General features: G+C 69.9%; 79 protein-coding genes (1 of these 79 only partly in view). 33 read left to right on the top strand and 46 right to left on the bottom strand.

Going from position 1 to position 81221, the window contains the following annotated elements; genetic code table 11:
- Nucleotides 1–466: 466 nt before the first annotated feature.
- The 5 genes from ACZ6YG_RS29175 to ACZ6YG_RS29155 all read left to right on the top strand — a co-directional run bounded on the left by ACZ6YG_RS29175 (nt 467) and on the right by ACZ6YG_RS29155 (nt 6792).
- Complete coding sequence (locus ACZ6YG_RS29175; RefSeq protein ID WP_364225653.1) at nt 467–1918, top strand: hypothetical protein; 1452 nt, start codon at nt 467–469, stop codon at nt 1916–1918.
- Nucleotides 1919–2061: 143 nt separating this feature from the next.
- On the top strand, nt 2062–3678 hold the full coding sequence (locus ACZ6YG_RS29170; RefSeq protein ID WP_466019734.1) for an LCP family protein: 1617 nt from the start codon (nt 2062–2064) through the stop codon (nt 3676–3678).
- 151 nt (nt 3679–3829) lie between these two features.
- Entirely contained in the window at nt 3830–4996 is a 1167-nt protein-coding gene (locus ACZ6YG_RS29165) for an acyltransferase family protein (RefSeq protein WP_466019733.1), read from the top strand.
- Nucleotides 4997–5052: 56 nt separating this feature from the next.
- The gene (locus tag ACZ6YG_RS29160) at nt 5053–6039 is read left to right on the top strand and encodes a glycosyltransferase (RefSeq protein ID WP_466019732.1); all 987 of its coding nucleotides are present in this window, start codon (nt 5053–5055) and stop codon (nt 6037–6039) included.
- A 36-nt stretch (nt 6040–6075) separates the two neighbouring features.
- On the top strand, nt 6076–6792 hold the full coding sequence (locus ACZ6YG_RS29155; protein WP_466019731.1) for an acetoacetate decarboxylase family protein: 717 nt from the start codon (nt 6076–6078) through the stop codon (nt 6790–6792).
- Here ACZ6YG_RS29155 and ACZ6YG_RS29150 read toward each other — a convergent pair.
- The 8 genes from ACZ6YG_RS29150 to ACZ6YG_RS29115 all read right to left on the bottom strand — a co-directional run bounded on the left by ACZ6YG_RS29150 (nt 6789) and on the right by ACZ6YG_RS29115 (nt 13490).
- On the bottom strand, nt 6789–7286 hold the full coding sequence (locus ACZ6YG_RS29150; protein ID WP_466019730.1) for a TetR/AcrR family transcriptional regulator: 498 nt from the start codon (nt 7284–7286) through the stop codon (nt 6789–6791). The genes ACZ6YG_RS29155 and ACZ6YG_RS29150 overlap by 4 nt on opposite strands.
- Nucleotides 7258–7638, bottom strand: coding sequence for a DUF4260 family protein (locus tag ACZ6YG_RS29145; RefSeq protein WP_466019729.1), 381 nt, complete (start codon nt 7636–7638; stop codon nt 7258–7260). The genes ACZ6YG_RS29150 and ACZ6YG_RS29145 overlap by 29 nt, the downstream gene beginning before the upstream one ends.
- Nucleotides 7639–7735: 97 nt before the next feature.
- On the bottom strand, nt 7736–8620 hold the full coding sequence (locus ACZ6YG_RS29140; RefSeq protein WP_219543591.1) for a glycosyltransferase: 885 nt from the start codon (nt 8618–8620) through the stop codon (nt 7736–7738).
- A 188-nt stretch (nt 8621–8808) separates the two neighbouring features.
- Entirely contained in the window at nt 8809–9576 is a 768-nt protein-coding gene (locus tag ACZ6YG_RS29135; RefSeq protein WP_148037061.1) for a CDP-alcohol phosphatidyltransferase family protein, read from the bottom strand.
- The gene (locus ACZ6YG_RS29130) at nt 9554–10612 is read right to left on the bottom strand and encodes an iron-containing alcohol dehydrogenase family protein (RefSeq protein ID WP_271276915.1); all 1059 of its coding nucleotides are present in this window, start codon (nt 10610–10612) and stop codon (nt 9554–9556) included. Before ACZ6YG_RS29130 ends, ACZ6YG_RS29135 begins: the two co-directional genes overlap by 23 nt.
- Nucleotides 10613–10621: 9 nt before the next feature.
- Nucleotides 10622–11356, bottom strand: a complete 735-nt coding sequence (locus tag ACZ6YG_RS29125) for a phosphocholine cytidylyltransferase family protein (protein ID WP_219543592.1) — start codon at nt 11354–11356, stop codon at nt 10622–10624.
- 77 nt (nt 11357–11433) lie between these two features.
- Entirely contained in the window at nt 11434–12057 is a 624-nt protein-coding gene (locus ACZ6YG_RS29120; RefSeq protein WP_466019728.1) for a DUF5941 domain-containing protein, read from the bottom strand.
- Nucleotides 12054–13490 (bottom strand): CDP-alcohol phosphatidyltransferase family protein, encoded by a 1437-nt coding sequence (locus ACZ6YG_RS29115; RefSeq protein ID WP_466019727.1) that lies wholly within the window; start codon nt 13488–13490, stop codon nt 12054–12056. Before ACZ6YG_RS29115 ends, ACZ6YG_RS29120 begins: the two co-directional genes overlap by 4 nt.
- 95 nt (nt 13491–13585) lie before the next feature.
- Here ACZ6YG_RS29115 and ACZ6YG_RS29110 point away from each other — a divergent pair, with 95 nt between their 5' ends.
- Nucleotides 13586–14833: an IspD/TarI family cytidylyltransferase gene (locus tag ACZ6YG_RS29110; protein ID WP_466019726.1), complete on the top strand. Its 1248-nt coding sequence runs from the start codon at nt 13586–13588 to the stop codon at nt 14831–14833.
- 37 nt (nt 14834–14870) lie between these two features.
- On the opposite strand, the gene ACZ6YG_RS29105 is transcribed toward ACZ6YG_RS29110, so the two are convergent.
- Complete coding sequence (locus ACZ6YG_RS29105; RefSeq protein ID WP_148037055.1) at nt 14871–15887, bottom strand: glycosyltransferase family 2 protein; 1017 nt, start codon at nt 15885–15887, stop codon at nt 14871–14873.
- Between the two features lie 81 nt (nt 15888–15968).
- Here ACZ6YG_RS29105 and ACZ6YG_RS29100 point away from each other — a divergent pair, with 81 nt between their 5' ends.
- From ACZ6YG_RS29100 to ACZ6YG_RS29080, 5 genes are all read left to right on the top strand, one after another.
- Nucleotides 15969–17411: an LCP family protein gene (locus tag ACZ6YG_RS29100; protein WP_466019725.1), complete on the top strand. Its 1443-nt coding sequence runs from the start codon at nt 15969–15971 to the stop codon at nt 17409–17411.
- Nucleotides 17412–17444: 33 nt separating this feature from the next.
- Complete coding sequence (locus tag ACZ6YG_RS29095) at nt 17445–17792, top strand: STAS domain-containing protein (RefSeq protein WP_466019724.1); 348 nt, start codon at nt 17445–17447, stop codon at nt 17790–17792.
- 50 nt (nt 17793–17842) lie between these two features.
- The gene (locus ACZ6YG_RS29090) at nt 17843–18703 is read left to right on the top strand and encodes a GNAT family N-acetyltransferase (RefSeq protein WP_466019723.1); all 861 of its coding nucleotides are present in this window, start codon (nt 17843–17845) and stop codon (nt 18701–18703) included.
- Entirely contained in the window at nt 18700–19533 is an 834-nt protein-coding gene (locus ACZ6YG_RS29085; protein ID WP_466019722.1) for an LLM class flavin-dependent oxidoreductase, read from the top strand. Before ACZ6YG_RS29090 ends, ACZ6YG_RS29085 begins: the two co-directional genes overlap by 4 nt.
- 81 nt (nt 19534–19614) lie before the next feature.
- Nucleotides 19615–20349, top strand: coding sequence for a DUF4097 family beta strand repeat-containing protein (locus tag ACZ6YG_RS29080; protein WP_271276923.1), 735 nt, complete (start codon nt 19615–19617; stop codon nt 20347–20349).
- Nucleotides 20350–20377: 28 nt separating this feature from the next.
- Here the strand turns inward: ACZ6YG_RS29080 and ACZ6YG_RS29075 are convergent, their stop codons facing one another.
- Nucleotides 20378–20563: a hypothetical protein gene (locus tag ACZ6YG_RS29075; protein ID WP_148037050.1), complete on the bottom strand. Its 186-nt coding sequence runs from the start codon at nt 20561–20563 to the stop codon at nt 20378–20380.
- Nucleotides 20564–20681: 118 nt separating this feature from the next.
- Between ACZ6YG_RS29075 and ACZ6YG_RS29070 the strand changes: the two genes are divergently transcribed.
- Together ACZ6YG_RS29070 and ACZ6YG_RS29065 are read left to right on the top strand one after the other, a co-directional pair.
- Nucleotides 20682–21314 carry a TetR/AcrR family transcriptional regulator gene (locus tag ACZ6YG_RS29070; RefSeq protein ID WP_271276925.1) on the top strand — a complete coding sequence of 211 codons (633 nt, stop codon included), beginning with the start codon at nt 20682–20684 and terminating at the stop codon, nt 21312–21314.
- Entirely contained in the window at nt 21315–21752 is a 438-nt protein-coding gene (locus tag ACZ6YG_RS29065) for an acyl-CoA thioesterase (RefSeq protein ID WP_148037048.1), read from the top strand. It abuts the gene before it with no gap.
- Here ACZ6YG_RS29065 and ACZ6YG_RS29060 read toward each other — a convergent pair.
- From ACZ6YG_RS29060 to ACZ6YG_RS29050, 3 genes are all read right to left on the bottom strand, one after another.
- Nucleotides 21694–22950, bottom strand: a complete 1257-nt coding sequence (locus tag ACZ6YG_RS29060; protein WP_466019721.1) for an MFS transporter — start codon at nt 22948–22950, stop codon at nt 21694–21696. The two genes, ACZ6YG_RS29065 and ACZ6YG_RS29060, sit on opposite strands and share 59 nt — an antisense overlap.
- Before the next feature lie 87 nt (nt 22951–23037).
- Entirely contained in the window at nt 23038–23625 is a 588-nt protein-coding gene (locus tag ACZ6YG_RS29055) for a TetR/AcrR family transcriptional regulator (protein ID WP_466019720.1), read from the bottom strand.
- Between the two features lie 88 nt (nt 23626–23713).
- Nucleotides 23714–24517, bottom strand: coding sequence for an alpha/beta fold hydrolase (locus ACZ6YG_RS29050; RefSeq protein ID WP_466019719.1), 804 nt, complete (start codon nt 24515–24517; stop codon nt 23714–23716).
- Nucleotides 24518–24612: 95 nt separating this feature from the next.
- Here ACZ6YG_RS29050 and ACZ6YG_RS29045 point away from each other — a divergent pair, with 95 nt between their 5' ends.
- On the top strand, nt 24613–25257 hold the full coding sequence (locus ACZ6YG_RS29045) for a TetR/AcrR family transcriptional regulator (RefSeq protein WP_466019718.1): 645 nt from the start codon (nt 24613–24615) through the stop codon (nt 25255–25257).
- 4 nt (nt 25258–25261) lie between these two features.
- Here the strand turns inward: ACZ6YG_RS29045 and ACZ6YG_RS29040 are convergent, their stop codons facing one another.
- Nucleotides 25262–26152, bottom strand: coding sequence for an aminoglycoside phosphotransferase family protein (locus tag ACZ6YG_RS29040; RefSeq protein ID WP_466019717.1), 891 nt, complete (start codon nt 26150–26152; stop codon nt 25262–25264).
- 60 nt (nt 26153–26212) lie between these two features.
- A complete protein-coding gene (locus ACZ6YG_RS29035; protein ID WP_148037042.1) occupies nt 26213–26707 on the bottom strand; it encodes a winged helix-turn-helix transcriptional regulator in 495 nt (164 codons plus the stop codon).
- A gap of 100 nt (nt 26708–26807) precedes the next feature.
- On the opposite strand from ACZ6YG_RS29035, the gene ACZ6YG_RS29030 reads away from it, so the two are divergent.
- The 4 genes from ACZ6YG_RS29030 to ACZ6YG_RS29015 are packed head-to-tail and all read left to right on the top strand — an operon-like array spanning nt 26808 to nt 29500.
- Nucleotides 26808–28220: an MFS transporter gene (locus ACZ6YG_RS29030; RefSeq protein WP_261809086.1), complete on the top strand. Its 1413-nt coding sequence runs from the start codon at nt 26808–26810 to the stop codon at nt 28218–28220.
- Between the two features lie 3 nt (nt 28221–28223).
- A complete protein-coding gene (locus tag ACZ6YG_RS29025; protein ID WP_148037041.1) occupies nt 28224–28736 on the top strand; it encodes a pyridoxamine 5'-phosphate oxidase family protein in 513 nt (170 codons plus the stop codon).
- Nucleotides 28737–28768: 32 nt separating this feature from the next.
- Entirely contained in the window at nt 28769–29035 is a 267-nt protein-coding gene (locus ACZ6YG_RS29020; RefSeq protein ID WP_148037040.1) for a hypothetical protein, read from the top strand.
- Nucleotides 29036–29056: 21 nt separating this feature from the next.
- Nucleotides 29057–29500 carry a hypothetical protein gene (locus ACZ6YG_RS29015; RefSeq protein ID WP_222709302.1) on the top strand — a complete coding sequence of 148 codons (444 nt, stop codon included), beginning with the start codon at nt 29057–29059 and terminating at the stop codon, nt 29498–29500.
- A 15-nt stretch (nt 29501–29515) separates the two neighbouring features.
- On the opposite strand, the gene ACZ6YG_RS29010 is transcribed toward ACZ6YG_RS29015, so the two are convergent.
- The 3 genes from ACZ6YG_RS29010 to ACZ6YG_RS29000 form a co-directional block, all read right to left on the bottom strand.
- Entirely contained in the window at nt 29516–30046 is a 531-nt protein-coding gene (locus tag ACZ6YG_RS29010; protein ID WP_364225589.1) for a VOC family protein, read from the bottom strand.
- Nucleotides 30047–30115: 69 nt separating this feature from the next.
- The gene (locus ACZ6YG_RS29005) at nt 30116–31093 is read right to left on the bottom strand and encodes a helix-turn-helix transcriptional regulator (RefSeq protein WP_466019716.1); all 978 of its coding nucleotides are present in this window, start codon (nt 31091–31093) and stop codon (nt 30116–30118) included.
- 63 nt (nt 31094–31156) lie between these two features.
- Nucleotides 31157–32170: a DUF4331 family protein gene (locus ACZ6YG_RS29000; protein ID WP_466019715.1), complete on the bottom strand. Its 1014-nt coding sequence runs from the start codon at nt 32168–32170 to the stop codon at nt 31157–31159.
- A 519-nt stretch (nt 32171–32689) separates the two neighbouring features.
- On the opposite strand from ACZ6YG_RS29000, the gene ACZ6YG_RS28995 reads away from it, so the two are divergent.
- Genes ACZ6YG_RS28995 through ACZ6YG_RS28985 form a run of 3 tightly spaced genes read left to right on the top strand, consistent with a single transcriptional unit; the run spans nt 32690 to nt 34839 of the window.
- Nucleotides 32690–33073 (top strand): group I truncated hemoglobin, encoded by a 384-nt coding sequence (locus ACZ6YG_RS28995; protein WP_148037036.1) that lies wholly within the window; start codon nt 32690–32692, stop codon nt 33071–33073.
- Entirely contained in the window at nt 33074–34195 is a 1122-nt protein-coding gene (locus ACZ6YG_RS28990; protein ID WP_148037035.1) for a globin domain-containing protein, read from the top strand.
- Nucleotides 34192–34839: a DivIVA domain-containing protein gene (locus ACZ6YG_RS28985; RefSeq protein ID WP_364225580.1), complete on the top strand. Its 648-nt coding sequence runs from the start codon at nt 34192–34194 to the stop codon at nt 34837–34839. Before ACZ6YG_RS28990 ends, ACZ6YG_RS28985 begins: the two co-directional genes overlap by 4 nt.
- A 158-nt stretch (nt 34840–34997) precedes the next feature.
- On the opposite strand, the gene ACZ6YG_RS28980 is transcribed toward ACZ6YG_RS28985, so the two are convergent.
- The 8 genes from ACZ6YG_RS28980 to ACZ6YG_RS28945 all read right to left on the bottom strand — a co-directional run bounded on the left by ACZ6YG_RS28980 (nt 34998) and on the right by ACZ6YG_RS28945 (nt 48032).
- Nucleotides 34998–35165, bottom strand: coding sequence for a hypothetical protein (locus ACZ6YG_RS28980; RefSeq protein ID WP_466019714.1), 168 nt, complete (start codon nt 35163–35165; stop codon nt 34998–35000).
- Nucleotides 35166–35550: 385 nt separating this feature from the next.
- Nucleotides 35551–37722: a hypothetical protein gene (locus ACZ6YG_RS28975; RefSeq protein ID WP_466019713.1), complete on the bottom strand. Its 2172-nt coding sequence runs from the start codon at nt 37720–37722 to the stop codon at nt 35551–35553.
- An 8-nt stretch (nt 37723–37730) separates the two neighbouring features.
- Complete coding sequence (locus tag ACZ6YG_RS28970; RefSeq protein ID WP_466019712.1) at nt 37731–40034, bottom strand: AAA family ATPase; 2304 nt, start codon at nt 40032–40034, stop codon at nt 37731–37733.
- A gap of 23 nt (nt 40035–40057) precedes the next feature.
- Complete coding sequence (locus ACZ6YG_RS28965) at nt 40058–41584, bottom strand: hypothetical protein (protein ID WP_466019711.1); 1527 nt, start codon at nt 41582–41584, stop codon at nt 40058–40060.
- A 13-nt stretch (nt 41585–41597) separates the two neighbouring features.
- Nucleotides 41598–44861: a DEAD/DEAH box helicase gene (locus ACZ6YG_RS28960; protein ID WP_466019710.1), complete on the bottom strand. Its 3264-nt coding sequence runs from the start codon at nt 44859–44861 to the stop codon at nt 41598–41600.
- A gap of 236 nt (nt 44862–45097) precedes the next feature.
- Complete coding sequence (locus tag ACZ6YG_RS28955) at nt 45098–46492, bottom strand: protein kinase domain-containing protein (protein ID WP_466019709.1); 1395 nt, start codon at nt 46490–46492, stop codon at nt 45098–45100.
- 10 nt (nt 46493–46502) lie between these two features.
- The gene (locus ACZ6YG_RS28950) at nt 46503–47114 is read right to left on the bottom strand and encodes a vWA domain-containing protein (protein ID WP_466019738.1); all 612 of its coding nucleotides are present in this window, start codon (nt 47112–47114) and stop codon (nt 46503–46505) included.
- Nucleotides 47115–47768: 654 nt separating this feature from the next.
- Nucleotides 47769–48032, bottom strand: coding sequence for a hypothetical protein (locus ACZ6YG_RS28945; protein ID WP_466019708.1), 264 nt, complete (start codon nt 48030–48032; stop codon nt 47769–47771).
- 313 nt (nt 48033–48345) lie between these two features.
- Here ACZ6YG_RS28945 and ACZ6YG_RS28940 point away from each other — a divergent pair, with 313 nt between their 5' ends.
- On the top strand, nt 48346–48867 hold the full coding sequence (locus ACZ6YG_RS28940) for a SigE family RNA polymerase sigma factor (RefSeq protein ID WP_148037030.1): 522 nt from the start codon (nt 48346–48348) through the stop codon (nt 48865–48867).
- Nucleotides 48864–50060, top strand: coding sequence for a hypothetical protein (locus ACZ6YG_RS28935; protein WP_466019707.1), 1197 nt, complete (start codon nt 48864–48866; stop codon nt 50058–50060). Before ACZ6YG_RS28940 ends, ACZ6YG_RS28935 begins: the two co-directional genes overlap by 4 nt.
- An 84-nt stretch (nt 50061–50144) precedes the next feature.
- On the opposite strand, the gene ACZ6YG_RS28930 is transcribed toward ACZ6YG_RS28935, so the two are convergent.
- The gene (locus ACZ6YG_RS28930) at nt 50145–51308 is read right to left on the bottom strand and encodes an acyl-CoA dehydrogenase family protein (RefSeq protein ID WP_148037028.1); all 1164 of its coding nucleotides are present in this window, start codon (nt 51306–51308) and stop codon (nt 50145–50147) included.
- 126 nt (nt 51309–51434) lie between these two features.
- On the opposite strand from ACZ6YG_RS28930, the gene ACZ6YG_RS28925 reads away from it, so the two are divergent.
- Nucleotides 51435–52748: a UDP-glucose dehydrogenase family protein gene (locus ACZ6YG_RS28925; RefSeq protein ID WP_466019706.1), complete on the top strand. Its 1314-nt coding sequence runs from the start codon at nt 51435–51437 to the stop codon at nt 52746–52748.
- Here ACZ6YG_RS28925 and ACZ6YG_RS28920 read toward each other — a convergent pair.
- From ACZ6YG_RS28920 to ACZ6YG_RS28910, 3 genes are read right to left on the bottom strand one after another with little or no spacing between them, the layout of a single operon-like run.
- Nucleotides 52724–53617, bottom strand: coding sequence for a GNAT family N-acetyltransferase (locus ACZ6YG_RS28920; protein ID WP_466019705.1), 894 nt, complete (start codon nt 53615–53617; stop codon nt 52724–52726). The genes ACZ6YG_RS28925 and ACZ6YG_RS28920 overlap by 25 nt on opposite strands.
- Before the next feature lie 23 nt (nt 53618–53640).
- A complete protein-coding gene (gene purE / locus ACZ6YG_RS28915) occupies nt 53641–54129 on the bottom strand; it encodes a 5-(carboxyamino)imidazole ribonucleotide mutase (RefSeq protein WP_219543700.1) in 489 nt (162 codons plus the stop codon).
- A 14-nt stretch (nt 54130–54143) separates the two neighbouring features.
- The gene (locus tag ACZ6YG_RS28910; protein WP_148037025.1) at nt 54144–55319 is read right to left on the bottom strand and encodes a 5-(carboxyamino)imidazole ribonucleotide synthase; all 1176 of its coding nucleotides are present in this window, start codon (nt 55317–55319) and stop codon (nt 54144–54146) included.
- Between the two features lie 149 nt (nt 55320–55468).
- On the opposite strand from ACZ6YG_RS28910, the gene ACZ6YG_RS28905 reads away from it, so the two are divergent.
- Nucleotides 55469–55951, top strand: coding sequence for a GtrA family protein (locus tag ACZ6YG_RS28905; protein ID WP_148037024.1), 483 nt, complete (start codon nt 55469–55471; stop codon nt 55949–55951).
- Here ACZ6YG_RS28905 and ACZ6YG_RS28900 read toward each other — a convergent pair.
- The 8 genes from ACZ6YG_RS28900 to ACZ6YG_RS28865 all read right to left on the bottom strand — a co-directional run bounded on the left by ACZ6YG_RS28900 (nt 55935) and on the right by ACZ6YG_RS28865 (nt 62055).
- On the bottom strand, nt 55935–57212 hold the full coding sequence (locus ACZ6YG_RS28900) for an ATP-binding protein (RefSeq protein WP_148037023.1): 1278 nt from the start codon (nt 57210–57212) through the stop codon (nt 55935–55937). The genes ACZ6YG_RS28905 and ACZ6YG_RS28900 overlap by 17 nt on opposite strands.
- Nucleotides 57213–57214: 2 nt before the next feature.
- A complete protein-coding gene (locus ACZ6YG_RS28895) occupies nt 57215–57883 on the bottom strand; it encodes a response regulator transcription factor (protein ID WP_012888073.1) in 669 nt (222 codons plus the stop codon).
- A 230-nt stretch (nt 57884–58113) separates the two neighbouring features.
- On the bottom strand, nt 58114–58599 hold the full coding sequence (gene bfr, locus ACZ6YG_RS28890; protein WP_148037022.1) for a bacterioferritin: 486 nt from the start codon (nt 58597–58599) through the stop codon (nt 58114–58116).
- Between the two features lie 17 nt (nt 58600–58616).
- A complete protein-coding gene (locus tag ACZ6YG_RS28885) occupies nt 58617–58793 on the bottom strand; it encodes a (2Fe-2S)-binding protein (RefSeq protein WP_148037021.1) in 177 nt (58 codons plus the stop codon).
- 97 nt (nt 58794–58890) lie between these two features.
- A complete protein-coding gene (locus tag ACZ6YG_RS28880) occupies nt 58891–59511 on the bottom strand; it encodes an MBL fold metallo-hydrolase (protein WP_148037020.1) in 621 nt (206 codons plus the stop codon).
- Nucleotides 59512–60597: an S-(hydroxymethyl)mycothiol dehydrogenase gene (locus ACZ6YG_RS28875; protein ID WP_466019704.1), complete on the bottom strand. Its 1086-nt coding sequence runs from the start codon at nt 60595–60597 to the stop codon at nt 59512–59514.
- A 97-nt stretch (nt 60598–60694) separates the two neighbouring features.
- Entirely contained in the window at nt 60695–61207 is a 513-nt protein-coding gene (locus ACZ6YG_RS28870) for a PH domain-containing protein (RefSeq protein WP_148037018.1), read from the bottom strand.
- 32 nt (nt 61208–61239) lie between these two features.
- On the bottom strand, nt 61240–62055 hold the full coding sequence (locus tag ACZ6YG_RS28865; protein WP_364225539.1) for a biotin--[acetyl-CoA-carboxylase] ligase: 816 nt from the start codon (nt 62053–62055) through the stop codon (nt 61240–61242).
- A gap of 81 nt (nt 62056–62136) precedes the next feature.
- On the opposite strand from ACZ6YG_RS28865, the gene ACZ6YG_RS28860 reads away from it, so the two are divergent.
- Nucleotides 62137–64341, top strand: a complete 2205-nt coding sequence (locus tag ACZ6YG_RS28860) for an FdhF/YdeP family oxidoreductase (RefSeq protein WP_466019703.1) — start codon at nt 62137–62139, stop codon at nt 64339–64341.
- A gap of 40 nt (nt 64342–64381) precedes the next feature.
- Here ACZ6YG_RS28860 and ACZ6YG_RS28855 read toward each other — a convergent pair whose 3' ends face one another.
- Nucleotides 64382–65578, bottom strand: coding sequence for an RNA-guided endonuclease InsQ/TnpB family protein (locus ACZ6YG_RS28855; RefSeq protein ID WP_466019702.1), 1197 nt, complete (start codon nt 65576–65578; stop codon nt 64382–64384).
- 108 nt (nt 65579–65686) lie between these two features.
- Between ACZ6YG_RS28855 and fdhD the strand changes: the two genes are divergently transcribed.
- On the top strand, nt 65687–66529 hold the full coding sequence (fdhD, locus tag ACZ6YG_RS28850; protein WP_466019701.1) for a formate dehydrogenase accessory sulfurtransferase FdhD: 843 nt from the start codon (nt 65687–65689) through the stop codon (nt 66527–66529).
- 66 nt (nt 66530–66595) lie between these two features.
- Nucleotides 66596–67672 carry an epoxide hydrolase family protein gene (locus tag ACZ6YG_RS28845; protein WP_466019700.1) on the top strand — a complete coding sequence of 359 codons (1077 nt, stop codon included), beginning with the start codon at nt 66596–66598 and terminating at the stop codon, nt 67670–67672.
- A 9-nt stretch (nt 67673–67681) separates the two neighbouring features.
- Here ACZ6YG_RS28845 and ACZ6YG_RS28840 read toward each other — a convergent pair whose 3' ends face one another.
- The 3 genes from ACZ6YG_RS28840 to ACZ6YG_RS28830 all read right to left on the bottom strand — a co-directional run bounded on the left by ACZ6YG_RS28840 (nt 67682) and on the right by ACZ6YG_RS28830 (nt 72695).
- The gene (locus ACZ6YG_RS28840; protein WP_246639346.1) at nt 67682–70297 is read right to left on the bottom strand and encodes a phosphoenolpyruvate carboxylase; all 2616 of its coding nucleotides are present in this window, start codon (nt 70295–70297) and stop codon (nt 67682–67684) included.
- 68 nt (nt 70298–70365) lie between these two features.
- Nucleotides 70366–71928, bottom strand: coding sequence for a hypothetical protein (locus ACZ6YG_RS28835; RefSeq protein ID WP_466019699.1), 1563 nt, complete (start codon nt 71926–71928; stop codon nt 70366–70368).
- On the bottom strand, nt 71925–72695 hold the full coding sequence (locus ACZ6YG_RS28830) for an ABC transporter ATP-binding protein (RefSeq protein ID WP_148037011.1): 771 nt from the start codon (nt 72693–72695) through the stop codon (nt 71925–71927). The genes ACZ6YG_RS28835 and ACZ6YG_RS28830 overlap by 4 nt, the downstream gene beginning before the upstream one ends.
- Nucleotides 72696–72731: 36 nt before the next feature.
- Here ACZ6YG_RS28830 and ACZ6YG_RS28825 point away from each other — a divergent pair, with 36 nt between their 5' ends.
- On the top strand, nt 72732–74318 hold the full coding sequence (locus tag ACZ6YG_RS28825; RefSeq protein WP_271280399.1) for an acyl-CoA carboxylase subunit beta: 1587 nt from the start codon (nt 72732–72734) through the stop codon (nt 74316–74318).
- Complete coding sequence (locus ACZ6YG_RS28820) at nt 74315–74527, top strand: acyl-CoA carboxylase subunit epsilon (protein ID WP_148037009.1); 213 nt, start codon at nt 74315–74317, stop codon at nt 74525–74527. The genes ACZ6YG_RS28825 and ACZ6YG_RS28820 overlap by 4 nt, the downstream gene beginning before the upstream one ends.
- Before the next feature lie 47 nt (nt 74528–74574).
- Here ACZ6YG_RS28820 and ACZ6YG_RS28815 read toward each other — a convergent pair whose 3' ends face one another.
- Nucleotides 74575–74799 (bottom strand): hypothetical protein, encoded by a 225-nt coding sequence (locus tag ACZ6YG_RS28815; protein ID WP_466019739.1) that lies wholly within the window; start codon nt 74797–74799, stop codon nt 74575–74577.
- Between ACZ6YG_RS28815 and ACZ6YG_RS28810 the strand changes: the two genes are divergently transcribed.
- The 3 genes from ACZ6YG_RS28810 (at nt 74725) to ACZ6YG_RS28800 (ending at nt 77570) form a co-directional block, all read left to right on the top strand.
- Nucleotides 74725–75576, top strand: coding sequence for an NYN domain-containing protein (locus tag ACZ6YG_RS28810; RefSeq protein WP_466019737.1), 852 nt, complete (start codon nt 74725–74727; stop codon nt 75574–75576). The two genes, ACZ6YG_RS28815 and ACZ6YG_RS28810, sit on opposite strands and share 75 nt — an antisense overlap.
- Nucleotides 75577–75648: 72 nt before the next feature.
- Entirely contained in the window at nt 75649–77073 is a 1425-nt protein-coding gene (locus ACZ6YG_RS28805; protein WP_271280475.1) for an AlkA N-terminal domain-containing protein, read from the top strand.
- Nucleotides 77070–77570, top strand: a complete 501-nt coding sequence (locus ACZ6YG_RS28800) for a methylated-DNA--[protein]-cysteine S-methyltransferase (protein ID WP_148037006.1) — start codon at nt 77070–77072, stop codon at nt 77568–77570. The genes ACZ6YG_RS28805 and ACZ6YG_RS28800 overlap by 4 nt, the downstream gene beginning before the upstream one ends.
- A 68-nt stretch (nt 77571–77638) precedes the next feature.
- Here the strand turns inward: ACZ6YG_RS28800 and ACZ6YG_RS28795 are convergent, their stop codons facing one another.
- The 3 genes in view from ACZ6YG_RS28795 to ACZ6YG_RS28785 are tightly spaced (each overlapping or abutting the next) and all read right to left on the bottom strand, a layout consistent with a single transcriptional unit that may run on beyond the window.
- Nucleotides 77639–78562 carry a hypothetical protein gene (locus ACZ6YG_RS28795; RefSeq protein WP_466019698.1) on the bottom strand — a complete coding sequence of 308 codons (924 nt, stop codon included), beginning with the start codon at nt 78560–78562 and terminating at the stop codon, nt 77639–77641.
- Nucleotides 78559–79188 carry a hypothetical protein gene (locus tag ACZ6YG_RS28790; RefSeq protein ID WP_466019697.1) on the bottom strand — a complete coding sequence of 210 codons (630 nt, stop codon included), beginning with the start codon at nt 79186–79188 and terminating at the stop codon, nt 78559–78561. The genes ACZ6YG_RS28795 and ACZ6YG_RS28790 overlap by 4 nt, the downstream gene beginning before the upstream one ends.
- Nucleotides 79185–81221, bottom strand: partial view of a BTAD domain-containing putative transcriptional regulator gene (locus tag ACZ6YG_RS28785; RefSeq protein ID WP_466019696.1) — the 3' portion only. 774 nt of this gene lie beyond the right edge of the window; only the last 2037 of its 2811 coding nucleotides appear in the window; the start codon falls outside the window, past its right edge — the gene reads right to left on this strand; it ends in the stop codon at nt 79185–79187. The genes ACZ6YG_RS28790 and ACZ6YG_RS28785 overlap by 4 nt, the downstream gene beginning before the upstream one ends.

Here is an 81221-nt window from a genome sequence, read left to right as displayed (position 1 = left end):
CTGATGCAAGTGTGACTAATAGTGCTATTGCTGCTTAAATAGGATTTAGATCGCAGAGTGGTTGAACCTCATACACCACGATCTTGGACGCGGCCGGAGACCCCAGCCCGAGTAGATGACCACGGCAGCACACGACGTGGCCGGCTTGGGATGCCGGCAGGGCGGGCGGGGCCGGTCACGTACGTGACAGGGGGAAGATCGGGAGGGCGCGGGGGCCGGTAGCGAACGCAGCGGGACGGAAGAAGACGCAGCGCACGTGGCACGACGGAAGACGGGCACCGAGATGACGGCACCGCGCGCGGGTGCCAGTAGCGCACGCGGCGTAGGGAGACCGGGAGGGCGCGCGGACGAGGACCGGTAGCGAACGCGGCGGGACGGAAGAAGACCCAGCGCCGCGACGTGACGGGAGACAAGGAACCGGTTTGAGATGACGGCGCCGCGGGCGGGGGCCGGTAGCGTACGCGGCGTGGGGGGAGATCGGGAGGGCGCGCGGCGAGCAGCCGCTCGCGTGCGCGGCGTGGTGGATGAGCGGGCCGGATTCGGGCGGCACGGGTGGTTTCTGGCGGTCCTGGCGATCGGCGCCGCGCTGCGGGTGGTCACGATGCTGGGTTACCGGCCGGCGCTGTGGTTCCCCGACTCCTACACCTACGTGGTCACCGTCCTGCGGCCCCGGCCCGATCTGGTGCGCCCGGCGGGCTACTCGATGTTCATGAAGCTGCTGGAGCCGCTGCACTCCTTCGGCGCGGTCACCGCCGCCCAGCACCTGCTCGGGCTGGCCACCGGGGTGCTGGTCTACTGGGCCGCGGCGCGGCACACCCGGAGGTGGATCGCGACGCTGGCCGCCGCCCCCGTGCTGGTGGAGCCGTACCAGATCGAGCTGGAGCACCTGCTCGTCTCCGACACGCTCTTCATGTTCCTGGTCGTCGCCGCCGTCGCGCTCGCGCTCGCCGGACGGCCCAAGGCGGTCACGATCGGGCTGCTGCTGGCCGCCGCCTCGCTCACCAGGACCGTCGGGCAGCCGTTGATCGTGGTGCTGGTGGCCTGGTTCCTGCTGCGCCGCCAGATCAGGCCGGCCTGGATCATGCTGGTGGCCGCGGTGGTCCCGATCCTCGCGTACGGGGGCTGGTTCTACGCCACCTACCAGCGGGTCGGCGTCATCGGCGCGAACGGCGTCTTCCTCTACGCCCGCACGATGTCGTTCGCCGACTGCGCCGAGATGGACCCGCCGCCCGACCTGCGGGTGCTGTGCGACCCGCGCCCGGCCGACCAGCGGCCGCCGTCGCAGGAGTACATCTGGGCCAGGGACGCGCCGATCGTTGCCCTGCCCGGCATCACGTTCACCAAGGAGACCGACGACCTGGCCATGCGCTTCGCGCTGCTGGCGATCCGCACGCAACCGCTCGACTACGCCGGCTCGGTGCTGGCGGAGCTGGGCCGCTCGTTCGTGTGGGGCCGCCCGGTCTACCCCGACCAGGAGATCTACGGCTACTACCAGTTCCCCGAGACCCCGCCGGGGCCGCCGGGCCGCTACCCGGCGCAGGTCGGCACCGAGTTCGCCAAGCGCTACGAGCAGGGCCCGATCGGCACCTCGATCGTGGAGCCGTACGCGGGATGGATGCGCGCCTACCAGGACGTGGCGCGGATCCCCGGCACGGTCCTGCTGGTGATCCTGCTCGTGCCGCCCGCCGCCGTGGCGTGGCGGGCATTCCGGTACGGGCGGGGCCCGGGTTCCCCTCGTGCCCTGTGGCTGCTGCCCTGGTCGGTGGCCGTCGTGTTGTTGATCACTCCGGCGGCCGTGGCCGAGTTCGACTACCGGTACGTGCTGCCGGCGGTGCCGCTCGCCTGCCTGGCGGCGGCCCTGGCCTGCGGGAACGGTAGAGAATTTACTGATCTTATTCCACGAAATGTCCAACTCTGAGTATGCTTTGCCCCGGTATCATCACCGCTGGGTCACGGTCGATTACTCCAGTCATGGCTGCGGCGACGCCGCCGGTGACCTAGTCTCGTGGCGCAGAACGACCGAGCCAGCGCGTGAGGCGCAGCGACGAGGCTAGGGGGCGCATGAGTGACTACAGAGGCATGTCCGTAGAGGACAGCAGGTCCCCCCAGCCCGGCAGCAGGATGGCACGCAGGCTCGCCGCCTCGGCGCCGCCTCCGCCGAAGGAGCCCGAGCGCGGCCGGCGGGGCGGAGACGGCGGCAACGGCAAGATGCGCGTGCTGGCCTGGGTCAGCATCGCGGCCACGTCCCTCATGGTCGCCGGCTCGCTGACCGGCTACGTCGCCTACCGCGACGCGTTCGGCGCGATCGACCAGAAGAACGTCAAGGACGACATCATCAACCCCCGCCCCCGCGACACCGGCGCGCTCAACGTGCTGCTGGTCGGCTCCGACACCCGCGCGGGCGACGGCAACGCCCAGTACGGCCAGGAGACGGCCCGGCTGGCCGACGCGGGCGGCAAGCGCACCGACACGATCATCGTCCTGCACATCTCCCCCAACCGCGACCAGGCGAGGCTCATCAGCTTCCCGCGCGACTCGATGGTGGACATCCCCAAGTGCAAGAACGAGACGACCAAACAGGAGATGCCGCCCAGCCGCGCGATGATCAACTCCGCCTACAACCACGGCGGCGTCGCCTGCACGATCTCCACCCTGGAGACGCTGACGGGCATCCGCATCAACCACTTCGTCGAGGTCGACTTCAGCGGCTTCAAGAACATCGTCGACTCGCTCGGCGGCATCGAGATCTGCCTCAAGTCCGGCGTCAACGACAAGAATTCCAAGCTGGTCCTCCCGCCCGGCAAGAGCCTGCTCAACGGCGAGAAGGCGCTGGGCTACGTGCGGCTGCGCAGCTACGGCGACGGCAGCGACATCCAGCGCATCAAGCGCCAGCAGATCTTCCTCAGCAAGGTCATCGCCAAGGCCACCAGCAGTGACCTGCTCACCGACCCGATCAAGCTCACCGGGTTCATCAAGTCGGCCGCCCAGTCGGTGACCATGGACCCCGACCTGGCCAACAACCCGCAGAAGCTCATCGACATCGGCATGAGCGCCAAGGATCTCACCGCCAAGGGCGTCAAGCTCACCACGGTCCCGTGGATCCCCGACCCCGAGGACGAGAACCGCGTCGTCTGGGAGCAGCCGGCGGCGGGCGAGCTGTTCGACTCCATCATCAACGACACCGAGCTCCCCGAGCCCACGCCGAGCGCGACCGCCGACAAGCCGAAGGTCGCCGTCAAGCCCGGCCAGGTGCGGATCCAGGTGCTCAACGCCACCGGCGAACCGGGCAGGGCGCGCGAGGTCGCCGACCAGCTCGCCAAGGAGGGCTTCCAGGTCACCGGGCTGGGCAACTACGCCGACGCCGGTGGCCAGCCGGTCGCCGCCACCGAGGTCCGCTACCCGAAGACGGCCGAGACCGGCGCCGACCACGCCGACGTGCTGACCAAGAAGCTAAACCCCGCGCCCGACGCGACGGCCGGCAAGGTCAGGCCCACCAACACCGAGCCCTACACGCCGACGGTGGCCCCCACCACCGCGCCGGCCGCCGACGGGCCGAAGGGGCCGGTGCTCCAGCTCGTCATCGGCACCGACTTCAAGGCCGTCAAGGTCACCAAGCTGTCGGAGGCCGTGGAGAAGAACACCATCACCGCGTCCCAGCAGAAGAACGTCTGCGTGTAAGGCTCCTGCAAGTTGTCTGTGTAACCCTCAGGCCGTGAGACAGGACCTCCGGCGCCCGCTAGGGTGGTTCGGGTCGGCGACGCGGCTCGCCCTCGCGGGCGTCGCCGCCTGTCGCGTACCCCGGCCCCGAGCGAAGCTGAGCGACTTCCCTGTGTCTGACACCAAGTACTCCCCTCCGGTCCAGGTTCCCGGCGAAGAGAGTGCGGGGCCGGCGAACACAGGGGCCCGCTGGCCGCTCCCCGGCGGCGGCGGCTTCTTCGAGCGCCCCGGCCAGGAGCAGGCCGAGCCCGCGCAGAAGCCCGAGCCCGAGGCCGGGCCGCCGAAGCGCAGGCGCGACCCGTACCTCGACAACGTCAAGTTCGTGCTCATCGCGCTCGTCGTGGTGGGCCACTCGCTGGTGCCGACGCTCGACGCCGACTCCAACCGGGCGCTCTACATCTTCATCTACACCTTCCACATGCCGCTGTTCGTGCTGATCAGCGGCTACCTGTCCAGAAACTTCTGGAACTCCAACGCCAAGACCAACAAGCTCGTCGACACGTTCCTCGTGCCGTACGTGATCGTCGAGGTCGGCTACGCGGCGCTGCGCTTCTCCCTCGGGCAGAAGTGGAGCCTGACGATCATCGACCCGGCGTGGCTCAACTGGTATCTGCTGGCGCTGCTGTTCTGGCGGCTGTCGACGCCGGTGTGGAAGCGGATGAAGTTCCCGATCCCGGTGGCGATCGCGATCTACCTGTTCGCCGGGTTCTCCGAGATCTCCGGTGACTTCAGCATGGACCGGTTCTTCGGCCTGCTGCCGTTCTTCGTGATCGGGCTGGTCATGCAGCCGGAGCACTTCGAGCTGCTCAACCGGCTGTGGATCAAGATTGTCTCGGTGTTCACCATCGTCGCCGCGGCCACCGTGGCCATCCTCATCGCGCCCAGGGCCAAGCTCGCGCCGTTCTACTTCAAGAACAGCTACGAGAAGATGGACCTGTCCTGGTACATGGGGCTGGGCGTGCGCGTCGGGCTGCTGGTCTGCGCCCTGGCGCTCTGCTTCGCGGTGCTTGCGCTGGTGCCGCGGGGCGAGACGTGGTACTCCGATCTCGGCACCCGCACCCTCTACTGCTACCTGCTCCACGGCATCCCGGTGCTCATCGCCAAGGAGCAGGGCTGGCTCAACCTGCCGTGGCTGCACGGCCCGCTCGGGGCGCTGGCGATCAGCTTCAGCTGCTTCGCGCTGGCGATCGTGCTGTGCCTGCCGGAGACCCGGACGGTCTTCAAGTGGGTGCTGGAGCCGCGCCTGACCTGGCTCTATCGCCGTCCTTCCAGAAGTTAAGCGGCAGTTACCCCCGCATTCACGCCTTTGACCCGGTCGGCGCGGAGCATCGACGCATGCGGGTATGCGTTGCCACCGTCGTCCATCATCCCGAGGACGCCCGGATCATGCATCGGCAGATCAGGGCGCTGCTCGACGCCGGCCACGAGGTGACCTACGTCGCGCCGTTCACCTATCACAACGTGACGCCCACCCCACGGCTCACCGCCGTCGACGTGGCGCGCGAGGCGGGCCCGGGCCGGGCCCGGTCGGCTCTCAGGCGCGGCTTGCGGGGCGCCGACCTCCTGCTCGTGCACGACGCCCGTCTCCTCCGCGCGCTGCCGTACCGCCGCCCTCCGGTCGTCTGGGACGTACGCGAGGACGTCTCCGAGGCCAGGCTGGCGCGGGCCGCACGCAGGTGCCACGTGATCACACCGGACGTGGTGCCCGAGGCCACTCTCGTGGCGCCGGAGCCGCCCCCTCCCGGGGAGACGAGAGTGGTCCACATCGGCCGGCTGTCGGCCGCCAGGGGCGTGAACGAGCTCATCGGCCTGGCCCGGCGGCTGGCCCCGCACGGCATCCGGATGGACCTCATCGGCCAGGCCGACCCGGCGGCGCGCCCGCTGCTGCGTGACGCCCAGCGGGTCGGCCTGCTGGACTGGTTCGGCCACGTGCCGCTCAGGCACGCGCTGCGGATGGCCGAGGGCGCGCTGGCCGGCCTGTCGCTGGCCGGTCCAGCGGTGACCGGGCCGCCCACCAAGATCCTCGATTACCTGGGCCGCGGCCTCCCCGTCGTGACCACCTCGCAGGGCGCCGGGGTGGTGGAGCGGGCGGGCTGCGGCTTCGTGGTCCCGCTGGACGTGGACGCGGCGCTCGACGCCGTGCTCGACCTGAAGGAGAGCCCCGAGCTGCGCCGGTCCCTCGCCGCGCGCGGGCACGCGCACGCCCGCGCGCACCACCACTGGCCGGACCACGCGCCGGCGTTCGTGGCCCGGATGGAAGGCTGGGCCGGGATTCCCGCCCGCGCCCCGTCGTTCGCGGTACAGAGCAGGTCCGTGGGGTGATGGTCACGGCGTCCGGCGGTTGATGTACTAGACGCCATGGCATCGCATCTGATCCAGGGCCGGACGGTGAGCATGCCCGTCCGGGTACGGGACGTCATGGTGTGCGGCGCTCTCTACCTGGTCCGGGCCGACGCCGCACGGGCCGTGCTCGCGTATTCGGGGCTGGACGTGGCCGAGGTGCTGCCCGGCAAGGCCGTCTGCGTGCTGGTGTTCGCCGACTACCGCGACGGCGATCTCGACTCCTACCACGAGTTCGGCATGGCGTTCCTGATCCGTCGGCCGGGGGCGACGGGCTCGGTGGGGCTCGCCGACCTGCGGAACGCGGCCGCGTTCGTCCACTGGATGCCGGTCGACCAGGGCTTCACTCTGGAGGCGGGGCGCTCGCTGTGGGGCGTGCCGAAGGAGCTGGCCGACATCGACCTGCGGCTCGGCTCCCCGTACAAACGGTGTGTCCTGAGCAGGGACGGCAGGCTCGTGCTCGACATGCTGGTCAAGCCCGGCGCTCCGCTGCCCGGCCCGGGCCCGGTGATCGCCCTGGACGCCTACACGCACCGCGACGGGCTCACCCGCCGCATCCCGTGGACCGTCCAGACCCGCGGCCTGCGCGTGCGCCCCGGCGGCGCGCTGATCCGGCTGGGCAACCATCCCATCGCCAAGGAGCTGAGCGAGCTGGGCCTGCCCAAGCGCCCCCTGCTGGCCGGCACGGTCGCGCACGCCACCATGGCCCTGGAGGAGGCCGAGCTCATCCGCTAGCGGGCGAACGCGGCCAGCCCTGCCCGCCAGGCGCCGTCGAGGTCGGCACCTGGCGGGAAACGGCCGTCGAGCTCCAGCATCACCATGCCGTGCGCGAAGGCCCACACGGCCCGCGCCAGCAGCGGGTCACCGTCGACGGCTTTGACCAGGGGCAGCGCCGTCCGGTCCTCCAGTCCGGCGGGCAGAAGTCCGCGCGGCAGCGGCCCGGTGCTCATCAGCCGGTAGAGATGGGGGTGGGCCAGCGCGTAGGCGCGGTAGGCCCGCGCCAGCACTCCCAGGCCGCCCTGCGACGCTTCCAGGGTCCGCGCCAGGTCCTGCATGGCGATCGCGATCACCTCGGCCTCGACGGCGCTCTTGTCGGGGAAGTGCTTGTAGAGCGAAGGGGCCCGGATGCCCAGCCGCCCGGCCAGCGCCCGCATGGTGAGCGCCTCCGCGCCGCCCTCCTCGACGAGGTGCAGGGCCGCCTCAACGATCTGCCGTGACCGCTCGGACACGCCGGCTCCCATCCCGCTCCCGTAGTCCGTAACCGAACGCGCGATCGGCGGCGATGTGCATCAGCCAGGCGAGCCCGGCGGTCCACGTCGGCACTCCGCCGATCGGCCAGAATACGTATCCAACCAGCAGCAGGAGGGGCACCCACGCCCGGTGTGCCGCGTTGTAGAACGGCACCGCCCGCGGTGACAGCCGCCCGCCGCCGGCCTTCCTCGCCCCTATGAGCATGGTCAGGTCCGGCAGGATCGCGAAGACCACCGCTGTGACCCAGGACATTCCCCCGTGCTTGGCCACCTCGAAGACGATGAAGGCCAGGCAGAAGATCGCCAGACCACCCCACGCCGCTCTTCTCATGACTGCTCCCGCGTCGGCTAACACTGTTAGCCAAGGCTAAGGCTAACAGTGTTAGCCGTCAAGCAGGGAAAAGCCCTCGCCGTGACGGCGAGGGCTTTCAGACGATGGGCGGGCGGCCGAGCTTCACCATGCGCCAGGCCGTCTTCCAGGCCATCGGGCGGCGCTCGCCCGCGGGTGTGCGCAGACCCTCGAAGAACCCGGTGAACCACGCCTTCAGCGAGTCTTTGGAGCCGCGCTCCCTGATCAGGGTCAGCACCACCCAGTCGAGCAGGTAGAGCGCCGCCAGCGGCCACGGCAGGTTGCGGCGGGCCAGCCACACCCGGTTGCGCGCGTTCAGCCGGTAGAACTCGGCGTGGCGGGTCGGCGGCACCTGGGGGTGGTACATCACGGTCTCGGCGTCGTACTCGATCCGGTAGCCCTCGCCGAGCAGCCGCCAGGCCAGGTCGGTCTCCTCGTGCGCGTAGAAGAACCGCTCCGGCAGCCCGCCCACCTGAAGGAAGGCCGAGCGCCGGACGGCCGAGGCGCCGCCCAGGAACGTGGTGACCGGTGAGCTGCGCTCCGGGTCGCCGGCGCGCAGGCGCGGGACGTGACGCCGCTGGCCGATGCCGCCGTCGGGGTCCATCACCCGGAAGGAGATGACGGCCAGGTCGGGCTCGGTGGCGAAGCGGTCGCGGACGTGCGCGGCCACTTTCTGGTTGGCGTACCAGCCGTCGTCGTCGAGGAACAGCACCACGTCACCGGAGCACTCCTCGACCCCGCGGTTGCGGCCGGCGGGTATGCCCGTATTGTGGTCGAGCCGGATCGTCTTCACGGTCGCCGACGAGCCAGCGGGGGGCGTCGCGGACAGCTCGGGCACGTCTGCGCCGTTGCCCACGATCACCACCTCGACGTCACCGTCGATCTGGTTGAGCGCGGACTCGACCGCCCGGTCCAGCTCCGCGACCCGGTTTCCCATGGTGAGGATGACGCACGAGATCTTCAACGAATCATCGTCCTGACGCGTTGAGAGCACGGGCGGAGCAATCTTTCATGATCACCGAGTCTGCTGGGTGGCTTATTTCCTGATATTGGTGGAGCTAAGCGTATCGGAACCGGTAGTGAACCCCCACCGAACCGGGGATGTCCGATCAATACGACGGACGAGAGGCCCTGCCGGTTCCGAGAATCGCATCACGCCAGCCGCCTCGACGCGAGAATGCTGACCAAATGCAGGACAACCTGTAGCCCTGCCGCGACCACACAGGCCACGACGAGCACCCGGGTGGCCGCCAGATCGCCCCGCACCACGTCGATCACCGCCGTCGCGAGCGCGAGCAGCGACAGCTCGATCGGCTGCACGATCCGGTGGAACCCGGTCGCCGCCAGGACCCGCCTGCCCAGCCCCAGCAGCCCCGAGCGGAACTGCACGGCGGCGGACTCGGTCGCGGCGGGCAGGCCGCCCTTGGCCCGCGCCACCTCCACCAGGTCGGACTCCGCCTTGATGAGGATCGCGCCGAGCGCCGCCGCGAAGCCCAGCACGGTGTACCAGTCGGGCAGCACGGCCGACGCCCGCCAGCCCAGCCCGGCCAGCAACGCCGCCTCGGCGAAGTAGGCGCCGACCCGGTCGAGGTAGACGCCGGTCAGCGAGGTCTTGCCGGTCCACCGGGCCAGCTCGCCGTCGGAGCAGTCGAGCAGCAGGTAGACCTGGATCAGCAGGGCGGCGGCCACGGCCGCCCACAACCCCGGCAGCGCGATCACCACCCCGGCCGCGACCCCCGCCACCGTCATCACCCAGGTGAGCTGGTTGGGCGTGACGCTCGTCCTGGTCATCAACCAGGTGACGTAGATCGACAGCCTGCGCATGTAGAGCACGCCCGCCCAGTGCTCGCCGTTGCGGCGCTCCAGGTGACCGGCGGGCTGGGCGACCCCGCGCAGCTCAGCGACCGAAGGCCCGGACATAGTCCTCCACCCGATCGCGGATCTCGGAGTCCTGCAGGCGCAGGTGCTCCAGGATCGTGTAACGGCCGGGACGGGTGGCGGGCGCGAGCGAGACCGCGGCGGTGAACTGCTCGCTGCTCAGCCCGATGTCGCCGGGGGTCACCGGCAGCTGGTGCTGCCGCAGGCAGCCGACCACCTGCTTGAGCCGGGCCTCGTCCTCCCTCAGGAAGTAGCAGAAGGCGGTGCCGACCCCGGCGAGCTCGCCGTGGTTGGAGGTGCCGGGGAAGAGCTGGTCCACGGCATGCATGATCTCATGGTCGCCACCGCTCGCGGGCCGCGATGAGCCCGCGACCACCATCGACATGCCCGACAGGATCAGCGACTCGGCCAGAACGGTCAGGAACGCGTCGGACTCGACGGAGTCGGCCCTGCCGAGCAGCGCCTCGGCGGCCGTGCGCGCCATCGAGCAGGCCAGCCCGTCTATCGGCTCGCCGCGCTCGACGTGGCTGAGCTGCCAGTCCTCGCACGCCGACAGGTTGGCGAGCACGTCGCCGACGCCTGAACGGACCAGCGACTGCGGGGCCTTGTGCACGAAGTCGAGGTCGACCAGGACGGCCAGCGGCATCGGCACACCGAACGTGCCCTTGCCGCCCTCGTACAGCAGGGAGGCCGTCGGCGAGCAGATGCCGTCGTGGGACAGGTTGGTGGCCACCGCGACCATGGGGATGCCGGCCAGCGAGGCGGCGTACTTGGTCGTGTCGATGGTCTTGCCGCCGCCCACGCCCACCACCACCTCGTAGGCGCCCTTCCGCAGGTCGGCGCCGAGCGAGACGGCGGCTTCCACGCTCCCGTCGGAGACGCGGAACACCTGGGCCTCGTCCAGCGTCGGCGCGATCAGGCTCTCTATGTGGTCGCCCTGGCCGGGGCCGACGGCCACCGCGACCCGGCCGGAGGTGGCGACCCTGCTGTCGGCGAGCAGCGCGCCGAGCTCCGCGACCGCACCGCGCCTGACCTCCATCTGGATCGGCGCGGGCAGCATCCTCGCAAGAAGCGGCATCCGGCCCCCTCAGTAGTGGACGGCGATGGTGCGGGCCTTGGCCAGGTCGTCGTGGTTGTCCACTTCGACCCAGTCGACCTCGCCGATGGGGGCGACGTGGATGGCCTCGCCTCGCTCGACCATCTCCTGGTAGCCGTCCTCGTAGTAGAGCTGCGGGTCGCGCTCGAAGGTGGCCTTGAGCGCGTCGGCCAGCCGCTCGGCGGCGCCCGGCCGGATGAGCGTGGCGCCGATGTACTCGCCGTACGCGTCGGACGGGTCCATCAGCTTGGTGATGCGGCGCAGCGCCCCCTCCTCGGAGAGCGTGACCTTCATCTCCTCGTCGGCCAGCTTCTTCACGTCGTCGACGGCGAGCAGGATGTCGCTGGTCTCGGGCGCGGCGAGCAGCGTCTTCTCGACCGAGACGGGGTGCACGGTGTCGCCGTTGACCAGCAGCGCGCCGCGGCCGAAGTAGTCGCGCGCGCACCACAGGGAGTAGGCGTTGTTCCACTCCTCGGCCTTGTCGTTGTGCACGAGGGTGAGCTCGACGCCGTGACGCTCCTCCAGCTCGCGCTTGCGCTCGTGTACGGCCTGCGCCGCGTAACCGACGACGACCACGACCTCGCGCAGGCCCACGGCGGCCAGGTTGCGCAGCGAGATGTCCATGATCGTGGTCTCGCCGTCGACCGGCACGAGCGCCTTAGGCAGCGTGTCGGTGTACGGCCGCAGGCGTCGTCCGGCTCCAGCGGCCAGCACCATTCCCAGCAACGTGCACTCCTCAGTCGAGCATGACTACGTAGGCCCAAAGGTTAGTTGGCTTTCGGCCTCGTGAGGGTAATCCGCCGTTAGTCTTGCGTTCCCGTGTCCGCCGTGCGCACCCCGGTCCTGGGCGCGGCGAGCCAGCACGTGAGGCTCTCCCACCCGAAAGCGCCCCACAGATACACCGCCAGCAGCACGAACCCGCCGGTCACCCAGCCCACGAGGGCGAACATGCCGAGCACCAGCATCCGCCCCTCCCAGCCGAGGCCGAGCGCGGCCAGCCACGGCGGCGGGTAGACCTGCTGACGCAGCCGGTAGACCAGGTCGTAATGGTGGAAGGCGGCCGCCCCGAGCAGCAGGAAGATCAGCACCGGGGGCACACCGTGGGCGAAGCCGCAGGCGGCGATGAAGGCGTACTCGATCCCGCGCAGGATCGGCGGCGCCATCCAGTCGAGCCGGCCGTCGTGCGGATGGGAGCTGCCCGGCCCGGCCAGCAGCAGCGTGACGAGCGGCGCGAACACCGCCAGCCCGCCGGCCCCCGCCACCCCCATGAGCAGCAGGATCCCGATGACGAAGGCGGCGGCGACGAGCGGCGGCAGCGGCGGGAGCTGCCCGGCCACGAGCATGCCCATGCCGCGCGAGAGCGGCCCGTCGTCGCGGTAGGCCACGACCTTGCCCCGGGGCACCGGCACCATGTGGACAGAGCTCATTCAGCAGACCTCATCATCCGGCCGACGAGCTGGTAGGCGGCGGCCACCGCGCCCCAGCCGAGCAGCGCCACGAACGTGACCCGGGCGTCGGACACCGCGGCCGTGACCGCGATCAGCGCCGTACGCTCCCCGATGGGCAGCACGACCATCCTGCGCAGCCAGTGGACCGCGGAGCCGTGACGCACCCGCTGGGCGATCCTGAGCAGCCCCTGCCGAGGGCGTCGGCGCCCGGCGTCGGACGGCTCCAGCAGCGAGCGCGACGGCCTGGCAGGCAGCGCGCCGGCCTGGCCGGCGTCCCACACCGATCCGGCGTACGCGAACTGGAGCGAGTGGCGGACGGCCTGCAGCATCATGGCAGCGACGGCGAGGAACCAGATGCCGTCGGGGTTGCCGCCGCCGTACGTGGCCGCGTAGCCGTAGGCCAGCCCCACGTAGACCGCGTACTCCTTGAACCGGTCGGCCATCCCGTCGGCCCACGCGCCGAGCGGCGTGTACCCGCGCGTGTAGCGCGCGAGCTGGCCGTCGAGGCAGTCGAGCGCGAACGACAGGTAGAAGAGCAGGGCCCCGGCCACCAGCGCGACCCTGCCGCCTTCGGAGAACCAGACCGCCGCCAGCACGGCCACGGCGACCGAGACGCCGGTGACGGCGTTCGGGGTGAGCTTGAGCGCGTGCGCGGGCCTGATCAGGTGGCGGGTCAAGGGCGAGACGAGGTACGAAGTGAAGAAGCCGTCGTCGGACTTCACCGCGCCGTCGAGGCGGACCTGGTCCTCGTCCACCTCCGCGAGCCGCTCGATCGCGGCGTCGGCGGAGGCCTGGCCGGTGGGCCGCACGCAGTGGAGCGGCCCGAGCGCCGCCGTGCGCACCGGCACCCCCGATCTGACCAGCCCGACCAGCAGCAGGTCGACGGTCTCGACAGGGGTGACGGGGCCGAGCCTGCCCGACTCCGCCAGCTCCGCCAGCTCCTCCGCGACCTCGGCGAGCACGCCCAGGTCGGCCTCGCCGGCCTGCAGCCCGCCGGCGAACGCGGCGTTGGCCTCCGGCACGGTGTGGAACGAGCTGCCCGCCGCGGTGATCCGCCCGCCCTCGACGCGGAGCGGCGGCCGGGTCGGCCCCGCCGCGGCCTCGCCGTCGACCAGCGCCCGCGTGTCGCGCGCCGGGTGCTCCAGCAGTACGGCCAGCGCCTCCGTGTGGGCCACCAGGTCGCCGGGCAGCAGGGCGACCGGCCCCGACGCCACGCGCGCCAGCTTGGCCACCACGCGCAGGTCGGCGGCGAGCCCGCCGGCCGACGTCAGCACCTGGACCTCGCGGGTGGGCAGGGTCGCGAGCTGGTCCGCGAGCCGGTCGGTGAGCGTGCCCTCGCGGCAGCCGAGCTGGGCCGCCGGTGTCGTGGCGAGCAGCACGATCGTGCCGCTCTCGGTGAGCGAGTCGGTCAAGGCGCGGGTCCTCCCGTTTGATGAGGGAGCGCGTGGCACACAGCGTAGCGATCGGGCCACGCGATAGCACGGACCAGTACCGTTACCCTCGAACTATGATTTCTCGGCTGCCATCCATCGGCGTGGTGCTCGCGGGCGGCACAGGCCGGCGTGTCGGCCACAGTGAGCCGAAGCAGCTCATCAAGCTGGCCGGGCGGACGATCCTGGAGCACACGATCGAGCTGTTCGACGCCTCTCCCGACGTCGACGAGGTGGTCGTGCTGATGACGCCGGGGTTCGTGGAGCCGGTGCGCGAGCTGGTGCGGCGGTGCGGTTTCGGCAAGGTGACCGCGATCGTCGAGGGCGGGGCGAGCCGGACCGAGAGCACCTGGCGGGCCCTTCAGGCGGTGGGCGAGCGGGAGTGCAACGTGCTCCTGCACGACGCCGTGCGGCCCTTGCTGGAGCCCCGGATCATCACCGACTGTGTCCGCGCCCTGGAGACGTACGAAGCCGTCGAGGTGGCGATCCCCAGCTCCGACACGGTGCTGGTGGCCGAGGACGACATCGTGCGCGAGGTGCTGGACCGGTCGCGGCTGCGGCGGGCGCAGACGCCCCAGGCGTTCCGGCTGTCGGTGATCCGCGAGGCGTACCGGCGGGCGATGGCCGATCCCGGCTTCGCCACCCGGCAGGCGACCGACGACTGCGGCGTGGTGCTGCGTTACCTGCCGGAGGTGCCGATCTACCTGGTGCCGGGCAGCGAGCGCAACATGAAGGTCACCCACCCGATCGACCTGTCCATCGCCGACCAGCTTCTGCGCCTGGCCGCCGCCGGCACGCCCGCGCCCGCCCCGCCCGACTACCGGCGGGTCCTCTCCGGCCGCACGGTCGCGGTGTTCGGCGACGGCGCCGACCTCGCCGCCCTGGCGTCCGGATACGGCGCGGTGGTGCGGTGCTTCCCCGCGGATCTGGCCCGTACGGAGGAGCAGGCGGCCAAGGCCCTGGCCGAGGCGGGCCCGGTGCACCACGTCATCCACCTCGCGGGGCCGCGCCCCGGTTCGCTCGCGGACGCCGACGCGGAAGCCCTGGCCCTGGCCTGCCTCGGGGCGTCGAACGTCGCCAGGGCCGCGTACCCGCTCCTGCGCGAGACCGGCGGCACCCTCGTCCTCCAGGCAGACGGCGGCGACGGCAGCGTCGCCGCCCCGGCCCGTGCGGCGACCGCCGAGCTGGCCCGAGCCCTGGCCTCCGAATGGGCAGCCGACGACGTCCGCGTCAACGCGGTCCTCACGACCGACCACCACCGGACGGCGCGGACCTGCCTGGACGCGCTCGCCTCCGGCCTGACCGGACAGGTCATGGAAGGCTGACCCCACGCTCACGCACCGTAGGGAACGGTGCGTGGCGTCAGCGGGGTGGGCGGGCCAGTTTGCGGGGGCTGGTGAGGAAGCCCCAGCCCCATGACATGTGCATGGTCGCGTACACCACCGGCAGCCGCAGCCTGGCCGACCAGGGCAGCCCGCTTCCGGTCAGCGCCGAACCCGCCACGATGGCCGCGGCGTATCCGCCCGGGACGACCAACCCCAGGGGGAAGAACGGCGCGACCACCAGCCCGAGCAGGATGGCCAGCACGGCGGCAGGCGGCGCGAGGTAGCGCAGGTTGATCGTGCCCTCGTGGGTGCGCGCCACCACCCGGCGCCATCTGCCGTAGTGGAAGTACTGCTTGGCGAGCGCCTTGACGTTGGGCCGCGGCCGGTAGGAGACCCGCATCCGCGGCTGGAACCACACCAGGCCGCCGGTCTGGCGGATGCGGTGGTTCATCTCCCAGTCCTGGGCGCGCTGGAAGTGCTCGTCGTAGCCGCCCACCCGGGCCAGCGCGGAGCGCCTGAACACGCCGAGGTAGACCGTGTCGGCGGGCCCGGCCGTGCCGCCGACGTGGAAGGCCGCCGCGCCCACGCCGATCTTGGAGGTCATCGCGCACGCGACGGCCTGCTCGAACGGGCTGACGCCCTCGGCCGCCATCACGCCGCCGACGTTGTCGGCTCCTGTCTCGTACAGGGTCTCGACCGCCACCCGCAGGTAGTCGGGCGGGAGCATGGCGTGGCCGTCGACCCTGGCGATGATGCCGTTGCGGGAGGCGGCGATGGCGGCGTTGAGCGCGTTGGGTGTGCGGCCCGTGGGGTTGGGCACGACGGTCACCCGGCGGTCGGCGGCGGCGATGGCGTCGGCGACCTCTTGCGTGCGGTCGTGTGACGGACCGACGGCGAGGACGACCTCGATCTCACCCGGGTAGTGCTGGGCGAGCACCTGGTCGACGGCTTCGCGGAGATGGCGTTCCTCGTTGAGGACCGGCATGACGACGGAGATGGGGGGCCAGCCACGCGTCTCCGCTGGCGCGTGCGGCGAGTCGGGGAACTGCTTCATGGCGGGGCTCACGCTACTGTACGACCACGGGAGGACGGCAATCGAGAGCGCAATCCTCCAGCGCCACGGAGGGGGACGGTCATGCGCGACCCAGGCGAGGAGGACGCCGGGGTGATCGTGGGCGGCGACGCCTACGGCGGCGTCAAGCTCGCCGGCGGGCGGCGCAGGCCGCGCAGGAGCGCCAGGGTGCGGCGGCGCAACGCGGTCCTCGCGGGCCTGCTGTCCACGGGCGTCCTGATCGGCACCGGCGTGGTGTGGGCGACGCCGCGCCAGATCGGCACGGTCGACGCGGGCGTCGAGGAGACCGCGCCGCGCGGTGCGGAGAACATCCTGCTGGTGGGCGTCGACAAGCGCGACGACCTCACCCGCAAGAAGCAGAACGAGCTCAAGCTCGGCCGCGAGTCGGGCCAGCGCACCGACACCATGATGGTGATCCACCTGTCGGAGGACCACAGCCGGATCACCGTGGTGAGCCTGCCGCGCGACACCTGGACGACGATCCCCGGCAAGGGCGATCACAAGATCAACTCGGCCTACCAGTTCGGCGGCCCGAAGCTCACCGTGCAGGCCGTGCAGCAGGCCACCGGCCTGAAGATCAACCGGTACATCGAGGTCAACGTGCTGGGCTTCATCGACGTGGTCGACTCGCTCGGCGGCGTCACCGTCTGCACGCCGGTGCCGATCAACGACCCGAAGACCGGTCTCAACCTCACCGCCGGCACCCACGAGCTGCAGGGCGCGCAGGCGCTGGGTTACGCCCGCACCCGCGCCACCGCCCGCTCCGACCTCGACCGGATCGACCGGCAGCAGCAGGTGATCTCGGCCCTGCTGAACCGGGCGCTGAGCGCCGACACGCTGGCCAACCCGGCCAAGCTGGCCTCGTTCGTCAACACCACGCTCGGCACGATCAAGGTCGACCCCGACGACGGGCTGCTCGGGCTGGCCACCCAGCTGCGGGACGTCAAGCTCGACAACGTGCAGTTCGCCGACGTGCCGCTGGAAGACGTCGACTTCCGCACCTCCACGGGCGAGTCGGCGGTGCTGTGGGACAAACAGAAGGCGCGTGAGCTGTTCCGGGCCATCGAGGCCGACCAGGACCTGATCAAGCCCACCCCCAAGGCGAGCCCTTCGGCCAAGGCCTCGGCCGGGCCGGCGTCCGTCCCGCCGCAGCAGATCTCGGTCAAGGTGCTCAACGGCACGCTGATCACCGGGCTCGGCGCCCGGACGCGCACCGCGCTGGTCGCGTACGGCTTCCAGGTGCCCGAGGACGCCGGCAACACCGCGCGCAAGGACCACAAGAAGACCGTGGTGCGCTACGGCCCCGGCCAGGAGGCCGCCGCCCGCACGGTCGCCGCCGCCATCCCCGGGTCCGACCTGCGGCAGGCGGACGTCAAGGAGATCGAGGTCGTCATCGGCGCCGACCAGCCGAAGGTGGCCAAGCCCAAGGCCTCCACGACGCCGTCGGCGCGGCCGAGCGCTTCCCCATCTGCGGAAACGGCAACGCAGAACATCTGCAAGAAATAGGTTAACAATCAGCCAAGAGGGCACCCTTTCCCCATGATTGTCAGGTCTTGGCAGGAGGAGCTCTGCACGGTCCTGCGCGTCTCGGGGGAGCTCGACGTGGCGGCCGCTCCCCGGCTCCGCGCCGAGCTGGAGCCGGTCCTGTCCTCCCCCGGCCCGCTCATGCTCGTGATGGATCTGAGCGAGGTGCCGTTCTGTGACTCGGTGGGGCTGGGCGTGCTGGTCTCGACGCACAACCACGCGCGGCGCACCGGCGGCAGGCTGATCCTGGTCCTCCAGGAGGGCATGATCAGCAACCTGCTGACGATCACCAACCTCGACCGCCACTTCGAGACGAGCCCCTCGCTCACGGACGCCCAGGCGGCGCTCGCCGCCGCGGCGTAGCCCCGCCCGGGGATGCGAGACGATGTCATCGTCGTCCCTGCGGTTCTCCTGTGGAGGCATTGGCGTTGTTCGAGGAGTTCCCCGAGCCCGCGCGGTCCCAGCTCGTGGCCGCCCACGACGAGGGCAGGACCCGGCCGGAGTGGTGTTTCGCTGACGGGCCCGTCCGGCTGGCGTTCTGGGCGCCCTTCGCCGGCGCGGAGCCGATGATCGTCTGGCAGTTCACGGCCGGCCCCGACCCGGCCGCCGCCTCGCGCCTGCTGCGCCGCGCCCTCGCCGCCGCCGGCGTCCAGAAGGTCATCCATGACATCTCGCTGCCGTCCGGCCTGTCGCCGCTCATCGACCGTGCGGTCGAGCACGAGTCGCTGACCGGCGCCGGGTTCGCGCTGGAGGTCGAGCGGCTGCTGCTCGAATGGCGGCCAGGCGGCGACCTGCCCGCCGACCCCGGCCGGCTGACCTACCGCCCGGCCAGGGAGCTCGACCCGGCCGAGGTGCTCGACCTGCTGGTGCGCATCTCGTACGGGTCGCTCGACCACGACACCCGGGTGGAGCTGGCGACGGTGGGGGCCGAGCACGAGGCGCGCTGGATGTACGACGACCTGATGAACCGCAAGGGCAAGCCCGGCTGGTTCGTGATCGGCTGTCTGGACGGCGAGCCGGTCGGCCTGGTCGCGCCCGACGACCACTCGATCGCCTACATCGGGGTGGTGCCGGAGCATCGCGGCCACGGCTACGTCGACGACCTGCTGGCCCACGGCACCCGCACGCTCGCCGAGGCCGGGGTCCAGCGCGTCGTGGCCGCCACCGACGTGGCCAACGCCCCGACCGCGGCGGCGTTCCTGCGGGCCGGATACTCCGAGGCCGGCCGCCTCCACCGCTACTACTGGCGACTCCGTGATGGGATGTCCTCGTGAGACTTGGTGTGATCTTCGACCGGGATCTGCCGCCGGAGCGGCTCGTGCCGGTGGCGCGGGCGCTCGACGCCCTGGACCGGGTGGACGACCTGTGGGTGGTCGAGGACCTGGGCTGGACCGGCGGCGTCTCCTCCGCCGCCACCGCCCTGGCCGTCACCTCCCGGCTGCGCGTCGGCATCGGCATCGCCCCGGCGCCGCTGCGCAACCCGATGCTGCTGGCCATGGAGCTGGCCAACCTGGCCCGGCTGCACCCCGGCAGGCTGGCCGCCGGGATCGGCCACGGGGTGCCGGCGTGGATGGCCCAGGCGGGGGCCGCGCCGCCGTCGCCGCTGGCCCTCCTGGAGGAGACGATCACCTCCGTACGGGCGCTGCTGAGGGGCGAGACGGTCACCATGGCGGGCCGGTCGGTCCAGTTGGACGGGCTGTCGCTGGTGCACCCGCCGCACGAGGTCCCGCCGGTGCTGGCGGGCGTCAAGGGTCCCCGCTCGCTGGCCCTGTCCGGGCGGGTGGCGCAGGGCACGATCCTGCCCGAGGGCCTCGGTCCCGACCAGGTCAGGCAGGCGCTCGGCCAGATCTCCCCCGCCGGTGACCACGAGCTCGCCGCCTTCACCTACCTGCACGTCGGGCCGGGCTTCCCCGGCCACGTGGCCGAGGGCCAGGCCGAGTTCCTGGGCGTGGCGCCGGAGGAGGTGGCGAGCGCCGTCGGCACCGCCGAGGAGGCCGCGGCGCACGTCAGGGCCCTGTGGTCGGCGGGCGCCGGCACGGTGCTGGTCCGCCCGGTCGCCGCCGACCCGGTCCCCCACGTGGAGGCCCTCCTCACCGCGCTCTGACCGGGATCTGGCCGAAAGGCGGACGGCGATCGGCCGGAAGGCTGATCCGCGCCCACCGGCGCCCCGGCCACGATCGGAAGCATGAAGCGGACCTTGACAGTGGCAGCGGTGATCGCCGGGATGGCCGGGCTCGCCGGTTGCGGCGCGACCTTCGACGACACCGAGACGCACTCCGCGCGGGCGTTCGCCCATTCAGGGGCGACGCTGGTCGTCAAGTCCTCCGTGGGCGGCCTGCGCTTCCTGCCGGGCACGGCCGGCGAGGTCCGGGTCGACCGGTGGCTGGAGGGGAAGGCGGCCAGGGACGGCAACGCCTCCTGGTCGTTCCGAGGGGGCGTGCTCCGGCTGAGCGCCGACTGCACCATGGTGTTCGGCACCTGCGGCGCCCGCTACCACGTACGGGTGCCGCCGGGGACGAGGCTCGTGGTCGACGGCTCGGACGACGGCGTCATCCTGAAGAACCTCGACCAGGACGCGGACGTCTCGACCCGCGGTCCCATCACGGCCGAAGGGACGTCGGGCAGGCTGCGCCTCCTGGGCGGCGAGGAGCCGATCAAGGGCTCGGGCCTCAAGTCGGCCGACGTGCGGGCCCGGACGGTGAGCGGCTCGATCGCGCTGGCCTTCGCCGTCGCGCCCGTCAAGCTGGACGCCCGGTCGCGGGAGGGCGGGGTGACGGTGGCGGTGCCGCGCGAGAAGTACGCGATCACCGCCGAGTCCGCCGAGGGGTCCGAACGCTCCGAGCTGAAGAGCGCCAGGAGCGATCGGACGATCGTCGCCAGAAGCGAATCCGGAAATATCCGGATCAAGGGGGTTGGTTGACCCGGCGGCCGTGCTCCCGGCTCCCGGGTCAGTCGCCGTCCTGGTCGTTGTCGTCCTGGCCGTCGTCCTGGTCGTCGTTCTGCTGGTTGGTGTTGACGACATCCGGGTCGTCGTCGCCGTCGTCGCCACCGCCTCCGCAGGCGCCGGTCAACCCGAGCACGGCCACCATCGCGGCGGCCGCGAGCATCGACCTGTGACTCCTCCGACGCAGCATGCGCATCTCCCTTGATCAGTGTTTTTACCGTCGTTTCCTCCTTATCCACCATCAGCCCGGTTTAACAGGAGGAAGACCTGATTAGGTAAACGACCGGTCGTTCATATAATCTGACGGCATGACACACGACGGCCGCCGGCTGCGCGGCCAGCGGAGCCGGGAGGCGATCCTCGATCAGGCCGTGAGCCTGGCCTCCGTGGAGGGCCTCGACGGGCTCTCGCTCGGCCGGCTGGCCACCACGCTCGGCATCAGCAAGTCGGGCTTCTTCGCCCACTGGCGCGACAAGGAGCAGCTCCAACTCGACGCCGTCGACTGGGCGGCCCGCCAGTGGACCGAGCAGATCATCTCTCCCGCGCTGCGCGCGCCGGCGGGCGTCCGGAGGCTGTTCGCGCTGCACGAGCTGCGGCTGCGCTTCTACGCCGACCGGGTGCTGCCCGGCGGGTGCTTCTTCCTGGCGGCGCAGACCGAGTTCGACGACCGGCCGGGAGAGGTGCGCGAACGCGTCTCCCAGGCGCTGCGCGACTGGCTGGCGTTCATCCGGAGGCTCGTCGCCGAAGCGATCTCGCTGGGCGAGCTCCGGCCCGACGTCGATCCCGGGCAGCTCGCGTACGAGATCGAGGCCCTCGGCGAGCTGGCCGTCACCCACACCCGCCTGCTCGACGACCACCGGGCCGTCGAGCACGCCCGCCGCGCCGTCCTGCAGAGGCTGCGCGCCCTCTGCCCCGACCCCGCACTGCTACCGGAGGATTGAATGACCGACGAAGGACACTACGAGTCCGTCCACGTCCACTTCGACGACCTCGACGTCATGGGTCTGTTGCACAACTCGCGCTACGCCCTGCTGGTGGAGCGGGCGATCGGCGCCTACTGGACCAGGCTCGGCTGGTCGCCCGACCCCGCTACGTCGGCGTTCAAGGACGTGTCGTTCGCCGTGCGCGAGTTCAAGATCTCCTATGAGGCGCCCGTCATGGGGGCGGGCGAGCTGGCGGTGCGTCTCTGGATCGAGCGGATGGGGCGCAGCAGCGTGGTGTACGGCTTCCTCGTCCTGTCCCCCGATCATGAGATCACCCACGCCGAGGGCTACCGCGCCAACGTCAACCTCGACCCGGTCACGTTCCGCCCCACGCCCATCAGCGACGAGAGCCGCGCCGCCGCCGGGCCCCTGTTCCTGCCGGTGGCGGCGGGCTGAGCGACTCATCGGCTTCCTGAGGCACCTGCGCGAGCCCTTCGCCGGCTCGCCCCGCGTACCGCTCCCTGCGGCGCACCGCGGGGATGAGCGTCAGCAGGCCGATCGCGGCCAGGGCCGCGCCGAGCCAGAGAGGGGCGCGCAGGCCGTAGGCGTCGATGGCGAGGCCGCCCGCCGAGGAGCCGATGATGACCCCCAGCGTGATGAACGACGCGTGGACCGTGTTGACCAGCGGACGGGCATTCGCCGCTCGCTGGACTCTGGTGGCCATCGCGGGATTCATGGTCACACCCACCAGGCCGATGCCCAGCATGAACATCACCGCCGGGAACGTGGCGTGGGCCAGCAGGGCGAAGCCGACCAGGAAGGCCATGTTCAGGGCCAGACCCCACACCTGGACGCTGATCGTGTAGCGGTCCGCCAGGCGGCCGACGACCGTGTTGCCGATCACCGTGGCCGCGCCGTAGGCGACCAGCAGCAGGGGGACCGTGGTCCCGCTGACTCCGGTGACCTGGGTGAAGATCGGGTTCAGGTAACTGAAGGCGGAGAAGGTCGCGCCGATGATGAGTGTGCTGGTCGACAGGGCCAGCCACAGATCACGGTTCTTGAGTGCGGTCAGCTCCTCACGGAGGTTCCCGCCGTCATCGGCGACCCGTTCCAGACGCGGCACACCGAGCTGCGTGGCACCCGCGATCACCACGGTCAGCACGCCGATCGCCCAGAACGCGGCACGCCAGCCCAGATGCTCCCCGATCAGCGTCGACAGCGGAAGCCCCAGCAGCGTGCCGACCATCAGCCCGTTCATGACGACCGCGATGGCCCGTCCACGCATCCCCGGAGCCGTCAGCTGCGCCGCCATGGAGACGGCCACTCCGAAGAACGCCTGGGAGGCCACGCCGGTGATCACGCGCGCCACCAACATGATCGGGTATGTGGGGGCGGCGGCGGCCAGCACGTTTCCCGCCAGGAAGATCGCGAACAGCCCCGCGAGCGCCGTCTTCGGGCGCAGCCGCACCATGGCGACGGTGAGGAACGGGCCGCCGAGGGTCATGGCGACGGCGAAGGCGGTGATGAGGTAACCGATCTGGGGGATGGTCGCGTCCAGTCCGTCCGCCATCTGCGGCATGAGCCCGGCGACGGCGAACTCGCTGGTCACCATCGCGAAGATGCCGAGAGCCAGCAGATATATGACACGGGGCAAGGTCGGTCACTCCTTCAGCACGAATTTTGCATCGGTCGGTGTAGAATGCGGGCAGGCGGAAACCCCGCCCGACTTCCGGCGAGAGACTCAGGCCAGCGCGTCGAGTGCCGTGGCCGCGATCGACTCCAGGACGACACGGTCGCCTCCGCCGCGCGCGGTGACCCGGATGCCCGCGATCACGGCGTTGACGAAGCGAGCGAGGTCTTCCGGGTCACGCGTGGAGGTGAGGTCGCCGGCGGCCAGCCCCGCCGCGATGGCGGACCGCAGCGAGTCGAGCCGCCGGACCAGGTCGCGTTCCAGGATCAGGGCGATCTCCGGATCGCGACCCGCGAGCTCCACCGTGGTGTTGACCGTCAGACAGCCACGACCGTGACCGCCCGGCGAGGACTCGGACTCGACGATCACCGCCAGCAACGCGCGGATCCGTTCGATGACCGGCCGTTCCTCGTCCTCCAGGATGCGCAGCTGGTTTCCGGTGGTGGTCTCGACATAGCGAGTCAGCGCACGCCTGAACAGCTCGTGCTTGCTGGTGAACGCGTTGTAGAGGCTGCTGCGATCCAGCCCGACAGCGTCGCACAGATGGCGGGTGGAGGTGGCTTCGTAGCCGTACGTCCTGAAAAGGTCCAGCGCGGTGGCCAGGACCTGATCCTCGTCGAATGTCCGGGGTCGAGCCATGCGATGGACGCTATCACGTTTTACACCGGTCGATGCAATACTCTGCCCGGAGGATGCCGCCGGCCTCCGGGCGGGAGGCCCGTGCTCGTCAGCCGGTCTCGGCGAACCGCCTGAGCACCGGGGCGAGCACGTCGGCGGCCACGCCGTGCTGCTCCCCCTTGACGACCTGCAGCGTGGCGGTCGGCAGCAGCTCGGCGACGGCGCGGGCGCCGACCATCAGCCACGGATCGGTGCCGTCGCCGTGCATGGCCAGGACGGGGACGTCGACCGCGGCCCAGCGGTCCTCGTCCAGCGGATTGCCCGCCATCGCGGACGCCACGAACCGGCCGTCGTAGGCGATCGTGTGCGCGACCTCTTCGACGGCCGCCCAGAACGGGCTCTGCCGGAAACCGTCGACGACCTCGGCGGGCATGCCGATCGCCGCGGTGAAGAACAGCGCCGCCGCGTCGCCGGGACGGCCCCGGGCGATCGCCTCGTCGAGCCGCTCGACATAGTCCGGGGGCAAGGGCGGGCGCGTGTCGTCGATGATGAACGGCGGCTCCCACACCACCAGCCGGCTGATCGGCAGCCCGGCCACCGCGGCGTCGAGAGCCAGGGCCGCGCCTGAGGAGAATCCGCAGACGATGGCGGGCCCTCCGGCGTCGGCGATGATCGCCGCGAGGTCCTCGATCTCGCGCTCCGTCGCGTACGGGGCGGTGTCGGTGCTCTGGCCGCGCCCGCGCCGGTCGTAGGCGTAGGTGCGGAACCCGTCGCGCAGCAGCTCCCCGACCTCGGCGCCCAGCGGGTTGACGGCGCGGTGGGAGGTGGCGCCGTCGACCATGACCAGCGGCTGACCCTCACCCACGGCGTCGAAAGCGATGATGGTGCCGTCCTTCGAGCGGACCGTGCCCATGGTTACTCTCCTTCATCTTCGGAACTGGACGGTACAGTACTGGCTTCCGTACGGAACTGTCCAGTACTATCCCTGCCTAGCCTTAAGGAGGTGTTGTGGACCCACAGCAGAGCGGCGCCGGGCCCGAGACCGGTCGCACGGCCAGGAAGCGGCGCGCGATCCTGGACGCGGCCACCGAGGTGTTCCTGCAGAACGGCTACCTCGGAGCGAGCATGGACGAGGTGGCCGCCAAGGCCGCGGTGTCCAAGCAGACCGTCTACAAGCAGTTCGCGGACAAGAAGCACCTCTTCACCGAGATCATCCTCGGCACCACAGCCCAGCTCATGGACGGCTTCAGGCAGGTCGCGACCGACCTCGACCGGGCCACCGACGCGCGCCAGGCCCTGCACGACCTGGCCCGTGCCCTCCTCGCCAACCTCACCCAGCCGGACGTCCTGCGGCTGCGCCGCCTGGTCATCGCCGAGGCCGACCGGTTCCCCGACATCTCCGGGGCGTGGTTCGAGCACGGTTTCCACCAGTCGCTGGTGATGCTGGGCGAGACGCTGCGCCGTCTGGAGGGCCGCGGGCTGCTGCGCAACCTGCCTGACCCGACGCTGGCCGCCTACCAGTTCGCCGGGCTGGTCATGTACAAGCCGATGAACCAGGTGATGTTCGCCGGCACCCCCGCCGGTCCCGCGGCCGGGGAGCTGGAGAGCATCGCCGGCCAGGCGGTGGAGGTGTTCCTCGCGGCCTACGGCTGACGGCTCAGCCGCCCAGGATGCGGTCGAGGGTGCGGCGGCCCATCCGGCTCATGGCCCGGTTGCTCTCCGCGTAGTACCAGACCGCGCCCATCGCCTGCTGGAACGCCCACGCCCGGCCCCGCTCCCATTCGAGGTCATCGCAGCCGAGCTCGTCGCGGAGCACCCGCCGAGGGCCCGGATCGAGCAGGTGCCACGCGCTCACGAGATCCAGCGCGGGGTCGGCCGGCCCGAACCCGCCGACGTCCAGGATCCCCGCCAGCCGCCCGTCCGCCACGAGCACGTTGCCGGGGATCAGATCGCCGTGGGTCATCACGTCGTCCGCCTCGCGCGGCAGGCTCCTCATGGAGTCCCACAGCCGCCGCAGCCTGGGGACGTCGAGCAACCCTTCACTGTTCCGGAAGCAGGTCTCCATCCACGCGTCGTGGGACTTCAGGTCGCCTCCCCGGCCTCCGCCCGCGAACGTGCGGCCCCGCGTGCCGACGGCACGCAGTCCCTCGATCAGCTCCGCCAGGTCGCGCGCGAACGCCGCCGACTCCCCCGGGTCCTCGTCCGTGGCCACGACACCGGGCAGCCACGTCTGCACCGCCCACGGCAGCGGATAGCCCGCCCCCGGCTCACCCAGCGCGACGGGCTCAGGCGTACGGAACCGCGTCCGGCCCGCCAGCTCCCGGCCCGCCTCCGCTTCCGCCCGCAGCCATCGCCGCGTCCGGTCGACGTCCCCGGGCTCCAGCGGGAACCGGGCGGCCAGCCGGTCGCCGACGCGGAAGACGGCGTTGACCGTCCCCTCGGAGGCGACGCTCCTGACGTCCAGGCCCCGCCACTGGGGGAACTGCGCGTCGATCAACGCGCGCACCGTCGCGGGCGTCACCGTCAGCTGGCCGGCGTGCATCCTCATCCGAGGAAGCCTCCCCGCGCCTATGCCGGCCCGCAACCTCTTTTCCTGGCGTCCGCGCCGTCAGCGGGTGCTGGCCAGGGCGGTGCGGGCGATCTCGGCCCGTTCTGCGGCCTCCGCCTCGGCCGCCCGCTTCTCGGCGAGCACGCGGGCGTCGTAGGCGGTGCGGGCGGCGGCGATCTCGTTCTGGTGCGTCTCGGTCCAGGTGACCAGCTCGCGGATGGTGGAGTGCAGGGTCGTGCCGAGCGAGGTGAGCTCGTAGTCGACGCGCGGCGGGACGGTCGGGTGGACGGTCCTGCTGACCAGCCCGTCGCGTTCCAGGTGCCGCAGCGTACGGGTGAGCATGCGCTGGCTGACCCCGTCGATCATGCGGCGCAGCTCGGTGAAGCGCAGGCTGCGCCGGTCGAGCAGGGCGATGACCAACAGCGACCATTTGTCCGCGACGCGGTCGAGGATCTGCCGGACCTCGCAGTCCTCCCGGGTGTCCCACTGGAGAACGTCGTAGTCGTCGCCGGTATCCCCGCAGTGACCGAGGAACTCAGAAGTGCCGTCTTCCATGACATTTCATGATGCTCGACGATTCTGCTGGTTACAAGAAGGAACCGGCAGGCGGTCGAGGAACTGTGGGCCGGTTCCGCTTTCGTGAAAGGACCGCACCGTGCCCACCTCGATGTCCCCACGCTCGTGGGGCGTGCTCTTCGTGCTCGCCGGCGCCATCTTCCTGGAAGGGATCGACGTGGCCATGCTGAACGTGGCCCTGCCGGCGATCCGGGCGGATCTCGGCCTGTCCACCGGCATGCTCAGCGGCGTGGTCAGCGCCTACGTGCTCGGCTACGGCGGCTTCATGCTGCTGGGCGGCCGGGCCGCCGACCTGCTGGGACGCCGCAGGATGTTCCTGTTCTGGCTGATCGTCTTCCTGCTCTTCTCAGGTCTGGGGGGCTTCGCGACCGAAGGGTGGACGCTGTTGACGGCCCGCTTCGTGACCGGGGTCGCGGCCGCGTTCATGACGCCCGCAGGGCTCTCCCTGATCACCGGCAACTTCCCCGAAGGGCCGCAGCGCACCAAGGCGCTCGGGGTGTACGCCGGCACGGCCTCGGGCGGCTACGTGCTCGGCCTGGTCGCCGGCGGTCTGCTGGCCTCCGTCGGCTGGCGATGGGTGTTCTTCGCGCCGGTGATCCTGGCGGCGGTGATCCTCGTCGCGGCGCTGGTCCTGCTCAAGGAGAGCGAGGCGCCCGAGCGGCCTCCGGGCGGCTTCGACCTGGCCGGCGCGTTCAGCATCACCGGCGCGATGCTGCTGCTGGTGTACGGCGTGGTCCGGCTTGAGCACCCCGGCGACGGCCTCGCGGGCACGATCGGCGTGTTCGCCGCGGGCCTCGCCCTGCTGGCCGTCTTCGTCCTGATCGAACGACGCGCGGCCCATCCCCTGGTGCGGCTCGGCATCCTGCGCTCACACCCGCTGGTGCGGGCCAACCTGGGCGCGCTGCTGTTCCTCGCCTCGTTCGCCGGCTTCCAGTTCGTGGTCACCATCTACCTGCAGGAGGTGCGCGGCTGGAGCAGCCTGCAGACCGGTCTGGCCATGCTGGTGATCGGCATCGACACGATCCTCGCGCCGACGGTCACCCCGAAGCTGGTGAACCGGTTCGGCAACGCCCGCGTGCTCTTCGGCGGACTGGTGGTCGCCGCCCTGGCCTACGCGCTCTTCCTGCCGCTCGGGATGGACTGGACGTACGCGGCCATGCTGCCGACCATGCTCCTGCTCGGCGTGGCGTTCTCCCTGGCGTACGGCCCGCTGACCATGGCCGCCACCGAAGGGATCGACGAGCACGAGCACGGCCTGGCCAGCGGCCTGCTCTACACCTCCATCCAGTTCGGCACCGCGCTCGGGCTGTCGGCGGTGACCGCCGTGAGCGTCGCGGCGCTCGGCGACGCCGGCACGCCCGAGGCGACGCTGGACTCCCTGCGGCTCGCCCTCGTCGTCCCGGTCGCGGCCGCCGCCGCCGGCGCCCTGATCACCGCCTTCGGCCTCCGCCGCCGCACCGCCGGCCGCGTGTCCGTCCCGGCCTCGGTGTGACCGATGACGACCAGAGTGACCTCGTTCGGTGAGATCGAGCAGCAGTTCGCCGCCTACGTCGGCGACATCGTGTACGCCACCATGACCACCGTGGACGCCCGGGGCCGCCCCCGGGCGCGCGTCCTGATACCGGTCTGGGAGGTGGTCGACGGCCGCCCGATCGGCTGGCTGGCCACCTACAAGACCCCGGTGAAGACGGCGCACCTGGCCGGCAACCCGCACGCCACGTTCTCGTACTGGAGCCCCAGACAGAACGCGGTGAGCCTGGACACCGTGGCCGAATGGGCCGACGACCCGGAGCTCACGCGGCGGGTGTGGGACCTCTACCGGCAAGGGAGCCCGCCCGGGGCGGGGTACGAACTGGGCGACTTCTGGAGCGGCCCCGCCGATCCCCGGCTGCACGTCCTCCGGCTGGTCCCCTGGCGCGTCCAGGTCATCCGCGGCACCGACCTGCGGAGCAGGATCTGGCGAAACCCGTCGACCGGGAGCCTGGGCGCGGGCTACGGTCGCGCCTGATCCTCAGCCCTCTCCCGAGGCAGGTTGGTCCTATGGCGATCCCGAAGAAGTACGCGAGGCCCGTCACCGTCGACGGCACCGCGTTCCGGTGGCGTGTTCGCCGTAAGCCCACGTACTGCCAAGGGAACGGCTGGGGCCCGATGACGTTCGCGGTGGAGCAGGTCGACCTCTTCGACTGGGACGGCGCCGACCTGTTCGGCCCGTACACCTTCACGCTGTTCCTGGCTTTCCGCGCATCACGTGCGGAGGTGACCGTACGCGCGCGAGAGAGTGTCTTTCCGCCCACCCTGGGACAGTGACAGCAGATCTTGGAGGCGGCTGTGGCGATGCCGGATAAGGGGTCGCGGCTCATCACGGTCGGTGACGCCGTCTACCGCTGGCGGGTCCGCCGCAAGCCGGGCCGCCGTCAGGGTGACGGCTGGACGCCGCTCCGCTTCACCGTGGAGCGGGCCGAGGAGCCGGGGAGCGTGCTCGTGGTGACGCTCCCCTGCGCCCGGCCGGACAACTGGCGGGGGGAACGGACGGTCACCGTCCGTCCGATCCTCGTCGGCGGGTGCGTGCGGCGGGCCGTCGAGCGAGGATGGCGGCCCGGCCGCGCAGGCCCGGCGTTCGTCCTCGACGTCGCCGAGGACGAGCTGGCCGGGCTTCTCGGCGAGCCGCCCCGATACCTGGTCCCTTTCCTCTGGGGCATGATCCCGGAGGGCGGCCGCATCGAGGATCTCCCGCGATGCACTCAGATCTGGAGCCGGGACCGGTCTTCTTGATCCGCAGTGGGCCCCTTACGGGGTTCTCGGGTCGCGGAGCGAGCGCATCGCCTCCACCAGGCTCCCGTGGATGTACTCCAGCCCGGGCGTGGAGAAGCTCGTCCAGTCGTCGGCGTCCGACGACTCGGCCTCGGCGGCCCAGTCCTGGCCGGCCGCGGGATCGTGCTGGTACACCCACCAGAGATTCCCCGAACGGTCCTGGAACCGCGCGAGCGTGTCACCGAAGAAATCGGTCGGACGCGTGACGATCCGCGCCCCGCGGGCCTCCGCGCGGGCCAGGGTCTCCTCCACGTCGTCCACGTACACCCGCGTGAGCGCCGGGGTGAACGGCCAGTCGGGCTTGCGGTCGGCGAGCGACAGCAGCGAGTCGCCCAGACGGAGCTCGGCGTGCAGGATGAGCCCGTCCTCGTCGATCGTGCGGGCCTCCGGCACGTCGGTCGCGCCGAACACGTCGATGAGGAAGTCGATCAGCTCGGCGGTCCCGTCGGCGATGACGAACGGGTTCACCGTGTTGGAGCCGGCGGGCGCGTGAGGTCGTGCGGTCATGAGGTTCCTTTCCTGATGAGCGGTGCACGCACTCTCGCAGCAGACGAGGTCACATCCCGTCCGCGTTCGTCAGGGCGCGTCCGGCGGCGTCTCCAGGGCGCGCAGCATCCGCCCGAGCGCCTCGCGAAGCTCCGAGCGCGCGGGATCGGGGAGGTCGAGGGTGTACGCGACGCCGGCCGGAATCCACGACAGGGCGTACATCGTGTCCCTGAAGTCGGCGCCGCCCACCGGCCAGACCGTGGTGCCGGCGTCCCCCGGCTCGGCGCCCTGCGCCCACTCGCCGAAGAGATCACGCAGCCGCTCGATCGGCATCCGCATCGTCGCGGTCGCGTCGGTCGCCCGCTTGCCCCATGACGACGCGACGGCCACGAACTCCGCGACCTGCCGGTGCGAGAGCGGCCGCGGCTCGAAGAACGCCCCGGTGCGCCGCACGCCGGCGATCCGGTCGATGCGGAACGTACGCCAGCCGTCACGATCGAGGTCCCAGCAGAGCAGGTACCAGTGCCGCTCGGACGGCGCGAGGTGGTGCGGCTCCACCTGGCGCGACGACGGCCCCGACCTGGACACGTGGGCGAAGCGGACACGCTCGTGGTCCCGGCAGGCCAGCGCGAGTTCGGTGAGCACGGCCGGGGACACCCCGGACCCGGGTCCTGTCCCGGCCGGTCGCACCGCGGCGGCGAGCGCGTTGACCCGTTCGCGCAGTGCGGCGGGCAGGACCCGTTCAAGCTTGGCGAGGGCCCGGATCGTCGTGTCCGCGCCGTCGGTGAGCTGCCGCGTCGCCGCCAGGCGCAGGCCCGCCGCCATGGCGACGGCCTCCTCGTCGGTGAGCAGCAGCGGCGGCATCACACCGCCGGGCTCCAGACGGTAGCCGCCGGCCAGCCCCGGAACCGACTCGATCCGGTAGCCGAGGTCACGCAGGCGTTCGACGTCCCGGCGCACCGTACGCCGCGAGACCCCGAGCCGGTCCGCCAGCTCGGGGCCCGTCCAGTGCCGATGCGTCTGCAGCAGGTTGAGGAGCGCGAGCGCGCGTGCGGTGGTGTCCGGCATACCGCCAGCTTGCCGCCGAACGCGGACGGTTCGTGTCCGCGTCCGGAGGGCGCGCGGGATCCGTCAGGAGGCCGGGTGCGGGTCGCCGAGGTACGGGAACCGGTCCAGGGTGTCGGTGTGCGGCGTCAGCCCGGTGGGCGGCGCTTCGTTCTTGGTGAGGAACGCGACGCGGATGTCGATGACGTCTTCGGTGAACGTCCGCCCGTTGGGGTACGCGGCCGGCTTGGACGGGTCGAAGTGCAGCACGTCCGGCAGGAGGCCGTGCTCGTCGATCGCGGCGATCGCCTCCTCACGGGAGTAGCCGCCGGTGTGGCCCAGCAGGTGGACGAACTGGTCCGTCCACTTCTCCCGGTCGTCGACCGGCTCGCCGGCGTTGTACTCCTCCTTCGTGTCGTCGGTGTTGAAGAAGCTGCTCATCGACGGGTGTCCCGCCCGGTCGGCGTGGACGAGCTCGCCGTCGCGCAGGACGCTGCACCGGCCCCAGACGCGCAACGTGGGCTCGGGCGCCAGCTCCTCGGTCGGCAGTTCGATGGCCATGGAGAAGACGTTGGCCGTGGTGTTGGAGTCGACGCCGGTCCACGGGGACTTCCCGCCCAGATGCGGTGCGGTGAAGTTCCGCTTGCCGCTGGTGTCGAACAGGTTCTTGATGCCGTCGAAGTCGAAGAAGAAGGCGTCGCTGCGGCTGCCGGCGGCCACCAGGTAGTCGCCGCTGCTGACCACGTTGGCCCGGGGGCCGAAGGAGACGGCGGCGCCCGACACGATCTTGGTGCCCACCGCCCCGAAGTCGCGGGACTCCGCACCGGTCGCCATGAAGACGCTGTAGGTCTGGGAGCCGTCCGACGCCGGCCGGCTGAAGACCCAGCTGAAGGCGACGTCGGTCAGGTAGTCGCCGTCGTTGTCGATGTTCAGGCGGTACACGGCGTCGGGGTGCAGGGCGTCCGCGTTGGGATTGGCGTTGAGGATGAGAACGGTCCTGCCCGGATCGCCGGGCGCCTGGAAGGCGTACAGGTCGCACAGATCGAGGCGCTGGTCGCCCAGTGGTGGCCCGAGGCTGAGGCCGGTGAAGTGGTTCGACATGTCAGGCCCTTCGATCGCTCGCTCGCCGGGAAGCCACCAGGACACTCGAACAATCGTTCGGTGCCCGCCGCCACATCCAGCGGTCGTCGTACATGAATCTGTTTCTGCAGATTAAGCGTCGGCGAGTGCGCTGTGAGGGTTCCGTCGCGGTGTGTCGCGAGGGAGAGTTCACCGAGGTCGGGACGCTCATCGGCGCCTCCACCGTCGGACACCGGAGGTTGCCTGCCCGTGAGGGACGGCAGTCAAAAATGCCTCTAACTGGGTTCATGTGGCGTATGGGACATGCTTAGATAGGCCAGGCGTCTGAGGCGATGCCCCCGCCGTGCCCCGTGTCACGGCATCCGTCTCGACGCCGATGCTCTGGCTCCGAAGAAGGGTGACGGCAGGAAGCCCACGACCATCACTCACCTTCTCGCGGGCACCCGGGCTTCCGGTGTCCCCGAGCGCCAGGGCGCGTCTATTCACCATGCCCCGAGTCGTGACCGCGTCCTGCGACGCATTGGCCCCCTTGGAGGATCTGTGACAACCTCGACGTCCTACTATGACCAGATCGGCGGCGCGCCGGCTGTTCGCGACGTCGTCGACCTGTTCTACGTGCGGGTCCTCGACGACGCCGACCTCAAGCCCTACTTCGCCGGCATCGACATGCCGAGGCTGAAGCGGCACATGGTGGTGCTGCTGTGTTCCGTCCTCGGCGGCCCCGAGCCGTACGAGGGCCGCGACCTGGCGGAGGCGCACCGCGGCATGGGCATCACCGCCGACCACTACGCGAAGGTCGGCGAGATCCTGCTTTCGGTGCTGCAGGGGGCCGGCGTGGGGGACGAGATCCTGCAGCACGTCGTGCTGACCCTGAACAAGGTGGAGTCGTCCATCGTGGCCGAACCTGTAGAGACGGCCGACTGAGTGGACGCGCAAGCTCTGAAGGACAGCTGGCGCCTCGTCGCCCGGTCTGGCGACCAGGTGCCGCTGTACTTCTACTCGGCCCTGTTCCTGATGAACCCGGAGACGAGGGACCTGTTCCCGGTGTCGATGGCGAGCCAGCGCGACCGGCTCGTCAGCGCGCTCGGGCACATCGTCAGCAACGTCGACCGGGTGGAGGAGCTGGTCCCGTTCCTGCAGCAGCTCGGCCGGGACCACCGCAAGTTCGCCGTGGTGACGGAGCACTACCCCGCCGTCGGCAGGGCGCTGCTCGCCACCCTGGAGCACTTCATAGGCGACCGGTGGACGCCCGCCCTCGCCGAGGACTGGACGAAGGCGTACAGCCTGGTGGCCCAGGTGATGACGGACGCCGCCGCGGACGCGTCCAGGACCACCCCGCCCTGGTGGGAGGGCGAGATCATCAGTCACGAGACCCCCGCCCTCGGCATCGCGGTGATCAGGGCGCGGCTGAACTACCAGTACGGCTACCGTCCCGGCCAGTCGGCGTCGATCGCGCATCCCATGCGGCCGCGCGTCTGGCGTTTCTACTCCTTCGCCAACGCGCCGCGCCAGGACAACACCATCGACCTGCACGTCCGCATGGTCGACGGCGGCGTGCTGAGCGCCGCCCTGGTCATGGGCGCGCGGCGCGGCGACGTCCTGCGCGTGGGAGCGCCCGTGGGCGACCGGCTGAGCCTCACCCCGGAGATCACCGGCGACCTGCTCCTCATCGCGGGCGGCACCGGCCTCGCGCCGCTGAAGGCGCTGGTGGAACAGGTGATGTACGAAGGCCCGTCACGGAAGGTCGACGTCGTCGTCGGCGCCCGGACGTCCCGGGAGCTGTACGACCTCGAAGCGCTGTCCAAGATGGCCGCGGAGCACCCCTGGCTGACCGTCGTCCCGGCCGTCTCCAACGACCCCTTCTACCGGGGCGTCCGCGGCAACGCCGTGGACGTCGCGCTCCAGGCATGGCGTGGCCAGCAGGTCTTCGTCTGCGGCTCCACGGAGATGGCTCAGAGCACCGTCGGACGACTGCTGGACGCGGGCGTGCCCTCCGAGCGGATCCACTTCGACGAGTTCACGAGCGACAAAGGCGGGGAGTCATGACGGCAGAGATGCCTTGGGGAGATCACCCGGAGCGCGAACGCCAGCCTCTCACCCCGGATCGGGTACGCAAGCAGGAGTTCTCGCGCACACCGCTCGGACGCCGCGGCTACAGCGAGGACGAGGTGCGCTCGTTCCTGTACCGGGTCGCGGAGGACATGGCGGCCGGGGACAAGGAGAAGGCGGACCTGCGCGCGTACATCGACCGTCTGAAGCAGTGGTACAAGGACCACGGCGTCAGCGTCGAGCACGCCGCTCCCCAGCAGGCCCTGAGTGTCGACGCGATCAACATCCTCTCCCGCGCCCAGCAGACCGCCGACGTCCAGATCGCGGAGGCGGAGGACTACGCCCGGCGGATCCTGGGGGAAGCCCGCCAGCAGTACGAGGTGATCCTCACGGAGGCGCAGCGGCAGGCGGAGGAGGCCGCCGACCAGGCGGTCGGCGCCTACCGCTCGCGCGGCGGCGAACACGGCGCCGAGGCCGAGGAACTGGAGCGGCAGATCGCCTACCTGCGCACCTTCGCCGACGTCACCCGGGTGCAGCTGCGGGCCGTGCTGGCAGGGCTGGCCCAGGAGGTCGACAAGCTCGGCACCATCCCTGACCAGGACGGGCAGCTCCTGCACGGCCCTTCACCGGTCCACCGCTGACCGGGCCCGTACGTCTGCCCTGGCGCGGTTGGTCGACCACCTTCTCGACGACATCACCGCGGCGCCGGCTTCGCCGCCGAAGCGGGCGCCTGCGGGTGTTCTGCCCTTGATCGTGTGTTTGCGGGCGTGAGCCTGGCATGGGAGCGCCGGTGGAGCCGCTACGCGCCTGCCGTGAAGAAGGGCTTCACAGCTCCGCCCTCAGGGACCAACAGGCGGGGTTCTCGGTGGTCAACGGCCTGCTTGAGCAGTTGCCGCACGGTCACCATCCGCTCGATCTGGTTGGTGCCCTCGTAGATCTGGGTGATCTCCGACGCTGGATTCGGCACGCTGCTTGAACACGCTGATCATGGGGCTGATCAGGGGTTTAGTCTTCGGACACCCCTCATTGCTTCTCGCCTGCCTCGACACTCCCACGGAACAGTGACGGAACAAGACCGTAGGCTGCGGGGTTGCCGGATGAGTACCGCGATGCCCGACGGAAGAAAGTGAGCTGGGCAAATAGCTTGTAAAGCGGGTAGGAGGGTGAGAGATTTTCCCGCAGGACTGCTCGCGGAGCAACCACGTCACTTGGCGGCCGACAGCCCTGGGTTCGGCAGGCAGAGCACCTGGAGCGGCAGGGCAGCCCACACGCTCGTGCTCCGCACCTCTCGGTCATGCTCTCCAGGTGTGACGCCATCGCAAAGCCATCGTCAGTCGTCCCTTTCCTCAGCCCTAACCGCACCTGCCACAGGTAGCTTGCATATCCGGCCTGGCTTCGCCGCACGTGCTGCAGTGGGGGCAGACGAACACCCGCTCGCGTATCCAACATGGAGCCGCCAGAAGGTCGACCCCATATAACCGATCCAGGCAATCCCCATCACCGCCGAGGCTCTGGGAGGAAGGAGAATCATCTGCGTGGTGGGTGGCCGCCGACCTAGGCGTTCGCAGCAGGACGACGCCGTAGGTCTTCTCACACGAGCGGCAATGACGCGTTTCCCAGACCGACTTGCACTCGCAGACACAGCGGAAGGTGCCGTCGTCGCGCCGCCGGAATGTCCTGGCCGGATCGGGTGCCAGTTTCGCGCAGATCGGGCAGCGGGTCAGGGCAGCGGTCCGGTGGGCGGCCGCCTCCAGTTCGACCCAGAGGTGGCGCAGCCGCTCTGCGGTGAACGCCGCCCGTGCTGGATGCGCCCTATCGACGCGCGCCTCGACGATCAAGGCTCTGGCCTTGATGAGCTCTTGGGGGCTCGGTGGGACGGTTACCTCGACTCCGTGCGGAACCTGCTGTGTCCACGGCGCCGCTACGGCTATCATCGCTGCTTCAGCGCGGTCGCATCTGATGTGGATCGGGTAGAGCCTGAGCCGGTCGTCTTCGATGGCCCAGCGCAGGCTCCGTGCGAGACGACCGACACTGTCCAGTTCCAGCGGGGAGACGGGAATTGGGAAAATCTTTGCCCTGGAGCCAGGCGCTGGGAATTCGGGTCCCTCGTAGGCACGTAGCCGCACGCGTGTCGGCAACTTGACGCGCTCTTCCCGGCTTCCGGGGTAGACCACAACCGTCGGTGCGTCGGTACCGCCACCCGACTCCTTGAGCGCTTGCAGTCTACCGAGTACCGCGTTGCCGCTCCCCTCTCGGGTCAATGCGTGCGGTAGGGAGACCACACGCAGCAGAACCCGGCCTGTGTCCGGCCTCATGACAGTGAAAGTCCGCGATGCCTCCCAGCGCAACGCGACGTCGATTCCATCATAGGGATAGACCACAACCTCCGGTTTACCCGGTTCAGGTATGGCATTGTCGTCCGATGGCCGCAGCCCGAGCTGGTCGAAGGCCCGAATCAGAAGCAGCGCGGTGTACAGGTCAAATTCGCTGCACCAATCCTGCACGTATCGGAAATGCTGGTCAGCCGACCTGATTCCAGCGTCTGCCATGACCCAGGTCCGCCACAAGGAAGCGACACTCCGGTAGCGCTCGTCGCCCTCGAAAAGATTGGTGACGCGCAGCATGGACGGTACCTCCGCTTGCCGGTTTACGCCCGAACGAACCGGAGAGCCGAGCAGGCTCGCCAACGATGCCCGCAGTGACCTGAGCTCTTTCAGACGTTCGGCCACCTGTGCGCGCCGCAGTTCCTCCTTCTCCATCAGTGCCTCAAGAAGTTTGTACAGATGTCCCTGACTACGCCAGGAGCGGTCAGCGGCGTCGTCGAAGAGCCTCCGCACATCGTCGTACATGATCTCGATGCTCGTCACCTCGGCGAGCCGGCGGCCAACGTAGTGGTAGAGATGTTTGACGAGGCGGGCAGCGACCCGGTTCTCGTATAGGTCGATGTCGACGTCGCGCTGGGGCGTGAGCACCCGCTCCGGACGCACTCCGTCGGGGCGCAACCGTGCCCAATCCTCACTGTGCGCAGCCAGCCGCACGATGGTCTGCGGCGTAATGCGCCGTGAACGTGATACAGGCATGAGTCGGTGGACGGGACGCAGGCGAGCCACCGGATCGTGGCATACAGCGCGCAGGTATCTCCCGTCGTTGCCGATTTCGTGCTCGAGGTGCTGTTCGGCCAGCCGCTTATCAACGTCCTGGAGGATCGGCGGAATCTCCGCGACCATGTCAAGCGAGCCGATGGCCATGGCCTCTGCGACGTCCGCTGCTATGGCGGTGATGGCGTCGACCGTGACGTCGGTAGGCAGCGGGGCGCGGCCGAAGTCGCCGTCGAGCCGGCTTCGCAGCTGTTCGTCCCAGAGCGACCACCCTCCCGTGGAGGTTGCGACATACTGACCCGACTGAGCCGGGCGGCCATTCAGAGCGATAGCCCGGCTTCCCGGGACGAAGATGTAGCGGCCGAGCGGTTGCCAGCCGTTGATGTCTTGTACCTCGTGGCCGGTAAGGCGATCCCAGATCACCACGCCGCTCATCATGCCTGCCCGCGCAGGTAGATTTCATCGGCGATGAGCCGGAGCGCGGCGGTCGGCTCCTCATCGTCGACCAGCTTCCACATCCCAAGCAGCTCATCGCGCAGATTTTCCAGCTTCGGCGCCTGGATTTCGTAGCGCCCGCGCAGCTTGCGGAAAATCTTCGTGGTAACGACGTGGTCGAGTGCCTCGCCCAAGGTGCCGCCGCTGTCAAGCACGACTGGGACGAAGGCGGACAACTGCGACTTGAGTCGGCTACCCCATGCGATCTTGAACTCCTGCACCATAAAGTCCAGGAAATCCCCTTCGAAGAATTGGTACGCCTTCTGCATCTGCTTGTGAACGTCGTTGCTGCGTCGTGCCTTGCTAAAGGCTGCCTGCAGAGCCTTCAGAGACACAGGGCCTAGCGGTTCGATGGGTTTGGCTGGGAAACGCTCGTATCGGGGCGGCAGTTCCAGTACGTGGGCCCGATCATAGGTCTTGTCCGCGAACGGCACCGTCGTCTCGTCGTGATTGGCCGTCCCGACGAACCACACGTTGGGCGGCAGTGGCAGCATGCGTCCCTCGCGCAGATGCCGAGGAGTCGGCTGTACGGCCGCGCTCATCAGAACCAGGTTCCTTGAGGAACCGTCTGCCTTATCCCGCAGAGCAAGCGCCGACAGGACGTCGTTGAAGTACTGCTCAGGGTGGGACAAGTTCATCTCGTCCAGTACCACGATGAAGGGCTGAGCCGCGTATCGCGCGCACAAGGCACGATAGAGCGCCTGCGTGAATTCGTTCTCGTAGAACTTCCGCTCGAAGGCGTTGTAGTAGCCCATCAGGTCCTGTGGAGTACGCCAGTCGGCGCCCGCCGAGACGACGGCTGACGTCGCGCCGAGCGCCTCGGCGAAGCGCTGTGGCAACTCTGTCTTGCCAATGCCGCTGATTCCCTGAAGCAAGTGCAGCCTGCTCGCCGCCAGTCCGGCCAAGAAGCATCGCAGATCGCGCTCTTCGTAGAACAGGTCGTACTGTTGGCGGATGTAGGCGCGGATGTAGGCCACCAGTTCCGGGAGCGGTGGGAGTTCCTCAACTAGGTGAACGGGTGGGTCTGAATAGGTGTCGTCCATTGCGCTGCACTGGGGGAAGGGCGTGTCGCTCTCCTTGCGTTCGGTGAGTTCGCCCATCTGCTGTTTCAGCTCTTCCACCGTGGCGCGGTATGCCTTCACCGTGGCCTCGGCGGCTTCCTTGCTGACCTTCAGACGTTCAAGTTCGACCGCCGACATCTGCAGGCCTGCTAGCTGGCGCTGCAACCGCTCATTCTCGGCCCGGAGCACAGTCCGGTCCTCCCGCCAGTGCTGTTGTTCGGTCTCCAGCAGTCGCAAGCGATCTAGAGCGTCGTCGGGAATGGCCGACCTACTTCTTCGCAGTGCCGCGTTCTCCTTCTTGACGTCCTCGAGTTCGGCGAGCACGTCTCCGGGGAGCCGATTGCCGAGGGCTCGATCCACCCGGGCGCGCTCTTCGCGCTCGTTCTCGAGCCGCTGGGCGTCCTGACGAGCTTGTTCGTGCATGCGCCGGGCATGCTCGTATTTCTCCTGGAGCACCTCGGTAGCTGAGGCGACGGCCAGTCGCATGCGCTCCTCGTACATCGCCTTGATATCCGCCAGGTCCTCAGCCTGGGCGTCGAGTTTCGCCTTCAGCTCCCGCAGATAACGCCGTTCCTGCCGCAGCGTCTTCTGCTCGTCGGCCAGTTCTTGGCGTTCACGTGCCAGTTCCTTCATCAACTCTGCTCTGGCCTGCTCACGTTGCGCTTCTAGTTCGGCACGCTCCGCCTCGACGCCCTTAAGCAGGGCGTCGAGTTCCTTGCGCGCAGCAGCGAGCAGTGTCTCCTTCTCCCGCGCCAGCCGGGTGTTCAGCTCCTTCTCCCGCTCCAGCAAGGCTGAATCGCGTTCGTCCAGAGCTTTGGTCCGTGCTTCCAGGACTGTTTCCTTGTCCTGCACGTTCTTCGCGCGCACGGTCAAGGCAGTTTCCTGCGTAGTCAGCGCCTGCTGTTTCTCCTTCACAGCCTCAGTCAGGCCCTCGTAGGCGTTCTTCGCCTGATCGAAGCGCTGCCAGGCCGCCCGGAGTACCGCAGTGTCCATCTCTTGCGGCGCGGCCTCCGCGGTGGGGAGCGCTGTCTCTCCTCCAAGGACATCCGCGATTTCTTCCGCTTGGGCCACCAGATCGGCCGACTTCGGGGCCGGATCGACAGGCTGAGGGGCCGTGGGTTTTGCGACGGGGCGCCTGCCCACGGTCTGTCGTCTCTTTCCGCCCTTGCGGCCTGAAGCCATGGTGCACGAGTCCTTTCGGTTCGTCAGTTCGAAGGTGAGAGAAGGAGAAGCTCGCGAGCCGCTTCTACGGCGAGGGCGCGGCACCAGGGACCGTCACCTGGCGCACCTTCAGAGGGCTCGGCGTGCGCGCCACCGTTGCGGATCGCATTGAGCGTCAGCAGGGACGTCAGCAGGTCTGGCCTCCGTGCCGACATCCGACGCAGTGGGTGATCGGGATGAGCAGAGGAAGCCGCGGCCAGAAGACAGGCCACCATGAGCGGTTGCACATATCCTCTGCCGCGCTGTGCGTCTCTGGCTACGTTGCGGATCGTGTTGGCGTCGAACTGGGCGTACTTACCGGGGAGTGCGTGAAAGCCCAGATCCTGGGCCGCCTTCTCCATGGTGGCCCGTCGCAGCCTGCTACTGAGATCACTGACCTCCGGCGGGATCGGGTAAGCGCTAGCCATTCTGCGAGCCAGCGCCTCGTAAAGGCGCCACGTGTGGTGGGCAGCCTTCTCAATCGCTTCAGCTTGGTCACCACGCCGTACCGCGAGTTCGACGTCCATCATCAGTTCGTACACATCATGGCGCTCGCGAACCTCGGGCCCCAGCGCTTGGACCAGATCGTTCTCGGCTCTCTCTCTGGCCGTGTGGTCCACCTTGCGGTACTCATCCCAGAAGCGCTGAATCTCGGCTTGCACACGATCCTCGACGCCCTTGGCGATCGGGTGATCCTGCGGAAGATACCGGTGGATCAATGACCGAAGCCACTCACCGTCGGCGACGCCGAAGAGATCGTGAGCGGTCCAGCCCTCAGATCGCGGGGAGAAGGCGTCCTTGTCCGTGACCTCCACGAAACCGACCAGGAGAACCGCCTCTGGCTCGGCGATCAAAGAGATCCGGTCGATCTCGAGCTGTTCGGCGCCGACCCGTCCCGGCACCCGGGGACGTAAGAGATCGTCGGGCACAGTCACGGGCTCCAAGCCCTCGTTCTGCTCGAACTCGCGCACAGCGTAAGTGCGGCGGTCGCTCTGATCGTCCATCAGTGCTCCGAGCACGTCGGCTGCGGTTGGGCGCCTGGGAGGCTTTGCCGGGAAGGAAACGCGATGGCCCCACGCGACGTCGGAGCGCCCGGCTGTGGCCAGTTGTATCTGAACACGGTCTCCCTCAAAGCCGAGCACGTACGCAGCGGAGAGCTGATCGACCGCACGCGGCCAGAGTTGCTCGGTGAACGGGTCTTGGAAGACGTAGCAGACGCGCCAACGAGGATCCTCGGCCGCGGCGCCGATCCGGAGCGCCTCACGGCCCTGCTCTGTAAGCTCACCGCGGGCGTCGATGTGGCCGGCCCGCTTCGCCTCCTTGAGGATGTGGCCGCACAAGCGTGTGTCGAGCCCGATCTGCTGTCCGACGTGGTCGGCCTGCCGGATCCCCGATTGGCACAGCGCCAGAATTACGCGCTGGAACAGGTCGAGGACATGCCGCTCAATGATAGGAGCGGTCACTCGGTACGCCCACGCAGGCCAGAGGAGGACGAACCGGCGGTCGGACCGATCCACGTAGTCGAACTGCAAGATCCGAGGTGCTTCATGACCGAGCGGCACGCTCGCCCTCCTCGCACAAATGCAGGAAGTCGACCAGCGGTTCGACGTCGCGAGGTGCCGTCTGAGGTGCGAACAGTTGCTTGGACCCCACCGCGATCAGCAGGCGCTTCTGTCGGCTCATGGCCACGCACATGCGGTTGCGCAAGGTGATGTGACCGTAGCGACGGCGCACCCAACGCTGGTAGGACGGGGAATCGGAGGAAGGCGGCTGTTCCCCCGGCGGCGGGCAACGGGTAACCGACAGGAACACGACGTCGAACTCCTTTCCCTGGAAGGCGTCCACGGTTCCGATGTGCAGTCTGTCCAGACGCTTGCCAGAGCGGTCGTAGCGGAGTCGTTCTACGACCTCGTGGCCTCGGTCGGTCAGCGTCGCGAGCCCGAGTTCTCTCAACTCTTTCCAGATCTCATTCGCTTGCGCGGAGTAGAAGGTGATGACGCCGAAGGTGAGCTGGGGAGCAGCGTCGAGCAGTCGCTGCACCTCTGCGGCAATGCGCTGAGCCTCGACGGGGCGGTATTTACTGCGATCACCGTATTCCTGCCCTACGGCGGGAGGTAGGTCGATCCACGCCGCCACCTTTCCCTCATAGCCGGGCAGGCTGTGGGCGAATTCCGTGGCCGGCCGCTTGGATTCGAGGGTGTTCCTATAGAAATTACGACTGACGAACTTGCCGAGTGTTGGGTGCATACGGAACTGAGTGTCGAGGGTAACTACCCGTCGCGTTGCCGCGCTCTTGTCGCCGAGACTGTGAAACAGTCGTTCGAAAAGGCTCTGCCGGAGCTGCTGGGGTGCGTCCGCCCGATCCTGGAACATGCGCTCCACGTCGGGCTCCAGCATGTGAGGGAGCTGGTGATGGTCGCCGACCAGGATGATGCGTCGGCCTGCGTGGATCAAAGGAATCATCAGATCGAGGGGGTTGGCGCGGGCCGCCTCGTCCACGATCACGGTATCGAAGACGACCTCGTCGATCCTGGAACTTTGCTTGGCATCGGCCATGGTTCTGGAACTGGCCTGCTGGCAGGTGGCGGCGTAGGAGGCGGTGTACTCCCGCAAAGTCCAGTTAACCGCGATCGGATCTCCTTCCAGCGCTTCCAGGAAATCCTGCAGCGCCAGCTCCGCCCCGTTCTCGGGAGAGTCGCGAAGCCGCTGTTCCAGCGTGTCGACGATCCGCTCCAGCAAGTTCGCCACATCTGGGTCCATTACGGGATCGGGCGCCGGCCCCGCTGGTCGCATCAGGAGGTCGAGCAACTCATCCTGGACCCGTGCGAGGTCCTCCAGCCGCAAGTCAGGGCCCTGAGATGGCCACTGGGCGGCGTCGGCTAGCAGATCCATGGGTCCGGCCAGGGCTGTACGGAGCGGCCCCTCTGCCTCTTCCGTATCCAACAGCGCGCGGAGCCAACGCAGCGCCTTTCCCGCCATGGTGGGGCCATCGTCTCCGAAGGATTCCGGTGTCGTACGAATCCCGCGCACCGCGCGCACTGCCAGGTCGAGTTCGTCGCGTGCGGTGAGCGTCCACGGCATCGCAGGCAGTTCGAGCTCGAGAGCCAGCATGCGCAGTTCGTCGGTGAGCCGTCCGGGCACCAGGCCCGCGACGAAATCCTCGATCTCCCGCAGCAGGCGAGCGAGGTCTTTCCCTGCGATGGGTGCCAGCAGGTAGCCTGCCACACGGATACTTGTCTCCCTGAGCGCGCGCACCCCACGCCCGCTGCTGGTGCCCTCTATCCGCGCCTGAAGGTGGCGCATGGTCTCCTGACGCCACCGGTCTGCCTGCACGGTTGTCCCGCGCCCCGCTCGGTCCACCTTCGACGCAGGCAAACCGTAGATCACTGACCGCTCGACCAGTTCGTCCACTGCGGCGTGCTGGTAACTGGTGAGAAGCATGCTGCCGCGCAGGTGCGCGTAGACTCGGCCCTCCTCGGACAGCCTGGTCTGGAGGGCGGTGATGACTTGTGTCTTGCCCGTCCCCGGAGGCCCCTGAATGATCGCGATGTCGGGGGTGTTCAGTGCGACGTCTAGGGCGTCCAACTGCGCGGGAGTCGGGTCGCCACCGCGGAAGCATGCAACTGCGGCGTCCGACCGCGGATCGATGTGCGCAGGTGGTGGCGGGGCCTCGACCGCCTCACCTTCAAGCAGAGACAATAGGTTGGGAATGCGGGTACCCCGATTCAGGATGCGTTGCCAGGCTTCCCGGCGCCGCAGCATCTGTTGCCTGTCACCGCGGTAGGACATGTAGAGGAAGCCCTTTGGGTCCGGTCTACTGGGACGACGGCGCACTGAGATGACCGGGTTTGCCCTGTCGTCTGTGGCCAAGCGGACATCGATGGTTCCCGCACGTGCGTTACTGTTGACCACGCGACCCCGGACGGTGGCCTTGTCAAGGGATTCATCGAGAAGGCCCCACTCACTTGGCATATCCGGTTGCGTCGTCTCGACGGCCTCTCCGTCGACTCTGGCGAGGAGGCCGGGCAAGCTCTGCGCGGCCTCCAGTTCCAGAGGCTCGTCTTGCTCCTCTCCCTTGGCGGCATTTTGGAAGAGCAGCCTCCCGGGCTCGCTCGCTAGGGATGACGGTGACACGGTGAAACGGACAAGGCCGCCGCGGAGTGTATCGACAGCGTCGTACCTCACGTACCCCGTCTCGATTACCCTCCTGGTGAGATACCGACTGTCGTAGCGGTTGTAGTCGTTCCACATGGCCAGAAAGCCTTCTCCCGCGGCGAGCCGGGAGACCTGGCGCTTCATCTCTGCCTGTAGCTTTGTGGCACGTGATTCATCGGTGAAGTCCACGTCGGATTCGACGAGCGTCAGCTGGCCTTGCTGGGCGTGCACTCCTTGCCGAGTGACCCGAGTGACCATGGCACGATCCCCGATGATGCGAACGTCTGCGGCCACACCGCGACCGTGAACACGGAAGGCTGCAGGGCGCTCGACGTCCAAGGCGACGCCAGCGGAGACGATCATGCGTTTAGGGGCGCCAGATGGCGAGCCGGGCCTAGCGGGGATCAGAAGCCGCTCTTTTAGCCAGGCGATGGCCCGATCGGGTTTCGGTTGACGGGACATCCGTGCAAGGCCGTAGACGGTGCGCAACGGTTTGTCGTCAACGCCGATCAGTAAGGGAGCGTGCCAGTCGTGGCCCCGCGGCCGAGCGTACCCGTAGAGGTTGACCGCTAGGTATTGCCGGGAACGTTCTCCTCTGCGCGAGCCAGGCACATGCTCCGTGGCCACAGCGATGGCGATCCGTGCATCGCTCATGCCTAGCTTCCATTGGAGCAGGCGGCTATCTTCCTGGGTTCTGCCCTCCACCATGGATCGGGCGCCCGCAGCCTCAGCGATGTAGCCACCAAGTGGTGTGTGACGAAGGATCACCTCGGTGACGTCAGGCTCTATCTCTGGGAGGACGCTAGGGCCTTGCCAGGACATCCAAATAAGCGTCGCCTGTCCTGGAATGGGATCCAGAGTCGCGCGTCCATTACCTCTAGGCATCCACCTCACCTCGCGATCTTCACGAACGTGAGCAAGCGATGAGCCTCTCGCTCCATGCCGAAACGCAGTACCCACGTAGGGGCGCCGCCCCTGCCTGGGATCGTTGACTCGGTACGCGGTTCGACCGGGACTACTGGATCTCCTCCCGGCGGGGAGAGCCACAAGGGGCGGTCCCACAGGTTGTGGACGACGAGCCGTCCATCGGTCTCCCATTTCAAGACGGCGACCCGCCGTTCGGGATCGTCATGATCGAGAAGCACGGTTCTGGCCGTAACAACAGCGCGCAGACCTTTCTGGATCACAAGCGCCTCGTTGCGGTCCACTAGTCGCGCACTCACGACATCGTCGGCCGGGACATACACTTGCGACCGGGCGAGCAAGGCCTGCGCCGCAGTCGCACCACACCACGGACAGGACATCCGATTCGCATAGAACGTGCCAGCGCAGCCAGCGCATTCAAGCGTCATGTCGGCCGCTTCGTTCAGCTTGAGCCGCCACTCTCTGACGGTTGGCCGGCTCACCGGTTCGTGTAGTGCGTCGACGAACGCCATCTTCGCGAGCTTCGCGAGCCCCGGCGTCAGAACCAGACTGCGGTCCAGACCGTAACTCGATCGGTTGGTCACGTCTTCTGGATGGTCGACCCATGGCATCTCGCCGGCGAACGCCATTGCCTGCAGACCGGGCGGGCCATCTTCCACCAAGTCGCCCAGAAAGGGGTGTATGATCGCGAGGGTCTCGAAGGCGAGCACGGCGAAGCCGTAAGCGTCGCTGACACTGCTCACACCGCCCTTGCCGGAGGAGATCTCCGGAGCGGCGTATCCTGGCGTCATCACCGCGCGGTCCCTGATCTCCGACTCCACCGCGACGTTATCCACATCGATCAACCACACCTGCTCATGTTCGATGGGCTCGGAAACCAGCACGTTCAGCGGGGAGAGGTCGCCGTAAGCCATTCCACGCGCGTGTAGTGCCGCCAGTGCCCCCGCCAATCTGGCCAGGACACGCAGCCGCCGCCGCAGCCCTCCCGCGCGGACATACCACTGGAGCACGTCTCCGTTCCTGGGCGGATTCGACAACGTCTGGATGGAGACCATGTCCTCCAGCAATTCCATGACATATCCGAGATTCGGCGGTGCGAGAACAGCCAGCGGACTGGACATGGGCAGACCCGCCAAGTCGAGACGGCGCACCAGCCGCAAGCGGCGGTGCAGTTCGAGTGCAGCCTTCTGGCTGGGGGCGTGCAGCAGCTTGACCGCTCTCCTACGGCCGGCCGCCCACACCTCGCCCTGGCCTCCGGCGCCAAGCTTGCGGGTCAGTTCCATAGCCGTGCCATCCTCTTGGCGCACGACCATGCGTGAGCCGAAGGTTGACCACACCGACTCCTCTTCGAGTCTGATCACCGCCGTCCTCTCAGCTCATGAATCCGAGTACGTCGTCGGCCTTCATCTCGGGCGGTGTGTCGGGCTGGCCGCTGCGCAGCTGCGTTGTCACGCTCATCGTGACCCAGGCGAAGAAGGAAGATAGCCGGTCAATCTCATGAGCGCGGACCACCTTCGTGGCATCCCCGGTGAAGGCTGTGAGCACCGCGAAGTCTTCGTCGTCCATTTCCTGGCCCACGCCGACGGCCAGGCGCACCGACTTGGCACCGCGGCGGGAGGAAACCAGGCGTTTCAACGGCTCCTGCCACTCATCGGTCGGTTTGCCGTCGGAAACCAATACGAGCGTGGCGGTATAGGCACGCTCGGGAATGGTGCTCTCGTCATGCAGTATCCCCTCGGCCAGGTCGAATGCCTGGCCCATGGGTGTGCCGCCGTCGGCGCGCATGTCGGTCCAGGCTGCTTGGGGCGCTGGGATCAAGGGCTGATGGAGCAAGGCTCCTCCACTGCCGAACGTCACGACGGCGACCCAAACCTCACCGCGTACGTTGTCCTCAGCAGCGAAGCTCCTGATCATTGAGCGGACACTCTCGTTGAGAACCTTGATCTTGCCTTGGGTGTGCATGCTCCCGCTTACGTCCGCCATCACGATGACAGGCAGAGGCCTCGGAGGCCGGGCGGCGGGGCGACTCGTGCCAGAAGTGTTCTCCATGACCTCTCCCGGAATGACATCCTGCTGATGCGTGATGGCTCTCCACGTCAGTCTGAGAAGAGCCGATTAGGATTTCTCCATTTAAAGGCGTTGTCAAGCGCTAAATGGTGGATCTTCCAACGGTGGCACTTCGCCTTGGACAAGCCATCTTGGAGGATCGCTGCTCTCAGCGGGGCAGATTCGCGAGAACTACCTACATGTCATATCTACTACCAGTCACATAGGTGCAGACGTCACTAATCTGACAAAATGCATATATAGACACATCGCAACCATAGTTGACAATCCAACTTATATGTGTATATTCGGGAATAAAGATCACCAATCTGGACATAGGGCAGTTCTCCGGATGTCGAACCGAATGCCGCAGGCCGACGCTTGGCGCCGCGTTCCGGTGGCCGGCAGTCCCCCCGCCACTCAAGGCCGGATCCACGGACCGGGCGGGAGCGGGGAGGGCGGTTGGTCAGCGCCTGGATTAGCGATGAGCATGAACCATGCAGGGATGTAGCCACGCTCTCGAACGGTAGCGTCGGAATCTTCGACGCACGCTGTAGGGGAGCGTGGGCAGAATCGCCAGCTCACCTGGTTTTACTGCTGGAACATTGCAGATGTCTCGAGCCATCGCTTGATCATCTCGCGCATATCCCCTTCCCGAAGTTCGTTCACCGTCTCCGTGCAGGCGCTGAGCAGGACCTGGCGCTGACCGGTGAGCTCCTGGCCGAAGCGCTGCGCGGCCGACCCGGTCCAGATGTTCTGCGCCATCAGGGCCAACGCCCGATCGAGACTGGTCCTGGCCTCGTCGGTGAGCTGCTCCGCTCGGCGTAACGCCTGTTCCACTTGCTCCCGGGTCATGCGCGACTCCCTCGGGCGCGATGATGGGCACGAGGTCGAGGTGTGACGCCATTGGACTGCGGTGCACAAGTCAGAGCAACCGAATCGCCGGGATTGCTCTGATATCCACCGCAGGCTCGACGTCCTTCCCCAGCGCTTTGCCAAGCCAAGGTGGCCATCACCATGCGCTGGATCTGGTTCGTACCCTCATAGATCTGCGTGTTTTCCGACGCCCCGCCCGTCCACCTGAGGAAACGCGACCCGAAGCCCTCACCGGACGGGACCGAACCTTTCGACGTGTCGCCGGCGTCCGTAACGGTCGAGAGGAGTCATTTTGGATCGCAATGACAGCTTCCGCGAGTTCGTCGCCGCCCATCAGCAGGCGCTGATGCGCACCGCGTACCTGCTCACGGGAGACGCCCACCAGGCCGAGGACCTGCTGCAGAGCGCCCTGCTGAAGGTGTTCGGCCGCTGGTTCAGGCTGTCGCGCGTCGAGTATCCCGAGGCGTACGCGCGCAAGGTGCTGCTGAATCAGTACATCTCGTGGCGACGGCGCCGGGTCAGAGCCGAGCTTCCGACCGCCGACCCGCCCGACCGGCTGTACTCGAGCGAGGACTCCACCATCGTGCGGCTCGTCATGCGCCGGGCTCTCATGCGGCTGCCGCCCCGGCAGCGGGCGGTGATCGTGCTGCGTTACTACGAGGACCGGACCGAACGCGAGACGGCCGAGCTGCTGAACTGCTCGGTCGGCACGGTGAAGAGCCAGGCCCACTACGCGCTGGCCCGTTTACGCGAGCTGGCGCCCGAACTGGCGCCGAAACTCTCAGACCTGGAAGCAGAGGAGGCCCGCCGATGACCTGGCTACGGGACGTGCTCGTCGATCTGGCCGACGACTCTCCGCAGGTGGACCTGGCCGAACGTACGATCGCGGCACATCACCGCAGGCGGCGTACGGTCGTCTCGCTCCTCGCGGCGGGCATGGTCGTGGTCGTCGCGCTTGGTGCGACGGCCGCCGTCCGGCTGTTGCCCGACAGGCGGCAGGAGGCCGCTTCCACAGGCGACCTGCCGGCGCGCGGGGTGGGGCCGCTGAGCCACGCGTACAAGACCTTCTGCGAGCCGGCCCGCGGGGAGGCGCCGAAGGGCTGCAAAGACGGAGGCTGGCGGGTGGTCACCCGGAGCGGCGAGACCTACCACGTGCCGGACGCGCTGCGCAGCCTCGCTCCCGGCCGCACCGGCCTGCGCGACAGCCCGCTGGCGATCAGCCGCGACGGCCGCAAGATCGCCTACTACAGCGCCGATGAAGGCACCTTCCAGGTCCGCGATCTGGCCTCCGGCCGGAAGACGACGGCCGCGCAGAAGGTGCCCAAGAGCCTGCTGGGCAGCGTCTCGCGACTGATGCTGTCGGACGACGGGCGGTTCGTCGCCTTCAGCAAGGTTCCGGACTTCAAGGATCCCGCGCTGCTCATCGACATGCGTGGCGGGGCCGTCCGCGAGTTGCCCAACCGCTGGGTCCCCATCGGTCTGTCCCCGGACGGCGCGACCATCACCCTCGCGGAGTACTCGCCGCGATCACGGCTGCGGACGATCTCCAACCTGTGGCCCAGTTCTTCCAAGGGCGACACCACGTCGGTCATCCTGCCGGTGGACTACCACTTCAGCCCTCTCGCCCCCGATGGCAGAACCGTCGCGGTGATCGAGAACCTCAGCACCGCCGAGCGGCCGTGCCGCCGCGGCGACCTGGCCCTCATGGACACGCTCACCGGCGAGAAGCGGAAGCCGACCGTCATCAGCGGCCTGCCCGCCGATGTCTCCCAGATCTCGCTGCGCACCTGGCTCAGCGCCGAGGAGGTCACCGCTCTCACCATGTCCGTGCGGTGCAGGCCGGCGTCCGACGTGCCGGACGACGAGCCCGCGGTGATCGACCAGCCGTACCGGACCATGACCGCGTACGCGGTGAACGTCAGGACCGGCAAGGCCAGGAAGCTGGCCACGTACAGAGCGCATGGCTTCTTCGAGATCGTCCTGCCCGGCCCTCCCGGGGCGCTATGACCTCAGGTGTGAACCGGGATCCCGGGACGACGAACCCCGCCCGTCCAGCGAGGCGAGGCAGGCGGGGTTCGTGCATGTCAGCGCCTACTTGAGGAGCTGCCGGGCCATCACCATGCGCTGGATCTGGTTGGTGCCCTCGTAGATCTGCGTGATCTTGGCATCGCGCATCATGCGCTCCACCGGGAAGTCCTTGGTGTACCCGTACCCGCCCAGCATCTGCACCGCGTCCACGGTGATCTCCATAGCCGCATCGGAAGCAGCGCACTTGGCCGCGCTCGACAGGAACGTGAGGTCCTTCTGCGGCTCACCCTTCATGGCCCGCTCCGACTTGGCCGCCGCGTGATAGGTGAGCTGCCGCGCCGCCTCCAGCTTCATCGCCATGTCCGCGAGCATGAACTGCACGCCCTGGAAGTCGGCGACGGCCTTGCCGAACTGCTTGCGCTCCTTGACGTACCCGACCGCGTAGTCCAGCGCTCCCTGCGCGATGCCGAGGGCCTGCGCGGCGATGGTCACCCGGGTGTGGTCCAGGGTGGCCAGCGCGGTCTTGAACCCGGTCCCGGGCGCGCCGATCATCCGCGACTCGGGGATGCGCACGTCCTCCAGGATCACCTGACGCGTCGGGGAGGCCTTGATGCCGAGCTTGCGCTCCTTGGGCCCGAACGAGACGCCCTCGTCCGACTTCTCCACCACGAAGGCGGAGATGCCGCGCGCCCCGGCCGACGGGTCCGTGACGGCCATGACCGTGTAGTACTCGGACACGCCCGCGTTGGTGATCCACATCTTGGTGCCGTTGAGCACGTAGTGGTCGCCGTCGAGGACGGCGCGGGTCTTCATGGCGGCGGCGTCGGAGCCCGCCTCCGGCTCGGAGAGCGCGTACGAGAACATGGCGTCGCCGCGGGCCACGGCGGGCAGGTACTGCTGCTTGAGCTCCTCGGAGGCCGACAGCATGATCGGCACGGTGCCGAGCTTGTTGACGGCGGGGATCAGCGAGGAGGAGGCGCAGGCGCGGGCGACCTCCTCGATGACGATGACGGCGGCCAGCGCGTCGCCGCCGGCTCCCCCGTACTCCTCCGGGACGTGGATGGCGTGCAGGTCGGATGCGACCAGGGCCTTGTAGACGTCCCAGGGGAACTCCTCGGCCTCGTCCGCCTCCGCGGCGCGGGGGGCGATCTTCTCGTCGGCGAGGGCCCTGACCGTCTCCCGGAGCATGTCGTGCTCTTCGGCGGGCGCGTACAGAGGAAAGCTCATGCACAGATAGTAGGACGTCCGAGCATCTTGCTACCAACCGGTACGGTTTGTGCTTGAGAAGAGGTGGCACGAAGAAGGGTGGGCGCGGGCCTGTAGCATTCCTCCGCAATGGAAAGGAGCTCACTCGTGCCATATCGCCTGACGGTGATCGGGACCGGCTACCTGGGCATCACGCATGCGGCCTGCATGGCGGATCTCGGCTATGAGGTGCTCGGCCTTGACATCGACGCCGACAAGGTCCGCTGCCTCAACAACGGCGAGCTCCCCATCCACGAGCCAGGGCTCGAACCCGTGCTCCGCCGCGGCCTCGAGTCCGGCCGCCTGCGCTTCACCACCTCCTACGAGGAGGCCGGCGCGTTCGGCGACGTCCACTTCGTCTGCGTGGGCACGCCGCAGAAGAAGGGCGAGTACGCCGCCGACGTGTCCTACATCGACGCCGCGATCGACTCGCTGGCCCCCCATCTCGACCGCGCGTCCCTGGTGGTCGGCAAGTCGACGGTCCCGGTCGGCACCGCGTCCCGGCTGGCCGACCGGTTGTCCGCGCTGGCTCCGGCGGGCGAGCAGGCCGAGCTGGCGTGGAACCCCGAGTTCCTGCGCGAGGGCTTCGCCGTGCAGGACACGCTCCACCCCGACCGCATCGTGCTGGGCGTGCGCTCCGAGCGGGCCGAGAAGGTGCTGCGTGAGGTCTACGAGCCGCTCGGCGACGTGCCGATGGTGGTGACCGACTTCCCGACGGCCGAGCTGGTCAAGACCGCCGCCAACTCCTTCCTGGCCACCAAGATCTCCTTCATCAACGCGATGGCCGAGGTGTGCGAGGCCGCTCACGCCGACGTGCAGCAGCTCTCGCTCGCGCTCTCGTACGACGACCGCATCGGCGGACGCTACCTGAACCCGGGGCTCGGGTTCGGCGGCGGCTGCCTGCCGAAGGACATCAGGGCGTTCATGGCGCGGGCCGGCGAGCTCGGCGCCGACCAGGCGCTGACGTTCCTGCGCGAGGTGGACGCGATCAACATGCGCCGCCGCGCCCGCATGGTCGACCTGGCCCGCGAGCTGGCCGGGGGTTCCTTCCACGGCTGCACGGTGGGCGTGCTCGGCGCCGCCTTCAAGCCCAACTCCGACGACATACGCGACTCCCCCGCCCTCGACGTGGCGGTGACGATCGGGCGGCAGGGCGGGCAGGTCACGATCTACGACCCGATCGCGCTCGACAACGTCCGCAAGGCACACCCCCAGCTCGCCTACGGCGAGTCGGCCCTCGACGCGGTACGGGGCGCGCACGTCGTGCTGCTGCTGACGGAGTGGCAGGAGTTCCTGGACCTGGACCCGGAGGCGCTGGGCGAGGTCGTGGCCACCCGCAAGATCGTCGACGGGCGCAACGCGCTCAACGCCGAGGCGTGGCGCTCCGCCGGGTGGCACTACCGGGCGCTGGGCCGCCCCTGACGCACCCACTGGGTGTGCACCGGCCGGTAGCCCTGGCGCGCCCAGAACGGGCCTGACAGCGGGTTCGCCACCGCGTGATGCAGCAGCGTCGTGGCCACGCCCCACGCGTCCAGCCGGGCGTGCGCGGCGGCGGCCAGCGCCGCGCCGACACCCCGGCCCCGTACGGCGGGGTCGGCGTACATGACGCCCAGGTAGGCGGCCGGCATCCGGGTCACCATGGAGGCGATCCACCGCGACCGGGGCGGCGGGTCGACGATGACGACGCCGGTCACCGCGCCGTCGTGCTCGGCCACCCAGGCCCACGAGCGGGGCAGCGTGCCGGTGAGATGCTCCCTGATCCTGGCGGGCGTCGACGGCCGCGGCGTGACCCAGCCGAACTGCGCGTCGTACGCCACCAGCGCCTCGTACAAACGCGCGATCCCGTCCAGGTCGTCAGCGGTGGCGGGCCGTACGCGCGGGTCCGTGGCCTGCCCGGCCGGGGGCCTGCGGGGGCGGGCAGCGACGGTGACCGTCGGGGCGAAGCCGCGGACGGCCAGGGCGCGGACGGCGGCGGTGTCGCGGCTGGACCACAGCACCGCGAGCGGGCCGGGCTCCCGCCGGGGCGCTGCCGTCCACGCGTCCAGCAGCGCGCCGAGCGCCGCCTCCGGGTCGGGGCCGCCGACGCGGGCGTGCAGCCGGTGGACGACGAGCGGGCCCCAGGTGGCGTTGAGTGTGTCAAGGCCGGAACGGTCCATCGAGGCCAGGCCGACGGCGCCGGGCACCTCGACGAGCTGCTCCCCGAGGCCGGGCTTGGGCAGCCGGTCCTGACCGCCGGCCAGCGGGTCGGCGGCGCGTACCCGGGCGGCGTGGCCCGCGAGCACGTCCAGCACGGCCCTCTCCCGGGGCGGGCGGATCAATCGGCCGGCTTCAGCGCCGCCGCCTCGGCGCGCAGCCGTTCGCCCTTGGCGTGCGCCTGCTCCTTGAGCCGCTCCTGGAACTCGACCATGCGGGCGCGCAGGGTTGCGTCGGTGGCGGCGAGGATGCGTACGGCGAGCAGGCCGGCGTTGCGGGCGCCGCCGACCGCGACGGTCGCGACGGGCACCCCGGCCGGCATCTGGACGATCGACAGCAGGGAGTCCATGCCGTCGAGGTACTTCAGCGGCACCGGCACCCCGATCACCGGCAGCGGCGTGACGGAGGCGAGCATGCCGGGCAGGTGGGCGGCGCCGCCCGCGCCCGCGATGATGACCTCGACGCCGCGGCCGGCCGCCTGCCTGCCGTACTCGATCATCTCGGCGGGCATCCGGTGGGCGGAGACGACGTCGGCCTCGAACGGGATCCCGAACTCGGCGACCGCCTCGGCGGCGGCCTTCATCACCGGCCAGTCGGAGTCGCTGCCCATGACGATGCCGATGCTCACGTGTACTCCCCGGTCATCAGGTAGACGGCGGCGTGGCGGGCGCGGGCCCTGACCTCGTCGAGGTCGTCACCGACGGCGGTGACATGGCCGATCTTACGGCCGGGGCGCACCTGCTTGCCGTAGAAGTGCACCTTGACGGCCGGATCGTGGGCCATGACGTGCTCGTACCGCTTGAACAGGTCGGGGTCGTCGCCGCCGAGCAGGTTGGCCATGACGACCACCGGCGCGGTCATGGCGGGCGTGCCGAGCGGCAGGTCGAGCACGGCCCGCAGGTGCTGCTCGAACTGGGAGGTGCGGGAGCCCTCGATGGTCCAGTGGCCGCTGTTGTGCGGGCGCATGGCCAGCTCGTTGACGAGCAGCCCCTGCCGGGTCTGGAACATCTCGACGGCCAGCAGGCCGGTGACGCCCAGCTCGTCGGCGATCCGCAGGGCGACGCGCTGCGCCTCGGCGGCCTCCTCGGGGTCGAGCCCGGGGGCGGGGGCGAGCACCTCTACGCAGATGCCGTCGCGCTGCACGGTCTCCACGACCGGGTAGCTGACGCCCTGGCCGTGCGGGGAACGGGCGACGAGCACGGCGAGCTCGCGCTCGAACGGCACGAACGCCTCCGCGAGCAGCGGGCCGCCGGCGGCGGCGAACGCCTCGGCCGCGGCCTCCTCCGAGTCGCACACCCACACGCCGCGGCCGTCGTAGCCGCCGGTGACCGCCTTGAGCACCACCGGCCAGCCGTGCCCGGCGGCGAACGCGGCCGCCTCGCCGGGGCCGGAGACGCGGGCCCAGGCCGGGCACGGGGCGCCGATCGCGGTCAGCCGCTCACGCATGACGGCCTTGTCCTGGGCGTGGACGAGGGCGTCGGCGCCGGGGTGGACGGCGTGGCCGTCGTCGATGAGCGCGCGGATGTGCTCGCCGGGGACGTGCTCGTGGTCGAACGTGATCGCGTGACAGCCTTCGGCGAACGCGCGCAGGTCGTCGAGGGAGCGGTAGTCGCCGACGCGGGTGTCGACGATGACCCGGGCGGCGCTCTCGTCAGAGGACCCGGCCAGCACGCGCAGTTCGACGCCGAGAGCGATGGCGGGGGGCTGCGACATCCGGGCGAGCTGTCCGGCGCCGACGATGCCGACGACGGGGCCGATGGGACTGTATGCGTTCACGTGAGGTGAGCATACCGGCCGCATTCCGGAGCGCTCGCAGGTAGAGCGCCCTCGGTGCGAACCGCGTCATAACGGGCAGTCTTCAGGAAAGAAGATGCTGACACGCCACGGTAAGGTACCCCGGTACGCTGAAGTGGTCATGGCGTGACGAGGCGGAAGGGCCGAGCAGACACGTGCGGTTCGTCAAGAGCTTGTACCAGCGGTTCGCCGCCCTTCTGCATGAGCTGACGAAGTTCGGCATCGTCGGAGGGCTCGCCTTCCTGATCGACCTGGGCGCGCTCAACTTCTTCCACCTGGTCGTCGGCATCGGGCCGATGACCTCGAAGGTCTTCGCCACGACGATCTCGACCACCTTCGCGTACGCGGGCAACCGCTTCTGGACGTTCCGCCACCGCGAGCAGAGCGGGCTGGGGCGCGAATACTTCCTGTTCTTCCTGATGAACGGCATCGCGCTGCTGTTCGGCGTGCTGGTGATCGGGTTCACCACCTACACGCTCAAGTTCGACGACCCGGTCAGCCTCAACATCGCCAACATCGTCGGCGTCGGCCTCGGCACCCTCTTCCGCTACTGGTCCTACAAGAAGTGGGTGTTCCTGGAGGCGACCACGCCGATCCCGGCCGAGCTGCCCGCGATCGAGCTCAGGCAGGACCGCTGACCACGCGGTTCCTGCCCGGGGCGTCGGCCGGGCGCAGGAAGACGGCGAACGTCGCCGGCCTCCTCCGTACCAGCTCCAGCCGTCCGCCGTCGGCGGCGGCCAGCGCGCGGGCGAGCGTCAGCCCGAGACCGGTGCCGCCGCCCCCGCTCACGTTCCTGTCGAAGATCTTGGGTGCGATCTCGTCGTCGATGCCCGGCCCCTCGTCGGTCACCTCGGTCACCACGTAGTTGTCGCCGCTCGTCGTGGTGACGGTGACGGTGCCGCCGCCGTGGCGCAGGGAGTTCTCCAGCAGCGTGGCGATGACCTGGCCGAAGCCGCCGGTGGTGGCCAGCGCCTTGAGGTCGCGGGTGCCTTCGAGCACGAGCCTGCGTCCCACGCCGCGGAAGACGGGGTCCCACTCCGTGACCTGCTGGACCAGCACCTGGTCGATGGAGGTCGGCTCGGCCTGGGAGTGACGCTGGCGGCGGGCCGCGGCGAGCAGCTCGTCGATCACCGCCGTGAGCCGCTCGGCCTGCACGATGGCCGCCTCGCCCTCCTCGCGCACGACCTCCGGGTGGTTGGAGGCGGCGACGATCTCCTCCAGGCGCATGGTGAGGCCGGTCAGCGGGGTTCGCAGCTGGTGTGAGGCGTCGGTGGCGAACTCGCGCTCACGGGTGAGCAGGTCGGAGATGCGGGTGGCGCTGCGGTCGAGTACCTGGGCCACCCTGTCGAGTTCGGGGATGCCGTAGCGGTGCTTGCTCGGCCGGGCGTCCCCGGAGCCGAGCCGCTCGGCGATCATGGCGAGGTCGCGCAGGGGCAGCGTGAGCCGGCGGGTCTGCACGATGGCCAGGCCGACGGCGACGGCGAGAGCCGCGACGGCCAGGGCGACGATCAGCAGCAGGCGCGCGTACACGTCCTGCTCGACCTGTGCCCTGTCGCGGCTCACCCGGACGAAGATGCCGCTGTCGGACTCCGCGTCCTCGGTCATCTGCTGACCGGACGGGGGTGGCGTGCCGACGACGGTGGCCTTCGGGGGGTTCCCGCGTTCGAATATCTGGATGTAGCGATCCGGATATTTCTGCTCCAGTTGCTGCGGGTCGAGCGGCGTCTCCTGGATCCGGGCGTACTCGACCTCGCCCACCAGGCGTGTCGCCTCCGCTCTGAGCTGCTGGGCGGCATCATCGACGATCAGCCGGCTGACGACGACGCCCAGGGGCACTCCGAGCAGAAGGACGGCGATGCCCGCGACGAGGAGGGTTGAAGTGAGCAGGCGTCGGCGCATGCCTACTCGCGTTCGAAGCGGAAGCCGACTCCCCGGACGGTCGTGATGTAACGAGGCTTCGCCGCGTCGTCTCCCAGCTTGCGGCGCAGCCAGGAGATGTGCATGTCGAGCGTCTTGGTCGAGCCCCACCAGTTGGTGTCCCACACCTCGCGCATGATCTGCTCGCGGGTGACCACCTTGCCCGCGTCGCGCACCAGCACGCGCAGCAGGTCGAACTCCTTGGTGGTGAGGTGGAGCTCCTTGTCGCCCATCCAGGCGCGGCGTGAGTCGGCGTCGATGCGGACGCCCTGGACCACCGGGGTCTCGGACGTGCCGCGCCGCAGCAGTGCCCGCACCCGGGCGAGCAGTTCGGCGAGCCGGAACGGTTTGGTGACGTAGTCGTCGGCGCCGGCGTCGAGGCCGACCACCGTGTCCACTTCGTCAACGCGTGCGGTGAGGATCAGCACCGGAGTGCCGTGCCCCTCCGCACGTATGCGGCGCGCCACCTCCAGGCCGTCCATCTCCGGAAGGCCCAGGTCCAGGACGATGAGGTCGATGCCACCCGACAGTGCCCTCTCCAGGGCCTGCGGGCCGTCGGGGCTCACCTCAACCTGGTAGCCCTCGCGGCGCAGGGCGCGCGCGAGCGGCTCGGAAATCGAGGTGTCATCCTCGGCGAGAAGTACGCAGGTCATGAGGCGATCGTAGGTCCTTAGGCGATCGTTTCCCGGGCACAGCGCGCGGTTTGACTCGTAGTTGACCTATCTATTGACCTGGGCAAACGCGACTAAATGTCGGTTAGTCGTGATTAAATTACCGCGATACTCGGGGCTAAACCCTTACGTCCCCCAGAAACGCGCGCACCCGCCGGGAAAACCGGCGGGCGGGGGTCGCATTGACGGAACTTCGGGCGCGGGCGGCGGGCTCAGTCGTCGCTGGACGGCGGCTCGGCGTAGCGGGCGAGGTAGAGCTGCTCACCGAGCGTCTGGATGAGTTCGAGCTCGGTCTCCAGGTAGTCGATGTGCTCCTCCTCGTCCTCGAGGATCTCCTCGAAGATGCGGGCGGAGGTGATGTCGCCCTTCTCGCGCATCAGCGCGATGGCGGGCCGCAGCCGCTCCACGACGCCCAGCTCGACGTCCAGGTCGGCCCGGAGCTGCTCGGGCACCGTCTGGCCGATGTGGAGCGTGCCCAGCCGCTGGTAGTTGGGCAGTCCCTCCAGGAACAGGATGCGATCGGTGAGCCGCTCGGCGTGTCGCATCTCGTCGAACGACTCCGCGCGGGTGTGCTCGGCGAGTTTGGTGTAGCCCCAGTTCTCCTGCATCTTGGCGTGCAGGAAGTACTGGTTGATCGCCGTGAGCTCCGCGGTCAACTGCTCGTTGAGCAGCTCGATGATCTGCCTGTCACCCTGCATGAAACAAGCCCCTTGTGCTATGCGGTCGTGAGTTCCTCCGACCTTTTCAGCATCGCACAGATCTTTCGTACACACCGGGCGCAGTCGCCCCCGGCGCCCGTGGTGTCGCGTACCTGCTTCGCGCTCTTGGCGCCCGCGGCGATGCAGTCGTGAACCTCGTTCTCGGTCACGGCACGACAGACACACACGTACATCCGGGGCAGCCTCTCAGGGGAACAACTCAGGTAAGGCACACCTAAGGTAGCCCACTGAGGTAAGGCTTGCCTATGTGAGGTCCGCCATAAGGCGGATTCAGTGACCTCGGGTGATCCACTCCTCCAGGTGCGGCGCCTCCGCGCCGATCGAGGTCGAGTCGCCGTGACCGGTGTGCACGACGGTCTCGGGAGGCAGCGTGAGCAGCCGCTCGCGGATCGACTCGATGATCGTGTCGAAGGACGAGTAGGACCGCCCGGTCGCCCCCGGCCCGCCCTTGAACAACGTGTCGCCGCTGAACAGCGCGCCCACCTCGGGCGCGTACAGGCAGACCGCGCCGGGCGCGTGGCCGGGGGTGTGCAGGACCTGCAGCTCGATCCCGCCGGCCTCGAACTTGTCGCCGTCGGCGAGCGGTTCGTATGCGACCTCGTCCCCGTAGACCTGCTCCCAGAGCACCTGGTCGGCGGGGTGCAGCCGGATCGGCGCGCCGGTGCGGCGGGCCAGGTCGGCGGCGGCGTTGATGTGGTCGTTGTGCGCGTGGGTGCAGACGATGGCCCGCACGCTGCGCCCGCCGACCCGCTGGGCGATGGCCTCGGCGTCGTGGGCGGCGTCGATGACGACGACCTCACGGGCGTCGCCGACCAGCCAGACGTTGTTGTCGACGTCCCAGGTGCCGCCGTCGAGCGAGAAGGTGCCGGAGGTGATGACCTTGTCGAGCATTTAGAGGATCACCACCGACCGCAGCACGTCGCCGCGCTCCATCTTGTGGAAGGCCTCTTCGACCTGGTCGAGCGCGATCGTCTCGGTGACGAACTTGTCGAGCGGCAGCCGGTGCTGCAGGAACAGGTCGATGAGCATCGGGAAGTCGCGGGTCGGCAGGCAGTCGCCGTACCACGACGACTTCAGCGCGCCGCCCCTGCCGAACACGTCCAGCAGCGGCAGGTCGATGCGCATCTCGGGGGTGGGCACGCCGACCAGCACCACGGTGCCGGCCAGGTCGCGGGCGTAGAAGGCCTGCTCGTACGTCTCGGGCCTGCCGACCGCCTCGACCACCACGTCGGCGCCGAAGCCGCCGGTGAGGTCGCGGATCGCCTCGACCGGGTCGTTCTCGCGGGAGTTGACGGTGTCGGTGGCGCCGAAGCCGCGTGCCCACTCCAGCTTGCGCTCGTCGACGTCCACCGCGATGATCTTGGATGCGCCGGCCAGGGACGCGCCGAGGATGGCCGCGTCGCCGACGCCGCCGCAGCCGATGACCGCGACCGTGTCGCCGCGGGTGACGCCGCCGGTGTTGATGGCGGCGCCGAGGCCGGCCATCACGCCGCAGCCCAGCAGCCCGGCCACGGACGCGGGCGCCTCGGCCGAGACCTTCGTGCACTGCCCGGCGGCGACCAGCGTCTTGCCGAGGAAGGCGCCGATGCCGAGCGCGGGCGACAGCTCGGTGCCGTCGGTCAGGGTCATCTTCTGGGTGGCGTTGTGGGTGTTGAAGCAGTACCACGGCCGGCCGCGCAGGCACGCCCGGCACTGGCCGCACACGGCCCGCCAGTTGAGGATGACGAAGTCGCCGGGCTCCAAGCCGGTGACGCCCTCGCCGACCGCCTCCACGACGCCGGCCGCCTCGTGCCCGAGCAGGAACGGGTAGTCGTCGCTGATGCCGCCCTGGCGATAGTGGAGGTCGGTGTGGCAGACCCCGCACGCCTGGACGGTCACCACCGCCTCGCCCGGGCCCGGGTCGGGGACGAGCACCGTTTCAAGTGAGACTTCCTGGCCCTTACCTCGGGCGATGACACCCTGAACTTCGTACGGCATGCCAGCCATCTTGTGTCCAGGAGGGTGATCTCCGCAAGACATGGGGCCGCACCACGCCGAGACCTCTCACCGGCCGCTGCCCGAGCCGCTGCACAGGCTACCGGCCGTCGATCTCGCCGTCGGAGGCGTCCTCCAGGAGCCGGAACAGCTCGGTGCGGACCTCCTGGATCCGCGGGATGTCGCGCAGCACGATCTCACCCCGCTCGCCGGCGGACTCGACGGTGAGGGTGCCGCAGCCCAGCAGCCGCTCGAAGAGCGTCTGGTCGGAGCTGACGGTGTTGACCTTCGCCATCGGGATCTCGTCGGTCGACTTGTTGAGCACGCCGGTGCTGATCGAGAACCGGTGGGTGGTGAGGACGTAACCGGTGTTCTTCCACTGCAGGTACGGGACGAACGACCAGATCGTCATGAGGATCAGCCCGATGACGACGACCGCGATGCGGGCGTAGGAGGCGTACTCCCAGGTGTCCGGGACGAAGTAGATCGCCGCGCCGGAGGCCGCGGCGATCAGGAGGAGCGCGATGAAGGGGACGACCAGCCGCTTCCAGTGCGGGTTGAAGGACCGGACGCGGCGCTCACCTTGTGTCAGGTGGTGGTCGGGAATGGTCATGGGCAAATGGTGCCACCTCGGCCGATCGGCGGCTACGTCGTGGCCCGAACATGCACGACGTCGCCCGCGCTCAGCGCGTAGGCCCGGTCCTCGGCGCTCACCTGAAGGTGGCCCGACCGGTCGACGCCGGTGGCACGGCCGGTGAGCACGCTGCCGCCGGGCAGCTCCACCCGCACGTCGCGGCCGACGGTGGCGGAGCGGGCCAGGTAGGCGGCGCGCAGCCCGCAGGCGTCGGCGTCGCCGCCCGCCTCGTCCCACTCGCGGTAGTGGGTCTCGACCTCCCGCAGCACGGCCCGCAGCAGCGGGTCGCGGTCGACGCAGGCGGCCTTCTCCACGGCCAGCGAGGTCGCGGTGGCGACGGGCAGCTCGTCCTCGCTCAGCAGCACGTTCAGCCCGATGCCGATCACCACCCCGCCCTCGACCCTCTCGGCGAGCACCCCGGCCAGCTTCCGCTCGCCGATCAGCAGGTCGTTGGGCCACTTCAGGCGCACGTCCACCTCGGCCAGGCGGCGCACCGCGGACGCGGCGGCCACGCCGAACAGCAGCGGCAGCCATCCGTACGCGGTGACCGGCGCCTCGGGCCTGAGCAGGACCGAGAACGTCAGCCCCGCGTACGCCGGAGCGGTCCAGGGGCGGCCCAGCCTGCCGCGGCCCGCCACCTGCTCCTCGGCGGCCAGCACCGCGCCCTCGGGCGCGCCGTCCCTGGCGGCCTTGGCGAGGTCGGCGTTGGTGGAGCCGGTGCTGTCGACGACCCTGATGCCCGTCCACAGCGAGCCGGGGCGGACCAGGGCGCGGTTGAGCGCCGCCTCGGACAGGGGTGGCCGGTCGAGGTCGTGGTAGCGAGACATCCCCCCATCCTGTCGCATCCGCCTGCCGGACTCCGGAAGGGCCGGGCGGAACCACGGATCGGCCAGGAGCAAGATGGACGCATGAGCAAGCGACTGGATCCGCGCAACTGGGCCTCGTGGCGGCCGTTCGGCCTCGGGCTGCGCAAGCCGAACAACTACCTGGAGCTCATCAAGGCCTTCCGGTCGGTCAAGGGCAACAGGCGCTACGCGTGGCGGATCCTCACCCGGGGGACGTGCGACGGGTGCGCGCTCGGCACCAAGGGCATGCGCGACTGGACCATGCGGGAGGTCCACCTGTGCAACATCAGGCTGCGGCTGCTGCCGCTCAACACGATGCCCGCGCTCGACGTGTCGGTGCTGACGGACGCCGACCGGCTCGCCGGGAAGAGGAGCGCCGAGCTCCGGGAGCTGGGGCGGCTGCCGTACCCGATGCTGCGGCGCGCCGGCGAGCCGGGCTTCACCCGCGTGTCGTGGGACGAGGCGCTGCGGGTGGCGGCCGAAGGGCTGCGCGACGCGCGCTTCGGCGCCTACCTGACCAGCCGCGGCATGCCGAACGAGAACTACTACGCGGCCCAGAAGGCGGTGCGGGCGCTCGGCACCAACAACGTCGACAACGCCGCCCGCATCTGCCACTCGCCGTCGACGGTGGCGCTCAAGGACACCATCGGGGCGGCGGCCACGACCTGCTCGTATCAGGACTGGATCGGCTCCGACCTGATCGTGTTCATCGGGTCGAACCCGTCGAACAACCAGCCGGTGGCGATGAAGTATCTCTACCACGCCAAGAAGGCCGGCACCCGGATCGCGATGGTCAACGCCTACCGCGAGCCCGGCATGGAGCGTTACTGGGTGCCGTCCAACGCCGAGTCGGCCCTGTTCGGCACGAAGATCACCGATGAGTTCTTCGGGGTTCACCAGGGCGGCGACATCGGCTTCCTCAACGGGGTGCTCAAGCACCTGATCGAGAACGACTGGATCGACGAGAAGTTCGTCGCCGGGCACACCACCGGCTTCGAGGAGGCCCGCCGGGCCGTGTCGGAGCAGTCGTGGGAGGTGCTGGAGGCGCTGTCGGGGTCGACCAGGGACGAGATGCTGCGCCTGGCCAGGATGCTGGGCGAGGCCCGCTCCGCCGTGCTGGTGTGGTCGATGGGCATCACCCAGCACACCCACGGCGAGGACAACGTACGCGCGATCGTCAACCTGGCGCTGGCCAGAGGCTTCGTGGGGCGCGACGGGTGCGGGCTGATGCCGATCCGCGGCCACAGCGGCGTGCAGGGCGGTGCCGAGATGGGGGCGTACGCGACCGGGCTGCCGGGCGGGCTGCCCGTCACGCGGGAGAACGCGGCGAAGTTCTCCGGGATGTGGGGGTTCGAGGTGCCTTCTTCGCCGGGGCTGACGGCGACCGACATGATCGACGCGGCGCACGCGCGGGAGCTGGACGCGCTGGTCTCCTCCGGCGGCAACTTCCTGGAGGTGCTGCCCGACCCTGACTACTGCCGGGAGGCGTTGTCCCGGCTCAAGCTGCGGGTGCACATCGACATCGTGCTGTCGTCGCAGATGCTCGTGCCTGCCGAGGGCGACGTGCTGCTGCTGCCCGCGCAGACGCGCTACGAGATGGCGGGCGGGGTGACCGAGACGTCGACCGAGCGGCGGGTGATCTTCTCGCCGGAGGTGGAGGGGCCGCGGATCGGCGAGGCGTGGCCGGAGTGGAAGATCTTCACCGAGCTGGCCGCCACCACACGTCCCGAAATTTCGAGACTCGTGAGGTTCACCGGCACGCCCGCGATCCGCGAGGAGATCGAGCGCGCGGTGCCCTTCTACGAAGGTATCGCCGGGCTGCGGCGGTTCGGCGACAGCGTCCAGTACGGCGGCCGCCACCTCTGCCCCGGCGGCCGCTTCCCCACCCCCGACGGGCGGGGCGGGTTCTCGGCGGTCGATCCACCGGCGCTGGAGCGGCCCGACGGCGCGTTCTCCGTCGCCACCCGGCGCGGCAAGCAGTTCAACAGCATGGTCCACGAGCGCATGGACGGCTTCAACGGCGCGATGCGCGAGGCCGTGCTGATGAGCCCCTACGACGCCGACCGGCTCGGCCTGCCCGACGGCACCCCGGTCGAGCTGCGCGCGGGCGAGCGCTCGTACCGGGGCAAGGTGCTGCGCGCCCCGCTCGTGCCCGGCAACCTGCAGGTCCACTGGCCGGAGGGCAACGTGCTGCTGGACGAGACGCGCCGGTCACCGCAGGCGCGGATCCCCGACTACAACGCCGTCGTCACCGTGCGGGCGCTTTGACATCCTCCCTCGCCTGAAAAGCGGGGGATTCCAACGCCAACTACCCCACGAGGAGGAGGTCGCGTTGAGGTTCGCGGTTCACAGGCCCGCCCAACGGCGGGCCTCCCTGCGCAGCAACCGCATGCCCTGCGGCCGTATCCCTGATGTTCCTGGCCGCGTTCACGTCGGCGTGCGCCTGATGCCCGCAGGCCACGCAGCGGAATCGAGATTGGCTCTGTCTCGATCCGGCGGCGCGGTGCCCGCAGGCGTTGCAGGTCTGCGACGTGTAACGCGGATTGATTTTCTGGACGCGGCCGGGAGCCTTGTGCTCCAGGCGTTCCACGAGCAGGCCCCACCCGCTGGCGAGGATGCCCCGGTTCAGGCCCGCCTTCTGGCGGACGTTGCGGCCCGGCGCGTCGAGCGTCCCTTTAGCCGTCCGGGTCATGCCGGAGATCTTGAGGTCTTCGACGGCGATCATGTCGAAGCGGCGGGCCAGACCGGTCGAGGTCTTCTCGATCCAGTCCTTGCGCCGGTCGCTCTCGCGCGCCTTCAGCTTCGCGATCGCCGCCTTGACCCTGCCGCGCCGGTTCGACCCGCGCTCGGCCCGCGCCAACTTCCGCAGCAGACGCGCCAACCGCGTCTTCTCGATGTCACGCAAGGCAGGCGCGTTCAGCGTCTCGCCGGTGGACAGCGCCGCCGAGACGGCAACTCCCCGGTCCACGCCGACGACGACGCCCGTACCGGGCGCGGGGATCGGCTCCGGGATCGCGGCGAACGCCACATGCCAGCGGCCCGCCGCATCGCGGGTCACCCGGAACGACTTGACGCCTCCGGGGATAGGGCGGGACCAGCGGAACCGCACCCAGCCCACCTTGGGGATCTTGACCTCGCCCACCTGCCGGGACAGGCGGCGGACGTCACCGGCCTTGGCGGCGACGATCCGGAAGCCTTCGCCCCGCCCTCGCTTGCGCCAGGTCGGACGCCGGTGGGTCTTGCCGAAATAGTGGGCCATGGCCTGGGCAAAGTCCTTGAGCGCTTGCTGCTGGACGATGATCGACCCCGTCCGCAGCCACGCGAACTCCGCGCGGGCCTCGGTCAGCTGACGGCACTGCTCGGCGAATCCGGGCGCGCTCTTGCGTCCTGGCTTCCAGTGAGCGTGCTGCTCAACGGCCAAATTCCACATGTATCGGGCATGCCCGCAGTGCTCCAGCAAGACCTGCTCTTGGGCGGGCGAGGGCTGGAGCCGGTAGCGGGACACGCCGATCAAACTACCGACCGCCACCGACAGAATCCGGGAGACAGAAGTGTCCGGCCGTACCGCGTTTCCTCCCCGCCCTGAAGGACGGGGCATCCACGCTGCAGGTGCTTGGTGAGCAGGCCCGGCCCCACCACCCGGGCCCGGATCCGCGAGCTGAACGGGCGCACGGCCCGCGAGCGCCGCGACAACCTGGCCACCGAGGAGCCGCTGGAGATACGGCTCGTCGGGCTCGGCGGGGCGCGCAAGACGGTGGCGATCACCATGCGCACGCCGGGGCACGACTTCGAGCTGGCCGCCGGGTTCCTGCACGGCGAGGGCCTGGCCGGGCCCGGGGAGATCGCGTCCATCGCGTACTGCACCGACGAGGACCTGCCGCCGGAGGAGCGCTACAACACCGTCACCGTGCGGCTGCGCGGGCCGATCCCCGACCTGCCCGCGCTGGAGCGTCACTTCGTGACCTCCAGCGCGTGCGGCGTGTGCGGCTCGGCGAGCCTGGACCGGCTGCACGAGCGGTGCGCCCCGCTCCCGCCGGGCGGGCCGCCCATCGACCCCGAGGTCCTGTACGGGCTGCCGGACGCGTTGCGCGCGGGCCAGGGCGTGTTCGGCAAGACCGGCGGGCTGCACGCGGCCGGCCTGTTCACCGCCGACGGCGCCCTTCTGGCGGTACGGGAGGACGTAGGCCGGCACAACGCCGTCGACAAGCTCGTCGGCTGGTCGGCCATGAACGACCGGCTGCCGCTGGCCGGGCACGTGCTCATGGTGAGCGGCCGGGCCGGCTACGAGATCATGCAGAAGGCGCTGGCGGCCGGGGTGCCGGTGGTGTGCGCGGTGTCGGCGCCCTCGTCGCTGGCGGTCGACCTGGCCACGGAGTTCGGGCTGACGCTGGTGGGCTTCCTGCGGGGGGAGCGGTGCAACGTCTATGCCGGCCATGAGCGGATTCTTATGGAATGAAGCATTCCGTTCTGCTATAGTTTGGGAACAGAACAAGCCGTTCCGTTCTCTTCCGAGGAGCCTCCCGTGATCCGTCCCTTCCGCATCGAGATCCCCCAGGCCGACCTCGACGACCTGCGGGCCCGCCTGGCCCTGACCCGCTTCGCCGACGAGATCCCCGGCGCCGACCAGGGCGTCCCGGTCTCGCGGGTCCAGCGGCTGGTCTCGTACTGGCGCGACGGTTTCGACTGGCGGGCCGTCGAGGCCCGCCTCAACGCCCACCCGCAGTTCGTCACCGAGATCGACGGGCAGGACATCCACTTCGTCCACGTCCGCTCCGACAACCCGGACGCGCTGCCGCTGATCCTCACCCACGGCTGGCCGGGCAGCTTCGCCGAGTATCTCGACGCCGTCGAGCCCCTGTCGCGCCACTTCCACCTGGTCGTCCCGTCGCTGCCCGGCTACGGCTTCTCGGGCCCGACCAGGGAGCTGGGCTGGAACAACGTGCGCATCGCCCGCGCCTGGGCCGAGCTGATGTCCCGCCTCGGCTACACCCGCTACGGCGCGGTGGGCAACGACGCCGGCTCGATGATCTCTCCCGAGATCGGCCGGGTGGACCCCGGCCACTGCGTCGGCGTCCACGTGACCCAGCTCTTCTCCTTCCCGTCGGGCGACCCGGCCGAGTTCGCCGGCCTCTCGGAGGAGGACCAGCAGGGCCTGGCCGTCCTCGACTGGTTCTGGAAGGAGAAGGGCGCCTTCAACGTCCTGCACTCGCAGCAGCCGCAGACCCTGGCCCACGCCCTCATGGACTCCCCCTCGGGCCTGGTCGGCTGGCTGGCCCAGCTCTTCGACGAGGACCTGGACGACGACTTCGTGCTGACCCACGCCGCCATCCACTGGTTCACCGGCACCGCCGCGTCGGCGCTCCGGCTCTACTGGGAGAACGCCCGCGCCGAGCAGCCCAAGGAGCCCACGACGGTGCCGATCGCGCTGGCGATGGGCGAGGGCGACTTCACGTCGATCCGGCCGTTCGCGGACCGCGACCACACCCGCATCGTCTCCTGGAAGACGCTGCCGGCCCCGGCCCGCGGCCACTACACGGCCCACACCGCCACGGACGCCCTCACCTCGGACGTCCGCGACTTCTTCCTCAGCCTGTCCTGACCCCCGGGATCAGCCCGTGTTCTGCAGTCCTGCAGCCACCCCGTTGACGGACAGCAGGAGGAGCGTGGACAGGCGGTCGCGTTCGTGGTCGGACGGGTCGCCGGTGCGCAGCACCGTCAGGGCACGCAGTTGCAGGTGTGACAGGGCGTCGACGTACGGGTCGCGGAGCTGGACGGCGCGCGAGAGGACCTTGCGGTTCTCCAGGAGGCGCTTGTGGCCGGTGACCTTCAGCACCAGCCTGCGGGTGCGGTCGTACTCCTCCAGGACCTGCTCGGCGAAGTCGTCCCTGCCGCCGAGCGCCAGGTAGCGGGCCGCGATGGAGCGGTCGGTCTTGGCCAGCGACATCTCGGCGTTGTCGAGCAGCGAGTTGAACAGCGGCCACTCGGCGTAGGCGGCCTGCAGCTCCTCCAGGGAGTCGGCGGCCGCCAGGCCGGTGCCGATGCCGTACCAGCCCGGCAGGTTGACGCGGGTCTGGGCCCAGGCGAACACCCACGGGATGGCCCGCAGGTCGTCGAGCGAGCGCGGGGCGCCCAGGCCCCGGCGGGCCGGGCGGGAGCCGAGGCGCAGGGAGCCGATCTCCTCCAGCGGGCTGACCAGGGCGAACCATTCAGGGAAGCCGGGGGCCTCGGTGAGCGCGCGGTACGCCTCCTCGGACGCGCGGGCGACCCGCTCGGCGAGCGGGCGGAAGCGCTCGGCGGCGGCGGCGGTGCGGGCGCCGACCGCCGGGGAGGAGGCCAGCAGGACGGCGTTGGCGACCTGCTCCAGGTGGCGGCGGGCGATCGCCATGTGGGCGTAGCGGGCGAAGATGACCTCGCCCTGCTCGGTGACCTTGAAACGGCCGGCGACCGAGCCGGGCGCCTGGGCGAGCACGGCGCGGTTGGCCGGGCCGCCTCCCCGGCCGAGCGCGCCGCCGCGGCCGTGGAACATCCGCAGCTTGACGTCGTGCGCGGCGGCCCACGCCGTGAGCTGCTCCTGCGCCTCGTACAGGCGGAGGGTCGCGGCGGCCGGGCCGAGCTCCTTGGCCGAGTCGGAGTAGCCCAGCATGATCTCCATGCGCCGCCCGGTGTCGGCCAGCCGCTGCTGGACCTGCGGGATGTCGAGCATGCCCGTGAGCACGCGGGGCGAGTTGACCAGGTCCTCGCCCGACTCGAACAGCGGCACCACGTCCAGCGCCAGCGGGCGCGCGCCGAGGGCGTGCGCGACCAGCTCGTGCACGGCGGCGACGTCGTCGGCGGAGCGGGTGAACGAGACCACGTAGCGGGAGCAGGCCTCGACGCCGAACCGGTCCTGGATCCAGGCGATGACCCGGATCGTGGCCAGCACCTCCTCGGTGCGCTCCGACAGCTCGCCGCCCGCGCGGATCTCCTCCAGGGCCGCCGCGTGCACCTGGGAGTGCTGGCGGACCTCCAGCTCGGCCAGGTGGAAGCCGAACGTCTCCACCTGCCAGATCAGGTGCTGCAACTCCCCGTACGCCTGGCGTACCGCGGTCTTGGCGAGCGAGTCCTGCGCGAGGCGCAGGTCGGCGAGCAGCTCGGCGGGGCCGCGGTAGGCGAGGTCGAGGTCGCGGCTGCGGGTGGCGGCGACGCGGGCGGCGACGAACAGCAGCCACTGCCGGTGCGGCTCCCGGGGCGACCGGGTGGCCAGCTCGGAGACCAGGTCGGGGTGGTGGTCGACGGCGGCGGCCAGCGCGGCGCGCAGCTCGGGCGAGGCGGGGGCGAACTGGGCCGAGGCGGTGAGCGTGCGGCCGATCCGCAGGCAGGCGTTCTCCAGGGCGGTGAGCACGTGCTCGGCCTGGATCTGGATGGCCTCGCGGGTGACCTTGGCGGTGACGTTGGGGTTGCCGTCGCGGTCGCCGCCGATCCAGCTGCCGAAGCGGATGAACGGCCGGGCGAGCGGCTCGCCGACGCTGTCGTGCAGCGCCGCGTCCAGCGACCGGTAGACCTGCGGCACCACCCTGAACAGGGTCTCGTCGAAGGCCGCCATGGCGGTGCGGACCTCGTCGAGCGGGTCCAGCCGGGTGTTGCGGAGCTGCGCCGTACGCCAGAGCAGGTCGATCTCCTCCAGCAGGCGGCGCCTGGACTCGGCCCGCTCGGAGGCGCCCCGCTCGGGCGCGTCGTACTCGGTGAGCTGGTGGCTGACGCGCTGGATGGCGGTGGCGACGGCGCGCCTGCGCGCCTCGGTCGGGTGGGCGGTCAGCACGGGGTGCAGCTCCAGGTCGCGGACGAGCTCGGCGACGCGCTCGGCGCCCAGCTCCTGCACGGCGTGCGCCAGCGACTCGCGCTGCACCCCGTCCTCGGTGTCGCGGCGGCGCAGGGAGCGGATGCGGTAGTGCTCCTCGGCCAGGTTGGCCAGGTGGAAGTAACACGTGAACGCGCGGGCGATCTCCACCGCCCGGTCGATCTCCCACCCGGACACCATCTCGACGATCTCGTCGCCGGACACCTCGCCTCTGCGGGCGGCGATGACGGCCTTGCGCAGGCGTTCGACGTCGGCCAGCAGATCTTCGCCGCCCTGCTCGGCGATCACCTCCCCGAGCAGGCTGCCGAGCAACCGCACGTCTCTGCGCAGCTCGTCGGGCATCTCGGTCACTGCGGCACTGCGATGCTCCAGCCCCTGGTCAATCATGCTTCGAAGCGTATACACCGCTTCCCGGACGCCGCAGAGGGGTCTCACTTATTGGACTAGACCACTGGTCAGGCGGGCTTCGAGACGGCGGCCAGCAGCTCGGGCATCCTGGCGAAGCCGATACGCGCGCCGAGCCTGCGGCCGAGCACCTCCGCGGCCAGGCCGTAGAAGGGCGCGAGCGCGCACACCCAGAGCAGGCCGAAGAGCATCGGCACGATGAACGGCAGCGTCAGCAGGGAGATGCCGACCATCGCGCCCATGGACGAGGCGAACGCCTGCCCGCCCTGTCCGGGCGCGGCGCCGGTGAAGGCGTTGAGCCGCTCGGGAATCGTGTACGGGATGACGACGCTGGTCACGGCGCCGACGCCGAACCCGATGCCGAGCGCGCCCAGGCCCGCGAAGACCGCCCAGACGATCGCGCCCGGACTGCCGGTCAGCACCCCGGTGACGACCGCGATCGCCACCAGCATCGGCGCCGCGACCAGCGCGTTGGCCAGGTGGCGGCCCGCCAGGTCGACGCTGAGACCGCGCTCGGAGCCGATCGCCACGGCGTTCATCCACAGGGAGCGGCCGTCGATGCCGAACGCGTTGCACATCTGCAGCGACACCATCAACCCGCCGGCCGCGGTGAGCATGATCGGCACACCGGGCCCGCTGGGGCCGTCACCCCGGCCGAACGAGATCGCCAGCACGGCGGTCACCACCACCGCGGTGAACCAGACGACGCGGTAGCGGGGCTCGCGCCGGATGTACTTGAGCTCCTTGGTCACCACGGCCGCCAGTGGCCCGTCGGGCACGATGCGGTCGACGAGACCGCTGTCGCGGCGTACGGTGGCGGCCTCGTTCGACACGTCGGGCGTGACCAGGGCGCGGCTCAGCGCCTTGATCCACAGCCAGGCGGCGGCGACCACCACGAGCGCCACGACGGCCAGCTCGGCCACGCCCACCAGGCCGCCGTCGGCGATCGCGTGCGCGGCCATGCCGGAGGGCGTCCAGCGCAGCACGGCGGCGGTGCCGTGCAACAGCGACAGCGGGTCGCCCAGGTCGCTGTTGATCAGCAGGTTGGGCAGCTGGAAGAGCAGCACCGCGCCGATCGCGGCCACCGCGAGCACGTCGCGCCCGCGCCGGGTGCGCAGCGCGCTGGACAGCGAGGTGGTCACCAGCCGGGAGGCGACCAGGCAGAGCGCGAACTGCAGCAGCACGGCCGGCACGCCGATCAGGATCCCGCCGGCGCCGGAGGCCAGCCCGGCCAGCGCGCCGGCCGTGACGATCAGCGTCGCCGCCGGCCACACGCCGGTGGCCGAGGCGGTGAACATGCCCACGGCCAGCCGCGCGGTCGGCAGCGGGAACAGCGCAAGCCGCGCCGGGTCGAGCGTGTCGTCCAGGCCGAACGCCAGCAGTGGCACGATCATCCAGCTCACCAGGAACAGGGTGAACACCACGATGACGATGTCGGCGGCGATCTCCGGCTGCGCCAGCCGGACCAGGCTCATCAGGAAGAAGCCGAGCGCGGCCAGGAACGCGGCCATGACGAGGGTGAAGACGAAGCCGAGCTTGCGCGCGAGGTCTCCGCGCAGGTTGCCGGCCAGCAGGCGGAGCTTGAGCTCGGCGAAGAGGCGGACGGTGGTCACGGCGTGTCCCGCTGCCCGAGCCAGGTCAGCCCGGTGCCGCCGCCGGTCTGCGGGCCGCCGACGAGCTCCAGGAACGCCTGGTTGAGGCTGCGCCCGTCGCGCACCCGCTCCAGCGGGCCCTGGGCGACGATGTGGCCGCCGTTCATCACCGACACCCAGTCGCACAGCCGCTCGACCAGGTCCATGACGTGGCTGGAGAAGATCACGGTGGAGCCGGAGGCGGTGAAGGCGCGCAGCACCTCGGTGAGGGTGTTGGCGCTGACCGGGTCGACGCCCTCGAACGGCTCGTCGAGGAAGAGCACGGACGGGTTGTGGAGCAGCGCCGCCGCCAGGCCGATCTTCTTGCGCATGCCGGTGGAGTAGTCGACGACGAGCTTGTCGGCCGCGCCGGCCAGGTCCATCAGCTGCAGCAGGTCGGTGGCGCGCCGCTCGACCTCCGCCTTGGGGATGCCGCGCAGCCTGCCGTTGTAGAGGAGCAGCTCACGGCCGGACAGCCGCTCGAACAGCCGCAGCCCCTCGGGCAGCACGCCGATGCGTGCCTTGACCGCGACGGGGTCGCGCCAGACGTGGAAGCCGTCGATCTCGGCGTGGCCGCCGTCGGGCCGGAGCAGGCCGGTGATCATGCTGAGGGTGGTGGTCTTGCCGGCCCCGTTGGGCCCGACCAGACCGGCGAAACTGCCCGCCGGCACGACCAGGTCGACGCCCGCGACTGCGATCTGCGGCCCGTATCTTTTGAACAGGCCGCTGGTCCGAACGGCATCCTTCATGAAGCCACTCTATGAGCAGGGTTTACTCTTGCGCGCATGAGCGCTGCTGAACCTGTGCCGGCCATGCCGGACATCCACACCACGGCTGGGAAGATCGCTGACCTGGAACGGCGGCGGGACGAGGCGCTGCACGCCGGGTCCGCCGCCGCTGTCGAGAAACAGCACGCCAAGGGCAAGATGACCGCGCGCGAGCGGGTGCTCGCGCTGCTGGACGAGGACTCGTTCGTGGAGTTCGACGAGTTCGCCAGGCACCGGTCGAGCATGTTCGGCCTGGAGAAGAAGCGTCCCTACGGCGACGGGGTGATCACCGGTTACGGCACCGTCGACGGCCGGCAGGTGTGCGTCTTCTCACAGGACGTCGCCGTGTTCGGCGGCTCGCTCGGCGAGGTCTACGGCGAGAAGATCGTCAAGGTGCTCGACATGGCGCTGAAGACCGGCTGCCCGATCATCGGCATCAACGAGGGCGGCGGCGCCCGCATCCAGGAGGGCGTGGTCGCGCTCGGCCTGTACGCCGAGATCTTCAAGCGCAACGTGCACGCCTCGGGCGTGATCCCGCAGATCTCCCTCATCATGGGCGCCGCCGCCGGCGGCCACGTCTACTCCCCCGCGCTGACCGACTTCGTGGTCATGGTCGACCAGACCTCCCACATGTTCATCACCGGCCCCGACGTCATCAAGACGGTCACCGGCGAGGAGGTCACGTTCGAGGAGCTGGGCGGGGCGCACGCGCACAACTCCAGGTCGGGCGTGGCCCACTACCAGGCGTCCGACGAGACCGACGCGCTGGAGTACGTCAAGGCGCTGCTGTCCTACCTGCCGACCAACAACCTGGACGAGGCTCCCGCGTACGAGGCCGCCGAGGACCTGGAGCCCGACCAGGAGCTGGACGAGCTGATCCCGGACTCGGCCAACCAGCCGTACGACATGCGCCGGGCGATCGAGCACGTGCTCGACGACGGGGAGTTCCTGGAGGTGCAGGAGCTCTTCGCGCAGAACATCGTCGTGGGGTTCGGCCGGGTGGACGGGCGGCCGGTCGGCGTCGTCGCCAACCAGCCCATGCATTTCGCCGGATGTCTGGATATCAACGCATCCGAGAAGGCCGCCCGCTTTATTCGAACATGTGATGCCTTCAATATTCCGATCCTGACTTTTGTTGATGTCCCGGGTTTCCTCCCCGGCACTGATCAGGAATGGAACGGAATCATCCGCCGTGGCGCCAAGCTGCTGTACGCCTACGCCGAGGCGACCGTCCCGCTGGTCACCGTCATCACCCGCAAGGCGTACGGCGGCGCCTACGACGTCATGGGCTCCAAGCACCTCGGCGCCGACGTGAACCTCGCCTGGCCCACCGCGCAGATCGCGGTCATGGGCGCGCAGGGCGCGGTCAACATCCTCTACCGCCGCGAGCTGGCCGCCGCCGACGAGCCCGACAGCGAGCGCGCCAGGCGCGTCACCGAGTACGAGGACACGCTGGCCAACCCCTACATCGCCGCCGAACGCGGCTACGTGGACGCGGTGATCCGCCCCTCCGAGACCCGCGCCCAGGTCGTCAAGGCGCTGCGCGCGCTGCGCAACAAGCGCGCCTCCCTCCCGCCCAAGAAGCATGGGAACATCCCGCTATGACCGAGCAGTCACGTCCCCACCTGCGCATCGTGCGCGGCGACGCCACGCCCGAGGAACTCGCGGCACTGGTCGCCGTGCTCGCCGCCCGCCCCGCCGCGCCGGAACCTCCGGCGCGGCCCCGGACGCAATCTTGGCGAAACCCTGCGCGAAGCATGCGTAACCCACTCACACCGGGGAAGACGGCTTGGCGGATGAGTGCCCTGCCCTAGATCGATCCCGAGAATCGGGTGTCAAGTTCTCCGGTAGTTGGGACTATCTAGAGAAAGTAGGCGTATATAGTCGGCCGATCAACTAATGCTCCGGCCTGGAGGACATCATGGCCATCCCAGACCTGGTGCCGCACCCTGTGGCAGCGAAGTACGCCGTCCTGGTGGACGTCGGTTATCTCTACGCTGCCGCGGGTGAAGTGCTCCTTGGCGCCAAGGAACGCAAGGAATATCGTGTGGCCGCCGATGAGCTCATCCAGAGCCTTCAGAAACATGCAGAGGAACGTATTTCTGGTGAGCTGTTGCGGATCTATTGGTATGACGCCGCCCGTGACCGCGTGCCCACCGTCGACCAGCGGGTCATCGCCCAGCTGCCCTGGGTGAAGGTGCGGCTGGGCAACCTGAACGCGCGCGGCCAGCAGAAAGGCGTCGACGCGCAGATCAGGAGCGACCTGGAGGCGCTGGCCAGGCACCACGCGGTGACCGACACCATCCTGCTGGCCGGCGACGAGGACATGGTCCCCGCCGTGGAGGCCGCGCAGGCGTACGGGGTGCGCATCCACCTCTGGGGGGTGGAGCCGCCCTACGGCACCAACCAGGCCGAGCGCCTGGTGTGGGAGTCCGACACCGTGGAAGTGATCAGCGCTGATTTCCTGAGGCCCTTTTTCAGCCGTGCTCCGCAGCCCGTGGCGGTCGCCCCGCCGGCGGCGGCGCCGTCGCCCGCCCAGGTGTTCGCGGGCCGCTCGCCGGTCAAGCCGCACGTCAAGCCCGGCCAGGTGGCCAAGCTCGGGCCGAGCCGGCCCCGGGTGGAGGACGTCGGCGAGCACGTCGCGCAGAAGTGGATCCTGACGCGGGGCCGCGACAACATCCGCGACCTGCTGCCCGGCCCCATCCTGCCCACCGTGATCGACACCGAGCTGCTGATCGAGGCGGAGAAGGAGCTGGGCCACTCGCTGCGGCCCTACCCTGAGGCCCGGGTGTGGCTGCGTGACGGGTTCTGGGCGCGCGTCTACCGCGAGTTCGATCTCGGGGTGGGCGTCTCGTCCAAGTAGCTTGACCTGGGCCTTCGCGGTCAGGTCCGATTCCCGCCAGTCGGTGCCGGTGAGCAGGCATAGTCTCGAAGCATGTCGCCTTTGGAGCTCGACTTCGACGCCTGCTACCGAGCCGTCTCGGCGCGGGACGCCCGGTTCGACGGGCGGTTCTACACGGCGGTGAAGACGACGCGGATCTACTGCCGTCCGATCTGCCCGGCGCGCACGCCGGCCGCCCGCAACGTGCGCTTCTACCGGCATGCCGCCTCGGCGGAGGCCGCCGGGTACCGGCCGTGCAAGCGCTGCCGGCCCGAGCTCTCGCCCGGCGACCCCGGCTGGGACACCCGCGGCGACCTCATCGGCAGGGCGCTGCGGCTGATCGACGACGGGGCCGCGGACGAGGACGGCGTCGCCGGCCTGGCCAGGCGGCTGCACATCACCGAACGCCACCTGCACCGGCTGTTCGTCGCCGAGCTCGGCGCCGGGCCGCTCGCGGTGGCCAGGACCCGGCGGCTGCTGCTGGCCAAGCAGTTGCTGACGGAGACGGCGCTGCCGGTCACCGACGTGGCGTTCGCCGCCGGTTTCGGCAGCGTCCGGCAGTTCAACGCGACGATGCGGGAGACGTACGGGTTCACGCCGAGCGAGCTGCGCGCGACGGCCGGCGGATGGGCCAGGGTGTCCGCGCCCGTGCCCACCGCCGATCCCGTCCCCGGGGCCGCGTCGTTGCGGTTGCGGCTGCACCGGCGGGAGCCGTACGAGGTGGCAGGGGTCTTCGGCTTCCTCGCCGCGCGTGCCGTGCCGGGGCTGGAGGCGGCGGACGCCACCGCCTACAGCCGCAACATGCCCGGCGGGACGATCACGCTCACCGCGCACCCCGGCCATCTGGCGCTGGACGTGACGGTGGACGACACCCGGCAGCTCGCCCGCATCGTGGCACGCTGCCGGCGGCTGCTGGACCTGGACGCCGACCCGGAGGCCATCCGCGACGCGCTCGGCCGGACCTCGCTGGCCCCGCTCGTCGAGGCCAGGCCGGGGCTCCGGGTGCCGGGCACGTTCGACGGGTTCGAGCTGGCCGTGCGCGCCGTCGTCGGCCAGCAGATCTCCGTGGCGGGCGCCCGTACCCTGCTGGGCCGCGTCGTGGCGCGGGCGGGCTCGGACGGGCGGCTGTTCCCCACCGCCGCCGAGCTGCTCGACGCCGACCTGACCGGCCTCGGGCTGACCGGCAGGCGCGTCACCACCCTGAAAGAGCTGGCCGCCCGCGTGGCCGGCGGACTGATCGACCTCGACGGCGCGCAGGAGCCCGCCGAGGCGGTCAAGGAACTGCTCGCGGTCCCCGGCATCGGCCCGTGGACCGCCGGCTACATCGCCCTGCGCGCGCTGCGCGACCCCGACGCCTGGCCCACCGGAGACCTGGTGCTGGACCGGCGCATGGCCGAGCTGGGCATCCCGAAGGATCACCTTGAGCGGTGGCGGCCCTGGCGGGCCTACGCCGCCCTGCACCTCTGGAGTCATCGATGATCGACGCTCAGGTCCTGCCCACCCCGGCGGGCGAACTGTCCGTGCTGGTTCGCGACGGCGTGCTCGTCGCGGGCGGCTTCACCGGCGAGCCCAAGGAGATGTTCGTCAGGCTCGCCCCCGCCCTCCAGGCCGAGGGCATGACCGTGGTCGACGACCTCGGCCCGGTGTCGCGGGCGGTGCGCGACTACTTCGCCGGCGACCTCGACGCCCTGGACGCGGTCCCGGCCGAGCAGCCGGGCTCGCTCCGGCGCAAGGCGCTCCACCAGGCCCTGCGCGAGGTCAAGGCGGGCACCACGGTCACCTACGCTGAGCTGGCCGAGCGGGCGGGGATGCCCAGGTCGGCGGCCAGGGCGGCGGGCGGCGCCTGCGCCCAGAACCTGATCGCCCCGTTCGTGCCCTGCCACCGCGTCCTGCCCAGCACGGGCGGCTTCGGCGGCTACTACTACGGCGTCGCCGTCAAGGAGTGGCTGCTCGCCCACGAGTCCGGACGTCACTGACCGCGTAACTAACAGCCGGGCAGCCGGCCCGGCGGCGCCGATTCCCGGCGGCGCCGCCGGACCGCGTCCTAGGGCCGGACGTTGCTCTGCACCTCGCCGACCGGAACGTCCCTGGTCGCCTCCACCTGGACCGGGTCGAACTGGATGTCGGCCCCGCCCGTCACCGTCACCGGCCACACGCTGGTCACCGTCAGCTCGTACACCTCGCGCGGCCGGTCGATCGAGGCCCGCAGGTAGCGCACGCCGCAGGTGAACTCCGCTCCCCGCGCGTACGGCCGGCCGGCCGCGCCGCAACCGTCCTCGCGCACCTCAGCCCGGTCGGAGCCGGTGCCGGCGTCGATCCTGATGTCGCTCAGGGTCGCGGTCACCGTGGCGCTCATGACGCCGGGCAGGGTCGCGGTCACCGACCGGGTGGTGTCGCCCACGCCCTCCAGCCAGACGAACGTCGGCAGGTTGACGTAGCTCTTGGCGTCCGGGTTCAGCTCGACCTTGCCCTCCGGCACCGTCAGCGCGGCCCTGGCGATCTCGGCCAGCTCCTGGAACGTGATGCCACTCGGCGGCGTCTCCCCCGGCGGCACGAACACGAACTGCTCCAGCCCCGCCCAGCAGGCGGCGCCCCTCCGGTCGCCGCTGTTGTACGCGGGAGACCACCACAGCCCGGGTTGCCCCAGCTTGTCCTTGAACTGCTGGATGAAGGCGCGGAAGCCCTCCTCGTCGGTCTGCGCCCTGCCACGGTTGGCCACCGGGTCGGACATCTGCTCGAACATCTTCTCCGCGTCCAGGCCCGGCTCGTACCAGCAGGGACTTCTCATCTGGTAGCCGTCGTTGCGGCCGTTTCGCACGTCACCGGAGATAGTGATCTTGGAATGTTCGAGGACGACCGTGGACGTGCGGTCCTTCTGCGAGCCTCCGACCCTGACGTCCTCGCTCGGCGGGTCGAGAGCGCCGAACAGCAGCGCCCCGGCGACGACCACGGCGACCAGCGGTTTCATCTCCCGCACCCTTCTTTGCCGTAACCGATCTGCTTGACGCGCCACACGCCGTCGTCGCCCTTGCGGGCGAGCACCCTCTGCAGGTACGGCGTGCGGATGGAGGTGGGCTGCGGCTTGACCGGCTCGCCCGTCTCCGCGGAGACGACCTTCATGTCCGTCTCGTCCACGCAGACGTCGACCTCGGCGCCCCGGCCGACGACCGCGTTCACCTTCATGCGGTAGAGCCGCGACCGGCCCGCCACTTCGAGCTTCTTGTCGGTGAAGGCCCGCGCCCATTTGATCGCGTTGACCCGGTACTCGAGCTCGACGTGGTCGAGGAAGCCGTCGTCACCGGAGATCACCGCCTCGTACTTGCCGAGGTAGAACGCGGGGAACAGCCGCAGCAGCGCGGTGTCCTTGGCGGGCCAGTCGAACCGCACCCGCAGGTCGCCGACCTCGGCGGTCGCCGGCCGCGCCCCGGTGGGCGCCGCCTGCGACGGGGTGGGTTCCGGCCGCGTCGCGCCGGGCTCCGCCCGCGCCGCACCGGTGGTGGGCGCGGGTTCTTCGCGCGGCTGGTAGGGCCGCTCGGCGGGCTGCCCGCAACCTGCCAGCAGCAGGAGTACGAGCGCGGCCGTGATCCTTTTCATGCCGTGGACTCCCTGACGAGGTGGACGCGCCACGACGGCAGCAGCTCGTCGATGAGCGCCTCGGTTTCCGGGGCGAAGCTGCCGGCGGCGCGCCTGGTCAGCCCTTCGATGACGGCCCGCAGCCGGACCAGGTCGCCGGTGGCGTGGGCGGCGCGCAGCAGGTCGCGCCAGAGACTCTGGTCGTCGGGGGCGAGCAGCAGCGCGGCCCGCACGGCGGCGATCGCGGCCTCCGGCTCCCCTTCGGCGAGCCGGAGCTCACACAGCCGGCGGGCCGCGTCGGCGACTTCCGCGGCCACGTCGTACTCCAGCTCGTCCGCCGCCAGCCACGCGTACCGGCCCCGCGGGCGGTCCCTCAGCAGCGGGCCCCTGACCAGGCCGAGCGCCTTCTCCAGCAGGACGGTCCTGGCCATCCGGTCGCCGTGCGAGCGGCGTACCAGCTCGCGGAAGAGCGCCCAGTCGGTGCGCACGCCGGGCCCGAGCGAGAGCCGGCCGGACTCGTCGGCGCGCAGGTGCTCGCGGCCGAGCCAGGCGGCGACGCGGGCGATCGTGGCGTCCCTGACCGAGGGCTGCACGCCGCGCGGCCACAGCACGCCGCCGAGCACGACGGGGTGCACGCCGCCCGGGTGGGTGGCCAGGTAGACGAGCAGCTCGGCGGCGAGCGCCATCCGTCCTTCTTCGAGCGGCTGCGGGCCGATGACCTGGACGGGGCCGAGGATCCTGATCTCGACCGCGGGCGGGCGGAGGTCGGCCAGCGGCTCGGGGCCGGGGATAGGCTCGCCGTCGACCCGGTCGGCGGTGCGGAACAGGTCGACCAGCGCCCGGTAGTGGCGGCGCGGCAGCAGCTGGGCCTTCACCTCGAAGCCCAGCTCCGGCAGCCTGGCCGTGCCGTCCTCGGTGATCTCCCAGGTCCAGGTGGCGTGCGGCACGTCGCCCGCGACCACGTATCCGGCCAGGTCGTTCCTGGCGAGCAGGGCCAGGCGGCGGGCCTCGTCGTGGGTGGGCGCCACCGCCGACAGCAGGTAGTGGGCGACGCCGGGGCGTCCCGTGACGCGGCCGGTGAGCACCGCCTCGCGGGGGGCGGCGGTCGCCTCCAGCTCCGGCAGCACCTCGGCCAGGCCGCCGACGGCTCTGATCCGGTCGGGGGCGATCGCGGTCAGCTCCTCGCCGAACCCGACGAGCGTGACCCGCATGCGGTCGGACCACCGGTTGGTGGCCAGCTCCACGGCGAGCGCGGCGAGCGCGGCCGTGGTCTGCGGGCCGCGGATGTTGATCAGGCCCTGCGCCGCCTCCAGGTCGACCAGCACCCGGCCGCTCCGGTCGGTGCCGATCGACACCAGTCCGGGGTACGGTGCGCCGCCCAGGTGTGTGTGCCTGTTCGCGGGATCGTCTCCGGCCGGGCTCCCTTGGTCGGGCAGCAGGCGGCCCTCCCGTGCGGGCAGCCGCCAGACCTGGCCGCCGTCGTCGGCCGTCCACGGGGCGGGCGGGTGGTCGTCCTTGGGGTGGATCCACAGGTCGAGTGAACGGGCCGACAGGTGGGCGGCGTAGACGGTGGGCGGGGTGCGGCCCTGGGCGCCCAGCTCGGCGCCGAGCAGCCGGAGCCCGAGGTCGAGGATACGGGCGCCGGGCATGTCCGCGCCCATCCTGAGCGCCACCTCGGCGTCGGCGGCGTCGCCCTGCGGTCGGGCCACCCGGCGGCCTGTCAAGCGGCGCCAGAGCTGTTCGCGCCGCCGCACGGCGAGCAGGGCCAGCAGGCCGGCGGCGGCCAGCGACGCCCCGGACAGCACGTCGAGCAGCGCCGACCCGCCCGCCTGCGCCTCGGCCGCGCCCTGCTCGCCGGAGCGCTGGTCGTTCGAGCGCTCGTCACGCGCGCCCTGCTCGCCCGAGCGCTGGTCACCCGAGCCCCGCTCGCCCGGCCGTTCGCCGGCCGAGCCGCGTTCGCCCTTCCGCGCGTCCGTGGACCCTCCCTTGCCCGCACGCTCGTCGCCGGAGCCTCGCTGGTCGCCCTCGGTGGCGGACTTCTTGGGCGGGCCGGG

The sequence above is a fragment of the Nonomuraea sp. NPDC054003 genome, assembly GCF_055585125.1.
Note: the sequence above shows the minus strand (reverse complement) of the source record. Positions and strands in the feature narration are given on the sequence as shown.

Coding starts and splice junctions, on each gene's coding strand:
- ACZ6YG_RS28985 (WP_364225580.1), top strand. CDS start 34,192: ATGACGGCAGAGATGCCTTGGGGAGATCACCCGGAGCGCGAACGCCAG.
- ACZ6YG_RS29010 (WP_364225589.1), bottom strand. CDS start 30,046: ATGACCGCACGACCTCACGCGCCCGCCGGCTCCAACACGGTGAACCCG.
- ACZ6YG_RS28935 (WP_466019707.1), top strand. CDS start 48,864: ATGACCTGGCTACGGGACGTGCTCGTCGATCTGGCCGACGACTCTCCG.
- ACZ6YG_RS28945 (WP_466019708.1), bottom strand. CDS start 48,032: ATGACCCGGGAGCAAGTGGAACAGGCGTTACGCCGAGCGGAGCAGCTC.
- ACZ6YG_RS29025 (WP_148037041.1), top strand. CDS start 28,224: ATGACGACCAGAGTGACCTCGTTCGGTGAGATCGAGCAGCAGTTCGCC.
- ACZ6YG_RS29055 (WP_466019720.1), bottom strand. CDS start 23,625: ATGGCTCGACCCCGGACATTCGACGAGGATCAGGTCCTGGCCACCGCG.
- ACZ6YG_RS29155 (WP_466019731.1), top strand. CDS start 6,076: ATGGCATCGCATCTGATCCAGGGCCGGACGGTGAGCATGCCCGTCCGG.
- bfr (WP_148037022.1), bottom strand. CDS start 58,599: ATGCAGGGTGACAGGCAGATCATCGAGCTGCTCAACGAGCAGTTGACC.
- ACZ6YG_RS28795 (WP_466019698.1), bottom strand. CDS start 78,562: ATGAAACCGCTGGTCGCCGTGGTCGTCGCCGGGGCGCTGCTGTTCGGC.
- ACZ6YG_RS28865 (WP_364225539.1), bottom strand. CDS start 62,055: ATGTCTCGCTACCACGACCTCGACCGGCCACCCCTGTCCGAGGCGGCG.
- ACZ6YG_RS28860 (WP_466019703.1), top strand. CDS start 62,137: ATGAGCAAGCGACTGGATCCGCGCAACTGGGCCTCGTGGCGGCCGTTC.
- ACZ6YG_RS29020 (WP_148037040.1), top strand. CDS start 28,769: ATGGCGATCCCGAAGAAGTACGCGAGGCCCGTCACCGTCGACGGCACC.
- ACZ6YG_RS28960 (WP_466019710.1), bottom strand. CDS start 44,861: ATGAGCGATGCACGGATCGCCATCGCTGTGGCCACGGAGCATGTGCCT.
- ACZ6YG_RS29035 (WP_148037042.1), bottom strand. CDS start 26,707: ATGGAAGACGGCACTTCTGAGTTCCTCGGTCACTGCGGGGATACCGGC.
- ACZ6YG_RS29080 (WP_271276923.1), top strand. CDS start 19,615: ATGAAGCGGACCTTGACAGTGGCAGCGGTGATCGCCGGGATGGCCGGG.
- ACZ6YG_RS28930 (WP_148037028.1), bottom strand. CDS start 51,308: ATGAGCTTTCCTCTGTACGCGCCCGCCGAAGAGCACGACATGCTCCGG.
- ACZ6YG_RS29075 (WP_148037050.1), bottom strand. CDS start 20,563: ATGCTGCGTCGGAGGAGTCACAGGTCGATGCTCGCGGCCGCCGCGATG.
- ACZ6YG_RS28910 (WP_148037025.1), bottom strand. CDS start 55,319: ATGCGGCCGGTATGCTCACCTCACGTGAACGCATACAGTCCCATCGGC.
- ACZ6YG_RS28900 (WP_148037023.1), bottom strand. CDS start 57,212: ATGCGCCGACGCCTGCTCACTTCAACCCTCCTCGTCGCGGGCATCGCC.
- ACZ6YG_RS28950 (WP_466019738.1), bottom strand. CDS start 47,114: ATGGCGGACGTAAGCGGGAGCATGCACACCCAAGGCAAGATCAAGGTT.
- ACZ6YG_RS28870 (WP_148037018.1), bottom strand. CDS start 61,207: ATGACCATTCCCGACCACCACCTGACACAAGGTGAGCGCCGCGTCCGG.
- ACZ6YG_RS29170 (WP_466019734.1), top strand. CDS start 2,062: ATGAGTGACTACAGAGGCATGTCCGTAGAGGACAGCAGGTCCCCCCAG.
- ACZ6YG_RS29070 (WP_271276925.1), top strand. CDS start 20,682: ATGACACACGACGGCCGCCGGCTGCGCGGCCAGCGGAGCCGGGAGGCG.
- ACZ6YG_RS28805 (WP_271280475.1), top strand. CDS start 75,649: ATGTCGCCTTTGGAGCTCGACTTCGACGCCTGCTACCGAGCCGTCTCG.
- ACZ6YG_RS29105 (WP_148037055.1), bottom strand. CDS start 15,887: ATGAAGCAGTTCCCCGACTCGCCGCACGCGCCAGCGGAGACGCGTGGC.
- ACZ6YG_RS29145 (WP_466019729.1), bottom strand. CDS start 7,638: ATGAGAAGAGCGGCGTGGGGTGGTCTGGCGATCTTCTGCCTGGCCTTC.
- ACZ6YG_RS29000 (WP_466019715.1), bottom strand. CDS start 32,170: ATGTCGAACCACTTCACCGGCCTCAGCCTCGGGCCACCACTGGGCGAC.
- ACZ6YG_RS29130 (WP_271276915.1), bottom strand. CDS start 10,612: ATGCCGCTTCTTGCGAGGATGCTGCCCGCGCCGATCCAGATGGAGGTC.
- ACZ6YG_RS29065 (WP_148037048.1), top strand. CDS start 21,315: ATGACCGACGAAGGACACTACGAGTCCGTCCACGTCCACTTCGACGAC.
- ACZ6YG_RS29120 (WP_466019728.1), bottom strand. CDS start 12,057: ATGAGCTCTGTCCACATGGTGCCGGTGCCCCGGGGCAAGGTCGTGGCC.
- ACZ6YG_RS29110 (WP_466019726.1), top strand. CDS start 13,586: ATGATTTCTCGGCTGCCATCCATCGGCGTGGTGCTCGCGGGCGGCACA.
- ACZ6YG_RS29040 (WP_466019717.1), bottom strand. CDS start 26,152: ATGAGGATGCACGCCGGCCAGCTGACGGTGACGCCCGCGACGGTGCGC.
- ACZ6YG_RS29005 (WP_466019716.1), bottom strand. CDS start 31,093: ATGCCGGACACCACCGCACGCGCGCTCGCGCTCCTCAACCTGCTGCAG.
- ACZ6YG_RS28840 (WP_246639346.1), bottom strand. CDS start 70,297: ATGATTGACCAGGGGCTGGAGCATCGCAGTGCCGCAGTGACCGAGATG.
- ACZ6YG_RS28970 (WP_466019712.1), bottom strand. CDS start 40,034: ATGGCTTCAGGCCGCAAGGGCGGAAAGAGACGACAGACCGTGGGCAGG.
- ACZ6YG_RS29095 (WP_466019724.1), top strand. CDS start 17,445: ATGATTGTCAGGTCTTGGCAGGAGGAGCTCTGCACGGTCCTGCGCGTC.
- ACZ6YG_RS29135 (WP_148037061.1), bottom strand. CDS start 9,576: ATGTCCGGGCCTTCGGTCGCTGAGCTGCGCGGGGTCGCCCAGCCCGCC.
- ACZ6YG_RS28790 (WP_466019697.1), bottom strand. CDS start 79,188: ATGAAAAGGATCACGGCCGCGCTCGTACTCCTGCTGCTGGCAGGTTGC.
- ACZ6YG_RS28800 (WP_148037006.1), top strand. CDS start 77,070: ATGATCGACGCTCAGGTCCTGCCCACCCCGGCGGGCGAACTGTCCGTG.
- ACZ6YG_RS28895 (WP_012888073.1), bottom strand. CDS start 57,883: ATGACCTGCGTACTTCTCGCCGAGGATGACACCTCGATTTCCGAGCCG.
- ACZ6YG_RS29160 (WP_466019732.1), top strand. CDS start 5,053: ATGCGGGTATGCGTTGCCACCGTCGTCCATCATCCCGAGGACGCCCGG.
- purE (WP_219543700.1), bottom strand. CDS start 54,129: ATGGGCAGCGACTCCGACTGGCCGGTGATGAAGGCCGCCGCCGAGGCG.
- ACZ6YG_RS28875 (WP_466019704.1), bottom strand. CDS start 60,597: ATGCCGTACGAAGTTCAGGGTGTCATCGCCCGAGGTAAGGGCCAGGAA.
- ACZ6YG_RS28830 (WP_148037011.1), bottom strand. CDS start 72,695: ATGAAGGATGCCGTTCGGACCAGCGGCCTGTTCAAAAGATACGGGCCG.
- ACZ6YG_RS28885 (WP_148037021.1), bottom strand. CDS start 58,793: ATGTACGTGTGTGTCTGTCGTGCCGTGACCGAGAACGAGGTTCACGAC.
- ACZ6YG_RS28820 (WP_148037009.1), top strand. CDS start 74,315: ATGACCGAGCAGTCACGTCCCCACCTGCGCATCGTGCGCGGCGACGCC.
- ACZ6YG_RS29050 (WP_466019719.1), bottom strand. CDS start 24,517: ATGGGCACGGTCCGCTCGAAGGACGGCACCATCATCGCTTTCGACGCC.
- ACZ6YG_RS28880 (WP_148037020.1), bottom strand. CDS start 59,511: ATGCTCGACAAGGTCATCACCTCCGGCACCTTCTCGCTCGACGGCGGC.
- ACZ6YG_RS29100 (WP_466019725.1), top strand. CDS start 15,969: ATGCGCGACCCAGGCGAGGAGGACGCCGGGGTGATCGTGGGCGGCGAC.
- ACZ6YG_RS28815 (WP_466019739.1), bottom strand. CDS start 74,799: ATGTTTCTGAAGGCTCTGGATGAGCTCATCGGCGGCCACACGATATTC.
- ACZ6YG_RS28825 (WP_271280399.1), top strand. CDS start 72,732: ATGAGCGCTGCTGAACCTGTGCCGGCCATGCCGGACATCCACACCACG.